Origin of the sequence: Panacagrimonas perspica, assembly GCF_004364935.1 — a bacterium.
Classification (GTDB): Bacteria; Pseudomonadota; Gammaproteobacteria; order Nevskiales; family Nevskiaceae; genus Panacagrimonas; species Panacagrimonas perspica.
Genome location: NZ_SOBT01000012.1, coordinates 57,672 through 172,477 on the forward strand (window position 1 = coordinate 57,672; position 114,806 = coordinate 172,477).

The 114,806-nt window shown below is 65.1% G+C and carries 104 protein-coding genes (2 of these 104 cut by a window edge); 65 read left to right on the forward strand and 39 right to left on the reverse strand.

What is annotated here, in order from left to right; translation table 11 throughout:
- A protein-coding gene (locus DFR24_RS21870; protein WP_133883594.1) for an NAD-glutamate dehydrogenase crosses the window boundary here: on the reverse strand, positions 1-373 show its 5' portion. Its footprint begins 4,391 nt before the window's first position; 373 of the gene's 4,764 nt are visible here — the first part of the coding sequence; it begins with the start codon at positions 371-373; its stop codon lies beyond the left edge, outside the window.
- Between the two features lie 159 nt (positions 374-532).
- On the opposite strand from DFR24_RS21870, the gene DFR24_RS21875 reads away from it, so the two are divergent.
- Positions 533-1,150: a class I SAM-dependent methyltransferase gene (locus tag DFR24_RS21875; protein WP_133883595.1), complete on the forward strand. Its 618-nt coding sequence runs from the start codon at positions 533-535 to the stop codon at positions 1,148-1,150.
- 1 nt (position 1,151) lies between these two features.
- A complete protein-coding gene (locus DFR24_RS21880) occupies positions 1,152-1,967 on the forward strand; it encodes a TOBE domain-containing protein (RefSeq protein WP_246051755.1) in 816 nt (271 codons plus the stop codon).
- 204 nt (positions 1,968-2,171) lie between these two features.
- Here the strand turns inward: DFR24_RS21880 and DFR24_RS21885 are convergent, their stop codons facing one another.
- Entirely contained in the window at positions 2,172-2,846 is a 675-nt protein-coding gene (locus tag DFR24_RS21885; RefSeq protein ID WP_133883596.1) for a tellurite resistance TerB family protein, read from the reverse strand.
- Positions 2,847-2,962: 116 nt separating this feature from the next.
- On the opposite strand from DFR24_RS21885, the gene DFR24_RS21890 reads away from it, so the two are divergent.
- Complete coding sequence (locus DFR24_RS21890; RefSeq protein WP_133883597.1) at positions 2,963-3,388, forward strand: OsmC family protein; 426 nt, start codon at positions 2,963-2,965, stop codon at positions 3,386-3,388.
- 7 nt (positions 3,389-3,395) lie between these two features.
- Here DFR24_RS21890 and DFR24_RS21895 read toward each other — a convergent pair whose 3' ends face one another.
- The 3 genes from DFR24_RS21895 to modA are packed head-to-tail and all read right to left on the reverse strand — an operon-like array spanning position 3,396 to position 5,496.
- Complete coding sequence (locus tag DFR24_RS21895; RefSeq protein WP_133883598.1) at positions 3,396-4,031, reverse strand: molybdenum ABC transporter ATP-binding protein; 636 nt, start codon at positions 4,029-4,031, stop codon at positions 3,396-3,398.
- Positions 4,018-4,728: a molybdate ABC transporter permease subunit gene (modB, locus tag DFR24_RS21900; protein ID WP_366518975.1), complete on the reverse strand. Its 711-nt coding sequence runs from the start codon at positions 4,726-4,728 to the stop codon at positions 4,018-4,020. The genes DFR24_RS21895 and modB overlap by 14 nt, the downstream gene beginning before the upstream one ends.
- A 12-nt stretch (positions 4,729-4,740) precedes the next feature.
- The gene (modA, locus tag DFR24_RS21905; RefSeq protein WP_133883600.1) at positions 4,741-5,496 is read right to left on the reverse strand and encodes a molybdate ABC transporter substrate-binding protein; all 756 of its coding nucleotides are present in this window, start codon (positions 5,494-5,496) and stop codon (positions 4,741-4,743) included.
- A 79-nt stretch (positions 5,497-5,575) separates the two neighbouring features.
- Here modA and DFR24_RS21910 point away from each other — a divergent pair, with 79 nt between their 5' ends.
- Positions 5,576-6,886 (forward strand): OprO/OprP family phosphate-selective porin, encoded by a 1,311-nt coding sequence (locus DFR24_RS21910; protein ID WP_133883601.1) that lies wholly within the window; start codon positions 5,576-5,578, stop codon positions 6,884-6,886.
- A gap of 117 nt (positions 6,887-7,003) precedes the next feature.
- On the opposite strand, the gene DFR24_RS21915 is transcribed toward DFR24_RS21910, so the two are convergent.
- Complete coding sequence (locus DFR24_RS21915) at positions 7,004-7,456, reverse strand: beta-lactamase hydrolase domain-containing protein (protein WP_133883602.1); 453 nt, start codon at positions 7,454-7,456, stop codon at positions 7,004-7,006.
- A gap of 76 nt (positions 7,457-7,532) precedes the next feature.
- Positions 7,533-7,877, reverse strand: coding sequence for a metal-sensitive transcriptional regulator (locus DFR24_RS21920; RefSeq protein ID WP_133883603.1), 345 nt, complete (start codon positions 7,875-7,877; stop codon positions 7,533-7,535).
- Positions 7,878-7,982: 105 nt separating this feature from the next.
- Here DFR24_RS21920 and DFR24_RS21925 point away from each other — a divergent pair, with 105 nt between their 5' ends.
- Genes DFR24_RS21925 through DFR24_RS21940 form a run of 4 tightly spaced genes read left to right on the forward strand, consistent with a single transcriptional unit; the run spans position 7,983 to position 10,399 of the window.
- A complete protein-coding gene (locus tag DFR24_RS21925) occupies positions 7,983-8,429 on the forward strand; it encodes a YeeE/YedE family protein (RefSeq protein WP_133883604.1) in 447 nt (148 codons plus the stop codon).
- On the forward strand, positions 8,426-8,875 hold the full coding sequence (locus DFR24_RS21930; protein WP_133883605.1) for a DUF6691 family protein: 450 nt from the start codon (positions 8,426-8,428) through the stop codon (positions 8,873-8,875). The genes DFR24_RS21925 and DFR24_RS21930 overlap by 4 nt, the downstream gene beginning before the upstream one ends.
- Positions 8,872-9,567, forward strand: coding sequence for an MBL fold metallo-hydrolase (locus DFR24_RS21935; protein ID WP_133883606.1), 696 nt, complete (start codon positions 8,872-8,874; stop codon positions 9,565-9,567). The genes DFR24_RS21930 and DFR24_RS21935 overlap by 4 nt, the downstream gene beginning before the upstream one ends.
- Positions 9,568-9,592: 25 nt before the next feature.
- Positions 9,593-10,399, forward strand: coding sequence for a sulfite exporter TauE/SafE family protein (locus DFR24_RS21940; RefSeq protein ID WP_133883607.1), 807 nt, complete (start codon positions 9,593-9,595; stop codon positions 10,397-10,399).
- Positions 10,400-10,444: 45 nt separating this feature from the next.
- Here DFR24_RS21940 and DFR24_RS21945 read toward each other — a convergent pair whose 3' ends face one another.
- Positions 10,445-10,879 (reverse strand): secondary thiamine-phosphate synthase enzyme YjbQ, encoded by a 435-nt coding sequence (locus tag DFR24_RS21945; RefSeq protein ID WP_133883608.1) that lies wholly within the window; start codon positions 10,877-10,879, stop codon positions 10,445-10,447.
- 536 nt (positions 10,880-11,415) lie between these two features.
- On the opposite strand from DFR24_RS21945, the gene DFR24_RS21950 reads away from it, so the two are divergent.
- Genes DFR24_RS21950 through DFR24_RS21960 form a run of 3 tightly spaced genes read left to right on the forward strand, consistent with a single transcriptional unit; the run spans position 11,416 to position 14,042 of the window.
- Positions 11,416-12,027 carry a hypothetical protein gene (locus tag DFR24_RS21950; protein ID WP_133883609.1) on the forward strand — a complete coding sequence of 204 codons (612 nt, stop codon included), beginning with the start codon at positions 11,416-11,418 and terminating at the stop codon, positions 12,025-12,027.
- The gene (locus DFR24_RS21955; protein WP_133883610.1) at positions 12,024-13,151 is read left to right on the forward strand and encodes a helix-turn-helix domain-containing protein; all 1,128 of its coding nucleotides are present in this window, start codon (positions 12,024-12,026) and stop codon (positions 13,149-13,151) included. Before DFR24_RS21950 ends, DFR24_RS21955 begins: the two co-directional genes overlap by 4 nt.
- Before the next feature lie 24 nt (positions 13,152-13,175).
- Positions 13,176-14,042: a restriction endonuclease gene (locus DFR24_RS21960; protein WP_162851375.1), complete on the forward strand. Its 867-nt coding sequence runs from the start codon at positions 13,176-13,178 to the stop codon at positions 14,040-14,042.
- A 67-nt stretch (positions 14,043-14,109) separates the two neighbouring features.
- On the opposite strand, the gene DFR24_RS21965 is transcribed toward DFR24_RS21960, so the two are convergent.
- From DFR24_RS21965 to DFR24_RS21980, 4 genes are all read right to left on the reverse strand, one after another.
- A complete protein-coding gene (locus DFR24_RS21965; protein WP_133883611.1) occupies positions 14,110-15,525 on the reverse strand; it encodes a hypothetical protein in 1,416 nt (471 codons plus the stop codon).
- Positions 15,525-17,468 carry a DEAD/DEAH box helicase gene (locus tag DFR24_RS25510; protein WP_407075131.1) on the reverse strand — a complete coding sequence of 648 codons (1,944 nt, stop codon included), beginning with the start codon at positions 17,466-17,468 and terminating at the stop codon, positions 15,525-15,527. The genes DFR24_RS21965 and DFR24_RS25510 overlap by 1 nt, the downstream gene beginning before the upstream one ends.
- 916 nt (positions 17,469-18,384) lie before the next feature.
- Entirely contained in the window at positions 18,385-20,217 is a 1,833-nt protein-coding gene (locus DFR24_RS25515) for a TnsD family Tn7-like transposition protein (protein ID WP_133883613.1), read from the reverse strand.
- A gap of 347 nt (positions 20,218-20,564) precedes the next feature.
- The gene (locus tag DFR24_RS21980; protein WP_133883614.1) at positions 20,565-20,972 is read right to left on the reverse strand and encodes a GFA family protein; all 408 of its coding nucleotides are present in this window, start codon (positions 20,970-20,972) and stop codon (positions 20,565-20,567) included.
- Between the two features lie 413 nt (positions 20,973-21,385).
- Here DFR24_RS21980 and DFR24_RS21985 point away from each other — a divergent pair, with 413 nt between their 5' ends.
- On the forward strand, positions 21,386-22,423 hold the full coding sequence (locus tag DFR24_RS21985; protein WP_133883615.1) for an AraC family transcriptional regulator: 1,038 nt from the start codon (positions 21,386-21,388) through the stop codon (positions 22,421-22,423).
- Here DFR24_RS21985 and cofC read toward each other — a convergent pair.
- Positions 22,372-23,028, reverse strand: a complete 657-nt coding sequence (gene cofC, locus DFR24_RS21990) for a 2-phospho-L-lactate guanylyltransferase (RefSeq protein ID WP_133883616.1) — start codon at positions 23,026-23,028, stop codon at positions 22,372-22,374. The genes DFR24_RS21985 and cofC overlap by 52 nt on opposite strands.
- A 1-nt stretch (position 23,029) precedes the next feature.
- Positions 23,030-24,160, reverse strand: coding sequence for a CaiB/BaiF CoA transferase family protein (locus DFR24_RS21995; RefSeq protein WP_133883617.1), 1,131 nt, complete (start codon positions 24,158-24,160; stop codon positions 23,030-23,032).
- A 439-nt stretch (positions 24,161-24,599) separates the two neighbouring features.
- Between DFR24_RS21995 and DFR24_RS25045 the strand changes: the two genes are divergently transcribed.
- The 23 genes from DFR24_RS25045 (at position 24,600) to DFR24_RS22110 (ending at position 51,971) form a co-directional block, all read left to right on the forward strand.
- On the forward strand, positions 24,600-24,869 hold the full coding sequence (locus tag DFR24_RS25045) for a response regulator transcription factor (RefSeq protein ID WP_168710393.1): 270 nt from the start codon (positions 24,600-24,602) through the stop codon (positions 24,867-24,869).
- A 139-nt stretch (positions 24,870-25,008) separates the two neighbouring features.
- Positions 25,009-26,541, forward strand: coding sequence for a 4-hydroxyphenylacetate 3-hydroxylase family protein (locus DFR24_RS22005; RefSeq protein ID WP_246051757.1), 1,533 nt, complete (start codon positions 25,009-25,011; stop codon positions 26,539-26,541).
- Between the two features lie 59 nt (positions 26,542-26,600).
- On the forward strand, positions 26,601-27,659 hold the full coding sequence (locus tag DFR24_RS22010; protein ID WP_133883619.1) for a TIGR03617 family F420-dependent LLM class oxidoreductase: 1,059 nt from the start codon (positions 26,601-26,603) through the stop codon (positions 27,657-27,659).
- Entirely contained in the window at positions 27,649-28,857 is a 1,209-nt protein-coding gene (locus DFR24_RS22015) for an acetyl-CoA C-acetyltransferase (protein WP_133883620.1), read from the forward strand. Before DFR24_RS22010 ends, DFR24_RS22015 begins: the two co-directional genes overlap by 11 nt.
- Positions 28,858-28,859: 2 nt before the next feature.
- Entirely contained in the window at positions 28,860-29,801 is a 942-nt protein-coding gene (locus DFR24_RS22020; RefSeq protein WP_133883621.1) for an enoyl-CoA hydratase-related protein, read from the forward strand.
- 77 nt (positions 29,802-29,878) lie between these two features.
- Positions 29,879-32,230: a 5-amino-6-(D-ribitylamino)uracil--L-tyrosine 4-hydroxyphenyl transferase CofH gene (gene cofH / locus DFR24_RS22025; protein WP_133883856.1), complete on the forward strand. Its 2,352-nt coding sequence runs from the start codon at positions 29,879-29,881 to the stop codon at positions 32,228-32,230.
- Between the two features lie 2 nt (positions 32,231-32,232).
- Positions 32,233-32,910 carry an NADPH-dependent F420 reductase gene (gene npdG / locus DFR24_RS22030; protein WP_133883622.1) on the forward strand — a complete coding sequence of 226 codons (678 nt, stop codon included), beginning with the start codon at positions 32,233-32,235 and terminating at the stop codon, positions 32,908-32,910.
- 31 nt (positions 32,911-32,941) lie between these two features.
- Entirely contained in the window at positions 32,942-33,715 is a 774-nt protein-coding gene (gene cofE, locus DFR24_RS22035; RefSeq protein ID WP_133883623.1) for a coenzyme F420-0:L-glutamate ligase, read from the forward strand.
- Positions 33,712-34,740, forward strand: coding sequence for a 2-phospho-L-lactate transferase (gene cofD / locus DFR24_RS22040; protein ID WP_133883624.1), 1,029 nt, complete (start codon positions 33,712-33,714; stop codon positions 34,738-34,740). Before cofE ends, cofD begins: the two co-directional genes overlap by 4 nt.
- A 15-nt stretch (positions 34,741-34,755) precedes the next feature.
- The gene (locus DFR24_RS22045; protein ID WP_133883625.1) at positions 34,756-35,898 is read left to right on the forward strand and encodes a fatty acid desaturase; all 1,143 of its coding nucleotides are present in this window, start codon (positions 34,756-34,758) and stop codon (positions 35,896-35,898) included.
- A gap of 12 nt (positions 35,899-35,910) precedes the next feature.
- On the forward strand, positions 35,911-36,990 hold the full coding sequence (locus tag DFR24_RS22050; RefSeq protein WP_133883626.1) for a 2Fe-2S iron-sulfur cluster-binding protein: 1,080 nt from the start codon (positions 35,911-35,913) through the stop codon (positions 36,988-36,990).
- 65 nt (positions 36,991-37,055) lie between these two features.
- Entirely contained in the window at positions 37,056-38,264 is a 1,209-nt protein-coding gene (locus tag DFR24_RS22055; RefSeq protein ID WP_133883627.1) for an acetyl-CoA C-acetyltransferase, read from the forward strand.
- Between the two features lie 9 nt (positions 38,265-38,273).
- Complete coding sequence (locus DFR24_RS22060) at positions 38,274-40,436, forward strand: 3-hydroxyacyl-CoA dehydrogenase NAD-binding domain-containing protein (RefSeq protein ID WP_133883628.1); 2,163 nt, start codon at positions 38,274-38,276, stop codon at positions 40,434-40,436.
- A 1-nt stretch (position 40,437) separates the two neighbouring features.
- Positions 40,438-41,424: an NmrA family NAD(P)-binding protein gene (locus DFR24_RS22065; protein ID WP_162851377.1), complete on the forward strand. Its 987-nt coding sequence runs from the start codon at positions 40,438-40,440 to the stop codon at positions 41,422-41,424.
- A gap of 366 nt (positions 41,425-41,790) precedes the next feature.
- Entirely contained in the window at positions 41,791-43,476 is a 1,686-nt protein-coding gene (locus DFR24_RS22070; RefSeq protein ID WP_162851378.1) for a 1-acyl-sn-glycerol-3-phosphate acyltransferase, read from the forward strand.
- Positions 43,463-44,980: an HAD-IB family hydrolase gene (locus tag DFR24_RS22075; RefSeq protein WP_133883631.1), complete on the forward strand. Its 1,518-nt coding sequence runs from the start codon at positions 43,463-43,465 to the stop codon at positions 44,978-44,980. The genes DFR24_RS22070 and DFR24_RS22075 overlap by 14 nt, the downstream gene beginning before the upstream one ends.
- 86 nt (positions 44,981-45,066) lie before the next feature.
- Positions 45,067-46,446 carry a wax ester/triacylglycerol synthase domain-containing protein gene (locus tag DFR24_RS22080; protein ID WP_162851379.1) on the forward strand — a complete coding sequence of 460 codons (1,380 nt, stop codon included), beginning with the start codon at positions 45,067-45,069 and terminating at the stop codon, positions 46,444-46,446.
- Between the two features lie 130 nt (positions 46,447-46,576).
- Positions 46,577-47,401, forward strand: coding sequence for an alpha/beta fold hydrolase (locus tag DFR24_RS22085; RefSeq protein WP_133883633.1), 825 nt, complete (start codon positions 46,577-46,579; stop codon positions 47,399-47,401).
- Between the two features lie 190 nt (positions 47,402-47,591).
- The gene (locus tag DFR24_RS22090) at positions 47,592-47,789 is read left to right on the forward strand and encodes a hypothetical protein (protein ID WP_133883634.1); all 198 of its coding nucleotides are present in this window, start codon (positions 47,592-47,594) and stop codon (positions 47,787-47,789) included.
- Positions 47,790-47,912: 123 nt separating this feature from the next.
- The gene (locus tag DFR24_RS22095; protein WP_133883635.1) at positions 47,913-49,469 is read left to right on the forward strand and encodes an acyl-CoA synthetase; all 1,557 of its coding nucleotides are present in this window, start codon (positions 47,913-47,915) and stop codon (positions 49,467-49,469) included.
- 68 nt (positions 49,470-49,537) lie between these two features.
- Complete coding sequence (locus DFR24_RS22100) at positions 49,538-49,939, forward strand: nuclear transport factor 2 family protein (RefSeq protein ID WP_133883636.1); 402 nt, start codon at positions 49,538-49,540, stop codon at positions 49,937-49,939.
- 345 nt (positions 49,940-50,284) lie between these two features.
- Positions 50,285-51,130: a TnsA endonuclease N-terminal domain-containing protein gene (locus DFR24_RS22105; protein ID WP_133883637.1), complete on the forward strand. Its 846-nt coding sequence runs from the start codon at positions 50,285-50,287 to the stop codon at positions 51,128-51,130.
- On the forward strand, positions 51,120-51,971 hold the full coding sequence (locus DFR24_RS22110) for a hypothetical protein (RefSeq protein ID WP_133883638.1): 852 nt from the start codon (positions 51,120-51,122) through the stop codon (positions 51,969-51,971). Before DFR24_RS22105 ends, DFR24_RS22110 begins: the two co-directional genes overlap by 11 nt.
- A gap of 293 nt (positions 51,972-52,264) precedes the next feature.
- Here DFR24_RS22110 and DFR24_RS22115 read toward each other — a convergent pair whose 3' ends face one another.
- The 4 genes from DFR24_RS22115 to DFR24_RS22130 all read right to left on the reverse strand — a co-directional run bounded on the left by DFR24_RS22115 (position 52,265) and on the right by DFR24_RS22130 (position 56,383).
- A complete protein-coding gene (locus tag DFR24_RS22115; protein ID WP_133883639.1) occupies positions 52,265-52,603 on the reverse strand; it encodes a hypothetical protein in 339 nt (112 codons plus the stop codon).
- 625 nt (positions 52,604-53,228) lie between these two features.
- Complete coding sequence (locus tag DFR24_RS22120; RefSeq protein WP_133883640.1) at positions 53,229-53,801, reverse strand: HNH endonuclease; 573 nt, start codon at positions 53,799-53,801, stop codon at positions 53,229-53,231.
- Between the two features lie 132 nt (positions 53,802-53,933).
- Positions 53,934-54,872 carry an alpha-E domain-containing protein gene (locus DFR24_RS22125; protein WP_133883641.1) on the reverse strand — a complete coding sequence of 313 codons (939 nt, stop codon included), beginning with the start codon at positions 54,870-54,872 and terminating at the stop codon, positions 53,934-53,936.
- The gene (locus DFR24_RS22130) at positions 54,872-56,383 is read right to left on the reverse strand and encodes a circularly permuted type 2 ATP-grasp protein (RefSeq protein WP_133883642.1); all 1,512 of its coding nucleotides are present in this window, start codon (positions 56,381-56,383) and stop codon (positions 54,872-54,874) included. Before DFR24_RS22130 ends, DFR24_RS22125 begins: the two co-directional genes overlap by 1 nt.
- A 106-nt stretch (positions 56,384-56,489) precedes the next feature.
- Between DFR24_RS22130 and minC the strand changes: the two genes are divergently transcribed.
- From minC to minE, 3 genes are all read left to right on the forward strand, one after another.
- The gene (gene minC, locus DFR24_RS22135) at positions 56,490-57,209 is read left to right on the forward strand and encodes a septum site-determining protein MinC (RefSeq protein WP_133883643.1); all 720 of its coding nucleotides are present in this window, start codon (positions 56,490-56,492) and stop codon (positions 57,207-57,209) included.
- A gap of 84 nt (positions 57,210-57,293) precedes the next feature.
- Entirely contained in the window at positions 57,294-58,103 is an 810-nt protein-coding gene (gene minD, locus DFR24_RS22140) for a septum site-determining protein MinD (protein WP_133883644.1), read from the forward strand.
- 2 nt (positions 58,104-58,105) lie between these two features.
- Positions 58,106-58,387 (forward strand): cell division topological specificity factor MinE, encoded by a 282-nt coding sequence (gene minE, locus DFR24_RS22145; RefSeq protein WP_133883645.1) that lies wholly within the window; start codon positions 58,106-58,108, stop codon positions 58,385-58,387.
- Positions 58,388-58,485: 98 nt separating this feature from the next.
- On the opposite strand, the gene DFR24_RS22150 is transcribed toward minE, so the two are convergent.
- Positions 58,486-59,802: a YihY/virulence factor BrkB family protein gene (locus DFR24_RS22150; RefSeq protein ID WP_133883646.1), complete on the reverse strand. Its 1,317-nt coding sequence runs from the start codon at positions 59,800-59,802 to the stop codon at positions 58,486-58,488.
- Positions 59,803-60,033: 231 nt separating this feature from the next.
- Here DFR24_RS22150 and DFR24_RS22155 point away from each other — a divergent pair, with 231 nt between their 5' ends.
- The gene (locus DFR24_RS22155; protein WP_246051758.1) at positions 60,034-60,492 is read left to right on the forward strand and encodes a phasin family protein; all 459 of its coding nucleotides are present in this window, start codon (positions 60,034-60,036) and stop codon (positions 60,490-60,492) included.
- 82 nt (positions 60,493-60,574) lie between these two features.
- Here the strand turns inward: DFR24_RS22155 and DFR24_RS22160 are convergent, their stop codons facing one another.
- The 5 genes from DFR24_RS22160 to DFR24_RS22180 form a co-directional block, all read right to left on the reverse strand.
- The gene (locus tag DFR24_RS22160) at positions 60,575-60,886 is read right to left on the reverse strand and encodes a hypothetical protein (RefSeq protein ID WP_133883648.1); all 312 of its coding nucleotides are present in this window, start codon (positions 60,884-60,886) and stop codon (positions 60,575-60,577) included.
- A gap of 45 nt (positions 60,887-60,931) precedes the next feature.
- A complete protein-coding gene (locus DFR24_RS22165; protein WP_133883649.1) occupies positions 60,932-61,819 on the reverse strand; it encodes a phosphoribosylaminoimidazolesuccinocarboxamide synthase in 888 nt (295 codons plus the stop codon).
- A gap of 76 nt (positions 61,820-61,895) precedes the next feature.
- The gene (locus tag DFR24_RS22170) at positions 61,896-63,044 is read right to left on the reverse strand and encodes an EAL domain-containing protein (RefSeq protein WP_133883650.1); all 1,149 of its coding nucleotides are present in this window, start codon (positions 63,042-63,044) and stop codon (positions 61,896-61,898) included.
- Entirely contained in the window at positions 62,969-63,580 is a 612-nt protein-coding gene (locus DFR24_RS22175) for an acyl-homoserine-lactone synthase (RefSeq protein ID WP_133883651.1), read from the reverse strand. Before DFR24_RS22175 ends, DFR24_RS22170 begins: the two co-directional genes overlap by 76 nt.
- Before the next feature lie 113 nt (positions 63,581-63,693).
- Entirely contained in the window at positions 63,694-64,467 is a 774-nt protein-coding gene (locus DFR24_RS22180) for a LuxR family transcriptional regulator (RefSeq protein WP_133883652.1), read from the reverse strand.
- Positions 64,468-64,683: 216 nt separating this feature from the next.
- Between DFR24_RS22180 and purD the strand changes: the two genes are divergently transcribed.
- Entirely contained in the window at positions 64,684-65,961 is a 1,278-nt protein-coding gene (gene purD / locus DFR24_RS22185; protein WP_133883653.1) for a phosphoribosylamine--glycine ligase, read from the forward strand.
- 109 nt (positions 65,962-66,070) lie between these two features.
- Here purD and rho read toward each other — a convergent pair whose 3' ends face one another.
- Both rho and trxA read right to left on the reverse strand, forming a co-directional pair.
- Positions 66,071-67,645, reverse strand: coding sequence for a transcription termination factor Rho (gene rho, locus DFR24_RS22190; protein ID WP_366518963.1), 1,575 nt, complete (start codon positions 67,643-67,645; stop codon positions 66,071-66,073).
- Between the two features lie 10 nt (positions 67,646-67,655).
- Complete coding sequence (trxA, locus tag DFR24_RS22195; protein WP_133883654.1) at positions 67,656-67,991, reverse strand: thioredoxin TrxA; 336 nt, start codon at positions 67,989-67,991, stop codon at positions 67,656-67,658.
- Between the two features lie 270 nt (positions 67,992-68,261).
- Between trxA and DFR24_RS22200 the strand changes: the two genes are divergently transcribed.
- The 5 genes from DFR24_RS22200 (at position 68,262) to DFR24_RS22220 (ending at position 75,953) form a co-directional block, all read left to right on the forward strand.
- The gene (locus DFR24_RS22200; protein WP_133883655.1) at positions 68,262-69,539 is read left to right on the forward strand and encodes a DEAD/DEAH box helicase; all 1,278 of its coding nucleotides are present in this window, start codon (positions 68,262-68,264) and stop codon (positions 69,537-69,539) included.
- 6 nt (positions 69,540-69,545) lie between these two features.
- Positions 69,546-70,274 (forward strand): peptidoglycan editing factor PgeF, encoded by a 729-nt coding sequence (gene pgeF, locus DFR24_RS22205; protein WP_133883656.1) that lies wholly within the window; start codon positions 69,546-69,548, stop codon positions 70,272-70,274.
- A gap of 321 nt (positions 70,275-70,595) precedes the next feature.
- Positions 70,596-71,696, forward strand: a complete 1,101-nt coding sequence (locus DFR24_RS22210; protein ID WP_133883657.1) for a WD40/YVTN/BNR-like repeat-containing protein — start codon at positions 70,596-70,598, stop codon at positions 71,694-71,696.
- A gap of 46 nt (positions 71,697-71,742) precedes the next feature.
- Positions 71,743-74,607, forward strand: coding sequence for an efflux RND transporter permease subunit (locus DFR24_RS22215; protein ID WP_133883658.1), 2,865 nt, complete (start codon positions 71,743-71,745; stop codon positions 74,605-74,607).
- 137 nt (positions 74,608-74,744) lie between these two features.
- Positions 74,745-75,953 (forward strand): glycosyltransferase family 87 protein, encoded by a 1,209-nt coding sequence (locus DFR24_RS22220; protein WP_133883659.1) that lies wholly within the window; start codon positions 74,745-74,747, stop codon positions 75,951-75,953.
- A 6-nt stretch (positions 75,954-75,959) separates the two neighbouring features.
- Here DFR24_RS22220 and DFR24_RS22225 read toward each other — a convergent pair whose 3' ends face one another.
- Complete coding sequence (locus DFR24_RS22225) at positions 75,960-76,796, reverse strand: symmetrical bis(5'-nucleosyl)-tetraphosphatase (protein ID WP_133883660.1); 837 nt, start codon at positions 76,794-76,796, stop codon at positions 75,960-75,962.
- 172 nt (positions 76,797-76,968) lie between these two features.
- Between DFR24_RS22225 and DFR24_RS22230 the strand changes: the two genes are divergently transcribed.
- The 10 genes from DFR24_RS22230 to DFR24_RS22275 all read left to right on the forward strand — a co-directional run bounded on the left by DFR24_RS22230 (position 76,969) and on the right by DFR24_RS22275 (position 85,716).
- Positions 76,969-77,169, forward strand: a complete 201-nt coding sequence (locus DFR24_RS22230) for a Flp family type IVb pilin (protein ID WP_133883661.1) — start codon at positions 76,969-76,971, stop codon at positions 77,167-77,169.
- A gap of 28 nt (positions 77,170-77,197) precedes the next feature.
- Positions 77,198-77,644 (forward strand): A24 family peptidase, encoded by a 447-nt coding sequence (locus tag DFR24_RS22235; RefSeq protein WP_133883662.1) that lies wholly within the window; start codon positions 77,198-77,200, stop codon positions 77,642-77,644.
- 163 nt (positions 77,645-77,807) lie between these two features.
- Positions 77,808-78,728 (forward strand): Flp pilus assembly protein CpaB, encoded by a 921-nt coding sequence (gene cpaB, locus DFR24_RS22240; protein WP_133883663.1) that lies wholly within the window; start codon positions 77,808-77,810, stop codon positions 78,726-78,728.
- Positions 78,729-78,811: 83 nt separating this feature from the next.
- A complete protein-coding gene (locus tag DFR24_RS22245) occupies positions 78,812-80,173 on the forward strand; it encodes a type II and III secretion system protein family protein (protein WP_133883664.1) in 1,362 nt (453 codons plus the stop codon).
- A 39-nt stretch (positions 80,174-80,212) separates the two neighbouring features.
- The gene (locus DFR24_RS22250) at positions 80,213-81,403 is read left to right on the forward strand and encodes a hypothetical protein (RefSeq protein WP_133883665.1); all 1,191 of its coding nucleotides are present in this window, start codon (positions 80,213-80,215) and stop codon (positions 81,401-81,403) included.
- Positions 81,404-81,526: 123 nt separating this feature from the next.
- On the forward strand, positions 81,527-82,723 hold the full coding sequence (locus tag DFR24_RS22255) for a CpaF family protein (RefSeq protein ID WP_246051760.1): 1,197 nt from the start codon (positions 81,527-81,529) through the stop codon (positions 82,721-82,723).
- On the forward strand, positions 82,720-83,646 hold the full coding sequence (locus DFR24_RS22260) for a type II secretion system F family protein (RefSeq protein WP_133883667.1): 927 nt from the start codon (positions 82,720-82,722) through the stop codon (positions 83,644-83,646). Before DFR24_RS22255 ends, DFR24_RS22260 begins: the two co-directional genes overlap by 4 nt.
- Before the next feature lie 91 nt (positions 83,647-83,737).
- Positions 83,738-84,676, forward strand: coding sequence for a type II secretion system F family protein (locus DFR24_RS22265; protein ID WP_133883668.1), 939 nt, complete (start codon positions 83,738-83,740; stop codon positions 84,674-84,676).
- Positions 84,677-84,774: 98 nt separating this feature from the next.
- Positions 84,775-85,401 carry a tetratricopeptide repeat protein gene (locus DFR24_RS22270; RefSeq protein WP_162851381.1) on the forward strand — a complete coding sequence of 209 codons (627 nt, stop codon included), beginning with the start codon at positions 84,775-84,777 and terminating at the stop codon, positions 85,399-85,401.
- Between the two features lie 27 nt (positions 85,402-85,428).
- A complete protein-coding gene (locus DFR24_RS22275; protein WP_133883670.1) occupies positions 85,429-85,716 on the forward strand; it encodes a DUF3613 domain-containing protein in 288 nt (95 codons plus the stop codon).
- 168 nt (positions 85,717-85,884) lie between these two features.
- On the opposite strand, the gene DFR24_RS22280 is transcribed toward DFR24_RS22275, so the two are convergent.
- The 3 genes from DFR24_RS22280 to DFR24_RS22290 are packed head-to-tail and all read right to left on the reverse strand — an operon-like array spanning position 85,885 to position 88,853.
- The gene (locus DFR24_RS22280; protein WP_133883671.1) at positions 85,885-87,810 is read right to left on the reverse strand and encodes a pilus assembly protein TadG-related protein; all 1,926 of its coding nucleotides are present in this window, start codon (positions 87,808-87,810) and stop codon (positions 85,885-85,887) included.
- A 3-nt stretch (positions 87,811-87,813) separates the two neighbouring features.
- Entirely contained in the window at positions 87,814-88,281 is a 468-nt protein-coding gene (locus tag DFR24_RS22285) for a TadE family protein (protein WP_162851382.1), read from the reverse strand.
- A gap of 41 nt (positions 88,282-88,322) precedes the next feature.
- Positions 88,323-88,853, reverse strand: a complete 531-nt coding sequence (locus tag DFR24_RS22290) for a TadE/TadG family type IV pilus assembly protein (protein WP_133883673.1) — start codon at positions 88,851-88,853, stop codon at positions 88,323-88,325.
- Positions 88,854-89,032: 179 nt separating this feature from the next.
- Here DFR24_RS22290 and DFR24_RS22295 point away from each other — a divergent pair, with 179 nt between their 5' ends.
- From DFR24_RS22295 to DFR24_RS22305, 3 genes are all read left to right on the forward strand, one after another.
- Positions 89,033-92,179: a sensor domain-containing protein gene (locus tag DFR24_RS22295; protein WP_133883674.1), complete on the forward strand. Its 3,147-nt coding sequence runs from the start codon at positions 89,033-89,035 to the stop codon at positions 92,177-92,179.
- Positions 92,180-92,212: 33 nt separating this feature from the next.
- Positions 92,213-93,478 (forward strand): esterase/lipase family protein, encoded by a 1,266-nt coding sequence (locus tag DFR24_RS22300; RefSeq protein WP_133883675.1) that lies wholly within the window; start codon positions 92,213-92,215, stop codon positions 93,476-93,478.
- A 137-nt stretch (positions 93,479-93,615) separates the two neighbouring features.
- Positions 93,616-95,502 carry a long-chain-acyl-CoA synthetase gene (locus DFR24_RS22305; protein ID WP_210772339.1) on the forward strand — a complete coding sequence of 629 codons (1,887 nt, stop codon included), beginning with the start codon at positions 93,616-93,618 and terminating at the stop codon, positions 95,500-95,502.
- Between the two features lie 72 nt (positions 95,503-95,574).
- On the opposite strand, the gene rnd is transcribed toward DFR24_RS22305, so the two are convergent.
- Positions 95,575-96,669: a ribonuclease D gene (gene rnd, locus DFR24_RS22310; protein ID WP_133883676.1), complete on the reverse strand. Its 1,095-nt coding sequence runs from the start codon at positions 96,667-96,669 to the stop codon at positions 95,575-95,577.
- Positions 96,670-96,737: 68 nt separating this feature from the next.
- Between rnd and DFR24_RS22315 the strand changes: the two genes are divergently transcribed.
- From DFR24_RS22315 to DFR24_RS22330, 4 genes are all read left to right on the forward strand, one after another.
- Complete coding sequence (locus DFR24_RS22315; RefSeq protein ID WP_133883677.1) at positions 96,738-97,328, forward strand: hypothetical protein; 591 nt, start codon at positions 96,738-96,740, stop codon at positions 97,326-97,328.
- A gap of 13 nt (positions 97,329-97,341) precedes the next feature.
- Entirely contained in the window at positions 97,342-98,700 is a 1,359-nt protein-coding gene (gene mpl, locus DFR24_RS22320; protein WP_133883678.1) for a UDP-N-acetylmuramate:L-alanyl-gamma-D-glutamyl-meso-diaminopimelate ligase, read from the forward strand.
- A gap of 116 nt (positions 98,701-98,816) precedes the next feature.
- A complete protein-coding gene (gene pmbA, locus DFR24_RS22325) occupies positions 98,817-100,178 on the forward strand; it encodes a metalloprotease PmbA (protein WP_133883679.1) in 1,362 nt (453 codons plus the stop codon).
- Between the two features lie 67 nt (positions 100,179-100,245).
- Positions 100,246-100,752, forward strand: a complete 507-nt coding sequence (locus DFR24_RS22330) for a DUF3617 domain-containing protein (RefSeq protein ID WP_133883680.1) — start codon at positions 100,246-100,248, stop codon at positions 100,750-100,752.
- Positions 100,753-100,808: 56 nt separating this feature from the next.
- Here DFR24_RS22330 and DFR24_RS22335 read toward each other — a convergent pair whose 3' ends face one another.
- The 4 genes from DFR24_RS22335 to DFR24_RS22350 all read right to left on the reverse strand — a co-directional run bounded on the left by DFR24_RS22335 (position 100,809) and on the right by DFR24_RS22350 (position 105,445).
- Positions 100,809-102,128 (reverse strand): multicopper oxidase family protein, encoded by a 1,320-nt coding sequence (locus DFR24_RS22335; RefSeq protein WP_133883681.1) that lies wholly within the window; start codon positions 102,126-102,128, stop codon positions 100,809-100,811.
- An 80-nt stretch (positions 102,129-102,208) separates the two neighbouring features.
- Positions 102,209-103,720, reverse strand: coding sequence for a TolC family protein (locus DFR24_RS22340; protein WP_133883682.1), 1,512 nt, complete (start codon positions 103,718-103,720; stop codon positions 102,209-102,211).
- 145 nt (positions 103,721-103,865) lie between these two features.
- Positions 103,866-104,270 (reverse strand): hypothetical protein, encoded by a 405-nt coding sequence (locus DFR24_RS22345; RefSeq protein ID WP_133883683.1) that lies wholly within the window; start codon positions 104,268-104,270, stop codon positions 103,866-103,868.
- A 113-nt stretch (positions 104,271-104,383) separates the two neighbouring features.
- A complete protein-coding gene (locus DFR24_RS22350) occupies positions 104,384-105,445 on the reverse strand; it encodes a phosphotransferase (protein ID WP_133883684.1) in 1,062 nt (353 codons plus the stop codon).
- A gap of 165 nt (positions 105,446-105,610) precedes the next feature.
- Between DFR24_RS22350 and DFR24_RS22355 the strand changes: the two genes are divergently transcribed.
- Complete coding sequence (locus DFR24_RS22355; protein WP_133883685.1) at positions 105,611-106,912, forward strand: NAD(P)-binding protein; 1,302 nt, start codon at positions 105,611-105,613, stop codon at positions 106,910-106,912.
- Positions 106,909-107,742, forward strand: coding sequence for a class I SAM-dependent methyltransferase (locus DFR24_RS22360; RefSeq protein ID WP_162851383.1), 834 nt, complete (start codon positions 106,909-106,911; stop codon positions 107,740-107,742). The genes DFR24_RS22355 and DFR24_RS22360 overlap by 4 nt, the downstream gene beginning before the upstream one ends.
- A gap of 51 nt (positions 107,743-107,793) precedes the next feature.
- Here the strand turns inward: DFR24_RS22360 and mgtE are convergent, their stop codons facing one another.
- The 4 genes from mgtE to DFR24_RS22380 form a co-directional block, all read right to left on the reverse strand.
- Positions 107,794-109,140: a magnesium transporter gene (gene mgtE, locus DFR24_RS22365; RefSeq protein ID WP_133883686.1), complete on the reverse strand. Its 1,347-nt coding sequence runs from the start codon at positions 109,138-109,140 to the stop codon at positions 107,794-107,796.
- Between the two features lie 177 nt (positions 109,141-109,317).
- Entirely contained in the window at positions 109,318-110,829 is a 1,512-nt protein-coding gene (locus DFR24_RS22370; protein ID WP_133883687.1) for a SpoVR family protein, read from the reverse strand.
- A gap of 37 nt (positions 110,830-110,866) precedes the next feature.
- Positions 110,867-112,120: a YeaH/YhbH family protein gene (locus DFR24_RS22375; protein ID WP_133883688.1), complete on the reverse strand. Its 1,254-nt coding sequence runs from the start codon at positions 112,118-112,120 to the stop codon at positions 110,867-110,869.
- Positions 112,121-112,240: 120 nt separating this feature from the next.
- On the reverse strand, positions 112,241-114,163 hold the full coding sequence (locus DFR24_RS22380; RefSeq protein WP_133883689.1) for a PrkA family serine protein kinase: 1,923 nt from the start codon (positions 114,161-114,163) through the stop codon (positions 112,241-112,243).
- A gap of 284 nt (positions 114,164-114,447) precedes the next feature.
- Here DFR24_RS22380 and DFR24_RS22385 point away from each other — a divergent pair, with 284 nt between their 5' ends.
- Positions 114,448-114,806, forward strand: partial view of a serine hydrolase domain-containing protein gene (locus tag DFR24_RS22385; protein ID WP_133883690.1) — the beginning only. 928 nt of this gene lie beyond the right edge of the window; 359 of the gene's 1,287 nt are visible here — the first part of the coding sequence; its start codon is at positions 114,448-114,450; the stop codon falls past the right edge of the window.

A 114,806-nucleotide genomic window follows, 5' to 3' on the forward strand; every position in this document is an offset into this window, starting at 1 on the left:
CCGAGAGAAGGACGCCGTCGGCGTCGCGTTGCACGCGCAGCACCGGGTGCAGCATCAGGCCGGCCGCCATGCCGGCTTCGCGCAGCACCATCAGCGTGGTGTCCACCAGGAACGGGCGGTCGGCCATGCAGGTTTGCAGACGCACCGTGCCGTCTGCATCGCCGGGGCCGATTTCGACCCTGTCGACTCCCGACGCACGCTGACGGAACCGGTCACGGTGGGCGAGCGCCATGTCGCGGAGCGCCGCCGGTGTGCGCGTACCCAGAACCTCGGGCGCCGTCGACGCGAAGTACGCCCGCAGCCAGGCCCGATCGGCCGGAGAGGCGGGTTGCTCGATCACATCCACGGTGCCTGCCCTGTCGCCATCGCTCACGGTCCGGGTCGCCTGCGGGGGGTTGGGCAACGGGGCGCAGGTTCCGTTCCCACGCGGCTCTCGATGGAGCAGGTGCTACGGGTTTGCCCCCGCCCTGCGCGTGGGAGGAAGGCACCGACGTCGCCGCTAGAATGGCTGCTGCCACGACCGGACCGAACCATGAACCTGTACGACCGTTACGTAATGCCGCTGCTGATCGACGCCTGCTGCGGCATGAAGGACATCCAGAAGCAGCGAGCCCTGCTGATTCCGCGTGCCAAGGGGCGCGTGCTGGAAATCGGGATCGGCACCGGCCGCAACCTCGGTTTCTACGACGCCAGCAAGCTCGAATCCCTGCAGGGTCTGGATCCTGCCGACCAGATGAATCCCAAGGCCGAGCAGCGTGCGCGCGCAGCCGGCCTGAAGGTGGAGCTGCTGACCTTGTCTGCCGAGGAGATTCCCGCGCCGGACGCCAGTTACGACACGGTGGTCTGCACGTTCACGTTGTGCACGATTCCCGACCCGGTCAAGGCGCTCAGGGAAATGCGCCGCGTGCTCAAGCCGGGCGGCGAACTGCTGTTCTGCGAACACGGGCGTTCGCCGGAGGAGCCGGTGCAGCGCTGGCAGGATCGGCTGACGCCGTGGTGGAGGCCCATTGCCGGCGGCTGCCATCTGAATCGCGACGTGAAGACGATGCTGCGCGACGGCGGCTTCGCGACGCGCGAGATCGAATCGAATTACCTGAAAGGTCCGAAGCCGCTGGTGTGGGTGACGCGCGGCGTCGCGATCGCCGCCTGACGTGGCGCGAAGCCCGAAGCTCGAAGCACAGCTGAGCATCCGTCCCGGCGCGGGCGCGCCGTTCCGCAAGCGCTGGATGGATCTGCTCGGCAGCCTCGAGTCGGAAGGTTCGATCACCGCCGCGGCCAAGGCGGTGAAGCTCAGCTACAAGGCGGCGTGGGATGCCATTGCCGCGATGAACAATCTCTCCGACGCCGTGCTCGTCGAGCGCAGTGTCGGCGGCAAGGGCGGCGGCGGTGCGCGTCTGACGCCGCAGGGCAAGCGCCTGGTCGCCACGTTCCGCGCCGTCGAGGCGGAGAGCGAACGCTTCGTGCAGCGCGTCAACCGGCGCGTGCAGGACAAGGCGGACATCGCGACCTTGGGACGCATGACCTTGCTGACGAGTGCGCGCAACCATTTCGCGGGTCGCATCGCGTCGATCACCAAGGGTGCGGTGAACGACGAGGTGGAATTGAAGCTGCCCGGCGGAAACCGCATCGTCGCCACGATCACCCGCGAGAGCACGCAGACGCTGGGCTTGAAGAAGAACGGCGAGGCCATCGCGCTGATCAAGTCGTCGTGGATCATTCTGGGCGTCGAGGACCAGAGCCAGGGCGCTCCGACGATGAAGCTGTCCGCTCGAAACTGCCTGCGCGGAATCGTCAGCCGCATCACGCGCGGCGCCGTGAACAGCGAAGTCGTCGTGGATCTCGGCTCAGGCTCCTCGGTCGTCGCCGTGGTGACGAACGCGTCGGCCAAGGCACTTGGGTTGGCGCCCGGAAAGCCGGCGCAGGCGATCTTCAAGGCCTCCAGCGTGATCCTCGGCGTACCTGGCTGACGAAACCGTAGCCCGGACGAAGTCCGGGATTCCCGGTGGGTGTCGCGTACATATGGACGGCTCCCGGACTTCGTCCGGGCTACGTGAGGAAGGAGCTTCCGTAGGCTGGGATGGAGCGTAGCGAATCCCAGCAGCAAGGTGACTTGCCAACGCGACGCCGGGATTCGCTGCGCTCCATCCCAGCCTACGCCGCGATGCGGCGAACTAGGCCTTGGGCGCAGCGTCCTTCTCGAGCGCTTCCTTCAAACCCGCCGGAAGCTTGAGCTGTTTCGCCAGCTCGTCGAGATAGGCGCGCTCCATGAAGCTCTGCGAATCCGCCGCCAGCAGGCTGGCGAGATACATCTCCGAAGCCAGCTCGGGGGTCGTCGCGGCAGCCGCGATCTGGGCCGGGTCCAGCGGCCGCGCGATTTCCCGCTGCAGCCAGTCGCGGGTTTCGACGTCGTCCGCGAGGTTCGCCAGTTCCCGCTGGACCAGTTCCCGTTCGCGTTCGTCGATGTGGCCATCGGCCTTTGCCGCAGCGATCAGGGCCTGCAGGATGCCGCGGCTGTGCGCCTCGGCCTCGGCGGAGGGCAGCCGATCGAGCGTACGCGTGGCGGCGGGCGCCTGCGGGCTGTCCTGCGGCTGCTGCCGCTGCCAGTCGGTGTAGGTGCGATACGCCAGCGCGCCCAGTGCCGCGGCACTTCCGTACTTGAGCGCGCCGCCGCCCATGCGCTGGATCCCCTTGTTCCCGAGCAGCAAGCCCAGCGCGCCACCGGCGAGCGCGCCCTTGCTGAAATCGGACACCTTGATGCCGCCGCCGGGAGCACCACCCCGCGTCGCCTGGCTCAGCAGGGATTGGCCCGAGGCGAGAAGTTGGTCGAGCAGATTCTTCGTGTTCATGAGGGTCGGCGATGATGGACAGCGGTATAGACCCGCGTACGTCGCCGGAATTCCATGGCGCATCGACACGGGCACGCCACATGCGCTGTCCCTATCCCCGAATCAGGAGTACCGAAATGATCAAGAAGGCATCTGCGGTCTGGAAAGGCGGCCTGAAAGACGGCATCGGATCGATTTCCACCGAGACCGGCGTGCTGCGCGATGCGCCTTACGGATTCAAGGCACGCTTCGAAGGCGGCAAGGGCACCAATCCCGAGGAACTGATCGGGGCCGCCCACGCCGGCTGCTTCTCGATGGCGCTGTCGAAGATTCTCGGTGAGGCGGGCCTCACGGCCGAACGCATCGAGACCCACGCGGAGATCACGCTGGACAAGGTGGGCGAAGGTTTCGGGATCACCGCGAGCCACCTGATCCTGAAAGCCAAGGTGCCCGGGGCGAGCGCCGAACAGTTCAAGGAGTTGGCCGAGAAGGCGAAGGCCGGGTGCCCGGTGTCGAAGGTGCTCAACGCCAGGATCTCGCTGGACGCGACGCTGGAAGCGTAGCGGCGCGCTAGGAGAGCGTTCCGTTCTCCATGCGAAGGACGCGGTCGGCGAGATAGTCCACCTCGGCCATCGAGTGCGTGACGTACAGCATCGGAATGCGCGTTTCGTCACGCACCCGTTTCAGGAACGGCAGGATCTGCTGCTTGAGGCGGTCGTCGAGCGCCGACAGCGGCTCGTCCATCAGCAGCAGTCGCGGCGAATAGAGCAGCGCGCGGCCCAGGGCGACGCGCGAGCGCTCTCCACCGGAAAGCTGGACCGGCCGGCGTTCCAGCAGCGGCTCGATTTCGAGCAGCGACGTCACGTGTCCGAGTTCGAATCGGCGAGCGCCCGGTTCCAGGCGGCGATACCCGTACAGCAGGTTGTCGCGCACGCTCAGGTGCGGAAACAGTTGCCCGTCCTGGAACACGAGCCCGAAATGGCGTTTCCACGCGGGCAGGAAAGCGCGGGTCGTACTGTCCGCCAGCGTCTGGTCGCCGAAGCGGATCGATCCTTCCTGTGGCCGCAGCAATCCCGCGATCAGCGCCAGCAGCGTGCTCTTGCCGCAGCCCGAAGGGCCGCAGATGCCGGTCGTCCCCGGCTCGATCTGCGCGCGCGCCGCCAGCACGAACTGCGCACGCCGGAACTTCAGGTCAATGGCGAGCATGGCCGTGATCCAGATAGCCGAGCCGCTGCTCTGCGCGCCGGTTCGCCAGATGTGCGATCAGCAGCGCGCCAGCCGCCAGCAGGATGGACAGCACCGCCAGCCGCCAGGCCGCGGCCTCGCCATCCGGCACGTGCGTGTACGAGTAGATGGCCAGCGGCAGGGTGCGCGTCTCGCCCGGGATGTTGCCGACGAAGGCCATCGTTGCGCCGAATTCGCCGAGGCTGCGGCTGAAGCACAGCACGGCGCCGGCCAGGATGCCGGGCGTCGCCAGCGGCAGCGTGATGCTCAGCCAGACGCGCCACGGCGGCGCACCGAGCGTCGAGGCGGCCTGTTCCAGACGTGAGTCGATCATCCGGAACGCGAGCCGCACCGGTTGCACCATCAGCGGAAAGGCCATCACCGCCGACGCGATGACCGCGCCCTTCCACGTGAACGCGAGGCGGATGCCGAAGTGCTCCAGCAGCCAGCTTCCGATCGGACCCTGCGTGCCCAGCAGAACCAGCAGCAGGTAGCCCGGCACCACCGGCGGCAGCACCATCGGGAGCTGGACGAACATCTCCACCAGGAACTTGCCGGGAAAGTTGCGCCGCGCCAGCCACCACGCGGTGGCGATGCCCAGCGGCAGCGACAGCACGGTCGCCCACAGCGCGACCTTGGCGGACAGCCGCAGCGCGACCCACTCGTCGGGGGTCAGCACCACGCGGACCGCTCAGCGCGTTGCCGGGGTGAAACCGTATCGGCGGAAGATCGCCTGCGCTGCATCGGACTTGAGGTATTCGAGAAAGGCGCCGGCCTGGCTGCCTGCGCCGCCGACGAGGGCGAAAGGATAGACGATGGGCTCGTGGCTTCTCGCCGGGAAGCGGCCGACGACTTCGACCTTGTCGCTGATCGCGGCGTCGGTGGCGTAGACGATTCCCAGCGGGCATTCGCCGCGCTCGACGAAGGCCAGCGCCGTGCGCACGTCGTCGGTGCCGACGATGCGCGGCGACATCGCGCCCCACCAGCCCAGCGCCGTCAGTGCCTGCTTGGCGTAGGTGCCGACCGGAACCACGTCGGGTTCGCCGGTGCAGAGCTTGCCCTTGTAGGCGCCCGCCAGGTCGAAGCCCTTGTCGACGGTCAGCGGGAACGCCTTGCCCTTCGGCACGATCAGCACCAGCTCGTTGCCGAGCAGCTCCACGCGCGTCGCGGCGTCGATCTTCTTGCGCTGCGCGAGATAGTCCATCCACTTGCGGTCGGCCGAGGCGAAGACGTCCGCTGGCGCGCCGTTCTCGATCTGCTTGGCCAGTGCCGAGGACGCCGCGAACACCAGGGTCGCCTTCGGATGACCGTCCTTCTGCCAGGCCGTGGCGATGTCGCCCACGGCGTTGGTCAGGCTCGCGGCGGCGTAGACCCTGACCGCGTCCTCCGCGTGCAGCGTGACGGGAAGCAGGAGAAGACAGAACAGAGCGTGACGGAGGAATCGCATGGGCGCGGCTTGCAGTGGATACGCTATGTACCGTTATATATAGCGATCATCCTGTCAAATTCGCATCGGGGAGAAGTCCATGTCGTCGAGGTCAAGGCTGTTGTCGGTGGTCGTTGCCGCGTTGTGCGCTGTCCAGCCGGTCGCCTCGCGCGCCGCCGACGAACTGCTCGAGACGCTCGCGCAGAAGGGTGTGATCTCGATGGAGGACTACGAGAAGCTGAAGGCGCAGCGCAAGACCGCGCCGACGGTCATCACCGACGACGGATTCCGCATCGCGACCGGCGATGGCGGCTGGTCGGTGCAGGTCGGCGCGCTGCAGCAGCTCGACTTGGCGGCGTACAAGGACGACAAGATCGATCTTGCCGACGGCACCGAGATGCGGCGCTCGCGCCTGTCGGCGGCCGGCACGTTCCTGAAAGACTGGCAGTACCGCGTGGAATACGAATTCGCGACCAGTTCGGCCGCGCTGACCGACGCCTACGTGACCTACAACGCGTACAAGCCGGTGCTGGTCACGCTCGGCCAGTTCAAGCCGCCGTTCGGCATGGAGGCTTTGTCGCAGGACAAGAGTGCGACGTTCATGGAGCGCGCGCTGCCGTTCTACCTGGTGTCGCCGGTCGTGGTGCGCGCACCGGGCGCGATGCTCTCGTCGTCGGGCACCAACTGGAGCGCCGCGGGCGGCATCTTCGGCGAACCCATCGGCAACGCCCAGAGCGGTGACGAGGGCTACGGCGCCGCGGCGCGAATGAGCTTTGCGCCGCTCTTCACCGGCAGCCGCATCGTGCACCTGGGCCTGAGCGGCCAGTGGCGGGACCCGACCCAGGACAACAGCAGCAACACCACCGGACAGAAGTTCGACACCGTGCGCTTCCGCGCGAAGCCGGAGTCCAACATCCTGGCGCAGCGCTTCGTCGACACCGGTGAGCTGACGGACGTCAAGAGGTACACCTTCGCCGGCGTCGAGTTCGCGGCGCAGGTCGACGCGCTGTCGCTGCAGTCCGAGTACCAGCAGGTGAGCGTCAAGCGCGGCGCGCCGGCGAATCTCGATTTCGATACCTGGTACGCGCAGCTCGCCTACACGCTGACCGGCGAGGCGCGCCCGTACCGTGTCGACCGCGGCGTGTTCGAAGGCATCAAGCCCGCGAAGAACTTTGCCCGTGGTGCCGGCTGGGGCGCGTTCGAAGTCGCGGCGCGCATCAGCGAACTCGATCTGACCGATGGCCCCGTCAACGGCGGCCGCGAGCGCAACGCGACAGCCGCGGTGAGCTGGTACCTGAATCCCTTCCTGCGTGTCAGCGCGAACTACGTGAAGGTGCTGGACGTGAAGGGAGGCGCATTCGACGGCGAGGAGCCGTCGGTCTGGCAGATGCGGCTGCAGATCGCGATCTGAGACTCCCTCTCTCCCACGCATGAAGGCGCGTGGGGAGAGAGAACGGCCGTAGCCCGGGCGAAGCCCGGGGTTGCGCTCTGTATGCGAGGGGAGTCCCGGGCTTCGCCCGGGCTACTTTCAGCCTTTGCTTGCCAGGATCTGCTCGACCATCGGTTCCATCTTCGTCAGACCCGCGGCGCGGCCATAGGCCAGCGCGTCGGCGTTCGACTTCCCCTTCACCCAGGCCTCGCGCAGTGCGAACAGTCCACCGACGCGGTTGCTGCTCGCGCAATGCACGATCGTGGGCTGACCGGGGGCCGTGGCGAGCGCTGCATCGAGCTTGCGTGCGTTTTCCTCGGTGAGGTCGCCGGCGCCCGCAACCGGGATCAGCGTGTAGCGCAGGCCGAGCTTGGCGGCGAGTGCGGCTTCGTCGAAGCCCGCGTCTTCATTTTCCGGGCGCAGGTTGATCACGTGCTTGAGACCTGCCGCGGCCATCGTGGCGAAATCGTCCGCCGTGGGCTGGCCGCCGGTGATGAGGTCGGGCGAGGGCGCGCCGGCAAAGGGGAACTGAACATCGGTGAGCTTCGTCATGGGTTCTCCTGGGAATGGTGAATCTTTCTTCGAATGAATGCGTTTGTGTGCATGCCGCCGGTGCGCGACGGCCCGGCTATGCGTATTTCGCCAGCAGTCTGGCTTTCTCGGCGATGCGCACGCGGATGTCCTTCGAGCTGGCGGCCTCGCCGATCTCCATCTCGAGGCTGCAGGCCATCATCTCGTAGAACGCGCGATCGAGCGCCTTGCGTGCGGCCGACAGTTGCTGCGCTATGGCATCGCAAGGCAGATCCTGTTCCATCATCGTCAGCACGCCGCGGATCTGCCCCTCCACGCGGCGCAGACGGTGCATCACTTCCTGCTGGTGCAGACCCTGTCCGTTGATCGCGCCGGAAGGCTTCGACGCGCGCTTCGCGGTTGCCCGCGGCGCAGTCGTTTTCTTCTTTTCCACATACCCCATGGTGTATCCTCGGATCGATCGATTTCGACCCGGATTCGCGCTTTGAGAACCCGGTCGAGGGCAAGAGTGTAGGCCGGAAGGGCTAGAAAGGAGAACGAGGAAATCATGGACATCGTGGTCGACCTGGCTTCATGGACGCGCGCGGGAATCGGCGGCGCCATGATCGGAATCGCGGCGGCACTGCTGTTTTCGCTCAACGGCCGCATCGCTGGCGTCAGCGGCGTACTGGGCACGCTGGTGCTCGACCGTCCTGCAGGAGAAGCGCCGTGGCGCGGCCTGTTTCTCGCGGGTCTTCTGCTCGGTGCCCTGCTGATGTCGCTGCTGCGGCCGGACCTTGCGGCCTCGACGCTGCAGACCGGCTGGCCCGGGATGATCGCGGCGGGCCTGATCGTGGGCTTCGGCACGCGGATGGGGAGCGGTTGCACCTCGGGCCACGGCGTCTGCGGCATGGCGCGTCTTTCGCGCCGATCCATCACGGCCACGATGACGTTCATGGCCGCGGGATTCGCCACCGTCTTCGTGATGCGTCATGTGTTCGGAGCCGCGTCGTGAAGGCCCTCGTCGCGCTGGCGTCGGGAACCTTGTTCGGCATGGGGCTGTTGCTCGGCGGCATGACCGACCCGGGCAAGGTGATCGGGTTTCTCGATCTCGCCGGACGCTGGGATCCGTCGCTGGCCTTCGTCATGGGCGGCGCGCTGTGCGTGACGTTCCCGACGTTCCAGCTGCTGCGGCTGCGCGGTCGTCCGCTGCTGGGCGAGCGCTTCTACCTGCCGACGCGCAAGGACCTCGACGCGCCGCTGCTAGGCGGTGCCGTGCTGTTCGGCGTGGGCTGGGGCATCGCAGGCCTGTGCCCGGGACCGGCCATCGCGAACCTCGTATTCGGTTCGCCGGAGGTGTTGGGCTTCGTCGTCGCGATGATCGCCGGCATGTGGCTGCGCGACCGCGTGGCGACCAAGGCGCCGCCGGGCGCCAGCAATGCGCCGGTGGCCGCCACATGATTTTTCGTCAGCTCTTCGAAGCTGACTCCAGCACGTACACCTACGTGCTCGCCTCCGGCGTCGGACGCGAGGCGCTGATCATCGACCCGGTACGCGATCGGCTCGAGCAATACCTGCAGCTGATCGAAGATCTGGATCTCAAGCTGGTCCGCGCCATCGACACGCATACCCACGCCGATCACATCACCGCGCTCGGCGAACTGCGTGATCGCACCGGCTGCATCACGGTGATGGGCGAGTTCACGAAGGCGCAGTGCGTGTCGCAAAGCATCCGCGAGGGCGAGTCGATCGACCTCGACGGCGTGCGATTGCAGGCAGTCTATACGCCGGGCCACACCGACGAGTCCTTCAGTTTCGTGCTGAATCCGTCGAAGCCCGAGGCGGTGTTCACCGGCGACGTGCTGCTGATCCGCGGCAGCGGGCGGACTGATTTCCAGGGCGGCGATGCACGCAAGTCCTGGGATTCGATCGTCGGCAAGCTGTTCTCGCTGCCGGACGACACGATCGTCTATCCCGCGCACGACTACCGCGGATGGACCGCTTCCAGCATCGGCGAGGAGAAGCGCTGCAATCCGCGCATCGCGGGTCGGACGCGCGACGAGTACGTGGCGATCATGGAAAACCTGAAGCTGCCCAGTCCGAAGTTGATGGACATCGCCGTGCCGGCCAACCTGGCGTGCGGAAAGGCTTGAGGCAGCGGCTGACCTCGCGACCGACATGTTCCTCTTCGCCCTCGGGCTGATCGTCGGACTGGTGCTCGCGCTGACGGGCGCCGGCGGCACGATCATCGCGGTGCCGTTGCTGATGTTCGGCATGGGCTGGACGCTGACGCAGGCGAGCCCCGTGGCGCTGGCGGCGGTGGCCTGTTCCGCCGCAGTGGGAACGATCGTGGGCCTGCGCGCGGGAATCGTGCGTTATCGGGCAGCACTGCTGATGGCGGCCTGCGGCATGGTCACGATGCCGCTGGGCCTGTATGGCGCGCATCACCTGCCGCTGCTGCCGCTGACACTGGCGTTCTCTGCGCTGCTGCTGGGTGTGGCGGTTCGCACGTTCCTGCAGGCACGCGCGCCGGACCATGCGGTGACGTCATCGACCACCGAGATCGCACAGGCGCCTTGCCTGATCGATCCGCGCACCGGTCGTTTCCGCTGGACCGATCGCTGCGGACGTGCATTGTCGGCGGCAGGCCTCGGCACCGGATTGCTGTCCGGACTGTTCGGCGTAGGCGGGGGCTTCCTGATCGTGCCGGCGCTGCGCCGCGTCACGGATCTTTCCATCGCCGGGACCATCGCGACGTCCACGATGGTGATCGGCCTGGTGTCGGCGAGTACGGCCATCACGGCGGCGATCGCGGGCCATCTTCCGGGCTTCGCCGCCGCGTGGTTCGCGGCGGGTGCGGTGGGCGGGATGCTCGTGGGACGCTTGGTGGCGACTCGCATCACAGGGCCCCGGTTGCAGCAGGGGTTTGCGGTGCTGACCGCAGGGGCGGCGGTTGCGGTCGCCGTGCGTGCCTTGGTCGGTTGAGGTCGTATCGAGCAGACGATCGCTGCGCGGCCAACTGGCGCCCCGTTATTTCGACGTGGTCTGTTCGCCGTGGATCGTGGCGATCACGTGTCGTGCGCCACCCTGGTTGCGGTGCTCGCAAAGATAGATGCCCTGCCAGATGCCGAGCCGCAGCCGGCCCCGATGGATCGGAATATTCAGCTCCACGCCGAGCAGGCTGCTCTTGATGTGAGCCGGCATGTCGTCGCTGCCTTCTTCGACGTGGCGCAAATAAGGAGCGCCGTCCGGGACGGCTTGGTTGAACCAGCGCTCGAAATCGCCACGCACCGTTGGATCCGCGTTCTCGTTGATCGTCAGCGCCGCCGACGTGTGCTGCAGGAAGAGATGCAACAGACCGACGTCGACGTCGGTCAGCGCCGGCAACGCCGCGACGATTTCATCGGTGATCAGATGGAAGCCGCGGGAACGCGTTCGCAGGATGATTTCGGTTTGCCGCCACATGCTACGAGGCTGACGCGCTGAAGCTGCACAGCGGATCGGTCACGGTACTCGTGGGCGACGTGTTGCTGCCGCGCGAGCGGCTCAACTGACGACGATCGGCCGCGCGGGTACTTCGCCGCGCTTGTGTCGTCGAAATCAAGCCTTGAACTGTGAGTGTCGCGAGAATCAACAGTTACGAGAGTCGGCCTTCCGAGAAAGCTCTGAACCGGTTGTGGAACCGTACCAGGGGACGCCAGTCGTTGACACGTCGCTCAGCCGGTCCACGTCGAGGCACCTGCTGCGATGAAGTGCCCTTGGAGCTCACCGACGACGCAACAACGCTATGCCCGGTGTCCCCCAAATTGACGGTCGACGGGGCAACTCTGAGAGGGGCAACTGCTGCGGGCACTCTTCTGTGCCCGAGCATCAATTCGGTGGGAGCGGTGTCGGCGGCGCTTAGAGCGAAGTTGTATGGCATCCGCGCCGCCCACGGGCGGGGTTGACGATCGGCCAAAAATGCACAAAGATCGGGTTGACGAAATTCGAGATCTGCACAAATGGAACTGCCGCTGCCGTCGACCTTCCACTCGCAACTGTCGGGCGATCGGCTCGAGACGATCTCGACTTGGCTGATTGAGGAATGGTACGCCACCGAAGAGGATCTGGTTCGGGACACCGACAACAACTACACGCGCGGCTGTACGACATTCATGCGCCAGCGCGTGCGCATCATGAAGGAGGCCCAGGGCGGAAAGTACAGCTGGTTGGGCATGTCGAGCACGGGCAATGATCTGGTGTTCACCATCGACGGCATTCCGTGCCGGTACAGCAATGACGACGCGACCAATCCGTCGAAGGATGCCGTCACTACGGCGAACCGTCATCAGGCGTCGTTCCTGGATTTCGATAATGTCGTCGGACCGACGCGCTTCTGCTTCGTGATCGATCGTGGGGTGGAGGGCATTGGGGATCCGCACGTGGAGTTCCTCGGTTACACCGCGGCCGGCACCCTGACGACCCGCTGGGTCAGCAGCACGGTGCGGGTCTTCCAGACGGTGGGTGACCAGCCCCTGGTGCAGGCGGTGCCGGTGGACAAGCCGGTGGTGGCGCCCAAGCGTCGCGACGTCGATGCTGCGAACGACGGCAACGTCGCCCGCCGGCAATCGTGACTGTTCAGTTCCTCGGCTCCAACCTCCGCCTCATCCGCTTGTTTCACGGCTTCTCGCTCGCCGATCTGGGCGAGCGGGTGGGAGTGTCCAAGCAGTTCTTGAGCCGTGTGGAGGCCGGCGCGGAGTCGGTCTCAAGCGCCCTCGAGACTGGCCTGTCGGACCACCTTGAGGTGATGCCGGAATTCTTCCGGGTGATCGATCATGACCCGATTACCGATGAGCAGTGCCACTTCCGTCGGCAGCTGACGACCAAGGTAGCGCTGCGACAGGTCGGACGTGCGCGGGGCGAGATGTTCAAGCGTCTCGTGAGCGTTCTGGATCAGCACGTTGATCTTCCCCAGTACCAGGTCCGCGGCGCCGACCTCACGTCCAATGAATCGATCGAGCGTGGAGCGGAGCAATTCCGCGCCCAGTTTCAGCTGGGCACCGGACCGCTGAGCAACATCACGCGCATCGCCGAGAATGCGGGCGCGGTGGTGACGAAGGTCGACAGCCTAGCCAATGAGATCGACGCGGTGTCATTCGCAACCAAGCGGCCCGTCATCGCCCTCAACGTCAGTGGTCGATCCAGTTGCCGAATGCGTTTCGGCATCGCCCATGAGCTCGGCCACTTCGCGCTGCATCTCGGGGTGCTGACCGGCGATCGCCTCACCGAAACACAAGCGAACCGGTTCGCCAGTTCGTTACTGCTGCCACGCGCGACCTTCGGCAGCGAGTGTCGTTTGGCGCTGCGTGGCGGAAGATTGAATTGGTCAGGGTTGTCCGAGTTGAAGTTGCGCTGGGGCGTGTCGAAGTCGGCGATTCTCTTCCGCGGCCATCAGCTGCAGCACTTCCGCGAAGATCAAGTACGCACTGGTTACATCTTCTTGAAGCGACACGGCGAAGCCATCGAGGAAAGCGAAGACCATCAGATCCCGTTTGAAGAGCCGGAAGTGCTCAGCGAAGGTTTGAAGGTGATGCGCGAGCAACTGGGGATGCCACCTGCCGCGATCGCGCGCCAGATGGGGGTGCAGATGTCGTTGCTCACTCGTCTCGTCGCAATTCCGGACGCTGCCCCGCGAGCCAACGTGGTCTCGCTTTTCGGCCCACGAAGTGGGTCAGCTCCTCCGGGCAATCCGGCCTGACGCTCGAAACCAGGACCACGACCGATGCCGCGCATCAAGATGCTAGACATGATGCTGCTGGACGAGCTGTTCGAGATGGGCGGCGGCTACGTCCTGAATTTTTCAGATCGGACGATGAGCAGCTTCTTTGCCTCCGAGCTGAACATCGACATCGATGACCCGATCTATCGGAAGGACGGAACCTCCAAGGCAAAGCGCCTCCGTTGCTTTCTCCAGACGGTGGACGCGCAGGAAGCCGTTCGCGTGCTGCGCGCGCTCTGGGAGTATCGACAGGCGATTCGCGCCCAGAACGCCGTAGAAGAAAAAGTAGTCAACGCCGAGGGGCGATATCTCGAACTGATCGGACGCCTCCTGGGTAAACCCGCGACCGTCGTGGTCTCGCCGCCGCCGAAAGCGGGACCCGATCGAACGCGGCTCGCGACGCTCCGCGATAAATTGATTGCGCTGGCTCACATACCGCCGCATCCGCGCGGCACGGCATTCGAGGGCTTCCTCAAAGACCTGTTCGACGCGCACGGTTTGAAGCCGCGCGCCGCGTTCCGTCTTGTCGGGGAGCAGATTGATGGGAGCTTCGATCTGGATAACGAGACGTATCTGCTTGAAGCGAAGTGGCATAACGAGCGGATTGGGGTGGAGCAGCTGCACACATTTCACGGCAAGGTGGAGCAAAAGGCTGCGTGGAGTCGAGGCTTGTTCGTCAGCCATAGCGGATTCACGGCGGAGGGTCTCCAAGCGTTTGGACGCGGCAAGAAAATCATCTGCATGGACGGACTCGACATGTGGACGATTCTCGAGCGCGAAATCCCACTGCATGAGGCTTTGGAAAGGAAAATCCGGCGAGCGGCAGAGACCGGTTCGCCGTATATCGCGATCGCCGAGCTTTTCAATTAGGGAAGCTTCGAAAGCCGCTCATTCAAACATCGAGACTCGATCCTCATCGAGTACCGCGAGCGCGAGGCTAGGAAGCCCGCCCATCCGACCCGGCGCCGTCAGCCTTTCCAGCCCCTGCAAGCTCGACCGGCCACTGGAGAGCCTGGTCTCGGAGCGAAGAACATTCGCTACGCTCCTCGATTCTCTCCAGATCTGTGATCACCGTCGTAATCCGCCCAAGCCAGACTCCTGCGGTTGCTGACACCGGCACGAGAACAGAAACCAACGCACAGAAACCTCGAACCAACAAAACCTCGAGGGCTCCGTGCCGACCGCTCAACGGGACCAGGATCCCGCGATCGAACATCGTGCCGAACCTCTTTCGTTGGTCGCGATCTCTGGTCATGACGAGCGTTGTTTCGAGCGTTACCCCGGTCCAGCGACCCCGGAGGGCATTCCGCACGTCAGAGATGAAATGGCGAAGCTCCTCCGAAGTGCCCCAAAGACCACCTCCGGGCCTGAACCAGATGAGCTCAGCTTTGCCATCGTCCGGGGCCTGCCTGCTTTCTATCGCCTGCGTCAGAAGCTGCACAAACATCTTCCGGTTATCTTCTAGATACGAGACGCCGACGAATGCCTTAGCAGGGGAGCCGTTCTCGACCCTCTCCATATCCCGCCATTTGCTAATGTTCACGTAGCCGCCCGACTCAGATTTGTGAATCGACGAGGTCCCCGTCATGCGGGCGTACTCGGTCTTGGACGCCAACGTTGGCTCTGCGTCGGCATTAGTCGCCAATGCTCGCGTTACCGCATCCGTGAGATGCGTGAGCCGCGCAGGCTTCTCACTGTCCGTGAGATCGGTGACGACCTCCAGTGTCGGGCTGCCCGACAACTTCAATACTTGTCGGCCCAGGAGCTGAACGTAGCTGAACTGATACGCCTCGACGGAGGTGATTGCGTAAAGCGATAGGTGATCCGGGTTATTAATTTTTCTGACGCTCTTCAGGTACTCGCGGAAGTTCGTCTGCAGGGCATTTCGCGCAAAATCCGACGTCATCGTCAGTCCCGTATCGACTGGACGAAGCTCGATCAGGTTTCGGATGTTCCTGACATTCGAAGGCGGGATCATCTTGTTGCTGATGAGATCGAACCAGATCCGATTGACCCACTCTTCAACCTCCATGATCTGGGGCGGGCCAACACCCGAGATGCGAAACATCTCCATCGCGGCGGGATGAAGCTCCACGACATCTGCAGTGACGTTGACCAAGCCCCGGCTCTGCAAGTCGGACAGCACAACGCCGAGCTCGAATTCACTGAATCCGAGGAACGCTCGTAGTTTTTCTGCTGGTAGTCGCTCGTTGAGCCGTAGGATTCTCAGAACGAACTCATCCACCAAAGGGAGGCGACGGTCGCGCGTGACCAAAGTCGAAATCAGAAACTGTCGGCAGGGAAGCTTGAAGCCGATCGGCCGAACGGTCAGCTCTTCGTGCGGAGCGTTCATCAGATCGTCTCCGCTTTCACGACATGCGCGGCCACGGCGTTACGTTGAGAAAATGCGTGCACCTGACGCATGGGGCTGACCTGTCGGCGATCCGACCACATCGGCGCTGAGCCGATGACGATCAAGCGCTCTCTCGCACGGGACATCGCGACGTTGCAGCGATTGGGTTCCCTGATGTGACCTGGATCGAACCGGCCGTTGGTTCGGACCAGCGACACAATCACGATCGAGTTCTCCTTGCCCTGATATGCATCCACCGTGTCGACACGGACCAGCTTGCGGAACCTTGGATTGAACGCATGTCCCGCGCACGCCACCTCGATGCGCTGCTTCTGCCCGGAGTACATGCAGATGACACCGATGGGGGTTTCCTCGTCGCCCTTCAGCAATTGGGTGACCAATTCCTCTTGCTGCGCAATCACGTCCAGGCATCGAATGACAGCTTCCACCTCGCCCTCGTTGTGGAACGTCGTGCTGTTAGGCAGCTGTCGCTCTTTAGCGTTGCTCAGAACTGCTGTGTCGACCCAACAGATGGGCTTGGAAAGAACAGGGGGAAGCGTTCCTGGAAACGCCAGCTTCGATTTTCGATCGGGCGACGTCGTGAGCCGGACCTGGTGTGGTTCGTAGAAACACTCCGATACCAGAGAACAGATCGCATCGTTCATCCGGTACTGCTCGGTTAATCGCTCGCCGATCTTCTCGCCGTAAGCGGAATCGAATGCGCGCTCGAAGTCGCTGCGAGTCAGTTCGCTTCGCGCGTGACCCGGAAATTCTTCCTCCAGCCTATCTACCAGTGAGCGCTCAATCATCGGCTTCAGCTGGAAGTGATCGCCAACCAAAAGCACCCGCCGCGCGAGCTGAATCGGCACGGCCAACTCACTCGATGTGCACCGTGCCGCTTCGTCAACAATCACCCAATCGAACTGCGCAGCCTCGATTCGAATCTTGGTTTCACCCACTCCTACGCAGGTCGCGGTGACGATGCTTCGCGTCTTGGCCAGAAACTCATCGAAGTTTCGATGAACAGAGCCCATCGACTGGCCCCACTCACGGGCGAGTGCCAGCGCATTGCGCGCATAAACGAGGTCCGCCTCCGAGGATCCCTTATGCCTAAGTAGCAGCGCAGCGAACGCTCGCTCGACATCCGCTATGGGATCATCGCAAGCGACCTTTAGACCGGCGATCCTCTCTGCAGCTTCCTTCACCGCCGCTTCAGCGCGCCGCATCTCGCCCGCTTGCCGATCTCGTTCGGCGGCCGTGGGCGGCGCTTCCTCGAGCAGGCGTCGAAGCCTCAGGCAAAGGCGCGCGGCTTCGCCCATCTCATCATCTAGCTTGCAGACATCGGCTACGAGCCGTTTGCTGACACCCTTGTCCGAGGTCAGGATCGACACCCGCGCCTTGAGAGCGGACTCGAATCTGGTCTTGTAGCGGGCCCTCAACTCGGCTGAATGGTACGGTTTGATCTTCTCCGAGATCCCTTTCGACCCTATTCGCAGCAGGTTCGGCTTCCCACCGAAGTTCTTGTAGAGGTTGACGAGAGCTTCGATGGCATTGTTGACCGCCTCATGAGATTGGCTCGCGATCAGGATCCGTCGCGCACCGCCCTCGGTCAGGAGCCAGTGCACCAAGGACGCTATGAAGTGCGTCTTTCCCGTGCCAGGTGGGCCCTGCAACAAGCCCACTGGCCCATGCCGCAGAAGTTTCTCGAACGCGGCCGACTGACCGCGGTTCAGTCCGTATCGCTCCAACGAGGGGGCTTCGATCGTCGTCCCGAAGTCGATCGCGACGGGCTGCTGCTCGGCGGAAAAATAACCGATCAGATTAGGGACAGCGGCCCCGCCGTTCAAAATCTTGCTGACAGCGCGGCTTCTGCGGTCGATAGAGGTCTGTTCGCGCCGATCGACCAGTCCGATGACGTCGCCTGGATACAGGCGTCGGGTCATGCCCCTAATCGCAAGCGTGCTCGTCAGATCCGAAACTTCAAGGTCGATGTCGCCGACCTTGGATCTCAACCCCGAGTAGGCCTGGATTAGGCTGTCGGGATCAAAGTCGAAGTTGCCTCCCTGGCTTCTGAACGTATAGACACCTAATCCGCCTCGGAACGCGACCTCCTGCACGATCTCGACCTCGATCCGATCGCTTTCCTCCAGCTCAAGCAGTTTCCTCCAGTGCCGAGGCACGTCGAGCCGAACCTCCGCCTTGCGCGGGGTTGCCTTCGGCACGGGCGCCGCGACGGGCACATGCTTTCGCACGTACGACAGCAGCAGCTCCGCATCGTTGGACCCGTCGCTGGCCCCGACGATCGTCAGCCGCAATTTTGTGCCGCTGCTCGACGCATGGGTCAGCTCGCCAAAGGCAATCGCAGACCGCGAGACGTCAATCAGGACGTCGTCCTTGACGGTGAGTACCAACTGATGCCGGACGCCTGTCAGGGCGTACTCGGTCGCCTGATCATCGGTTCTTCCCCGACGGCTCGTCAGCCAGTACCCGTCGCCATCGGGGTCGATCGCGAACTTGTCGGGATATCGCGTTGCGATCGCGAACGATGGCTTCGGGGGTTCACTCAGCGCCTTTCCGGTCGCCTGAAGTGCAAATAGAGCCACTTCTAGTGTTTCGATCTGCGGGCGGCTAAGTTCCTCGTCGAGCACCGCCAAGCATGCTGCAACACCATTCCCAAATGGACCGAGGAGGTCTCGAACGACCTTCACCGTCGCGTACCGATCCAGGCTCAGCTGGTTGAGGGTTTCCCAGTTCGCGGGGCACGCCACCGGCGTGCGGACACGCCCGTCACCCACCGGCGAGATGTCGAACGCATCCAGGATGCAAATGTCTCCGGGCGCGCGCCTGTACAGAATGTTCTTAGCTGCGAGGTCGCCATGCTCGCATTCGAGATCGTGAAGAGCGACGACGGTCGTGACGATCTTGATGGCGACTGACACGGCCTGCGAGGCCGTCAGGTCTGTGACTTCGCTGAGAAGTTCGCCCTCTTCGTGTTCGTAGGCGACGAATGGACCGATAGGCGACAGCCCCGCAAAAGTGAACTTCGGCAGTCCGGCTATGGATCCCCAGTCGCCCGATGAGGTGAGACTGGCTAACGAATACTGGCGGCGTCTCTTCAACAGCGGATGAAGCCTCACGCCGGATCAATCGCGCCCACTCCGCGTCGATTGCTGCCCGGTCAGACCTTGGCGGTGGCCGTCGCCGTGAGGTCGAGCGACGCGTAACCGGACGGGCCACTTTAGATAGCAGGTCGTCGCGCCAGCAGCGGTCATGTCGAGCCAGCCACGCCGATGCGAATCTCACATGCCTTAGCGCCTCCGCCTTGGTCTCATGATTACGAAGCGCAGCCGTCAACGCCTCGCGATACCTCAAGCGCTTCTCGCCCAGACTCATGTCCCGGACCTTCGCGACGAGGGCAGGAACCGTCCGCATGGCATTTCGGACGGTTGTCACAGAGATGCCGAGCCGGCGTGCCACCGCGTTCGGCGCGGCACCTTCCAGCAAGGCTTTCCGGATGGCCTCATGACGTAGCACGGCATTTTTTGGGGCCGCATGTTTCTTGACCTCTACGCCCTGCTGGATCAGGACGTCGTGGACCTGTGCCCACGGCAGCTTCAACGATGTCGCTACCCCTCGTATCGATCGGTGCTCGTCGTAGAGGTTGCAGATTACCGATGTCATCGGATGCTTCGACGCAGCGGTCGGGGGAGGTTGTCGTGCAACCGTGCATCGGCTTGCTTCGAGGGTGTACAACAGGCAGAGCACCCGAGCAGTACTGGGCTGCTTCGCTTTTGACGACAACATCGCGCGCAGCCAACGTGAAATATTCGGCCCGCCTAATTTCACGACGACATTGGGCTCAACATGGGTTCGCATGGCATCGATCAACGACGCGAAATCGACGCTCGAGCGCCTGACAAATCCCGCCGCTATGACCGCGTCGCGCAACTCGAAGGCGTTGTCTTGGCCAGCGCCGCGGCTCCCTAACCGGAGCGCGTTAAAGGAGGCGACCGCGAACCACTTGTCGAAATCCTCGTTCCCCGATCCTTCGACTTCCAGTGGACTGGGATTTCCGCATGGACAAGCGTCACCCGGAAGGGCGAGCACGAACCCGTCAGAAACAAGTGGTCCGCACTTCCCGCATCCGATTAACAGGCGCGTTCCGTGTTCATGGCACCGCTTCACCAGCGGTAGCTGATGCGGAAGTCTCCAGATACCAGTCCCAAGCTTGCCGCGATCCTGTTCGAGGCAATCGGGGCAATATGCTGGGAAAGCGGCATCTTCGCTGGCGGGGATCAACGCAGCACCAACCGTCGCTCGGAGGCCCCGCGCACCAGTCTCTAAGTAGATGCCCAGCGCCCTGTTGCGTTCTGCATCTGAGTAGTAGCGAGTGTGGAATCCGAAACTGGTGTGATCTCGCACCAGACGCTTTAGAGCGCGACCTGGGTGGCCGATCGGAAGGGCGCGCGACATGGCCACGATGCCACTCGGGCTACCCTGAATTGGGTTGCGGCGCATCGATGGGCCGAAGATCTCGGCGATCGTGGTCCGTCGATTCGGATTCGCCGAAAGGCGGTGATGGCGAACGATGCCTGAGTAAATCGTCTCGCCAAGTATGAGATCGGGAAAATCTTCGAGTTCACCGACGCCGTCAGCTCGGCGGCGAGGACGTGCGCATTCGTCGTTTCTCATGGCAATAGGAAGGGCAAAGCGAGCAGCACAGGTTGCCGATGTGTCCACATCGACGATGGCGAAGGTACTGGTAGGCGAGTAGCGGAAGCGGCGCTGACGTCATGCCAGGCAAGGAGTCAGAGGCGTGCACGCGACTGCGGGCTGCCGAGGAAGGGCCGCCAGCTCTGCTCGCTTCAGAGCCGGGCGACAACCGCGCTTGTGTCGAGGGCGGCCAGGACAGATCGAGGGACCTCGATCACGCGCTCAACCGGGAGGGACCTGCGCATCCGCTCGCTTGGACAGTTTGCGACGCGTCGTAAGAGCGGACGCCCGCGGTCAGCGGCCCGGCCGCTCAAGGCGCTTTGCGCTCATCCCGGACGGCCGTCGAAAGCGCGCACCCCATCCGCAATCTGGTGCCAGGGCTGACTGTCCTTGGTGAAGATCGCGACCTGCGGGTTTCCGAACGCGGATGGGTCGTCCATGGTGCCGCGTTTGACGATCACCAAGCCCGGCGCCCCCGGCGACCTCGTCACCAAATGCGTGCCGCACGTGGCGCAGAACTCGCGCGTCGCCGGCTTCTCCAGGTCGCTGCGGCGGAAAGCCTGCGGCGTGCCGCTGGTGTAGCGGAAGGCGGCCTCGGGCACGGCCAGCACCACGTTCGGGTTGCCGCCGGAGATGTACTGGCACTCTCGGCAATGGCACTGCAGGTTGAGGACCGGGGCGGCATCGAAGGTGTAATGCACCGCGCCGCAGTAGCAGCGTCCAGACTGGCTCATTGTAAATCTCCGGAATTGAGGATTCGCTCGCAGGCTCGCACTGCGGGTGGCCAGCAACAAGGACCATTCCGATCTTCCGGAGTGCACAAAATTGACGCTTGCGGTGCTGCCCACGCAACGTGACCGGCCGTAGCATTCTCGGCGCAGCAGTTTGCCGACGTGGGTGAGCGGTGGAGCCGACCGTGAATCTTGGGCTGCTCGGCGCTGTACGACGTTCGATATAAAGAGGGCGCGACCGTGCACCGGCCAGCGCTACCGACAGGAGAATCCGATGCGGACTGGCGTAGGTGTCCGATTCACCGTGTCCAGCCCCGCTGGTCGCGGACCTTTACCGCGTCCGGTGCCGTGGCCGCCGACGATCATGAGTGAAAAGCGGGCCTCTGGCGCCCCGAGCCTCTGAGAGGGAACCGTCCATGGCGACAATCTCTTCGTACTACTTCCGCGAATGCATCCAGGGCGCGGCGCGCAAAGGACAGGACACGGGTCGCCTCCTGACGACAGCGGGCGTGAGTCCCTCGCTGCTGGACGACTTCAACGCCCGGGGCGACGTCCGTGCCATGGCGCGGCTGGTGCAGCAGGTTTGGTATTCCATGGACGACGAGTTCATGGGGTTCACCGAGCATCGCGCCAAGGTCGGCCTGTTCGGGCTCATGACGCGCTTCCTCGTGCCTTGCGAATCGCTGGAACAGGTGCTGAAGGCCGGTGCTCGCTTCTACAATCTGTGCCGAACCGACACCCACCTGCATTTCACGCTCAACGAGGGCCAGGCCATCTTCGAGGTGAGCTTCTCGCGACCGGACCTCGACCCAGCCCACTATTTTCTCGAGTTCTGGATGGTGATCTGGCATCGATTGGCCGGCTGGATCACCGGCGGGCCGCTGCCGCTGCAGTGGGCCTCGTTCACCTTCAGCGAACCCGTCGAGTACCTCGAGGAGTTCAAGTACATGTTTCCGTGCGAGCAGCGCTTCGATCAGCCTAAGAGTTGCTTTGCGTTCGACGAGAAGCATCTGCGTCTGCCGGTCGTTCGCAATCGCGCAGAGCTCAAGGCCATGCTCCGCGAAGCCCCGCTGATGTTCTTGACGATGCCCGCCAGCGACCTGGGGCTTGCGCGCCGCGTGCGGGCCGCGCTGCTCCCGACGCAGGGCAAGATCGGGGAGTTCCCCAGCATCGAGGACCTCGCCCGTCGGTTCAACATGACGCCGCAGACCTTGCGCCGCAAGCTGCAGCGCGAGGGCACCAGCTACGGCGAGATCAAGGAGAACATCCGGCGCGACATCGCGATCCAGAAAGTGCTCAAGGGCAATGCCCGCATTGAGGAGATCGCCCTGGCGGTGGGGTATGCGGAAACGCGTTCCTTCACGCGCGCATTCCGGCAGTGGACGGGGTACAGCCCGCTTCACTACCGGCAGAAGTACTTCCGGTCCGCGACAAGCGGGGGCCGGCTGTCCTGAGCCATCGCCGGCGGTGGCGGCAGATCGGCGAGATCCCCGATCACGTCGAGATCCCACGAAAGACTTTCGATGCGTCGCACCTCCACCCGCAGACCGCAAGCGCGTGCAACCTGCTGGTGACGCTGGAAGCTGCCCGGACCGTACTGCAGCTCGAAACCCAGAGGTAGCGAGCAGATCATCGCGTTCGTTCCCTGGTCGTGCCGATCCGGGACCAGAACCACGGGATCGGTACTCGAGTGCCCGGCGTAGCGTCTTGCGAGTTGCTCGACATCCGAGCGCTTCAGCCGCGGAAGATCCGCGTGCAGCACCAGGACTCGCGTCGCACCGGCGTCCTGCAAGTGGTGCAGAGCTGACGTCAGGACCTGGTTGAGTCCGACCCCGAGATCGTCGTCCGGCAGCCGCTCGCAGCCGTAGCGCTGGCACAACTCGTCGCTCGCCGGTTCGCTTGAGACCACGGTCACCCGCAGGTCCTGTATCCATGCGAGTTCGGAGAGCACGTGTTCGGCCATGAGTCGGGCGATGCGTGCGCGTGACGCAGCCGACAGGTGAGGCGCGAGGCGCGTCTTGGCCCGAGCGAAACGCTTGACCGGGATCAGCGCGTGCATCTCACGCCTGGCGCGCCGCTCCAGCGGCGATGAGCGACTCGATTTCCGGCGCAGCGTACCCGAGCGTCGCCAGGATCTGCGTCGTGTGCTGACCCGCCTTGGAGCCCGCCCGAGGGCTCGATGGCGGCGTCCGGTCGAATCGCGGCGCCGGTGAGGGCTGTGTCATTCCTGAGACATCGCACAGGGTGCCGCGGGCGGCCACATGCGGATGCCGCTGGGCCTCCGCCATCGACAGCACGGGCGCAAAGCAGACGTCGGTGCCTTCGAGCAGGCGCGTCCATTCGTCGCGGGTGCGCGTGCGGAAGACCTTCTCCAGCTCCCGCTGCAGCTTGGGCCAGATCTCTTGGTTGTTCTGATCGGCCCACGCCGCGGGATCCAAGCCGATCATGGTCAGCAGGTCGTCGTAGAACTTGCGCTCGAGCGGTCCGATCGACACGAACAAGCCATCGCGGGTCTCGTATACGCGGTAGAACGGGGCCCCACCATCCAGCACGTGCGTGCCCCGGGGACCTTCGAACTCTCCGCGGCCCAGGAATCCCCAGTACTCGGCCATCAGGATCGAGGCGCCGTCGACCATCGCGGCATCGATGACCTGTCCCACGCCCGTCCGCTGTGCGCTCCATACGGCCGCCATGACGCCGAAGGCGAGCATCATCCCGCCGCCACCGTAGTCGCCCACCAGGTTCAGTGGCGGCAGCGGACGCTCGCCGGGTCGTCCGACGGCGTCGGTCACACCCACGAGGGAGACGTAGTTGATGTCGTGGCCGGCGGCATGCGCCAGCGGGCCCTCCTGGCCCCATCCGGTCATGCGTCCGTAGACCAGCCGCGGGTTCAGCGCCAGGCACTCCCGGGGTCCCAGTCCCAGGCGTTCCATCACGCCAGGGCGAAACGGCTCGATGAGCACGTCGGCCGTCGCAATCAGCTTCAGCACAGCAGCTCGTCCCGCCTCGTGTTTCAGGTCCAGCGCCAGAGAAGAGCGGTTCCGGCACAAGACATTGCCGGAACCATCGGCGCCGTCGGGACGGTCGACGCGGATCACCCTGGCGCCGTGGTCGGCCAGCATCATCGCGGCGAAGGGTGCAGGGCCCAGCCCCGCGAGTTCCACCACGGTCAACCCGCTCAACGCGCCCATAAGCCGGAACTCCTGCGAGGCGGAATCGCGCTCGTTTGCAGTAAAGCCTCTCTGGCGCCCACGGCGAAAGGACCAAAACGTGCGCGGGATGTCACCGAATTCGTCGCCCGCGACGGGGACGTCCTTCGCGGGTATCGGAACGGTGCACTCGAACGTCTCTTTTGGTCCTGGGTCATGAACGGGGTCACTTCTAGAGTCGTTGGATCCCATCGACCCACCGCGCCACGAGATGATCGAAGAGGGTCTCGAGCCAGGTTGGGGTGTTCGTTCCAACGGCACGCTGCGTTCCAATCGAACAGCGGATTGGCCCACTGGTCGTCCGATCGTGGACTTGGCCAGCGCATGCCTGCGTCCCTTGCGCCGCTGGGAGGGGACGGTCCGATGTGAGAGGCCCGACACCGGCCATTGCGGCGGGGATTCCTGCCCGCCCCCGACGACGATGCCGGTCCTGTTGGCCGAGCCCCTCAGCCCGCGAGAGCTCCAGGTGCTTTGCGCCATCTGCGATGGTCACTCCAACAAGGACATCGCCCGCCAGCTGCAGATCGGAATCGCGACCGTGAAGTACCACGTCCTGCAGATCTTCGGAAAGTTGGGCGTCCAGCGGCGGACGCAGGCGGTCGGCATCGCCATTCACCTGGGACTAGTGAGGCCCGACTGGCTCCCGAAGAACTCACGTTCCGCCGAGGAGAACTGGAGCGCGGAGCCCTGATGCAGAACGACGAGTCGCCTGTAGCAAAACGGTGCACTCGAAGGTCATTTTTGGTCCTAGGTCGCGGCCTTCTGCGCTCCTAGAGTCTGAACTCGGAACAGGCACCCAGCCCCGACGTCCCGGCACAGGAGCAAGGCAGATGAACCAGATGGTCGACATCAACCGCAGCAAGATCGAGCGCGAAGAGACGGCCCAGGCCCGTTGGTCGCGCTTCAAGCCGATCACCACCGGCGACGAATATCTCGAGAGTCTTCGCGGTCGGCAGATCACCTGCTACCTGTTTGGCGAGAGCGTCGCGAATCCGGTCGATCATCCCATCGTCCGTCCTTCAATGAATGCGCTGAAGGCCACCTACGAGCTGGCGACGGAAGACCCCGAACTGGCGACCGCCTGGTCGCCGCTGATCGATGCGCAGGTGAACCGCTTCCTGCACATCGTCACGTCGCCGAACGACCTGGTGATGAAGAACAAGATGCAGCGCCGCATGGGCCAGATCACCGGCACGTGCTTTCAGCGCTGTGCGGGGTTGGACACGATCAGCGTCCTGCATTCGATCACGTACGACATCGATGCCAAGCATGGCACCGCGTACCACACGCGCTACCTGGAGTGGCTGAAGAACGCGCAGCGCAACAACATCATCGTCGGCGCCGGCATGACCGACCCCAAGGGCGATCGAAGCAAGCGTCCGCACGAGCAGGCCGACCCGGACATGTTCATGCACGTCACGCGTCGCACGAAGGAGGGCCTGTACGTTCGCGGTGCCAAGGCGCACATGACTGGTGGCCTGAACTCGCACTGGATCTGCGTGATGCCGACGATGAATCTCGGCGAGAAGGACAAGGAGTTCGCCGTGATCGGCGTGGTGCCCGCCGACGCCGCGGGCATGACCTTCATCTACGGACGGCAGTCCTGCGACACGCGGGCGCTCGAGAAGGGCAGCATCGATCAGGGCAATGCGAAGTTCGGCGGCCAGGAGACCCTGGTCGTGTTCGACGACGTGTTCATCCCCTGGGAACACGTCTTCATGGACGGCGAGTACGAGTTCGCACAGGAGCTGGTGACGCGGTTCACGGCGTATCACCGCGCCAGCTACGTCTGCAAGACCGGCCTTGGCGACGTGATGGTCGGCGCTGCGGCGGCGATCGCCGAGTACAACGGCGCCGATGGCGCGTCGCACATCAAGGACAAGCTCGTCGAGATGACGCATCTCAACGAGACGATCTTCTCGTCGGGCATCGCCTCCTCGCACGAATCCAAGAAGCTGGCCTCGGGCATCTTCATGAACGACGCGATGCTGGCGAACGTGTGCAAGCACAACGTCACGCGCTTCCCCTACGAGATCTCTCGCCTGGCGCAGGACCTGGCGGGCGGGCTTATGGTGACGCTGCCCTCGCAGAGCGATTTCGAGCACGACGTCGCGGGCCCGATGCTCGCGAAGTACTTCAAGGGCAAGGAAGAGATTCCTCTGGAAAGCCGTGTTCGCATGCTGCGCCTGATCGAAAACATGACGCTCGGTCGCAACGCGGTGGGCTACCTCACCGAATCCATGCACGGCGCCGGCTCGCCGCAGGCGCAGCGCATCCAGATTCTTCGCGGGATGGATGTCGAGCGCAAGAAGAACTACGCCAAGAAGCTCGCCGACATTCCGATCGCGGTCGTTCCCAAGTAGTCCGGCGAAGACCCGTTCACACGCATTCAACAAAAGAACCTGTTCAAGGAAACATCACGATGAAACTCGAAACCCTTCTTCCCCTGGGCAAAGTGGATCCGGGCCTGCGACAGCCGGAGAAGGCCTTGGAGATCGCCCACGTCGCGCGCGATGCCAAGCTGGTGGAAGAGCTGGGCTACGACGCGCTGATGGTGGAGGAGACCAAGGTCGATCCGTTCATCGTGATGGCGCTGGCTGCGCAGGCGACGACCACGCTGGGGCTGGGCACCGCTGTGGCGATCGCGTTCCCCCGCAGCCCCACGGTGACGGCGATGAGCGCGTGGACGCTCGCCAAGATGTCGGGCGGCCGGTTCACGCTTGGCCTTGGCACCCAGGTCAAGGGCCACATCGAGCGCCGCTACGGCATGCCCTGGTCGCCCGCGGGTCCGTGGATCCGCGAGTACATCAAGGCCGTGCGCGCGATCTGGGACACGTGGCAGAACGACGTGCCGCTCGACATCAAAGGTGAGCACTACAACATCAACCTGATGGTGCCGCTGTTCAACCCGGGCCCCATCGAGCACCCGAACATCCCGATCCACCTCGCGGCGGTCAACACCGTGCTGTGCCAAGTGGCCGGTGAGGTAGCCGATGGTATCCGGCCGCATCCGGTCTGCAGCGCGGAGTACATCGAGAAGGTGATGCTGCCTTCCGTCCGAGAGGGGGCCGCGAAGTCCGGCCGCAGCCTCGACGGCTTCAAGGTGTCGATCAAGCCGCTGATCGCCACCGCCGCCACCCAAGAAGAACTGCAGAAGAAGATTCGCGACGTGCGGGCCCGCGTGGCCTTCTATGCGTCCACGCCAGCGTATGCCCCCGCTTTCGAATACCACGGCCTGGGCGACCTGGCAGAGCGCCTGAAGGTCCTTTCGAAAGAGCAACGCTGGGAAGAGATGCCGGACTTCATCGACGACGACGTTCTCAACCTCTACGCGACTGTCGGCACGTTCGACGAGATCGGCACCAAGCTGATCAACCGCTACGGGAAGGTCGCCACCAACGCCGAGTTCAGCATCCCCATCGCCAACGAGCGCGACATGGAAACCATGCGCGACCTGGTGAAGCGCATCCATGCCATCTGAAAACGCCTACATCTTCGACGCCATCCGCACCCCCCGGGGTCGCGGCCGGCGCGACGGCGCACTCCACGAGTTCAAGCCCGTCACCATTCTGGCGAGCCTGTTGCGAAGCCTGCAGCAACGCAACGGTTTCGACACCGGCGCAGTGAGCGACGTGGTGATGGGCGTGGTCACCCCGCTGGGTGAGCAGGGCGGCGTGATCCCGAAGTCCGCGGCACAGCTCGCAGGATGGGACGAAAGCGTGTGCGGTCTGCAGGTCAACCGCTTCTGCGCCTCGGGGCTTGAGGCGATCAACATCGCCGCCCAGCGCGTCATGGCCGGCGCTCCGGAGCTGATGGTCGCCGGCGGTGTCGAGTCCATGTCGCGCGTCGCCATGGGCAGCGACGGCGGCCCGTGGCAGGAAGATCCCGAAACCGCCTTCAAGGTCGGATCGGTGCCGCAAGGCATCTCGGCCGACCTGATCGCGAGCGTCGACGGCTACTCGCGCCATCAGCTCGACGAGTGGGCCGTACGATCGCACGAGCGTGCCGCAAAAGCCGGCCACGACGGTGCGTTCAAGTCGCTCATTCCGTTCCAGGACGGCGTGGGCCTTCCTGTCCTGGCACGCGACGAATTGGTCCGCGCCAACTGCACGTCCCAGGCGCTGGCGAAGTTGGAGCCCTCGTTCGTAAAGATGGGCGCCGCGGGCTTCGATGACATCGCGGTTTCGCGCTTCCCCGCCGTTCGCCGCGTCGAACACGTCCACACCGCCGGCAATTCGTCGGGCATCGCCGATGGCGCCAGCGCGGTGCTCATCGGTTCGCGTGCGGCTGGCGAGAAGCAGGGGCTAAGGCCGCGCGCAAGGATCGCGGCGACTGCGGTGGTGTGCACCGACCCGACGCTCATGCTGACCGGACCTGCACCGGCCACCCGAAAGCTGCTTGCCCAGGCGGGACTGTCGATCGCCGACGTGGACCTGTTCGAGTGCAACGAGGCATTCGCAGTGGTGGTGCTTCGCTACATCAAGGAGCTGGGTCTGGACGAGGGCCGCGTCAACGTGAACGGCGGCGCCATCGCGATGGGTCACCCGCTGGGTGCGACCGGCGGCGTGCTGGTGTCGATGCTCCTCGACGAGCTCGAGCGCCGCGATCGCCGTCGCGGGGTCGTGACCTTGTGCGCCGGCGGTGGGATGGGCATCGCCACTCTGATCGAGAGGGTCTGAACATGAGCAGCAACGCAGTGCAGGGTTGGCAGCTGACGCGGTTCGACGACGGCATCGTGCTGGCGGCGCTCGATCTCCCGGGCAAGGTCAACATCATGGACGATCACTTCATCGCCGCGATGGAGTCGTTGCTCGGCCATTTGGAAACCGCGCGCGATTACACCGGCGTGATCCTGACCTCGGCGAAGTCCGTGTTTCTCGCCGGTGGCGATCTCAAGCGGATGGTGCAGTCGCGCGCAGGCCAGGAGGCCAGCCTCTACGCGTATTTCGAGAACCTGAAGTCCTACCTGCGGCGCCTCGAGCGCCTGGGTCGACCTCTGGTGGCCGCGATCAACGGTGCGGCGCTGGGCGGAGGGTACGAGACGTGCCTGGCCTGCCATCACCGGATCGCCTTGCGAGACATGCGACTGCGGGTCGGCCTGCCGGAGATCGAGTTCGGCATCCTCGCCGGCGCCGGTGGCGTGGTGCGACTCACGCGCCTGCTCGGATTCGAAAAGGCGGTGCCGTTCCTCACCGAGGGGCTGGCGGCCGATGTCTCGACCGCGCTCGAGGCCGGGCTGATCGACGACGTGGCGGACGACGCCGAGCAGCTGATTGCCAAGTCGCGCAGCTGGATCCTGGCGCATCCGCAGGCGCGTCAGCCCTGGGATCGTCTCGACAACGCGCTGCCTGCGCACAAGCTGGACGCGGCACAGCGACGGGCCCTGCTGCTCGAGCCCGGCAAGCTGACGCGTCGCTTGGCTGGCAGTCCAGCCGAGTTCGCGGCGCAGCGCACGATGGCGCTGTCGGCCGAGAGCCTGTCGATGGACTTCGATGCGGCGCTACGCTACGAGACGCGCGTGCTGATCGAGTTGTTGCGCACCGACTACGCGCGCAACCAGATGCAGGCGTTCCTCGATCGCAAGTCGTCGAAGCCGGCGGCCGCGCAGAAGGTGGCCGCGTGAACCTCTCCGCGTCGATCCAGGCGCAGAGCCCGGGTCGGCCCGTGCGGGATCTGCTCGGCGAGTCGCCGTCGGTGCTCATGACCGAAGCGCGCACGCTGCGCGATAAAGGTCACGGCGACGTGATCAGCTACTCGCGAAAGGTCTTCATCCCGTTGACGCAGCTGTGCCGGGACGTCTGCTACTACTGCACGTTCTCTCGCGCACCGCGCGCGGGTCGCCCCGCCTACCTGACCACTGACCAGGTCATGGACGTGGTTCGACAAGGAGAGGCCGCCGGTTGCCACGAGGCCTTGTTCACGCTGGGCGACAAGCCCGAGCTGCGTTGGGACGTCGCCAGGCGCGCGCTTGAGCAGATGGGTTTTGCTTCGACGGTGGATTACCTGCACGCGTGCGCCTCGAAGGTCGTCGCCGAGTCGCGCCTGTTGCCGCACCTCAACGCCGGGGTTCTGACGACCGACGAAATGCGCCGCCTGCGCGAAGTGTCGGTGTCGATGGGGCTGATGCTGGAGAGCGCATCGCCTCGATTGATGGAGCCCGGGCAGGTCCACTTCGGATCGCCCGACAAGGATCCGACTTTGCGTCTGAAGATGATCGACGAGGCCGGGGCGCTGAGAATTCCGTTCACCAGCGGCCTGCTGATCGGCATCGGCGAGACGCGCGCCGAGCGGGTGGAATCGCTGCTCGCGCTACGGCACCTGCACGAGCGTCACGGACACCTGCAGGAAATCATCATCCAAAACTTCCGCGCGAAGCCCGGCACGCCGATGGCGCGCGCACCTGAGCCAGACCTGGAGGACCTGCTCTGGACCGTCGCCGCGGCGCGCATCATCTTCGGCGCCGGCATGAACATCCAGGCGCCGCCGAATCTCACGCCGCAGGACTACGGGCGCCTGGTCGAGGCAGGCATCAATGACTGGGGCGGCATCTCGCCGGTCACCCGCGACCACGTAAACCCGGAAGCACCGTGGCCGCAGGTCGCGGTGCTCGAGGAACGCAGCGCGCGCGCCGGCAAGGCACTGGTCGAGCGCCTGGCCATCTATCCCAGCTGGGCCGAGGACAGCGGACGCTGGCTCGACCCCGCCATCGAACCGCGCGTGCTCAAGCTCGTCGATGCACGCGGATGGCCGCGCACGGGCCAGTGGATCAGCGGGTCGCAGGCCGGCGATGCAACGGACTTCCAGTTCGATGCGCCAGCGGCCACGCAGCATTCCGCGGCTTCCTCACGGGTGCGCCGCATCCTCGATCGTTGCCGCCGCGGCATCACGGTGGGCGAAGCCGAGGTCGTGGACCTCTTCAATGCAACCGGGGCGGACCTCGCGCTCGTGATTGCCGAGGCCGATCGGCTGCGGCAGGAAACGGTCGGCGACCGGGTCAGCTTCGTCGTCAACCGCAACATCAATTACACGAACGTCTGCCTCTACAAGTGCACGTTCTGCGCCTTCTCGAAGGGCAAGGGCACCGAGCAGCTGCGCGGTCCGGCCTACGACCTGAGCGAGGCGGAGGTGCGTCGCCGCGTGCGGGAAGCGTGGGAGCGCGGCGCCACCGAAGTGTGCATGCAGGGCGGCATCCATCCGGGCTACACCGGGGAGACCTATCTCAACCTCCTCAGGATGGTGAAGGAGGAGGAGCCGCGCATGCACATCCATGCGTTCTCGCCGCTCGAGGTCAGCCACGGCGCGAGCACCCTGGGACTGCCGGTGAGCGACTACCTGCGTCGGCTCAAAGAGGCGGGCCTTGGCACGCTGCCGGGAACCGCCGCGGAAATCCTCGACGACGACGTTCGCGCGGTGATCTGTCCCGACAAGCTGTCGACGCAGCAATGGCTCGACGTCCTCAAGGCCGCGCACGAGACCGGGTTGCGGACGACGAGCACGATCATGTTCGGACACATCGAGCGGCCGGTGCACTGGGCCCGCCACCTGCTCGCGCTGCGAACCCTCCAAATCGACACCGGCGGCATCACCGAATTCGTTCCGCTGCCGTTCGTGCCGATGGAGGCGCCGATGTTCTTGCGCGGACGCGCGCGCAGCGGTCCCACCGCGCGCGAGGCGGTGCTGATGCACGCGGTGTCGCGACTGGTGCTCAATCCCTACATCCGCAACATCCAGGTCTCGTGGGTGAAGCTGGGTCCGCTCGGCGTACGCGCCGCGCTGGCGGCGGGCGCCAACGACCTGGGCGGGACGCTGATGAACGAGAGCATTTCGCGCGCCGCGGGCTCGACCCACGGCCAGGAAATGAACCCGGTGGCCATGGAATCCCTGATCCAGTCGTGCGGCCGCCGTCCACACCAGCGCACCACGGCCTACGGCGTCGTCCCCGAAGAGCAGCGCGCGAAGTCCTTCGTCGCCGCTGCGCTCGCCCCCATCGAACTCACCCCCTTTCGGCCGACGCGCAAACCGCGTGTCACCGCCGTACACCAGGAGCTTTGAAGATGTCCGAGGACACCAAGCCGTCTTACAAAATCGCGGTACTGGGCGGAACGGGGGCCGAAGGCTCGGGACTCGCCTATCGATGGTCGCGGGCGGGATGCGAGGTGGTGATCGGCTCGCGTGATCCGGCGCGGGCGCAAGCCTGCGCCGCCGAGCTGATGACGCTGCCCGGTGCGGGAGCGGTGCGCGGAGCCAGCAACGAGGACGCCGCGAAGTTCGCGGACATCGTCGTGCTCACCGTTCCTTACGCCGCGCAGCAGTCCACGGTGTTGCCGCTCAAGGACGCGCTGCGCGGAAAGATCCTCGTCGACGTCACCGTGCCGCTCAAGCCACCGAAGGTGGACCGGGTGTCGCTTCCCAGCACCGGCTCGGTCGTGGCCGCGTTGCAGAACGAGTTGGGGGCCGAGACTCGCGTCGTCGGCGCCTGCCAGAACGTCTCGGCGCATCACCTGAAGGACCCTCACCACCAGATCGACTGCGATGTTCTGATCTGCGGCGACGATGCGCAGGCTTGTGACCTGGTCGTGGCGCTGACGGAACTCGCCGGCCTGCGCGGCATCCACGCCGGCCCGGTTGCGAACTCGGCCGCGGCCGAGGCCATGACGTCCCTGCTGATCTTCATCAACAAGAAGTACAAGGTGAAGGGCTCGGGCATTCGCATCACAGGCCTTCCGGCCTGATCGCGACGTCGCCGCCCGCCCGCACGCCCCCATGGCTACCCCGCACCAAGTGTCGATGTACGGACTGCGTGAGTTTCCATGGGTCCGCGCGGGCGACCGGCTGTCCGAACTCATTCCACAGGCCATTCAGCGCAACGGGTTGACGCTCGAATCCGACGACGTGGTCGTCGTCGCCCAGAAGATCGTGTCCAAGGCTGAAGGCCGTCTCGTGAAGCTGTCCGGTGTCGAGCCCACCCGGGAGGCGCTCGACGTGGCGCGCCGGTCCAACAAGGACCCGCGTCTGGTGCAGCTGATTCTTCAGGAGTCGGGCAGTCTCCTGCGCGTTGTGCCGGGGTTGGTGGTCGCGGTGCACCGGCGCGGCTGGGTCCTGGCCAACGCGGGCATCGACCAGTCGAATCTCGAGGACAACGCGGACGGCGAGTGGGCCTTGCTGCTCCCGGAGGATCCGGATGCCTCCGCGCAGCGCCTGCGCTTCGAGCTCTGGGAAACGTGCGGCGTGGAAGCGGGCGTCATCGTCAACGACACCTTCGGACGCCCCTGGCGCGAGGGCGTCACGGGTACCGCCATCGGCGTCGCGGGCTGGCCCGCACTGATCGACCGACGTGGCGCCCGTGATCTGTTCGACCGCCCGATGTCGCAGACCGTCGTGGCCCACGCCGACGAACTCGCAGCCGCGGCGTCCTTCGTGCAAGGACAGGCGGACGAGGGCCGTCCCGTGGTCCTGATCCGCGGAGTGCGGCCGCGATCACCCAACGGCTCGGGTCGCGATCTGGTGCGACGCCCCGAACAGGACCTGTTTCGATGACCCGCGTCCTGGCGCTTTGCGGCGGTGTCGGCGGCGCCAAGCTCGCGGCCGGGCTGGCGTCGGTACTGCCGGCCGCCGATCTCACCGTGGTCGTGAACACCGGCGACGACTTCGAACATTTGGGGCTGACGATCTGCCCGGATCTCGACTCGACGATGTACGCGCTGGCGGGCGTCAACGACGAACAACGCGGGTGGGGACGCCGCGGCGAGAGTTGGGACTTCATGTCGGCGCTGGAGGGACTGGGCGGCCCGACCTGGTTTGGGCTGGGTGACCGCGACCTGGCGACGCACGTGATGCGCAGTCATCGTCTCGCGCAGGGCGTGAGCTTGAGCCAGGTGACCGCGCAACTCGCGACGGCGCTCGGCATCGGCTGTCGCTTGGCGCCGATGAGCGACCACCCGGTCCGCACCTGCGTGCACACCGACGAGGGGCCGCTCGGATTTCAAGACTACTTCGTGCGACTGGGTTGTCGGCCGAAGGTAGAACGACTCGAATACGTGGGCGCCACGCAGGCGAAGCTGTCACGCGACCTGCAGGCGGCGCTGTCGTCTTCGCGGCTGGAATGCATCGTGATCTGCCCGTCCAATCCCTGGCTGAGCATCGATCCGATCCTGGCGCTGCCGGGACTTCGCTTCGCATTGCGATGTTGCGAGGTGCCCATCGTCGCCGTGTCACCCATCGTGGCGGGCCGTGCGATCAAGGGTCCTGCCGCCGACATCATGCGGGCACTCGGCTACACGGTCGACGCCACCAACATCGGGCGTCACTACCGCAACCTGATCGACCTGCTCGTGGTCGACGAGCAGGACGCCGAATCGAATGCTGCGATCGAGGCGCTCGGCATCGCGCCGATTCGCGCTCCCATCGTCATGAAGGATGAGGCGGCCCGCCGCCGCCTGGCAAAAACCGTTCTTGATGCAGCCGATCGCTGGCCCGGCCGGGCCGAGCATCCCGCCCAGAAGAAAGTTTTCGGCGCGGTCGTCCCCCAAGACGGCGCGCCCGTCGCACCACGCTCACGTTGAACCCGAGAGGAGCTCATGAAAACCGTCAACGTCTTCGACTACTTCAAGTACCTGCTGTCGCCGGCCATCCTGGTTGTGCACGCCTACGGACTGTGGCTCGGCGGAAACTACGCCTGGCTAGGGTTCGCGCTGCTCTTCGGCGTGCTGGCGATCGACACCCTGCTGCCGCGCGACTACTCGATGCGTGACCAGAACCACGTGTGGATCTACGACACGATCTGCGCGGTCACTGTGGTCGGCGGATTCTTCAACGTCTTCTTCTACGCTTGGCTGGTGTCATTGGATCACTTCGCGACGACCTCGTCCGCGGTCGGCGCGTTCGTGAGCATGGTGTTCACCGGCTTCGTCATCGGCTCACCACCGGTGCACGAGTTGTTCCATCGCGAGAACACCTTCCTGCGCTGGCTGGGACGCACGGGCCAGTGCCTGCTGTTCGATCCCTGGCGCGAGATCACCCACGTGGTCACCCACCACATGCGTGTGGCCACGCCCGACGATCCCGATTACGCGCGCCGGGGTGACACGCTGTATGGACACATCCTGCGCACTTTTCCGGGACAGTGGAAGGAGGCCTATCACCTCGAGCGGATGATGTGGAGCAAGCGCGGACGCAAGTGGTACGACCTGCGCAACGCGTGGGTAAAAAAGGCCGCGACCCTGGGTGTATTCACTGCCTTGCTCGTCCTTGTGGGCGGAGTGACCGGCGCGGCGCTGGCGATCCTGACCTGTCTGCTGGGCCCTCGGATGATGCTCGAAGTGTTCAACTACGTGAACCACTACGGGCTGATCTCGGCGACACCCGGCCGTTTCGAAAAGCGCCACACCTGGAACCACATCACGCCGTTGACCCGCATCCTGGCGTTGGAGATCACCAATCACGCCGGGCACCACGACGACAGCTACAAGCCGTTCTACCTGCTTGAGCCGGATCGCACAGGACCCAAGCAACCTCCCTTCATCGTGTGCGTCGTCCTCGCGTTCGTGCCGCCGCTGTTCTTCATGATGATCAAGCCGCTGCTCAAGCATTGGGACCAGCACTACGCCAGCAAACCGGAGCGAGAGATCGCCTATCGCGAAAATGCGCGTGCCGGGTGGAACGAGCTCAACGAGTCCAACCCGGTGAAGGATCTCCCCGCCGGCATCTGGCACGCGCGATAGCAGGAGGTCCTTGTGCAGACCATCGAGAAAGCGCCCCGGTTGACGGGCGGGGATTTGTGCCGCATCACGGTTCGTGGACGCGACGGAAGCTCGGAGGTCTTCGAGGTCAGGCGCAATGACCTCCTCCTCAAGGCCGCCATCGAACAGGGTGTCGACTATCCCCACAATTGCCGTGTCGGCGTGTGTGGTACCTGCAAGACCCGCGTCGTCGAAGGACGCGTCAGCCCGATGGTGGACTTGGCGCTGTCTCCGTTGAAGAACGACGAGATCGAAGCCGGGTACGTGCTCGCCTGCCAGGCCAAGGTGCGGACCGACCTCGTGGTGGAAGCCAAGCTCGGCCGCCATGCCCTGCTGCCGGTCACCACGGTGTCGTCCCACGTCAGCCGCTGGACCAAGCTTCCAGGCGATGTGATCGATCTGCGTCTCAAGCTCGACGAGCCGGTGCAATTCAATGCCGGGCAGTACTGCACGATCGCGGAATCGGGATCCTTCACCCGGCGCAGTTATTCCTACTACGACGTCCCGCCGGCTGGCGAGGGTGCGGCAGCAACCGAGGTCGGTTTCCTGGTCAAGCGTCTGCCGGGCGGCCGATTCTCCGAGTGGCTGTTCGAAAAGGATCGCAGCGGCACCCGGTTCTGGATCGAAGGTCCTTACGGCCTCATGGGCATCGACGACGTCCACGTGGACGGCCTTTGCGTCGCGGGAGGAACAGGGCTTGCGCCGATCCTCTCGATCGTCGGTGATCGCCTGCGCAAGTCGCCCACCGCAAGATTCACGATCGTCTTCGGCGTCCGCACGCAGAAGGACGTGTTCGCCAACGAGCGGCTGCAGCAACTGCTCGCCGAAGGCGGCGAACGCGTGCGCCTGGTGACGATCCTGTCGCACGAGCCCGAAGGTTCGACCTGGGCGGGCCCGCGCGGGCTGGTCACCGCGGTGCTGACCCCGGCCCTGGGCGTCGACTTCCGGAAGGTCGCGGCTTTCATCTGCGGCAACCTCGGGATGGTCGAGGCCGTCGAGCGGAATCTCATCGCACTGGGTGTCGACGCCGACCGGATCCATGCCGACAAGTTCGTGCCCTCCGGCACGCCGTAAGCCCCTGCCGGCACCTGCGCCGGCCGATGTCTCGCATCCCGTCCGAATTTCAAGCCGACCACACCATGACGACCGCCTATATCTTCGATCACGTCCGTACACCTCGCGGCAAGGGAAAACCGGACGGCGCGCTGCACGAGGTGCCCGCGATCCAGCTCGGCGCGACGGTCCTCAGGTCACTGCGCGATCGCAGCTCGCTCGATACGCGCCACGTCGACGATGTGGTGTTTGGCGTGGTGTCACCCGTCGGTGAACAAGGCCAGGTTCTCCCGCGCCTGGCGGCGCTCGTGGCCGGCTATGCGCAGGAGACGGCGGGACTGCAGGTCAACCGTTTCTGTGGGTCGGGTCTGGAGGCCGTCAACATCGCGGCGGGAAAAGTGTCTGCCGGAGGCGCCGACTTCGTCGTGGCAGGCGGCTGCGAGAGCATGTCGAGAGTGCCGATCCTGTCGGATGGCGGTGCCTGGACCACGGACCCCGCGATCGCCTTCGCCACCCACTTCATTCCGCAGGGCATCAGCGCCGACCTGATGGCGAGCAAGTTCGGCTACACGCGCGATGCGGTCGATGCGTTCGCGGCGCAGAGCCACCAACGCGCGGGCCGTGCCTGGTCCGAAGGCCGCTTCTCGCGCTCGGTGGTCCCGGTGAGCGGCCTGCTCGGCGACGTCCTGCTCGAGCGCGACGAGACCGTGCGTCCGCAGTGCAAGGCCGAGGATCTTGCCGCACTCAAGCCCTCGTTCGCGGACATGGGTCGCAAGATGGGATTCAACGCGCTGGCCCTGCGAAAGTACCCCGAGGTCGACGCTATCGAGCACGTCCACCACGCGGGCAACTCCTCAGGCATCGTCGACGGTGCCTGCGCCATGCTCATCGGCAGCCTGGCCGCGGGCAAGGCCGCCGGGCTCAAGCCGCGTGCCAGGATCCGGGCGATTGCCGAGATCGGCTCGGAGCCGACCATCATGCTCACCGGCCCCTCCTACGCAGCCGAGAAAGCACTCAAACGTGCGGGCATGCGCGCAAGGGACATCGACCTGTACGAAATCAACGAAGCGTTCGCCGCGGTGGCGCTGCGCTTCATTGAGGCTCTCGACCTCGATCCGGCCAACGTCAACCCCAACGGCGGTGCGATCGCCATGGGCCATCCCCTGGGTGCCACGGGCGCCATGATCCTGGGCACCGCCCTGGACGAGCTCGAACGCACCGGCAGGAGCATTGCGCTCGCGACGCTTTGCATCGGCGCCGGCATGGGCGTCGCCACCATCATCGAACGCGTCTGAGACGGGCACATGATCAAGACGGAAATCGGCACCAACGGCATCGGTCACCTGATCATCGACATGCCGGGTCGAAGCATGAATGTCCTCGAACCGCTGCTCGTCGCCGGCCTGCGCGCCGGCGTCGAATCCCTCGTGGCCAGCGCGGACGTCAAGGGCATCGTCATCCGCTCGGGCAAGGCCAGCTTCATCGCCGGAGCGGATCTTCAGCAGATGGCGGCGTTCGCCGCGCCTGGCGTGACGCCGCAGCAGGTGGTCGAGGGCGTCCGCTATCTCGGCGACTTCTTCCGTCGCATCGAGACCTGCGGCAAGCCGGTGGTCGCGGCGGCGTCGGGCACCGCGTTGGGCGGCGGCCTCGAGCTGATGCTGGCCTGCCACTACCGTATCGCCGCGGACGTACCCAAGGCGCAGTTCGGCTTCCCCGAGGTCAAGCTGGGTCTGTTGCCCGGCGCCGGCGGCACCCAGCGCGTTCCGCGCCTGATCGGTATCGCGAAGAGCATCCCGATGCTCACGGGCGGCGCCTCGATGAGCGCTGCCGAAGCCCAGCGGATCGGTCTGCTTGACGAGGTCGTGCCCGCCGAGGCGCTGGTGGTGGCGGCGGAAGCCGCCATCCTCGATGGGCGATTCACACCGGGTGCACCGTGGGACCGCAAGGAGTGGAAGCTGCCGGGGGGAGATGCCTACGCGCCTGCGAACGCCGCCGCGCTGATGATCGCGACCTCCCAGCTCAACGCCGCCACCAAGGGTCACTACCCGGCGCCCATCGCGATCCTGCGCTGCATCCACGACGGATCCAAACTGCCGATCGATCGTGCGCTCAAACTGGAAATGCAGTACTTCGCGCAACTGGTCCAGAGTGACGTCGCGCAGAATCTGATCCGCACAACGTTCTTCGCCAAGCAGGCCGCGGACAAGCTGGTACGCCGCCCGCCTGCGGTGCCCAAATCCTCGATCTCCAGGCTTGGAGTTTTGGGCGCCGGGTTCATGGGACAGGGCGTCGCCCGTGTCTCCGCGCAAGCCGGCATCGACGTCGTCCTGGTCGATCGTGAACCCGCCATCGCGGATCGGGCCAGGGACGCGATCCTGCAGTCGCTCGATTCCGAGGTGGCTGCCGGAAAGCTTTCCGCCGACACCCGGGACGCCGTCGCCAAGCGGGTGAAGGCGGGCGACGCGCACGAAAGTTTCGCCGGGTGCGAACTCGTGGTCGAAGCGGTACTCGAGGACCCGTCGGTCAAGGCCGACGCCATCCGTCGCACCGAGGCCCATACCGACGGCTCGGCGATCTTCGCCTCCAATACCTCGGCGTTGCCGATCGACGGCTTGGCGCAGTCCAGCGCGCGTCCCGACCATCTGATCGGTCTCCATTTCTTCTCGCCCGTACACAAGATGGCGCTGGTGGAGGTCGTGGTCGGCAGTCAGACGTCCGAGCAGACCCTCGCGCGCGCGCTGGACTACTGCGCGCAGATTCGAAAGACGCCGATCATCGTGGGCGACGGCTATGGCTTCTACACGACCCGCTGCGTGGATGCCTACATCCGCGAGGGGTTTCGCATGGTCTCGGAGGGCGTTTCGCCCGCGCTGATCGAGAACTGCGGGGTGGCACTGGGCATGCCGGTGGGTCCGCTGGCGCTGGCCGACGAGGTCGGCATCGACGTCATGCGTCACGTCGCACATTTCTTCCGCAGCCACGAGAAAGGCGAATGGGCGGACGACAAGCACGAACTCGCCAATCAACTGTTCGATGCGAAGGTCGAGGCGAAGCGGTTTGGCCGCAAGAGCGGCGCGGGCTTCTACGATTATCCGGAAGGCAGCCCCAAGCGTCTGCACAGGGCAGGCGCGGTGAGCGAGACGCAGCCGTCGACCGACGCGATCCAGGAGCGACTGCTCTTCGCGCAGATCGTCGAGGCGGTGCGGTGCTGGGCGGACGGCGTGGTGCAGGACACCTCGGAAGCCGACCTGGGTGCGCAACTGGCTTGGGCATTTCCTTCCTATCTGGGCGGACCCTTCGCATACGTCGACGACGTGGGGGGCAAGGCGTTCGTCGCCCGGTGCGATGCGCTCGTGCGCACGTGCGGGCCTCGCTTCGAAGTCCCCGAGCGTCTGCGTACCGCAGTTCACGCTAGGGAGTGGAACTTCGAAGCTGGCATGCGTCCCGCCCTGTACGCCGCCAACTGAGATGACGACATCTCAAGCACGCGGCGCACACACCAAGCCTGAGCTGAGCCGCATCGCCGTCTTCGGCGCCAACAACCACATCAGCCGGCCACTCGCGGCCTGGATCACCGAGCGAAGCGCGCAAACGCAGGTGCGTTTGATCGTGCGCAATCCGGATCATCGAGAAAGCCTGCGCCAAGCATTCCCTGGTGCCGAGATCGTGGTCGCCGACTACTACGACCTGGCTTCGGTCGAGCAGGCGCTGCGCAGTGTGAACGGCCTATTCGTCATCACGCCGGACTTTCTCGACGAGCAGCGCGCCATGACGAACGTCATCTACGCAGCCCGCGGCGAGCCCGGGCTGCTGCACATCGTGCGACTCGTCGCCGATCCGCCGGGAATGACGATGGACAGGATCCCAGACGCATTGAAGCGTTTCGGGGGAGGCACTGCGGTGCAGCACCTGCGCGCGAAAGCGCTGCTCGAGAACAGCGGCCTGCCGGTGACGTTCATCAACATCGGCGCGTACTTCATGCAGAACTTCAAGACGCCGTTCTTCAACGGCGCCCTGCGCGCCGAGCGCACGCTCGCGGTGCCGCGCAACCGTCGCATGGGCTTCATCGACACGCAGGACATCGGCGCCTGTGCGGCGGCCCTGCTGTTGTCGAAGGATCAACGGCACATCGGCCAGACCTATCACCTCGACAATGGTCACGACGTGATGTGGTTCGACGAGGTGGCACAGCTGATGTCCCAGGCCTTCGGTGAACCCATCCGCTACGACGGCTCCGATGAGACGTTCCTGAGGTTCTGCGGGGACGGCGTCAAGCAGTACATCGGACGACCGGATGCGGATGCGTACTTCCTCCACTACTTCCAGTTCGAGCAGGACAACCAGACCGTCTGGAGGAAGACCGACATCGTGGAGTTTCTCAGCGGCCGGCCGGCCACGCGGTTGAGCGACTGGCTGAAGGCGAACAAGGGCGAGATTCTCGGCACTGCCGCATGAGTCGGATTGAGTGTGATCAATCGTAGGTTTCTGACCTAGGTCGACGGCCGTTCCGGCGCCAAGATTGGCCCGACGGAACAGAAGAGGTCTTTTCGCGCCGAAGCGATCAGATATCCGGATTCCGGTGGTCGAAGGGAGGAATGCGATGGTGTGGCGTGAATGGACCGGACCCGCTCGACGCCGAGCTCGGCGTGCCCCGTGAACACGTTCCGCGATCTATTGGACAGCTCGCCCGTGGCTACACGATTGGAGGCCCGCCGGGTTATGCGCCTTCCGCGCTTTCGCGCGCTGGCAGACCGCCTCGCTTCGAAACTGGGAAAGGATGTGGGCGCCGTCCGCCGTGACGCGCAAGATCGTTTGGGCGAGATGGTCAGCGTCAAGAGTCGCGCCGGGACCTGGCTGTGGGATCACGCGCTGGGCCCTGCGCATACGCGAGCGTTCACCATCGACGCCGACGCCATCGCCGTCGCACGCCTGAAGAAGCTCAACGAGCAGCACGCGCTGGTGTTCCTGCCCTCGCATCGCTCCTACGCGGATGTGTTCGTCACGTCCAAGGCGCTCAGTGAGCACGGTCTTCGCCGCCCGCGGATCCTGGGCGGCGACAACCTGTCGTTCTTCCCGATGGGACCGATCGCGCGCCACAGCGGCGGCGTCTTCATCCGCCGCAGCTTCAAGAACGACGAGATCTACAAGGCGGTGTTGCAGGAGTACCTCACGCATATCGTCGCCAGCGGCGACAACCTCGAGTGGTACATGGAAGGCGGACGCAGTCGCACCGGCAAGCTGCGACCGCCCAAATACGGCCTGCTCAGCTACCTCGTCTATGCGATTCGCAGCGGCGCGGCAAAGGATGTAGTCCTGGTCCCGACCTCCATCACCTACGACCAGCTCCACGAGGTGCAGGCGATGATGGCGCAGGAGACCAGCGGTGCGAAGCCCAAGGAGGGGCTTCCCTGGTTGATCGACTACGCCCGCATGCAGCAAACGTGGATCGGCCACGTGCACCTGCGCTTCGGGGAGCCGCTGTCGTTGGCGGAACGGCTCACGGAGGCGGGCGATGACCGCGACCGCAATCGCTACCTCGTCGAAAAAACCGCCTTCGAAGTCTTCAAACGCATCAACCAGGCGACGCCTGTGACCTCGCAGGCGCTGGCGACCCTGGCGCTGCTTACTCTGGGCGATCGGGCATTGACGCTCGACGAGGTGTATCGACAGCTCGCGCCGCTGCTCGATTATTTGCGCGCGCGCAGTCTGCCCGTGTCGGAGGTGGAGCCCTTGCGGCATCACCACGGTGTCATGACCACGCTCGAGACCCTGGTGAAGACGGGCATCGTCGCGCGCTTTGACACGGGCACCGAGCCGGTCTATCGCATCGCGCCCGGTCGGCACGCCGTGGCAGCTTATTACCGCAACAGCGCGGTGCATTGGTTCATCAACCGCGCCCTCCTCGAGCTCGCGATGTGGAAGTCAGCGCATAGCGGGGCCGAGGACCTGGTCAAGGCGGGAAAAACCGAAACCCTGGCCCTGCGCGATCTGCTCAAGTTCGAGTTCATCTTCAGCGACCGGGTGGGGTTTCGCGAGGAACTGCTGGCTGAGTCCGACCTGTTCGATCCCGACTGGCGCAATCGCATTTCGACCGCACGCCAGCGCACCGACATGCTCGGCGACGCGCCGTTCCTGATCGCGCCCACCGTCCTACCCACGTTCCTCGAGGCCTACTACATCCTGGCCGACCGGCTGGCCGCAGTGCCCAGCGGCAAGGTCGTCGACGAGAAGGCGCTGCTCGACGCGTGCATGTCGGTGGGTCATCAGTACGTGCTGCAGCAGCGCGTGCTGCATCCCGAATGTCTGTCGCGCGAACTCTTCGCCAACGCGTTGCGCTTGGCGGGCAACCGGGAACTGCTGGCACCCGGCGGCCCCGACCTCGCGAAACGCCGCGTCGCCTTCGCGCGCGAGTGCGAGTCCTACATGCAGGCGTTGATCGAGCTGGCGGGCGCTCGCAGGCAGCCTCAGGTGACACCGCCAAAGGAGCCGGTTCGTGTCGCCGCCTAATCCTTCCTTCAACGAGGCACTCGACGCGCGCATTGCTGAGATCCTGGGAGGCCAGACAGGCCCCGCGATCGGCGCGTTCTTCGATTTCGACGGCACGTTAATCGACGGCTTTTCAGCGATGCACCTGGTGAAGGAGCGCTGGCGTCAAAAGCAGATCGGCCTGCGCGAGTTCTCGGAGCTTCTGACCTTCAGTCTCAACCATGGGCCGACCGACGCGGACTTCCACGAGTTGATCGGACAGTCGGTGTTGCGGTGGAAAGGTCTGAAGGAAGCCGACTTCGCGGCGCAGTGGGAGAAGCTGTTCGTCGCTCACATCGCCCAGACCGTGTTTCCGGAAGCGTGGCGCCTGGTCCAGGCGCATCGGCGCATGGGGCATACCGTGGCGATCGCGTCGTCGGCGACGCGCTATCAGATTCTGCCGCTGGCCCGCGAGATAGGAATTGAGCACGTGCTCGCCACGCCGCTTCAGGTCCGCGACGGCATTTTCACGGGCCGCCTGGCCGGCAGCCCCCTTTGGAATCAGGACAAGGCCCTGGCGGTCCGACATTTCGCTGCGACCCAAAAGGTGGACCTGGACGCGAGCTTCGCCTACGCCAATGGCGCCGAGGACGTGGCGTTCCTCTCCCAGGTGGGCGCGCCTTGCGCCGTCAATCCCAAGCCGGCGCTCGCCGCTGCCGCGAGCCGGGCTCGGTGGCCGGTCTTGGCATTCCGACAGCGGCGGAAATTCACGCTCGAGCAGCGGGCGCGCACGGTGGCCTCGTACGCGGCGATGGCAGGCAGCTTCGTATCGGGGCTCGCCGCTCACGCATTGGGGATGTCGCAGAACCGCGCGCTCAACCTCGTGACGTCCATGGCGCCGGACCTGGGTCTGGCGGCCGCGGGAATCGAGCTGCGCATCCAAGGCGAGGAGAATTTGTGGAAGGCGCGGCCGGCCGTGTTCGTGTTCAACCACCAATCGCCGCTCGACCTGGTGATCGGCGTCGGCCTGATGCGCCGCAACGCCACCGGTGTGGTCAAGAAGGAGATGGAGAACATGCTGGGTTGGGGCCAGTTCGGGCGGTTCATGGATATGGCCTTCGTCGATCGCGGTGACCCGGGCAAGGCCCGCGCGGCCCTGGCGCCGGCCGTCGAGAAGCTGAGGAAAGGGATGTCGCTCGGCATCTGTCCGGAAGGCACGCGGAGTTATTCGCCTCGCCTCGCGCCGTTCAAGAAGGGCGCGTTCCACATGGCGATGCAGGCTGGGGTGCCCGTCGTGCCGGTCGTCCTGCGCAACGCGGGCGAGGTGATGCATCGGGATGCACTGTGGATGCGCCCGGGCGTCGTCGACATCTGCGTGCTGCAACCGGTACCCACGCTCGACTGGACACTGGAGTCCCTGGACCGGCGCGTCGCCGAGGTCCGCCAGCAATTCCTTGACACCTTGGATCAATGGCCTGGGGCCACGGATGCGGAGCGCGCCGATGCGGCGCCGATCAATTCCAGACGCGCGAGGACGGCCCGATGAACGATCGTCGAGACACGGTCCCGGCACCGCCTGCCCCCCATCTTGCATGGGGTGGTGCACCGACTCTTAACGCGTTCGAGACCCTGATGTGGCGCATGGATCATTTCCCGAACCTGCGCTCGGCGGTGGTCTGTGTCGTGGTGCTGGACCGGGAGCCCGATGCGACGAGAATCCAGCAAATTCATCGGGCGGCGGCACAGTCGATTCCACGCCTCCGCGAGAAGCTGGTGGAGGTCCCCCTGGGGCTCCCGGCGTGGGTCGCAGACGAGCGGTTCGAACTCGGTGTTCACCTCCGCGTTCACCCACTGGCCGCAGGCGCGGGCATCCGGGAAGTGCTCGACCATGCTGCCGAGATGGCCATGGCACCGTTCGATCACGCCCGGCCACCTTGGGAGGCGCACGTCGTCACGGGGATGAAAGGCGGCGGCGCGGCCTACGTGCTGAAGCTGCATCACGCCCTCAGCGACGGCATCGGCATCGTGCAATTGCTCTCGATGCTCTTCAGCCGCCGGCGCGAAATCGACGGCGCCCCGTTTTCGCAGGTGGCGGCGCCCTCGACCATGCCGGGCTCGCCGGCAACGTTGAGGCTGCTGGGTCGCCAACTCGAACGCAGGTTGCGCGACCTTCCGCGGCGAGTGCGGTCCGGTTACGAGATCGTGCAACGACAGGTCCGTTCGGCCGAGGGCCTCAGCGGGGCAGTTTCCGAACTTGCCAAATACGCCGGATCGGTCCGACGCGCAATGGCGCCCTTGATGGCGGAGCCGTCCCCGTTGCTGAAGGCTCGTAACCACCGCTGGCGTTTCGAGACGCTCGACGTTCCATTGGCGAAGTTCAAGGCCGCTGCGAAGGCCTGCGGCGCGACGCTCAACGACGCCTACGTGGCGGGCCTGCTGGGTGGCTTCGCGCGTTATCACCGAGAAAACGGTGTAGAGGTCGACGAGATACCAATCGGCATGCCGATCAACGTCCGAGCGCAGGGGGCAGCCGGCGGTGGGAATCATTTTGCGCCCGGTCAACTCGTCGGGCCTCTGGGCGAACTGGGTCCCATGGAGCGCATGCGACTCATCGGCGCGCAGGTCTCGCGGCTGCGCAACGAGCCCGCGCTGTCGGCGCCGCTGGCTCTCATGCCGATGCTGGTGTCGCTCCCGTCCGATACGCTGGCCAAGATCATGGGGCCGAAGATGGCGGCCAACGATCTTCAGTGCAGCAACGTTCCCGGGCTTCGCGAAGACGTGTTCCTTGCCGGCGCGCAGGCCACCCGCCTGTATCCCTACGCGCCGTTGCCGGGCGTGCCCGCCATGATCTCTTTGGTCACGCACGGAGAGAACTGCTGCATCGGCATGAATCTCGATAGCGCGGCGATTGCGGATGCGGCGCGGTTCACGCGCTGCCAGCGGGAGAGCTTGGACGAGATTCTCGCGCTGGAAGCAGGACCGGGTGGAAAGTCAAAACGCGCAATCCGATGACGGCACATCTTTCCGTGTGGCGCGCGGAGAAGGCCTCCTCGCGACGTCGCGCGCGTCGATACCTGTGCGATAGAAAAATGAATCCATTCGAGACTGCGCGCGCCCAGGCTGCTTGGTGCGGTGATGCCCCGTGAAGACTGAATCGCCGGAAGTCTACGAAGGCGGATCGGGTGAGCCGCTGGTGCTGCTCCACGGAGTCGGTGGATCGTGGCGCATCTGGAAGCCGGTGATCCCGCTTCTGGAGCGCAGGTACCGCGTCATCGTTCCCAATTTGCCAGGCCACCCCGGCGGCGCGGCGCTGAGTGGAGCGCCGACGGTCGCACACTTGGCCGATACCTTGATTGCCCAACTGCGCGCGAGGGGCATCCAGGATGCCCACGTCGCCGGGAACTCACTGGGCGGCTGGCTCGCTGTGGAACTGGCTCGCCGCGGCTTCGCGCGCTCCGTCACCGCATTGTCACCGGCGGGTGCGTGGAGCTCCGCCGAAGCGTTCAAGGCGCTTGCCGACAATCTGTCGCTGCGCTTTCGCCTCATGTCGGTGCTGTACGTGCTGTTCTGGATCTTCATGATCTTCGCCGGCGTTCGCAGAGTGTTGGCCAAAGACACCATGAAGCGCGGCGACCGCGTTCCGACTCCGGAATTCCGCGCCATGTTGCGCAGTTTCCGCGACGCGCAGGTATTGCCTCCCCTGTTCGCCAACACGGGCCCAGCCGGAGGACTCATGCCGCTTGCGGCCGGTGCCATTCCGATACGCGTCGCTTGGTGCGCCGATGATCTAGTTCTGCCGTATGACATCTACGGCGCGCCGTTCGTTGCGAGGATCGCCGGCGTGGACCGCGTCGTCATCGACTCCGTCGGGCATGTGCCGATGTACGACGACCCCGCAACGGTCGCGCGCGTGATCACGGAAGGCTGTCGTGTTGCGGGCCCGGCCGGGATTGCCGCGGATTGTTGAGTCGCCGGAGGCTACCCGTCTCGCATGCCAAAACGCACCCGTAACGGCAGCGGATCGGTGTGTTCGATCGTCGCTTTTCGTCCTGTCTGAATGACGTCAAGGGCTCCTACATTGCGCCGGTCGTGCATGCCCTGTCCGCGAGTGATGCGGCCGGCGTGACTGAACGGCGAACTCGGTCATAGGAACTGCGATGAACCAGCTTCGGCAGCATGGTTACACCTGGAGAGTCGAGGGCGAACTCACCTCGGCGCAGCTTGGCCAGAAGGCGGTGTCGCCGGACCGACGGTTCTACCGCGAGCTTGCCGCGCGTTATCGAGCCTACGTGTACGACGTGCCCAAGGACGCGTTTCCCACTTTTCTCGAAGCCCTGCATTTCGAGTCCTGGTGAAGCACATCGCTTGGACCCAGGAGCGCACTGCTTCTGGACGCGCCACTCGCTAAAGCCAGTCACTGCACTGCCCATCACAGCCGCATAGGAATCACGCGCACCGGTAGAAATCGAGGAGGAGACATGCAATTCACACAAGGCCTGCACCGAGCCGTGCAACAAAGGCCGAACGCTGTGGCCACAGTGTGCAACGGGCGCGTGCGGACGATGGCGCAACTGCGCGATCGTGTTGGGCGTCTTGCTGCCGGTCTCCACTCCCGAGGCGTGCGGCGCGGGGATCGCGTCTGCATGCTTTCGCTCAACTCGGACCGCTACCTCGAAACCTACCTCGCGCTTGCCTGGCTCGGGGCTGTGGTCAACCCCGCGAACTTCCGCTGGAACGTCGGCGAGATCCTGTACTCGATCCAAGATTCGGAATGTGTGGCCCTGATCGTCGACGACCCATTCGTCACCATGATCGGCGCCATTCGCGACGGTGCACCGAGCCTGCGCTTGATCGTCCATGCCGGCGACATGTCGGCACCGGCGGGAACCGAGTCATTCGAGGGGCTGATCGACTCGCACACGGCAGTGGACGACCTGGAGCTGGGTGGCGACGAGCTGCTCGGCATCTTTTACACCGGGGGCACCACCGGAGCTCCCAAGGGCGTGATGCTGAGCCACGCCAATGTTCACTCCTCAGCGATGGCGCTCCTCGCCGAGGGTGCGGTGCCGGAGGGAAGTGTTGCGCTGCACGCGGCACCGATGTTCCACCTGGCCGACTTCATGCTGACCTGCTGCCTGCTGCTGCGTGGCGGAGAGCACGTCATGCTGCCGAGCTTCCAGCCGGCATCGGTCGTCGATTTGATTCGAACGCGTGGCATATCGGACTTGCTCATGGTGCCGGCGATGCTGCAGATGTTGGTGGACGCGCCGGCCATGGTGGGAGCCGACGTCGCGAGCGTACGGCGCATCATCTACGGCGCATCCCCGGCCTCGGAAGCTCTGCTCGATCGAGTGATGTCCGCCTTCGCAGGAGCCGACCTGCTGCAGGTATACGGCATGACGGAGGCCTCGGCCGTGATGAGCGTGCTTCCCCCGGCGATGCACGTCCCGGCCGCTCGTCCCTTGGGTCGACTTCGTTCGGGAGGTCGCGCTTGCCTGCACGTGCAAATCCGCATCGTGGACGGCGAGGATCGCGAAGTTCCCCAAGGCGAAGTCGGAGAGATCACCGCGCGCGGCCCGAACATCATGCAGGGCTATCTCAACAAATCGGATGCCACGACATCTGCCCTGAAAAACGGTTGGATGCATACCGGCGACATGGGCTACATGGACGCGGACGGCTACGTCTTCATCGTCGATCGCATCAAGGACATGATCATCTCGGGCGGGGAGAACGTCTACTCGGCGGAGGTGGAAAACGCGATCGCCAAGCATCCCGCGGTCGCAGCGTGTGCCGTGGTCGGCATCCCCTGCAAGGACATGGGCGAAAAGATCCACGCTGCAGTGGTCCTCAAACCGGGGGCGACGCTCGACAGCGATGCGCTCTACCAGCATTGCAAGCAGCTGATCGCAGGCTACAAGTGCCCGCGAAGCCTCGAGGTGCGTGAGTCGCTTCCTGTCTCGGGAGCTGGGAAGGTGCTGAAAACAGAGTTGAGAAAGCCGTATTGGGCATCCATGGGCCGCGCGGTGAATTAAACGAGGCCATTCCACCCACTTGCCCGCTGGCTTGTCCCCTCGGCGCACCACGTGATCGGAGAACATGCATGACAACAGAATCGAACAAGGAGCTCGTACGGAAGTTCCTGCATTGTTTCAGTACCCGGGATGTTGCGACTGCCGCACAACTGACCACCGATGACTTGAAATGGTGGATGGGCGGTCGGATCGAGCTGTTTCCGCTAATCGGTGGGGCGCCGAAGAACGCAATCAGCACCGTATTCGACGAACTCCTTCCCGAAACGCGGCACGGGCTGGCGGTCGAGCCGCTCGACATGATTGCCGAGGGCGATAAGGTCGCTTGCGAGGCCGTCACGCGCGGCGAGTTGGGTAATGCGCGAAGCTACTCCAACGAATATCACCTGTTGTTCACGTTTCGCGACGGAAAGATCGCATCAGTGAAGGAATACGTGGGAATGCTGTATGCGGGCGGAACGTCACGACCGTAGCAAAAGTGGATCGTCGACTAGGGGAACAACAGCGGTTTGCGAAGTGCCAATTCGCAATCCCGAACCTGCCAATCGAAAATCGAAACGTAGCCGGGCTGACGCCTGATGTCGTCCCCAAATATGTAGCGGGACTCCATCATGGTTCGCCGATTCACCCCCTTCGGTAGAGGGGACAACTCGCGTGTCGATGGTGCGCTGCGCTGCCACAGAGTGGAACTTCAAGTGACGGTCCCTCGCGCACGGTCGACGCTGCAAGATTTTTGCCGTGCACATTCAGTACATACCGAGCCACTCCGTTGAAAGTGTTTCGTCGACCGGCAGGGTGCTTTCGAATGGGAATTGGAAATGGGCAAGCGGCGCACTGGCGTGACCGTGCGAGACATCAATCGGTGGCTGGCGCAAGGGTTCGGATCTGGAGTGGAGGGCTTATACAAGCCTTGGCTGCGCGTTTCGGACGTGCCTTCTAAAGGGAGATCACGACGTGTGCGCGGACTCAAGTCTGGTCGGGTGCATCACCTACTCTCTGATCTCGAGTACGCCATCTTCTTGATGGCTGAGTACTCCACGCTGATCGTCGACATTCGCGAGCAATTTCCGTTGCTACCCTACGGCTCGACCGAAGTGATCGCCGCGGATATGGGCGTGCGACATCCGATCTATCCGGAAAGCGTCACACCGGTGGTAATGTCGCACGACTTCGTACTCACGATGAGCGACAAGGCGACGGATCAAACGCCGCTCGCAATCAGTGCCAAGTATCAGTGGAACGAGGCCGCCAAGAACAAGCGAATGCTCGAGAAGCTGGAGATCGAGCGTCGATTCGCCACGAAGGTAGGCCGCACGAACTGGAAGCTTGTCACCGACGCCAACTTCGATCCGATGGTCGTCTCGAACCTCGATTGGCTGCACTACGGCATGCGGCATGACCTACCGAAGGAATACCGTCAGATTGCGCCTTGCCTCCTTCCTCTATTGCGTGGTCTGGACTACCAGGAACGACGCCTGTCCGCGGTTCTGACGGACCTGGAGAAGATTCCGGACCTGCGCGGACTCAGTCCGACGATCGCGTTCAAGGTCGCTGCGTGGATGGGCCATCTGCCGCTGGATCTCGCATCGGAAATCCGTCCGAGGAAGATCGTCAAGGAAATGCACGCCACGAGGGACATCGCAGAGCTCCCGCATGTCGCGTGATCCCGTTCGGAACGATGTCGTTGAGGCGATTGGTGACGGAGCTCCGTTCGAAGGATTGCAGCGAATTCTTCACGTCGACCCTCAAACCAACTTCTGCATCTACTACGGGCTCAAGAAGCCCTACGGCTTCCCGGTCCTCGGTCAATGGGACGAGTTGCTCACTGCTATCCACGACCGCAAGACTGTCAGGATCACGCAGTTGAAGGATCGCGCAGTTCAGCTGATTCCCGAGAAGGACCTCGAGGCCAGCTATGCCGAATCGCGGGACAAGGCGTGGGCGCGAATCGAACCCCTGGTCACCGGGAGTGATGAGGTACGGATGTTCTTCGCGGAAACGCGCGGGATCCTCATCCGAGGGCGATGCAATGAACTGAGTGTCGGAAAGAACCAGGTCTATGCCGATTTGCGTCGCTACTGGGCATATGGGCAGACCCAGTCGGCACTCTTGCCGGATTGGAAGGACAGAGGTCTTCCAGCCGGGTTCAGCCGAGAAGTCTTCCACGAGGGGAGGTGTGTTGACGACGTCCCGCAGCGCGACCAAGAGGGCCTGACGCGTGGTTTCGGGGAGCTCTCGAATCCTCTGGTAGTAGTCGAGCGATTGGCCCAGCGATGCGAAGGAAGCGTCCAGCTTGCTGAAATCCGCTGTCAGTTGCAGACCGTCGGCTTTGGTTTGCCCCCGCTTCAGAATCTTGACGCTCCCGATGAGCTCATGGGGATCGCTACCGTGCTGAACATAGAGCTGATATTGGGTCTGAAATTTGAAGTCGTTCCAGTTGTCCTGCTGAAGCACGAAGCGCTCGAGCGGCTTGTCTTTAGGCAGTCCTCTGGCGGGCGCCACTAGTGAAAATTTGACGATGCTACGAGAGGCCATTGCCAGTCCTGTGGTCGATGATCTTGCCGTCGCTGCGGCCGACAGGATCGGGCCGATGAGTTGAGGGCTGCGACGAGCCCTAGGTTGACGAGTGTTCCGCTTTTCGGGATCGCTTAGATCCGACGCTCAAGCTTATTCTGGCTCGGGGCCGCAGAATTCCAAAGCGAACGCCGGATCTTTCGAGCGATGAGCCGCACGATGGGTCCTAAGAGGTCAACTCAATGCGCGGATCGCACCTCGATCCCGCCCGCGTGTGCCACTGATCAAGCGTGCGAGTTCGGTCGAGCGCGCGCGACGTGAATCTGGTCGAGCAGCCTTGCCATTGCATCCCACCGCTTGCAGCGTAGGTAACCCGACTCCGTGTAGGCGACTTGAATGCCCGCCAACTGGAGCACTGAGCGGGCGTCCCAGACGATGGGCTCCGCGACCGCCCAGACCATCGCTCCGCTGATGCCCTCCAGGGGTAGCGTCGCCTTCGGTTCGCCGGCTGCTCCCTTGGCGGTGCGCCCGTACTGCAGGAAGAAATCGTCGTCATCCCGCTCGCTCGGGAGCGGACCGAGGTAGGGGCTCGTATAGACCTGGGTGAGCTGGGTGGCGTGCAAGTTCGCCGATTCGACATCAAGCTGCCCTGTGACGCGCGGAAACCCTGCGACGATGAATCGGGCCGTCGTGCCCGACGTCGCTTGGCGGATGTCTGACAGATCCAGGACCCTCCACGTCCGTATCACCTGATGGAGGGCCGATGCGGGTAAATCGGTACGGCCGCTAGATCGGTGACTTCGTCCGAGCCGTACACGGCCGCGCCCTTGAGGGACAAAACCTCCCCTCCATCTCCCGAGCGGGACGCCCAGTTGATCCCGTGGCACGTCGGTTACGACATGGCGCGCTGTCAGCAGATAACAGCCGTCGTCGGTGCGAAGTAGAGGCCCTGTACCGCGGAAAGCTGCGTCGGTGCCGTTGCATTGAATGATGGGCACACAAGTCGACACGAGCGCCCGTTGAATAATTGGGCGCTCCAGGTCCGAGAATCCCGTAGGGGACGAATGCATCCCGTTTCCCGCTCCCTTGCCGACGGCTTTAGGTCGTCTTGCAGGCGACCTGGACGGATTCAAGGTCTAGGCTGAAATTTATTCAGCGATTGCAGCAAGTTACGTTACGGCGATGGCGAGGGATGAACGTTCGGTTCAGATCTTTATTGCCGCTCAGTTCAACTCTTAATTACCCGGTTCAATTCTTAATTACGCCATCACAGCGCTGCTTCTTCGCGGCGAAGTGCAGTAAAAATTCCATCTGGTCGGCCAGAATTTTTCGGTTCGACAGGATCAGATATTCGGCAAGGTTGGGCGTGTACGGCACCGCCAGCAATTTCATGTTGGCTTCTTCGGGCGTGCGATTCGCCTTGCGGTGATTGCAACGTTCGCAGGCGGTGACGCAGTTTTCCCAGATGCTCTGGCCGCCCCGTGACGCAGGGACGATGTGATCGCGGGTCAGCTTCGAGACATGAAACTGGTGACCGCAGTACAGGCACAGGTTGCGGTCGCGCTGGAAGAGCGTGCGGTTGGTCAGCAGTGGCGTGCCGCTGGCGAATTTCCGCGTGCGATCGGCCACCGCGATGATGGAGCCGATCTCGAAGCTCGAGCGCGATCCGGTACGTGCGCAGGTGCCGCCCAGGATGCGGAAACGTTCCGCGCCGGCTTCCCAGCAAACCCGTTCGCGCGCATACAGCGTCACGGCCGATTGCCATCGAATCCAGGCTACCGGCTGACCACCTGCATCGAGCTTGAGGATGGAGGGAATCATCTTCCTTGCACGAATGACCGAAGGGAGGCTCCGCTCGCGCGAAACCTTGCCGCGACAATCCACCGAATCTGCCTGTTTTACGTGAAGGCTTCAAGGCGACGGGTTGTCCGACGCCTCCCGCATCGGCGCTTTCTAGGCCGCGGGCGTGCGGAAGTAGGCCTGCGCAAACGACGCGTGCATCTCGCCAAGACCGATCTGGATCTCGTCGATCAGCTCGGAAAGCCCCTTTTCGACCAGTCGCTCGATGTTGGCGTCCTGGACCAGCGCGCGCACGCGCCAGAGCGTGCGTTCGACGTTGCGATTCTGCGGCAGGTGGGGCAGGCAGGCCCCCACGGCGCCCAGGCAGAACATGACGCTGCGCGGGAACTCGCGGTTCTGCAGCAGGAAGCGCAGGACACCGGTTCGATTGACGCGCGCGCGCACGTGACGCCGGTACATCTGATACGCCGTGAGCGAACGCAGCACGCTCATCCACTGGATGTTGTAGAACGGGGCAAGGTCGTGGCGCCCGCTGGAATCGATCAGCGAGGTGGAGCGCACGTCGAGGATGCGCGTCGTCATGTCGGCCTGCTCGACGTTGGTCCCGACCTTCAGGAACTGGAAGCCGACATCGCGGCTCATGTTCGTCGTCAGTGTGCCGTAGACCAGTACGGATCCATCGATGACGCGCTGCAGGAATTCCTGCCGACGCGTCCGCGAGGTGACCATCTCGCCACGACCCTGCACGAAATAATGCAGATCGTTGAGCTTCTCCCAGACTTCGCGCGGCATCGAGTCGCGCACCGTGCGCAAGATCTCGCGCGCGGCGTGCAGCGACGACAGGATGGACCCGCCGTTGCGCTCATCGAGCATCAGGAAGCGCAGGATGTTGGCTTCCGTGATGTCGGTGTAGTGCTCCTTGTACGTCTCGTCGGCGCCGACGATCTGGACCAACGGCTCCCAGCCCATCGTCATGCCCTTGGGCAGATCGAGCAGCAGGTTGGCGTTGACGTTGATCAGTCGCGCGGTGTTCTCGGCGCGCTGCAGGTAGCGTCCAAACCAGTAGAGGCTGTCGGCGACTCGCGAGAGCATCAGCGCGGCCCCTGGGACTGCGACTGGGATTGCGGCAGCAACGGCTGCGCCACCGCCTCGGCATCGACGTCGACCACCCAGGTGTCCTTCGCGCCGCCGCCCTGCGAGGAATTCACGACCAGCGACCCGCGCGTCATCGCCACGCGGGTCAGACCGCCGGTGGTGACGTAGGTGGAATCGCCGCGCGACAGGATGAAGGGGCGCAGGTCGAGATGGCGCGGCTCCACGGTCTCGTCGTTCATCAAGGTCGGCGCGGTCGACAGCGAGAGCGTGGGCTGGGCCATGTAGTTGCGCGGATTGGCCTCGATCAGCGCCCGGAATTTTTCGCGTTCCTCGGGCGCAGAACGGGGGCCGATCAGCATGCCGTAGCCGCCGGATTCGTTTGCCGGTTTGACCACGACCTTGTCGAGGTTGGCCAGCACGTGGCTACGATCCTTCGGATACATGCACAGCCAGCTCGGCACGTTCGGAAGAATGGCGTCCTCGCCCAGGTAGTACTTGATCATCTTGGGTACGAAGGCATAGACGACCTTGTCGTCCGCCACACCCGCTCCGGGCGCGTTGGCCAGACCCAGTCGCCCCTTGAGCCAGGAACGCATCAGGCCCTTGCAGCCGAGCACCGAGTCTTCGCGGAACACCTCGGGGTCGAGGAACAGATCATCGATGCGGCGATAGATCACATCGACGCGCTTGGAGCCGTAGATCGTGCGCATGTACGTGCAGTCGTCGTCGGCAACGAACAGGTCCGAGCCCTCGACGAGTTCGATGCCCATCTGCTGCGCGAGCCAGGCGTGCTCGAAGTACGCGCTGTTGTAGATGCCCGGCGTGAGCAGGACGATGTTGGGCTGATCGAGCGGACGCGGCGACATCGCCACCAGCATGTCGTAGAGCTGGGCGGGATAGTCGTCGACCGGCAGGATCGTGGTGTTTTCGAACAGTTCGGGAAACACGCGCTTCATGACGAGACGGTTCTCGACCATGTAGCTGACGCCCGAGGGCACGCGCAGGTTGTCTTCGAGCACGTAGAGCGTGCCGTCCTTGTCGCGCACCAGGTCCGATCCGCAGATATGCGCCCAGATGTCGTGCTTGGGCTTCATGCCGACGCATTGGGGCCGGAAGTTCACGGACTCGTGCAGGAGCTCGGCCGGGAAGATCTTGTCCTTGACGATCTTCTGGTCGTTGTAGATGTCCTGGATGAACAGGTTCAGGGCGGCCGCACGCTGCTTGAGTCCGGCCTCGGTCTTCTCCCATTCGCTGCGCGGGATCACGCGGGGAATCACGTCGAAGGGCCAGGCCCGGTCGACGTTCTTGCCCTCGCTGTAGACGGTGAAGCTGATGCCCATGACCTTGATGGCCAGCTCGGCGGCCAGCCGGCGCTCGGCCAGCTCCGCGTTGCTCAGGTCGTCGAGGTACTCGGCCAGTCGGCGCGCAGCAGGCCGAGGCAGGCCAGGCCCACCGAACAGTTCGTCGTAGAAGTCTTCGCAGCGGTACTGCTGCCAGTCGATGGCCATTGCGCTTAGGGCGCCAAGAATATTTTTTGAGGTTCGAAAGCTACCTCAAAAACTCACGCAAAACACAGGCCACCGCGGTAAACTTCTTCAAACAAACGGGTCGCTCATGACGAAGTCCAGACCTGCCCTCGAATTCAAGGGCCGCATGCTGTCCATCACCCGGGTCCGGATCCTGGACGAGAACCCGACGGCGATCGAAGCTCAATTAAAGACGTTCACGCGCAGCCTCGGCGAAGCCGCTGAGGGCCTGCCGCTGCTGCTCGACGCCGAGTCGCCCGTGGGTCTGAAGCCGATCCTGGCGGCGATGCGCGCCGTCGGCGTCCAGCCCATCGCCGTGGTGGAGGGGCCGCTCAGCGAGGCGGCCAGGGAATGCGGCCTCGCGATCTTGACCCGGGACATGATCTCCGACGGTGCGCCGCGCGCCAGCGCGCCGGTGGAATCGGTGCGTGCTGCGCCGGCACCCGCCGCCACACCGGTGGCGCCCGCGGAACGCCGCCCCGCGCGCGTGGTCACCGAGCCGATCCGTTCCGGACAGCAGATTTACGCCGAAGCCTCCGACCTGATCGTGATGACCACGGTCAGCCCCGGCGCGGAAGTGATTGCCGACGGCTGCGTGCACGTTTACGGTCCGCTTCGTGGCCGCGCCATCGCGGGCGCCCGCGGCGACGTCCACGCACGCGTGTTCTGCCGGCGCATGGAAGCCGAACTGATGGCGGTCGCCGGTATCTATGCGGTGGCGGACCAGATGAAGGGCGCGTTGCGGGGCGTGGCCGTGCAGGCCTACCTCAAGCACGGCGTGCTGACGATCGACAAGCTGGATTGGTAGAGCGGACCGCGCAGCGCGATCCGGATGAAATAAACGAACGCGTTCCGACGGGTTTGCGGGCGCGACAACGACAGAGGGTTTCAATTGGCAAAAATCATCGTGGTGACCTCGGGTAAAGGCGGCGTCGGCAAGACCACCACCAGCGCTTCTTTCGCGACCGGCCTTGCCGCGCGCGGCAAGAAGACCGTCGTCATCGATTTCGACGTGGGTCTGCGCAATCTCGACCTCATCATGGGTTGCGAGCGGCGCGTGGTGTTCGATTTCGTGAACGTCATCCAGGGCGAAGCCAATCTGCGCCAGGCCCTGATCAAGGACAAGAACAACGAGAATCTTTCGATCCTGGCGGCCAGCCAGACGCGCGACAAGGACGCGCTGTCGGAAGAAGGCGTGGAGAAGGTGCTGAACGACCTCGCCAAGGAGTTCGATTACATCGTGTGCGATTCGCCTGCCGGCATCGAGCGCGGCGCGCATCTCGCGATGTACTTTGCCGACGAGGCGCTGGTGGTCACCAATCCGGAAGTCTCTTCGGTGCGTGACTCCGACCGGGTGCTCGGACTGCTGTCGAGCAAGACCCACAAGAGCGAGAAGGGTGAAGGTCGCGTTCGCGAGCATCTCGTGCTCACGCGCTACAACCCGGTACGCGTCGAGAAGGGCGAGATGCTGTCCGTCAAGGACGTGCAGGACATCCTGGCGATCCCGTTGCTGGGCGTCATTCCCGAGGCTTCGGCGGTGCTGACGGCGTCCAACTCCGGTGCGCCGGTGATCCTTGACCAGAACAATGAGGCCGGACAGGCGTACGACGATCTCGTCGCCCGTTTTCTTGGCGAGGACCGCCCGCATCGCTTCGTCGAGGTACAGAAGAAGGGCTTCCTTTCGAAGCTGTTCGGAGGCTGAGCATGGATCTGCTTGGCTGGTTCAAGTCAAAGAAGGCGCCCACGGCGAATACCGCACGCGATCGCCTGATGATGGTCGTCGCCATCCAGCGTGACCAGGACGGGCGCCGTACCACCACCGGAAACGGGGGCGCGGTCTCCTACCTGCCGGCGCTGCGTGAAGAACTGCTCGCCGTCGTGCGCAAGTACGTGTCGGTACCGGACAGTGCCGTCAAGGTCGACGTGCAGAAGGAAGCGGGTCTCGAAGTGCTCGAGATGAATATCACGTTACCCGAGCGCACCTGATGCTTCGTCGGGGGCGCGGGCAGATCGACGCGCTTCCGAGACGGATGTCGGGCTGACTGGAGCGATCCCGGGCTGCGCTGCCGGGTGCCGGCCGGGATTCAGCCCGCGTCCTTCTTCAGCCACTCGCGAAGGCTGGTGCGACCTTTCGATTCCACGAATCCCCGTTCTGCGTCGTCGAGCAGCTCGACGATTTCGCGACCCAGCTCCTGCTGCGGCTTGAGCTCGGAGGTGCCGGCGCGGATCGCGCGCCAAAGATCCCCGAGAGTCGCGGATTCCAGGTCGCGCGCGGGGATGAGCTGTGTGCGTAGGCGTCCGGATTCGGTCAGAAAGCCGCGCGCGATCAGCGTATCGACGGCGCGGGCAACGTGCTCCGGCGCGGCTCCCAGCTCGCGCACGAGGTCTTCCTGCGCCACCGCCGGCTTGCCCTCGATGAATCGCTGGCCCGCGGTTCCCATGATCATCAGGGCGAGATATTCGGAGTGCCGGCCGGAGGCCAGCGGCACGATGCGGTCCGGCTTCATGTGGGCGGGGTGCTGGATGTAGAAGGCGAGCTGACAGCCGATCAGCAGGATCAGCCAACCCACATAGAGCCAGATCAGCAGCAGGATGACGACGGCGAAGCTCGAGTAGATCGCGTCGTAATTCGTCGTGCCGGCGACGAACGATGCAAACGCGACGCTGGCGGTCTGCCACAGCACACCGGACGTCAGGCCCGCGATGGCGGCGGCCTTCAGGTTCACCTTCGTGTTCGGCATGTACGCGTACAGGAACGTGAACATGCCGACGATCATCGCGTAGGGAATCAGTCGCGTGAGGCTGTACAGCGCAAATCCGAACGGCTCGATGTTCTTGATCTGCGTGACGACGCCGCTATTGAGCACCGACGCCGTGATGCCTAGCGCTGCGAACACCATCACGGGGCCCACCATCAGGACGCTCAGATATTCGCCCACCCGTTGGACGAACGGACGGGAGCGTTCGATGCGCCAGATATAGTTGAAGCTGGACTCGACTTTCTGGATCAGCGAAATCGCCGTGTAGAAGAGCAGGGCGACGCCGACGGAGCCCAGCAGTCCCACCTGGATCTTCTCGACGAACCCGATGATCTTTCCGGTGAGATCGGCCGCCTGCGGCCCGAGCGGCCGCAGCAGTTCGAACAGAACGGGCTCCAAGGTGTTTCGGACGCCCAGTGCCTTGAGCACCGAAAAGCCGAGCGCGAGAAACGGCACCAGCGACAGCAGCGTCGTGTAGACCAGGCTCATCGCGCGCATCGAGAGCTGGCCTTCGAAGAGATCGCGCGTCAACGAAAACACGTAGCGGCCGGTTTGGATCAGCCGGGTTTCGGAGCGCGAAAGCGCGGCGCGCTCCTGCCACAGATGAACCCTGAGCCGGGACAGGAAGTTGGTGGGCAGCATGCGGCGAAGTGTAGTCGCTAAGAATTGGACGGCCGCGTCCGTGGCTGACGTATTCGAATGCGCTGCTTGGAGCCGATCCGACGAACGGCCGGTGGATTTTGCAACCGATCGTTGACATTGTTGCACCGCAACAATACGATGCTGTCGGACCGTGCTGCACCGCACAAGCGCGCGGATTAACATTTAACTTCAATACGTTAGAGAGGTGAAAAGATGGGCGTTGAAACGATCGTGAATGACGTCAAGGGCGCAGTTGAGCCGTACGTCGCGAAAGGCCAGGACCTGGTGACGGTGTCCTTCGAGACGTTCAAGCAGGCGAATGTCATCGTGGTGGACGGCGTGCAGGAACTGTTCAAGACCAACGTCGACGCCGGCAAGGATCTGTTTGCCGCTGCTCAGACGAGCTTCGAGAAGGCCAAGGCCGATGGTCTCAAGGCTGTCGCGACGAAGCCCATCGAGTACCTCCCCGACGGCAAGGATCTGGTGATCGCCGCCTACAAGGATTCCTTCTCGATCGTGACGAAGACCGGCGAAGAACTCTTCAGCGTCGTCAAGAAAGGCTACGAAGACGTCGCCGCCAAGCTGACCGGTTCGACCACGGTCTCGGGCGAGGTCAAGAAGGTGAAGTCCGCAGCTCGCAAGACGGCCAAGAAGGCGACGTCTGCAGCCAAGAAAGCGGCAGCGCAGTAAGTCGGTTTGCTGATCGGTGTCGTACCCGCAAGGTACGGCGCCCAGTAAAGGCCAGGACCCAGGTCCTGGCCTTTTTTATTGGCTACTTGCCTTCGGATTTTGTTCGGGGGCTGCGCCGCGCACTGCGCTTGCGGGGCGCCGGTTTGGCCGTCTCCTCGGCGGGCGCGTCGGCAGCGAGGTTGACGCGTGCGAGCAGACGCTTGAGCGCCGGAGACTGCTTCAGCAGTTCCAGATTCCCTTTGACGAAATCGGTCGGATTGAAGTTCTCGTTGACCTGTCCGACCTTCTCGCGCAGAAACTGGAGAACGTCGTCCTGCAAGCCGGCGACGTCCGGCAGCCCCAGGAAGCGGCGCAGTTCCTCCGGCTTCACATCGATCTCGATCTTGATCTGCATCGCGTTCTCTCCTGAGGTCGTCCGTCGGCAGCCTGAAGCGGCTGCTCAGTCGGCGGTAAGTCGGCGTCGCGCTTCGGCGTATCGGTCCGCGGTGCGTTCCGCAATGATGTCCGGAAGATAGGGCCCCGGGGGCTTCTTGTCCCAAGGCTGCGCCTCGAGCCAATCGCGGACGATCTGCTTGTCGAAACTCGGCGGGCTGATGCCGGGCTGCCAGGTGTCGGCCGGCCAGAATCGCGACGAGTCCGGCGTCAGGACTTCGTCGATCAGGTGTACGCGCCCGTCGTCGTCCAGGCCGAACTCGAACTTCGTGTCCGCCACGATGATTCCGCGTTCGAGCGCGTAGCGGGCGGCGCGATCGTAGATTTCCAACGTCAGATCACGGAGCTGGTTCGCCAGATCGGTGCCCAATCGCGAAACGACGTCTTCGAACGAGATGTTCTCGTCATGCTGTCCGACCGGCGCCTTGTCGGCCGGCGTGAAGATGGGGGTCGGCAGCCGGTCGGCCATCCGAAGTCCTTCGGGGAGCCGGATGCCGCACACGGTCCCCGTCTTCTGATAGTCCTTCCACCCGGAGCCGATGAGATAGCCGCGGGCCACGCACTCCACCGGGATCGCCTTTAGTTTCCGTACGATCACGGCACGCCCGACGAGCGCAGCCCGTTCCTCGGGTTTGAGCCAGTCTTCGAGCCGCATCCCGGGCGCGCGCTGGTTCGGCACGAGATCCGAGAAGCGGGTCAACCAGAATTCCGTCAGCGCGGTCAGCACTTCCCCCTTGCCCGGGATGGGTCGCGGCAGGATGACGTCGAAGGCCGAAAGACGGTCCGTGGTGACGATCAGCAGGTGCTGGTCGCCGACGGCATACATGTCGCGAACCTTGCCGCGATGGACCAGTGGCAGGCTGGAAATTTCGGACTGGAAAAGCGGGGCCGGCATGAGGATCTGAATAACGGAACGGATGGGGCATGATACTGCTCATTCCCGACGTTGCCGCGTATCCGGAGCCAGGCTCTCAGTCGCCCGCGGAGAGCCGTTTGGGCCGTTTGGGCCGTCGGGGCGCAGCCGATTTTTGTCGCCGCGCGACGTTCCGCGCAAAAGGCTGAACGCTCAGCATCTCCGCAAATGCGGACGCGCTGACGCCCTCGCTGTATAGGAACCCCTGCAGGCGATCCACGCCTCGCGCACAAAGCCAGCGTTCGTGCGCGATGTCCTCGATGCCTTCAGCGACGATCTCGAGCTTGAGATCGTGCGCGAGCCGGATGATGGATTCGGTGATGAGGCGATCGTGCCGGTTCTTCAGCGCTCCGACCACGAAGCTCCGATCCAGCTTGAGGCCGGAAACCGGGAGCTTCTTCAGGTGACCGAGGCTCGAGTAGCCGACGCCGAAGTCGTCGATCACGACGCGGACCCCCAGTGCCTTGAGCGCGAGAATCGTGGCCCTCGCCTGAGTAAAGTCTTCGATCGCGTTCTCCGTGATTTCGATCTCCAGACGATCGGGGGCGAAGGCGTTGTCGCACAGGATCGATTCCACGAGATCCGCCAGCCCAGGGTCGATGAACTGCTTGGGCGAAATATTGACGCTCAGCCTCACCGGGCCGTCGCGGGACAGAAGATCGCGCATCGCCCGGCAGGCTTCTTCGAGCACCTGGGCGCCGACGCGTTTGATCAATCCGCTCGCTTCGAGGACAGGCACGAAGTCGGCCGGCCGGTTCGCCTTGTGCGTGGTACTCGTCCACCGCAGCAGTGCTTCTGCGCCGATGATGTCTCTACTTTTCGCATCCAGGATCGGCTGGAACACGACGGAGAAGGCGTTGAGCACGACCGCTTCGCGCAGGCACGCGAGGAGGTCGTCCGCTTCGGCAGGCTCTTCCGCGTCCGCGCCAGCGGAGGATCGCGTGGTTGCACGATGGCGGCGGCGGGAAGGGCGCTCTGGACAGTCATCGACCTGGAGCCACGCCGTCGGCGTGCCCAGGATATCGGACAGTATCGACCCGGAGGCGGAAGTCGATTTCAAGGTTCGCGGCTTCGAGGAATCACGGTTCGAGATGGACGAGTATCCCACTCCGAGCGGATCTCGATGTGGTGCTAGGCGGCAACCCTCAACGGTGAGGACGGGTCCAGCATGATGTGACGCGTGTGGGCATCGACGTCGACCCAGCACGCCACCGACATCACCCTCCCGATCCGGACTGGAGGGCCGAAGCGATGGATGGCGATCCCGGTGCCGGCGATAAGGCGCTCCACGGCCACACTCGTCACCAGGACGAACTGGGTAATGCCGTGCTGCACCGCGAACTTCACCGAATCGACGAGCAGCAGTCGTGCCGAATGCCCCATGGAGAACGCCGAGGTTCTCCCGGGAATCGTCGTGTCGACGGCGAACCGGCTGATTTCCCAGATATTGCGATGTCGGGGAACCGGACAGCCGTGCAGCAACTGGGGAAAGATGTCGCTGAGCATGTAGCTGCGCGTGGTGGGGCGAAGGCGCCAGCCGCCGCACACGGCGTCTTCTTCGTCAACGGTCAGCATGTAGACGCTGTCCGTATCGTCGAAGTGGTCGTGCTCCTGACCATCCTTCACTTTCACGGCCCAGCCGAGCCGTTCGTGAAACACCTTGTAACGCAACCGATACATGCCTTCGGAGTACTGAATCGCGAAGCGCGAGTCATGCAACGCTCCACGAATGACTTGCAGCATGGCCAGACCTTGCCGTTGCCGATGAAGTGTGAAGAGCATCACAACACGGTGACAGCAGTCTGTAACCCCTCAAATTCGATAGGGGGTCAGCGCTATTTCGACGCGAAAACCGGCTAGCGTTTCGCCAATTCGATCAGGTTGGACGAGCTGATACGGGACGGAAAACGATCCGGCTCGACGGCGCCCAACGCAACGGCCCGCGCGATGGCGTGGCTTCGTTTCTTGACGCCGAGCTTCCGTTCGGCGGCGTTCAGGTGGTACACCACGGTGCTTTCCGCGATGTGCAGGGCACCGGCAATCGCCGATGTCTTGAGCCCCTGCGCGGCGTGCCGGAGGCACTCTTTTTCCCTGATCGTGAGACGGGGCTCGTCAGCGGTTGCGGCTTCGAGAACCAGCTGACGCATGCGTTCCTGGATATTGGCGGTGATCCAGTGCGCCCTCTGAAACAGGCGAGCTCGTGCAGCTCCCTGCGGGAGAGGCTCCAGCCTCGCCAGACTCATCAGGCCGAACTCACCGTTAGCACCATGAATGGGCACGGTGAGACCGTGATGAAGGCCGAAGACGGCTGCATCGTCGAAAAGGCGTTTGGCGCTTGGCGTGGTCCGGTCGACTTCGTCCCATCCGAAAGGCAGCACCGACACAGCGCCGCGCGCCAATACCGGATCGATCGCCATGAAGCCCTGCTCGTCGTAGTGCGAGCGCCAACCCTGCGGATATCCGCTCAGGACGAACTGGCGGGGCTGGGACAGCGAGACGGCGATTCTCAGTCCGTACAGGAAATGCTGGAATCCCATGGCCTCGGCGGTACGGCGGCAGGCCGCTCCCGCCTCTCCCACATCGTGGGCGGCGGCTATGAAGCCCTGCAGCGCTAGATCCTGCGCGATCAAATGAACGCTCTCTCCATGGCGCGTCGTCGTGTCGATCCATCGTTACCGAAAAAGGAACCCTGCGCCCGAGGTCGCTCACCGCGTACTCGGCTGAAACCGGCCATCCCCTAGCGCCGAATTTCGCCCCACCGTTCCAGTTCAAGAACGTAGGCGCCGACGCGCGCCAACCTTATGCCCAATAATTGGAGTCGGCAAACTGTGATGGTGAGAGTCGAGATGAAAGTTTTCGTGATTGGTAGCGGCGGGCGGGAGCATGCGATGGCTTGGAAGATCGCGGCCTCTGCCAAGGTTTCCGAAGTGCTTGTCGCGCCGGGGAATCAGGGGACTGCCGACGAGCCGGGATGCCGCAACGCGCCGATCGCCGTCGACGATATTCCCGGCCTTCTGGCGTTCGCGAAGGCCGAACGGGTCGCCCTCACGGTCGTCGGCCCCGAAGTCCCGCTGTCGCTGGGCGTGGTCGATGCCTTTCGTGCGGCGGGTCTGCGGATCTTCGGGCCCACGCAGTCGGCCGCAAGACTGGAAAGCTCGAAGGCGTTCACCAAGGACTTCCTCAAGCGGCACCGCATTTCCACGGCCGGGTACGAGGTGTTCACGGAAGTGGGCGCCGCGCTGGCGTATCTCGATTCGCAGCGCGCTCCGATCGTCGTCAAGGCCGATGGGCTGGCGGCCGGGAAGGGTGTCGTCGTTGCGACCACACTCGACGAGGCGCGCGCCGCCGTCCGCGACATGCTGTCGGGCAATGCCCTCGGCACTGCCGGATCACGCGTGGTCATCGAAGAATTTTTGGAAGGAGAAGAGGCCAGTTTCATCGTCGTAGCCAACGGAAGGCAGTACGTTCCAATGGCGACGAGCCAGGATCACAAGCGGATCCTGGACGGTGACCAGGGCCCCAACACCGGTGGAATGGGTGCCTACTCGCCAGCGCCGGTCGTGACGCCGGAGATCCACGAGCGGGTCTGCAAGCACGTCATCGAACCGACGCTCGACGGCATGATCGCGGAGGGCAGCCCGTTCTCCGGCTTCCTCTACGCCGGCTTGATGATCGACTCGAAGGGCGGCGTGAAAGTGCTGGAGTTCAACACGCGGATGGGCGACCCGGAGACGCAGCCGATCCTGTTCCGCCTGGAGTCCGACCTGGTCGACCTGCTCGACGCGGCCGTCGATTCGAAGCTGGACGAGGTCGCGGTCGAGTGGAGCCCGGAGCCTGCGCTAGGCGTCGTCATGGCGGCCCACGGCTACCCGGGCACGGTGCGAAAGGGCGACGCCATCCAGGGACTGGGGGCGGATCTCGGGAGCGCCAAGGTGTTCCACGCCGGGACCGAACAGAAGAACGGTCAGGTCGTGACGGCCGGTGGGCGCGTCCTGTGCGTGGTGGGGCGGGGTGAGGACGTCGCCGCCGCGCAGCGCGCTGCCTATGCGGGCGTGCGCCAGATCAACTGGGACGGGGTCCAGTACCGGACCGATATCGGATACCGGGCGATCGGCCGGAAGTAGGCCTGGAGCAGCACGCCAGCGCGACGCTGGCGTTCGAACATTGAAGCGGATGGCGAAAGCGCATCGATCGGCGCCGTGACGGGCACGGGCCGATCGTCGAGTCCTAATCTCAGTTGCGCTTCATCGAGTCGAAGAACGCCTCGTTGGTCTTCGTCACCTTCATGCGATCCAGCAACAGTTCCATCGCCGCCAGTTCGTCCATCTGGTGCAGCAGCTTGCGAAGGATCCAGACCTTGCCCAGGTCCTTCTCGTTCATCATCAACTCTTCCTTGCGCGTGCCGGAACGGTTGATGTTGATGGCCGGGAAGATGCGCTTCTCGGCGATGCGGCGCTCGAGATGCACTTCCATGTTGCCGGTGCCCTTGAACTCCTCGTAGATGACTTCGTCCATCTTCGAGCCGGTTTCGATCAGCGCCGTGGCGATGATCGTCAGCGAACCACCTTCCTCGATGTTGCGGGCCGCGCCGAAGAAGCGCTTGGGCTTCTGCAGCGCATTGGCGTCCACGCCACCCGACAGAACCTTGCCGGAGGAAGGGGCGACCGTGTTGTACGCGCGAGCCAGACGGGTGATGGAGTCCAGCAGAATCACGACGTCACGCTTGTGCTCGACCAGGCGTCGCGCCTTTTCGATCACCATCTCGGTGACCTGCACGTGGCGCGAAGCGGGCTCGTCGAACGTGCTGGCGACGACTTCGCCGCGCACCGTGCGCTGCATGTCCGTGACTTCTTCCGGACGCTCGTCGATCAGCAGGACGATGAGGTAGACGTCGGGATAGTTCGCCGCGATCGACTGCGCGATGTTCTGCAGCATCATCGTCTTGCCGGCCTTCGGCGGCGAGACGATCAGGCCACGCTGGCCCTTGCCGAAGGGCGCCACGATGTCGATCACGCGAGCCGTGATGTCTTCGGTGGTGCCGTTGCCGCGCTCCATCTTGAACTGCTCGTCCGCGAACAGCGGCGTGAGGTTCTCGAAGCTGACCTTCTTCTTGCTGACTTCGGGCGACTCGTAGTTGATCGAGTCGACCTTGAGCAGCGAGAAGTAGCGCTCGTTGTCCTTCGGGCTGCGCACGCGTCCGGAGACGGTGTCGCCGGTGCGCAGCGAGAAGCGGCGGACCTGCGAGGGCGAGATGTAGACGTCGTCCGGGCCGGCCAGGTAGGAGCTGTCCGAACCGCGCAGGAACCCATAGCCGTCGGGCATCGTTTCCAGAACGCCGTCGGCCATGATGTGCTCGCCCCGGCGGGCGGCGGCCTTGAGCAGGTTGAACACCAGGTCCTGCTTGCGGACGCGGGCGATGTTCTCGAGGCCCTGGGCCTCGGCGAGTTCGAGCAGTGCCGCAGCGCTCTGCCTCTTGATGTCCGGAATGCGGACGATCTTGGGCGGCTCGCCAGGGGCGCGGAACTCTTGCTGGGGACGGGGCGGTGTGTGGCCGTTGGTGGCCGAACCGCCGTCGTTGTCTTCCGGCAGGCCGTCCAGCCCATTCGGCGACTGCGGAACCGTCAGCGACCCGTCAGAGGCCTGCTGCGCAAGGGCCGCAGCCTGTTGTTGTGCAATCTCAGCCTCGAACTCCTCCTCGGTCATGTCGACCGGAAGTCCCTCGTGCTGGTTACCGCCGCCGTTACGTTGTCCCTGGTTGTTACCGTTGTTGTTGCGGGGACCGTTGTGACGACGACGGTGCTTCATCATGCGGGGGGGTTTAGGCGGTTGTGACATGCGGAGTGACGAAAGCGGTCAACTGCGCCTTGTGCACGGCGCCGACCTGGGTGGCCGCTGCCTGTCCATCCTTGAACAGGATCAGCGTGGGGATTCCGCGGATGCCGAACTTCGGGGGCGTGCCCGGGTTCTCGTCCACGTTGAGTTTGACGACCTTCAGCTTTCCGACATTCTCGGCGGCGACCTGTTCCAGGATCGGCGCGATCATGCGGCAGGGCCCGCACCATTCGGCCCAGAAATCCACGAGGACGGGCGTATCGGACTTGAGAACGTCCTGGTCGAAGGACGCGTCGGTGACAGCGGAGATGTGCTCGCTCATGGGGAAGCCTCGATATGCATGAACGCGACGAAACGCGCGCGAGGTGAAGATGGGGTAGTGCGTGATCCCACTCAAGACCTGTCCTGAAATCGCGCAATGCGAACCACGCATCGGCGGGATCGGGCGGTTATGATGGACGCTTGCTGCGGGGGAACCGATCGGAGCGGGAGTGCCAAGCACCTGCTCTTCCGGCGCTCTCGACTCCCGAGGGTGTCGCTATTTGAGCGGATTCCCCGAGGGCTTGCAAGCGCCCCTCTTCGCGATGATTCCATGCAAGCTGACCACTTATCCGATATTCGATTCGACAGCCTCCCGCTGCACCCGGGCCTGATCGATGCCATTGCGAAACGCGGTTTCGACCGCTGCACGCCCATCCAGGCACAGACCTTGCCCCTCGCGCTCGAAGGGCGCGATCTGGCCGGTCAGGCACAGACGGGAACGGGCAAGACGGCCGCGTTCCTGCTCGCCACGATGCATCGCCTGCTGACGAATCCGCGGCGCGGACCGGATGGCCAGCCTCGCGCATTCATGCTTGCACCGACGCGCGAACTCGCGGTGCAGATCTACGAAGACGCGCTGCAGCTCTGCGGTGACACCGGCCTGCGCATGGCGGTCTGCTTCGGCGGCACGGGCTACGAATCGCAGCGCCAGGCGATTCAGGCCGGCGTCGACATCCTCATCGGCACGCCCGGCCGACTGATCGACTACTTCAAGCAGGACATCTACACGCTCAAGCACATCGAAGTCGTCGTGCTCGACGAGGCGGACCGGATGTTCGACCTGGGTTTCATCGCCGACATCCGTTACCTGTTCCGGCGCATGCCGCCGCCTAACGAGCGCCGCAACTATCTGTTTTCGGCAACGCTGTCGCAGCGCGTGCTCGAGCTGGCCTACGAGCACATGAATGACCCGCAGAAGGTCACCATCGAGCCCGATCAGGTCACTGCGGAGCGCGTGCGCCAGTCGCTGATCCATGTCGCCAACGAGGACAAGCTCAAGGTGCTGGTCGGTCTGCTGCGTCACCACGACCCGCTGCGCACGCTGATCTTCATCAACACCAAGCGTGGCGCCGAGGAAGTCGAGAACGCGCTGCGCGCCAACAAGTTCGAAGCCCACACGATTTCGGGCGACGTGCCGCAGACCAAGCGGCTGCGACTGCTCGAGGATTTCAAGGACGGCACCTTGCCGATCCTCGTGGCCACCGACGTCGCGGCCCGCGGCCTGCACATCCCCGCGGTCAGCCACGTCATCAACTACGACCTGCCACAGGATCCCGAGGACTACGTGCATCGCATCGGCCGCACGGCACGTGCGGGCGAATCGGGCGATGCCATCTCGCTGTGCTGCGAGACCTGGGTGTATTCGTTGCCCGACATCGAGCGCTACATCGGCATGCGGTTGCCCACCGAGACGTTCCCGTCCGAGTGGATGCCGACGGACTGGGTCGAGCCGCCGCGTCTGCCACGTCGTCCCCGCAGCGGCCCGCCGCGTCGTGGAGGCGGAGGTGGCGGTGGTCGTCCCGGTGGCGGCGGCCGACGCCGTCACTGAAGCACCGTGCGGCTGATCGAGCCCGATTGGCCGCGTCATCCGCGGGTGCGTGCATGCGTCACCACGCGCGAAGGCGGCGTCAGTCCTACGCCGTACGATTCACTGAATCTCGCGGGTCATGTCGGTGATGACCCCGCGAACGTCGCCGAGAATCGTCGACGGTTGAGAGCCTCCCTGGACCTGTCGCAGGAGCCTGCCTGGCTCGAGCAGGTTCACGGCACGCAAGTCCTGCACATCGATCATCGGCACGTCATCGCCGCGGCCGACGCCGCGTGGACCGATGTTCCGCACACGCCCTGCGTGATCATGAGTGCCGACTGCCTGCCGGTGCTGTTCGCCGACGACGATGGAACCTGCGTGGCTGCTGCACACGCCGGCTGGCGCGGTCTGGCCGCCGGGGTCCTCGAGCAGACGGTCGAAGCCCTGCCGACGATGCGTTCGAAGCTCACCGCCTGGATGGGGCCCGCCATCGGTCCGACGGCTTTCGAAGTGGGCGCGGATGTTCTCGACGCATTCGAGAAAACCATGCAGGTTCCGGCCGGCGCGTTCGTGCCCAAACCCTCGGGACGCTACTGGTGCGATCTGAACCTGTTGGCGCGAACCCGCCTCGCGAATCTGGGTATCACGCGGGTCCACGGCGGGCACGACTGCACGCACTCGGATCCTTCGCGCTTCTTTTCGCACCGACGGGATGGAGCCTGCGGACGCATCGCATCGATGGTCTGGTTGGGCTGACAATCGCAGCGACAAATCAGGGCCGCTTCGCGCGGCAAAAATCGTTGCGCGGTACTAGGTGCTCTGCTACAAGTCCGATCGAGGCGGACGTTCGTCAGGACGGCCGTACCACAACTAAAAAAGCCGCATGGGCGGCCCTCAAGCGAGGTAGGAGCATGCGGGCAGGGAGCGAAACGCACCGGAGCGTGAGCACCGCGTTCGGCTCGGTCGGCTGTGCGCAGCAGTCGTTCTCAATTCGCATCACCTGATTTCAAACCGGCTCGCATTGCTCCCGGATCGTCGGGGGCCGCGTGCACGGGAGCTGACAAGGAGCACGGGGCCATGACAGACACGATGCGACGGGGAATCCAGGTACTCGCGTGCGGCGCGGTGTTCGCGTTCGGTTCGCTGGTGATCGCGCAGGACGAGCCGGCGACAACCGACGCCGCTGCGGCCGCGGCGCCCGCCGCCGCGGAAGGCGCAGCGTCCGAGCCGTTGGAGGCCGCTCCCGCCGAAGACGCAGGCGAAGAAGCCGCGGAAGCGCCGGCCGTACCGGTCAAGGCGCGCCCTTCGGAAATGGCGCCGTTGGCGGCCTCGAGCTTGCTGCTCGGCGTTTCCAACTCGGGCAAGCATCTGATCGCGGTCGGCGATCGCGGCAACATCGTGGCGTCGAACGACGGCGTGCACTGGGCACAGGTCGAAGTGCCGGTACGCGCCACGCTCACGGGCGTGGAATTCGTCGACGAGAACAACGGTTGGGCGGTCGGACACGACGCCGTGATCCTGCACACGGCGGATGGCGGACGGACCTGGAAATTGCAGAACTTCCAGCCCGAACTCGAGAAGCCCTTCCTCGATGTGCTGTTCACGGATGCCAGCCACGGCATGGCCATCGGTGCCTACGGCCTGTTCATGACCACCAGCGACGGTGGCGCGAGCTGGGCCGAACTCAGTGCCGCGCCGATCCGCGAGGAAGAACTGCATCTGAATGCGATCACGCGTCTGGGCAACGGGCAGTACTTCGTCGTCGGCGAGACCGGGATGATGGGCGTGTCGGCCGACGGCGCGACGTGGGAGCGCCTGACTGCGCCATACGAGGGCTCGCTGTACGGCGCCGTGCCGCGGGGCGACAAGGGCGCTGTGATCTTCGGCCTGCGTGGCAACGTCTACACCAGCGACGATGTGCGCGCCGGCAACTGGACCAAGATCAACGTCGGCACGGTGGCCTCGTTCTTCGGCGGCGCGCTGCTGCCGTCCGGCGACATCGCGATGGTGGGCCTGGCGGGCGAGATCGCCATCCTGACCAAGAGCGGACAGGTCAAGAACACCAAGGTCCAGGCCATGGCCGGCGTCACTGGTTCGGGCACGCTCTCCGGTGCGATTCCCTGGCAGGGCGGCGTACTGGCGGTGGGCGAGCTGGGCGTGAGCCGAGTGGGTCTCTGATCCGCTCCGCGCGGATCGGCAAAACGAAGAATTCTGGGGAACGCACATGAGCAACGAGCACGGCGACGGCAAGGAAAGCGGCGCGCACAAGGTATTGGCCGCGATCGAGCCGATCATCTATGCCAAGCGCAAGCTGACGATGAGCATCCTGCTCGTGATCACGGCGGTGCTGTTCTGGCAGATGTGCCTGATCAAGCCCGACGCCGGCTTCGACAAGTCGGTGCCGCTCGAGCACCCGTACATGCAGGTCCTCACGCAGTACATGGCGGATTTCGGCGGCGCCAACACGGTGCTCGTCGCGATCATGCAGAAGGACGGCAAGGGCGACATCTACAACGACAAGTTCCTGTCCAATCTCAAGCAGGCCACCGACGAGATCTTCTTCCTCAAGGGCGTGGATCGTTCGCGGGTGTCGTCGCTGTTCACGCCGGACGTGCGCTACATCGAAGTCGTTGAAGGCGGCTTCAAGGGTGGCAACGTCATCCCGGCCGAGTACGCGCCGACGCCCGAGATGTTCGCGCTGGTGAAGGGCAACGTCAGCAAGGGTGGTCACGTCGGCCGCTACACCACGACCGACCAGACCGGCGCCCTGATCTTCTCGGAACTGCTGGAGATCGATCCGGTCACCGGCGAGAAGCTGGACTATGGTCGTGTCGCGGAAGATCTCGAGGACAAGCTGCGCGGCCGCTTCGTCAACCCGAAGAAGCTGGTCTACAAGCTCAAGAAGGACAAGACCGTCACGTTGTCCTCCGGCAAGGAGGTCAAGATCGATGCCGGCACGATCATCGGCGAAGGCTTCGTCCATCTCGGGCTGAAGCAGTACATCAAGACCTTCGAGTACGCGTATCCGCTCGAAGAAGGCAAGACCGAGATCGTCGAGATCAAGGGCGGCGACGCCAGCTTCGACGAGGTCGCCAACCCGCAGTACAACCCCGACGTCAACATCCACATCATCGGGTTCGCCAAGGTCGTCGGCGACATCATCGAGGAGATCTTCGCGGTCGTCGGGTTCTTCTTCCTGACGCTGGTCTTCACCGGCATCCTGCTGTGGCTGTACGTGGGCGACTTCAAGCTCGGCATGCTGCCGCTGATCTGCTCGATCACCGCCGTGATCTGGGAGTTCGGACTGCTGCACATGCTCGGTTTCGGCCTGGATCCGTTCGCGATCCTGGTGCCGTTCCTGATCCTGGCGGTGTCGGTCAGCCACGGCGTGCAGTACGTCAACGCCTGGGTCGGCGAGATCGCGGAGAACAAGCGCAACAGCTTCGATGCCTCGCTGTTCACGTGGCGGCGCCTGGCCATCTACGGAACGATGGCCATCATGACCGACGTCGCCGGCTTCGCGATGATCGGCCTGATCCCGATCGCGATCGTGCGCGAGATGGCGATAAACGCGTGCCTCGGCATGGCGGCGATCATCGTCACCAACAAGATCATGATGCCGATCTGGCTGACCTGGATCGAGATCAAGGACATCAACGATTTCGTCGCCAAGCAGGATCGTCGCGACAGCATCTTCGATCCGCTGTGGCGCCTGCTGTCGAACATGGTCAACCCGAAGCCGGCCATCACGGCCATCCTGATCATGGGCGTGCTGTTCGGCTGGAGCTTCTGGCAGGGCAAGGCACTGCAGGTCGGCGACAGCCAGGCCGGTGTTCCCGAACTGCTGCCGGACTCGCGCTACAACCAGGACACGGCCGAAGTCGTGGCCAACTTCGCGATCGGTCTCGACATCTTCAAGGTCGTGGCCGAGACCGATCCCGAGGCCTGCGTGAAGCACGAGGTCATGGAGCAGATCGACCGATTCGGCTGGCGCATGGACAACACGCACGGCGTGCAGTCCAGCCTGTCGCTGCCCGCGGTGGCCAAGACAGTGAACTCGGCCTTCTCGGAAGCCAATCCGCGCTTCAAGGTGCTGCCACGCAACCAGTACACGATGGTGCAGGCGATCACGCCGATTCCCACTTCCTCGGGTCTGCTGAATCCGAACTGCTCCGCGATGGCGCTGTTCGTGTTCATGAAGGACCACAAGGCCTCGACGATCGCCGGCGTGGTGCAGACGACCAAGGACTTCAACAAGGAAAACGCGGCGGCGTTCTTCGAGACGCACACCGACGTCAACGCCAAATACTGCGAAGAGAAGCTCGAGGCGCGTCGTGACGTCGGCAACCTCAAGCACGACCAGCAGAAGATCATCACGAAGATCAAGAAGAAGAACCCGACCCTGCCGGAGCTCGACATTCCGAAGCAGCAGGCGGTCATCGATGCGGTGGCGAAGGTGACCGAGGCGGAGACCAAGCTCGCCAGTTTCGACAAGATGTGCCCGGTGAACTTCGCGCTGGCCACGGCCAATGTCGGCGTCATGGCGGCCACCAACGAGGAAGTGCATCGCCTCGAAAAACCCATCCTGCTGTACGTCTACATCGCGATCGTGATCTGCGTGTACCTCTCGTTCTTCGAGTGGCAGTCGATCGTGGCGATCATGATGCCGCTCGCGCTGATCTCCTGGATGGCCTATGCGGTGATGGCGATCCTGAGTATCGGCATGAAGGTGGCCACACTGCCCGTGGTGGCATTGGCGGTCGGTATCGGTGTCGACTACGGCATCTATATCTATGCGACGTATGCCGACGCCCTGGCCGGCGGGTTCAAGCCGAAGGATGCGTACTACAAGACGCTGCGCATGACGGGCAAGGCGGTGGTGTTCACCGGCGTGACCCTGGGCTTCGGCGTGGCGACCTGGCTGTGGTCGGGCCTGCAGTTCCAGCGCGACATGGGCGCCCTGCTGGTGTTCATGTTCACCGGCAACATGTTCGGCGCGATCCTGATCCTGCCGGCCATCGCGTCCTTCATCCTCAAACCGCGTGAACTGGCGCCGGGCGAAGTGCCGGTGTTCAAGCCGCGGCACTGAGATACAGGCCAGCATCCTCGAAGCCCGGCACATGCCGGGCTTCTTTTTTTGGTACCGCTCTCCCGGTGGTGGAGAGAAACGTCGAGAATCATGATTCCTACCCGTGCCCGAATCGGCGGGAAATTCCTGACGTCACGATGATGGACACGAAGAACCCCGGCGACGTGCGAAAGACCCACTGGCTCGACGCCGAGCGACTGCGCGTCTACCCCTGGCTGTTCATTTCCGTGTACGTGGTACTTGGTGCCGCGTGGATTGCGCTCTCGCACGACGGCGTGGACATCAAGGGCAAGCCGCTGGGCTACGATTTCATCGCGTTCTGGGCCGCCTCGCGCGTGGCATTGGAGCAGAGCGCGCTGGCTGCCTACGACCTGGCCACCATTGTGCAGGCTGAGCGTGAGGTGTTTCCCGGCATCCTCACCGCCCATCCCTGGCACTACCCGCCGACGTTCTACCTGCTGGTACTGCCGCTGTCGCTGCTGCCCTACGCGCTGTCGTTCATCGCGTTCACCGGCGCGACGCTGGGCGCGTACATCGCCGTGCTGCGCCGAGCGCTGCCGCAGCGCGAGGCGCTGCCCTGGCTGTTCGCGTTTCCCGGCACGATGCTCAATCTGTTCCACGGCCAGAACGCGTTTCTGACGGCCGCACTGATGGGGGGCGGGCTGCTGTGCCTGCAGCGTCGTCCCGTGACGGCGGGTGTGCTGCTCGGGTTGCTGGCCATCAAGCCGCACCTGGGCCTGTTGATCCCGGTGGCGCTGGCGGCCGGCGGTCACTGGCGCGCATTTGCAGGAGCGGCGTTGTCTTCAGTGACTCTGCTCGGGCTGAGTTCGGCGGTACTGGGTGTGGAGACGCTGGCGGCTTTCGTCGACCGTCTGCCACACGTCAGCCAATGGGTGGCGAACAACCAGCTCCCGCAGGTGAAGATGCCGACGCTGTTCGTGACCACCCTGATGCTGGGAGGGCCGACATGGCTCGCGTATGCGCTGCACATCGGGCTCACCATGGGTGCGGCCGCGGCTCTGTGGTGGCTTTGGCGCGCACCGGTGACGCGCACGTTGCAGTATGCCGGCCTGTGTTGCGCTGCCTTGCTGGCCAGTCCGTACCTGTTCGACTACGACCTGGCCTGGCTGGCTCTGCCACTGGCGTGGTCGGTACGGCACGGCCTCGAGCACGGCTGGCGGCCCGGCGAGCGCGAGATCCTCATGCTGGCCTGGTTGCTGCCGATCGTGTTTCAGGGCCTCGCGGTCGTCACGCATCTGGGTATCGGGCCGTTCGTGATCGGCGCCCTGTTCATCGTGATCCTGCGTCAGGCCGGCCGCGAGCGGACCCCTGGGATCCCGGTCTAACGCGGCTCAGTCGGCCGTATCGTGCACCTGCGGACGCTGACTGGGTACGTCCACGATGCGGCCGGTTTCCAATTCCAATGCAGTCAGGCGTCCACCCCAGACGCAGCCGGTGTCCAGACCATGAACCCGATCGTCCGGCCAGTGCACCTGCCCCAGGGTCGACCAGTGCCCGAATACGATCGGATTTCCTCGAGTGGCGCGCTCTGGCACCTGGAACCAGGGCATCAGGTGGGGAGCCTGGGTACCCGGTGCGCCCTTGGGCTTGAGGTCCAGCCGACCCTGATCGTCGCAGTAACGCAGGCGGGTCAGACAGTTCACCACGAAACGCTGCCGCTCGATGCCGCGTAGGCCCGGCTTCCAGCGATCTGGCTGGTCGCCGTACATGCGCGAGAAGAAGCGCGGGCCATCCGTCCCGGCGATCATCCTGCTTGCCTCCTGTGCCAGATCCAGAGTTTGTTCGATGCTCCATTGCGGCGGCACGCCAGCGTGCACGAACAACGTGCCGGTTTCGGGATGACGCCAGGCCAGGGGTTGGGCGCCAAGCCATTCCAGAAGTTCGTCGCAATCGGACGCGGCCAGCACCGCGTTGAGCGTGTCGCGACGTCCCGGGCGACCGCCGTGCGCGACGGCCAGCAGGTGCAGGTCGTGATTGCCGAGCACCGTGATCGCAGCCGGGCCGAGGCTGCGTGCGAGACGCAGCACGTCCAGTGACGCCGGACCGCGATTGACCAGGTCGCCGACGAAGACCACCCGGTCGCGGCTGGGCTCGAAGTGCAGGGTGTCGAGCAGTTCGACCAGCTCTTCGTGGCAGCCCTGTACGTCGCCGATGGCGTAAGTGGTCATGAGGTCGTGGCGATGAACGGATCGAAATTTTCCACGAACGGCAAACTTTAGGACGCGACCGATGAGCGGTACGAATGCACGGTACGTGCTGCTTTGACACACCCTGAGGCCGTCATCATAGTGACCGCGCTGGTCGAGCTGGGATCAGCATCAAACAAATTGGAGTGCCGCCATGTTGAATGAAATGTTCGTCCGTGCGTATGTCGCGCTGAAGTGCCTGGGTCGTGATGAGGAAGGCGCGAGCGCGGTGGAGTACGGCCTGATCCTGGGCCTGATCGCAGTGGCGATCATCCTCGTGCTGGGCTTGCTGGGTACGGGTCTCGATACCCTGTTCACCAAGGCGGAGACGGCGGTTACGGGCGCTGCGCAGTAAATCGCCGCATCGCTTGCTGCATGACCCGATGACGGCGAGCGCAGGGCTCCTGGCCTGGGCGCTCGCCGTTTCGGTCTGGGATATCCGGTGTCGGCGCATCCCCAATCTCTGGCTGCTGGCAGCGCTCGCCCCTGGCGTCGCGATGTTCCTGTTCGGAGATCAGGGTTGGCTGGGCCAGAGTCTCACGGCGAGCGTCTTGGGTTCGTCGATCGCCTTCCTCCTGCTGTTTCCGGGCTTCGTGCTCAAGGCGATGGGAGGCGGCGACGTGAAGTTCGCCACGTGCTGCGGCTGGTTCGTGGGACCGTTGCACAGTCTGTACATGGTGCTGGCTGCCGCGGTGGCACTCGGGGTGCTTTCCGCGGTGGTGCTCTGGCGCTCACGTTCACATGCCTCGCCGCATCGTGTGCGTGTGCCGGCAGGACCTGCCATCGCCGCTGGATTCGCCTTGGCCGTGGTCCTGGTGCAGGCGCGATAGCGCAAACGGCGCCGTTACGTTGCCCAGGACCGATTCATGCGGCAGCGTTTACCGGCTACCATGTTTGTGCAAATGCGGCGCGTGGCTGGAACGACGATCCGGTCGATAGCGATCTGCCGCAGGCGGTGAGTGCATCGTCCGCATTTTGCATCCGGGAGCCTGAATGATCAGCAGTACTGCAGCCAAGGTCGTTGCGATCGTCGCCATTCTTCTGACGCTCGTGCTGGCGTTCGTCGGTTATCGTGTCAGCCGCCAGTATGCGGAAAGCTCCGAGCGCGCCCAGGTCCAGGCGCAGGCTCAGGTCAAGGTAGCCGAGCAGGAAACTCCCAAGATTCTCGCGGTGGTCGCGGTCAAGCCCTTGTCCGCGTACAAGCCCATCGCCAAGGACGACGTGGTCCTCGCGGAAATCACCGTCGCCCCGCGCGACTATTACACCAGCCTGGAAGATGTGGTCGGCAAGGAGCCGCTGGTGGACGTGGATCAGGGTGCGCCGGTCACCCAGCGCTATTTCGCCGAGGGCAATGTGCTGGCCAAGTCGGTGCCGGCAGGATTCCACGCCGTGTCGGTGGAGATCAGCGACGTGATTGGCGTCGGCGGCTTCGTGCGTCCCGGCGACATCGTGGACGTGCTGCTGTATCTGCGTGGCGGCAACGACGTGGAGCAGGCGCAAGCGCGCATCCTGCTCGAGAACACTCGCTTGCTGGCTTATCAGGAACTGCTCGTGGACCGGCCCGAGGGATTGAAGCAAGAGGAAACGCCGGAGCGCGGAGGGCGCCGCCAGCGCACTGCCGTGCTCGCCGTACCCAAGAGCGATACCACCCGGCTCATGCTCGGCGCCAGCATGGGCGAGTTGCGCCTGGCCCTGCACGGTCTGCCCGGTAATGCGCCGGACCCGAACGCACCGGTCCCGCTGCCGATGAGCGAAGAAGCGCTCAAGGCGGAAGCTGCCAAGAAGGTGCCCGATCAGGCCTATACCGCGCGCCAGTTGTCGCGGGTGGAACTGCCGCCGGAAAAGAAGAGGGTGATGCAGGTGGAAAAAATCGTCATCTATCGTGGATCGGTACTCGAATCCACCACGCCGTAACCTCCACCGTCCGCGCCGCCGAGTGGCAGCGCGGCGCCTCCAGATCGCGAGCTTGGATTGAATCAGGGACAGGACCGCCGCACATGAACTCGAAGAACGGCATCCGGACATGGCTGCAGGGCCCGGCGCTGGCCCTGCTGGTGCTGCTGGCTGGCGACGCCACGGCAGCCGCCCCCGTCACGGCAGCCGCCCCGGCCAAGAAAGACGAATCGCTGATCCGCGTCGAAGTCGGTACGCACACGCTGGTGCGCGAAAGCGCGGGTGTGAAGCGCGTGGCGGTGGGCGACCCCAACATCGCGGACATCAACGTCATCAATGGACGCGAGGTCCTGGTCAGCGGCAAGAAGCTGGGTGTGACCAGCCTGCTGGTCTGGCCGAAAACGGGCAGCCTCCCCAAGGAATATCGTGTCCGCGTCGGCGCCGTGATCGATCCCGACAAGGCCGCCCGGCCCGACCCGGAACTGGCCGGCGCCACCGTGGAAAAAGGGGCCGGCCTCGGGGGGCGCATGCCCAATCTGCTGGCCTACCGTCGCGCCAAGGCCGAGGCCGGCAAGGGTGAGGCGGTGGTGGACAAGAGCGTGGTGGAAGGCGAGTTCCAGGTCCTCACGCAGATCAAGATCGCCGAGGTCAACCGCACGACCGCCAAGCGCTACGGCCTGAACCTGAACTACGGCCGTGTCGGTCGCGACGGTAACGTCAATTTCAACTCGCTGACACCCGGCGATCTGGTCACCGATGCGTTCCAGTTGCTGATCAGCCCCACCAACATCGGCAACAACGAAACGATCGGCGGCACGCTGAGCATTCTCGAGTCGCGCGGCATCGCGCGCGTGCTGGCGGAGCCCAGCCTGACTGCGATGAGTGGTCAGACCGCCTCGTTCCTGGCCGGCGGCGAGTTCCCGGTGCCGGTGTCGCAGACCAACGGCGTGGTCACCATCGAGTACAAGGAATTCGGCATCCGTCTGCCGGTGACGCCCACCGTGCTGTCCAAGGACCGTATCGCGTTGCGCGTGGCGCCTGAAGTCAGCGATCTGGATTTTTCCGCCGGCATCGAGCTGGGCGGCGACGACGCCTCGCGCAAGCTGACCGTGCCGGCGCTCACCGTCCGCCGTACCGAAACCACGATCGAGCTCGGCGACGGCGAGAGCTTCGTGATCTCGGGTCTGGTCAGCAACAATCTGAAGGCCAATGTCGACAAGGTGCCGGGCCTGGCGGATATTCCCATCATCGGCGCGTTCTTCAAGTCGGTCAGCTACGACCGCGACGAGCGGGAACTGATCATGATCGTCACGCCGCACCTGGTGAAGCCGCTGGCACGCGGCGCCAAGCTTCCTGCGCTGCCGGGCGAGAAGTACGACGAGTACCGCCCTGGCTTCGGCAAGTTGATCTTCGGCGAGAAGGGCGACTTCGATGAGTCGTCCGGCACGTTCGGCTTCAGCAAGTAAGCGGCTGCCGATAGAAAAGGACGTTATGCGGGAGTGCATGTGAGAACCCAGGCCCTGGTGGTCGCCGACGATCCGGTCTACCTGAGCTGGCTGCAGAACTCGGCGCCCGGTGCCGAGTTCTCGCTGGCGCGGGTCACGGATGCCGAGGACCTGATCGAAAGGATCCACGCCAGCGGCCGAGTCGACGTCGTTTTCTTCGAGTTCACGTCGCAGACCGCTACCGCACGCGCGGCCATGATCGAGCGGCTGCTGGAACGTCTCCCGGAAATGGCGGTGGCCGGGCTTGGGGAAGAAGGCGACTCCGCGACGATGTTGGCGGCGATGCGCGCGGGCGCGCGCGACTTCTTCGTGCTCAGGAAGGACGAGGCCAATCTGGCCGCGCTGCTCGGCCGCTTGTTGCGGCGTTCGACACCGACGACGGCGAACGGGCGCAAGCTCGGCCGCGTGTTCGGCGTGATGGCGGCACTTCCCTACGACGGCATCGCTTTTCTGGCCGAGCACCTCGCGCTGGCCTGCGCCGAGCGCCTGGGCAAGAACGAGCGCGTCCTGTTGCTGGACGTGGCGGTGCCGGCCGGGGCCGCCAGCATCTTCCTCAATCTCAACCAGTCATACGGTGTGCTCGACGCCATCAACGACGGCAGCCGCTGCGATACCACCCTGGTGGACACCGCGTTCATGCGGCACTCCAGCGGGCTGTATGTGCTGAGCCTGCCGGAGGATGTGATCACGCGCCCGACGATCGATGGCGACGAGCTGATCAAGCTGCTCGGCGTGTTGCGCGGCCTGTTCGGTTGCATCGTGCTGTCGTTTGACGGCCACCTGCCGTCCGATGTGCTGCGTGGGCTCATCGGTCTGGCGAGCCGCACGCTGTTCCTCACCGACCAATCGATCCTCAAATCGCGCCACAGCAAGTACCTGCTTCGCTCGCTGCGCCTGGACGACTGTCCGCTCGACCGCGTCGGCCTCGTGGTGGACAACTACCGCAAGCGTGTCGGCCTGGAACCGCAGAATCTGTCGGAGTTGCTCGATCTACCGGTGGTTGCCACCCTGACCACACAGCCATCCAACCGCATCCAGGCGATGAATCAAGGCGAACCGATGTTCGTCTGCACGCCCAAGGACGAATATTGCAGTGGCGTGCGGCTGTTGGCCCAGGCGCTGCTGGCCGGTGAAAACGCGGCTGCGCCGGCGCCCGCCCAGACCGGCCTGCTCGGTCGCCTGTTCAACTAGTGCAGACGCACCGGCGCGAACGGTCGTGATCAGCCCCGAACAGCTCATCCGTTCCCGGTGGTCGACAGCGTCGACGTGCCCGCTGCCGGAGGGCACGGTGCTGTGAGTACGCCGGAGCAGATCATGCGCTTCCGGCTGTCGGATCATTACCAGCAGCTCAAGAGTGCGGTGCATCGCAATCTCATCGCGCAGATCGAGGAGAAGAACCTCGACATCGATCGCTGGGACGCGCCGCGCATCGAGCGCTTCGTCTCCGAGCAGGTGCGCCTGTACGTTACCGCGCAGCGCCTGCCGATCAACGCGCGCGAGAGCGAGACGCTGGCCAAGGACGCGCGCGACGAACTGATGGGCTACGGCCCGATCCAGTCGCTGGTGGACGACGATACGGTCAACGATATCGTCGTCAACGGCCCCAACAAGATCTTCGTCGAGCGCGACGGCGTGCTGGCGATGGCGCCGATGCGTTTCGTCAACGATGGTCACGTGGTACGCGTGATCCAGCGCATCCTGTCGCCCATCGGCCGACGTGTGGACGAGTCCACGCCGATGGTCGACGCGCGCCTGCCGGATGGTTCGCGAGTCAACGCCATCATCCCGCCGATCGCGCTGGACGGCCCTTGCCTGTCGATCCGCAAATTCCGCAAGCGTGCGCTGCGCGCCGAGGATCTGGTGCGCGGCGGCAGCGTCAGCCAGGCCGCGCTCGACTATCTGCAGGAGCGGGTGTCGAAGCGCGCCAACCTGATCGTCATCGGCGGCACCGGTTCGGGCAAGACCACATTCCTGAACCTGCTTTCGCAGTGGATCCCGCACACCGAGCGCATCATCACCGTCGAAGACGCCGCCGAACTGCGCCTGGAGCACGATCACGTCGTGCGCCTGGAAACGCGTCCGCCCAATCTCGAAGGGCAGCGCGCGGTGACGGCGCGCGACCTGGTGCGTAATGCGTTGCGCATGCGCCCGGACCGCATCATCGTCGGCGAGATCCGCGGTGACGAAGTGCTGGACATGCTGCAGGCCATGAACACCGGCCACGACGGCTCCATGACCACGCTGCACGCCAACAGTCCGCGCGATGCCATCCATCGCCTCGAATTGCTGGCGGGCTTTGCCGGCTACAACGGCAGCGACACCACCTTCCGTGGCCAAGTCGCGGCGGCGATCCACCTGATCGTGCACGTCGCGCGCCTGCCGACCGGCGAGCGCCGCCTGATGTCGGTGGCCGAGATTGCCGGCCACGACGATCGCGGCATGCTGCTGCGCGAGTTGTTCATGTATGACGTCGATCAGCGCGTGCATCGTGACCTGCGGAGCGGGGCATGAACGTCGGGGCCATCATCCTGTTTGCTGCGGCTCTGATCCTGGCGGGCCTGGCGATCTGGCTGCTGATCTACGCCGATGCGCGCGCGCGCCGCGACGAAATGTTGCTGCGACTGCGCGCCGGAGAGGAAGCCGCCGCCGCAGTGCGCTCCTCGCGCGAAGCGCAGCTGCGCAGCCCGCTGCTCCGCTTCGCCTGCCACATGGTCTGGCGCACGGGCTCGGAGGCAGAGCCGTCAACGGTGGCGAAGATGCTCTGGGTACTCAGTGCCATGGTGCCGGTGACCCTGCTCCTGTTCGGCCGGTTCGGCGGGCTCGCCGTGCTGGGACTGGTGTTCGCGTTCGGTTACGGCTTCCTTCGCCAGCGCGCCGCGCGGCGGCGCGCCAAGATCGTCGAACAGCTGCCGGCCTTTCTCGAGGCCGGACTGCGCGTACTGCAGGCAGGTAATACATTGGAAGAGGCGCTGAGCACCGCCGCGGCGGAGAGCCCCGAGCCGCTGCGCCCGTTGTTCGTGTCGGTGGGACGCCAGGTGCGCCTGGGCGCGCCGCTGGAGCAGGTGCTCATCGAAATGGCGGAAATTCACCGCAGCCGCGACATCAAGGTCATCGCGCTCGCGGCGTCGATCAACCGCAAGTACGGCGGCTCACTGCGGAACATCTTCCGCAGCCTGATCTCGGCGATCCGTGCGCGTGACGCCGCAGCGCGCGAGCTCAGGGCGCTGACCGCTGAAACCCGCTTCTCCGCGGTGGTCCTGGCGGTCATCCCGGCGTTCCTGACCATCTACATCTACCTGCAGAACCGGTTGTACTACGCGCAGATGTGGGAATCGTTGGGCGGTCGCATCACGCTGATCGTGGCCGTGGCCATGCAGGTCATCGGTGTTGGCGTGATCTATCGCATGATGAGCGTCACCGAGGACAACGAATGAACACGGTGGCGTGGAGCCTGGGCCGGATGCAGCGCATACACGAGCCGCGCAGGCGTTTTTCTGGCGGACCGGCGAGCCTCGGGGTGCTGCTGTGAACGCCGGCTTGTTTGCGGCACTGGTGGCCGGCGCGATCGTGCTGGGTGGTATCGCTGTTGCGGCGCTGATCTATCTGGGGTTGCAGGCGCGCGAGGGTTCGCGCCTGCAGCGACGCCTGAATCCTGGTGGCGCCGAGGTAGGCGAGTTCAATGGTGCAGGCGGCGGCGAAGTGCTGCAGGCCATCGCCAGCCGGGGCAAGAAGCTCGAAGCCATTGTCGACACCAACAACGAAAGCGCGCTGCTGCTGTTGCAGGCGGGCTGGCGCGCACCACAGCAGCGGCTGGTGTACTACGCGTCCCAGTTCGTGGCGCCGGTGCTGCTGCTGATCCCTGCACTGGTGCTGACCACGTCCGCCAGCGGTCCCTTGTCGAAACCGCACATGGTGCTGGCCGTGTGCGTGATGGCCGCGATCTTCGGCCTGCTGCTGCCGCGCATGGTGCTGCGGTCGGCGGCCAAGAACCGCGTTCGCCGCATCAAGGCCGAGGTGCCGCTGTTCATCCATCTGCTCGTGTTGCTGTTCGAGGCCGGCCTGTCGACGCGCCAGGCCTTCGCCAGCCTGGTACGCGAGGGTCGTGGCGTGCTGCCGGAATTGGGCAAGGAGTTCGAGCTGATCCTGCGCCAGATGGAAGCGGGCGGCGAGACAGGCGAACTGCTGGACAACCTCTCCCGCTCCATCGCCCTCGACGATCTCACCAGCGTGCTGTCACTGCTGCGCCAGGTAGATCGTTACGGCGGTGAGGTACGCGATCCGCTGCTGGAAACGCTCAAGGTGCTCGAGGAGCGGCGTTCGCTGGATATGCGCGAGTTGGTCAACCTGCTTTCCGGACGCATGACGGTGGTCATGGTGCTGTTCTTCTTCCCGGCGCTGCTGATCTTCGTGGCCGGCCCGGCATTCCTGGGGATCATCAAGGCGCTGGGCGACGTCAACCAATGAGGCCGCGGTCGCGACGGCTTGGGCTGCTGGCCTGCGGATGCGCTGCCCTGCTGCTCACTGGCTGTGTGACCGAAACACGCAGGCAGCTCGACAGGACCGTGGCTGCCGAAGTGCCGCTGACCGAGACTCCGGAAAGCCGGCGCCAGGTTCACATCGATCTGATCCGCAAGATGCTCGTCCAGGAGCAGTACTACGCCGCACTGGCACACATCCAGGGGCAGGTGCGCGAATCCGGTCCGCGCGATGAACTGCGACTGCTGGAAGCGCAGACGAGGCGCAAGCTCGGTCAGGACGCGGAGGCGCAGGCGTTGTACCGTGAACTGCTCAAAACCAAGTACGCGGCCGACGCTTATCACGGCTTGGGCTTGATCAGCGCGAAGACCGATCAGCGCACCGCCATCTGGCAGCTTCAGCAGGCCGTACAGCGTCGCCCGACCGATTCCGAGATGCGCAACGATCTAGGGTATGCGCTGATGCTCGCGGGCCGATACCGTGAAGCATTGCCGGAGCTGGCTACCGCAGTCGAACTCGAATCCAGTACCGGCAGTGTCAAGGCACGCAACAACCTGATCCTGTTGGCGCTGGTGACGGGCGACGAGACCGCCGTGCAGCGCCTCATGCAGCAGTCCGACGTGTCGCCGGAGATGCTTGCCCGCCTGCGCAAGCAGGCGCAGAGTCTGCGCACCCGCAGTGCGCAGAGTCCGGCGCCCGCACGCAAGAATTGATTGAACGACTTTTGCTGGAGATCGCCGATGTCTTTCCGCAGCCCGTTGCTCTTGTTGTCTGGCCTGGCACTGTTGGCCGGTTCCATCGTCGCGCAGGCGGAAGACGCCACGTCGAAGACGCCAGTGGGCGCGGAGTCGCACGCCTGGCTCGAACTGCAGAAGAGCGGTGCCGCGGCTTCCACGATCGAGCGTCCTTTGCCCGGCGAGCTGGCCGACCGTAGCTACGATCGCTACGCCGAGACCTTCACCCATCCGATTCCCGACACGCTGGTACGCGACAGCTTCATCTCGGGTGGCGGAGGCGGTGGCAAGTAGTGCCGGTCGTTTGGACGGTTAGGAGCCTCCACGAAGGCGGCTAAGTCTTCTCCCCATTCCGGTTTCGCAGGAACGGCGACCACGTCGATCGCGTCCGCAGTTTGGATGCGGTCTGGAATTTGTTCAGGCCAGATAGCGCGGGCGATCATTGCCCGCGCTGCGATTCGATCATTCGACCAGTGCTGCATCCCCGCCGCAGCTCATGCGGCCGCCGACCTCAAGCTTCGCCAGATCCAGGCCGAGCGTATCGAGCAGAAAGTTCACCAGCGGGTCCAGCAGCGGTGACAGCAGGTTCTTGATCAGCGGTTCGAGGATACCCTTGACCGTGTTGAAAGCGGCTCCGACCAGATTCAGCAGGCCGCCCAGGCCGCCACCGCTCTTGGGCCCATACATCTGTATCTGGACGCCGCTCACGGTCGAGGCGAGGCTGTTGACGATGTTCTGCGTGGTGAATGTCTCGTAGACGGGTTCTTCCTCGATCTCCGGAGGATTGACGAAGGTGTGCGTGTACGGCGCGCCAGCCACGCTGGTCTGGCCCATGAGGCCGATGCCGCCAGCGGCGAACGGGCGTCGCGCCTGACAGGTCGAGGCCACGAGCAGGAATACGCGGCAGGTCTTGATGCCCACATCCACCAGCGGAACCGGGCCGACGCTCGGCGGCGAATTGGAGGCAAATATGTAGCCAGGCAGTGCGGGATTGGTTTGGAGCTGGCCGATACGCAGATCCGCCACGGTGGTTTCAATCGACGTATTCAGCTGTTTGTTCCCGGTCGCCGGACAGCTGTAATTGGTCACTTTGGCGTGACCGGCGCCAGCATCCAGACTGATATCGAGTCGTGGCGAGCCGGGTACGACCTGGATATCGGTGACTTCGTAGGGGATGCCGAGCAGCGAGCCCAGCAATCCGCTCAGCGTGGCTACGAGATTCAGCGAAAGCACGTTGTTGAGCAACGTTGTTATCGGACTCAGCAGATTGAGTACCGAGTTGACCAGTCCCGTCACCCCCGACAAGGCTGGCAGATTCACCGAAATCAGCGTGCGCACCTGCGCCGTACGCACGTAGATGCGGTTGACGCCGTCGGGGTTCTGGCGCGCGAGTTCGGGGTCGCCCACGGCGGAGATCTGCGGCGGTTCCAGCACCTTCACCTGTACGTTGGCCACACCCAGATTGACGGTGGCAGCGATCGCGTTCTTGGAGTTCGCGGCCTGTACGAAGGCCTGCACCATCTGGAACACCTGCAGCGGGAGGTCCAGGCCGGAAGTATCCGTGCCGCTTTGGATCGACAGCAGGTCGCCGAGCTTCAGCAGCGGCGTGCCGGGCGGGATCGCGGCGCGCAGCAATTCGAGCCCCCCCAGCGCGGCTCCGATGTCGCCGGTTCCCTTGCCTCGCTCCATCAGATCGATGGCGGCATCGACGAGCTGCCCGACGCTGGCATTGGTCTGGAGCAGCGCATCGTAGTTGCCGGCTTGCACACCCAGGTTCACTGCCAGCGCATCGAGATAATCGAGCAACTGCACGTCAGTATTGAGCAGTCCGTTCCAGGCGCCGACGGACAGCGACACGCTGCCGCCCAGCAGATTGCCGAACAGCGCATTGAGCGTCTGCGACTTGCTGGTGTTCACGCTGGCGATCGTGCTGCGCAGGTTGAGCGCTGCGGTGCGCCGGTTGGCGGTCGCCACCGCCTCGGCGGAAAGATTGCGTGCCGGCAGGAAGAACGATGGCGCCGAGCCCAGGATCACCGCGCGCACGGCGGTGGGATTGACGCCCGGACCCGCCAGCGTGAACGAGGGTGTCGTCGATGCTTTCCACACGCCGCACTGGATCGCCGGCGTGCCGGTGTGCTGCCCGAGATTGGCATTTGCGCTGTCGATGCCGGCCAGCTGCGCCGCGTTGCAGCCGGTCGGCAGATGTCTTGCGCCGGCCAGCGCGGCGAGATCGGCGGCCTTCTGGTATTCGCGTTTGTAGTAGTAGAGGAAACCGAGATCGATCAGCCCGAGCAGGATCACCATCAGCGACAGGCCTGCTCCGACGTTGACCAGGATCGAGCCGCGTTGGCGCCGGTGTCCGGTAGCGGAAGGGAGTCGGGATGTCATGGGTCAGAGCCGAACGATGGCCTTGGAGGTCAGCGCGCTGGGAATCCAGGTGCCGGTGCCGCCGATGCCGGGGATGTTGATATCCGGGAATAGGCGCGTACCGTCCGTATTGCCGTAGGGGAAGTTCAGCCGGATGGTGGCGCAGGTGCCACCGATGGCGCCGGTGCAGGGCGCTTCCACGACGGTGATCCGTGAGCGGACGTGGCTTTCCAGCCAGGCGCGACGCACGGCCAGCGTCTGACTGTTGCCGGGCGGAGTGATCACCGAGGCGGCGAGCGACTCGATGATCTCCGTCTTGACCCTCGTGAAGTCGCGCGGCTGGTTGGCCGGAGGTGTCGGCACGAGTCCCGCTACGCGCGCACCGTCGTGCACGGCGCGCGCGACGACGGTTTGTGCGTAGAACGTGGTGCCGAACGTGAGCAGGCCGTAAAGCAGCATGAACATCATCGGAAAGGCAAGCGCGAACTCCACCGCTGCGGCGCCACGCTGTGTCTGCCGAGAGGGCCGCCGGTTCATAGCGCGAGCGCGCGGCCGTCGAGCACCGCGCGCGCCCGACCCTGCAGGCGAGCCGGCATGATCAGGCCCAGGCCGGGCAGGGCAGGAAAGATCGGATGGGCGGCATAAGGGAATTCCACCATCACCACCACCTGGCAGCCGTCGTCCAGGGTCTTGCCGCAGGGAATATTGTCGGCCTGCTCCACGCTGGAGACGGCCAGGCAGTCGGTGTTCAGCGAACAGATGTCGGCGACGATCCGCAAGCTGCCGAGGTCATTGATCCAGCGCGCTGCGTTGAGCGCGCTCGCTTCGGCTGCGGCTTCGCGCGCGGTGATCTGCGAAGTGGCGCCGACCGGATAGCGCAGCGCGGCACGCGCGCCGCTTTCCGCCGCGTTCTGCAGGCCCAGCCGCATCACGAAGACCAATCCGTAGGCCAACGTGCCGTACAGCAGCATGAAGAACACCGGAAAGACGATGGCGTATTCGACGGCATGCGCTCCCGACTGCCTTCGCAATCCCGTGCGGGCGCTGTCCTTGCACACCTTCATGCCGCCTCCGTTCGGGATGGGCACTCCTCCGCCCTGTACGGTAGGACGATAGCCCAAAGCAGCAGATTCTTGGCGCCGGTCGTCTGTCGCGTCGCCGCCGCTCGTCGCGACCGTCGAAGAGTGATGCGGCTAGAATCGGGTCATCGCGCCCCGAGCCGCGCGATCAGGGATAACCGTTGGTGCCGCTGACAAGAATAAGGATCGATCCGAGAAAGATCGCACTGGCCGGGGGACTGGTCGCTGCGCTGGTGCTCGCATTGCTGTCCGCGCGCGCGCTGTGGCGCGGCTCGACGCTGCAGGACGATCTCAACCGGGGCTCTGCGCTGAGCGCCACCACCGCCCAGCTCGCGCCGCTGGTCGCGTCAGGCGGGGGCGAACCGCTGGTGCGCCGCGTTCGCCAGCTGGTGCGCGAGTCGGGCCTTGGCTTGACCTACGTAGCCGTCACCGATTCGCAGGGTGTGGTGCTGGCGGTGGATGGGCGATTCGAGCGGCTCGCCGTGCCGCTGCTGTCGACGCTCGCGCGCCAGAGCCTGCGCGCCTGGCTGTATCGGGTCACCAGCGATGGCGGCACGCTGGATCTACGGGACGCCGGGCAGCGCGTGGGCGAGGTCGAATACCGGGTTGCTCCCGCTTTCGCTCGCGATGTGCGCGAGGAGGCGGTGCGCGAGCTGCGCACCGTCGCCTGGATTGGTCTGCTACTGGCCCTGCCCGTCCTCGCGGCCCTGGGCATGGTGGTGCTGCGCTGGCCGATCACCACGGCGCCGGGCCTGCTCGCGCGCAGTCGCCAGGTGGTGCAGCGCATCGAACGCCTCGAGGCGGACCCCGACGACGCGGAAGCCGAGGTGGCGCTGGTCAACGACGTGCTGCACCAGCACGGCGTGCAGGCGCTCGACCAGCTCAAGCGCGGCCTGATCGTCGTGGATCGCGACGCGCGCATCCGCTTCATGAACCGCACGGCCGCGGAGATCACCGGCTGGTCGGTGGACGATGCGCGCGGACGCCTGGTCTATTCGGTGTTCCATCCGCTGGACGACCAGCAGTCGCCGTTGGTGACGCCCGCGGAGACGTGCTTGCGCGAGGGGCGCGAGTACGAGCCCGCCGAACTCTGGGTCCGCTCGCGCAACGCCTCGGTGGCCGCGGTGGAAGTCATGGCGGCCCTGCTGCGGGATCGCCCGGGCACGCCGGCGACGGGCGCGGCGATGGTCTTCCATGTCATCGACGATCGTCGTGATCTGATCGAGCAGCTCAAGAAGCAGTCGCGCCTGTCGCTGGGCGTGATCGATCACCTGGTGGAGGGCGTGCTCACCACCGACACCTCGGGTGTCATCGGATTCGCCAATGCGCGCGCGCTGCGCATGTTCGGCTACGCGCGCGACGAACTCGAAGGCGTGACCATCACGCGGCTGATGCCGGTTCCTTTCCTGAACACGCCGGGCCTGCACCTGACCGACTACATCGGCGGCCGCCACCAGAGCCGGCTGCCCAAGGTGGTGGGCTGGCGCAAGGACGCCACGACCTTCCCGCTGGAGCTGGTCGTGCAGCCGATGAACGTCGAAGGCGCCGAAGGACTGGTCGTCATCACGCGCGACATCACCGAGCGTCTGCGCAGCGACAACCTCGCGCAGCGGCTGGGTCGCCTGCTCGATGCGGCCGCCGAAGAGGTCTACATCTTCGATGCGCAGTCGCTGTACTTCGTCGAGGTCAATCGCGGTGCGCGCCGCAACCTCGGCTACCAGCCCAGCGAGATCAACCGGCTCTCGATGCTCGGCATCAGTCACGAGCTTGAAAGCGAAACCTTCCTGAGCCACCTCGCGCGCCTGCGTGGCGGCGACGTCGATCACATCACCTATCGCTGCAAGCACGTGCGTGCCGACGGCAGCGAGTACCCGGTGGAAGTGCGGCTGAATTTCTCGCGTGAGGAAGAGCCGCCGATGTTCATGGCCATCGCGGTGGACGTCACTGATCGCGAAGCACAGGAAGATCGCCTGCGGTATCTGGCGCAGCACGACCCGCTGACCGGCCTGCCCAATCGCGCGACCTTGCTGGACCGACTGCGGCAGGCCCTGCTCACGGCGAGCCGATCCAGCCGGCTGGTCGGCGTGTTCTTCATCGACCTGGATCGGTTCAAGCACGTCAACGACACCTACGGCCACGAGATCGGCGACGTCGTGCTGGAGCTCTCGGCCAAACGTCTGTCCGCAGCGCTGCGCGAAACCGACACCGTCGCGAGGCTCGGCGGAGACGAGTTCGTCGTCGTTGCGCAAGGACTGCGTGGACTCGACGACGCCGAGGTGCTGGCGCGCAAGCTGCTTGAAGGGTTCGTGCCGCGATTCGAGATTCCGGAACACGATGTACGCGTCACGCCGAGCGTGGGAATTTCGATCTACCCACTCGACGACACCGATGCCGAGGGCCTGCTGCGCCACGCGGACGCGGCGATGTACCAGGCCAAGCAATCCGGGCTCGGGCAATACCGGGTGTACAGCATGGAAGTGCCGCCCGAGAAGCGGCGCCGGCTGGAACTCGAGCGCGGGCTGCACGCGGCCATTGCGCTCCAGCAGTTCGAGGTCGAGGTGATTCCGGTCTTCGAACTCGTGGGAAGCCCCGAGCCGCTGGGCGCGCTGATGCTCGACTTCTGGTGGCGCCATCCGCGCCAGGGCCGGATCATCAGCCGCGACGTGATGAGCGCCGCCGGCCGCGCGGGACTGCTCGGAGACGTCGAGCTGTGGATGATCCATCGCGCCTGCGCGCTGCTGCCGCCGGTCGCCGCGATATCGCCGGATGTTCCGGCGGGTGCCGATGCACCTCCGCTGCCGGTGATCGTCAACGTCTCGGCATGGCAATTGAAGGATCCGGATTTCAGCCTGCACGTCTTCGAACTCATGGAGCGCCACGACGTGCCGCCGCGCCGGCTCATGTTCGCGCTCAACTGCGGGAGCGTCGAAGAGCTACGCGAAACACCGCCGACGCTCGTCCGGCGCCTGCTCGAGCGGGGCGTGCGCTTTGCGCTGCATGGCGCCGCCGAACCGCTGTTCGCGGCGCTCAACACGGCCACCAACCTGCCGATCGATCTGATCGTGCTGGAACCCGACGAAGTGTCGCGCACGCCGCAGGACGCGCAGGCCACCGAGCGTCTGCGTCTGGCGCTGCTCAGCGCCAAGAACCTGGGTCTGCCGGTGCTGGCCAAGGGTGTGTCGAGCGTCGAGGCCCGGGAATGGCTGGTGTCGCAGGGCTGCAGGCTGGGTGCCGGATCGCAATTCGCGTCGCCGGTGGCCGCCGAGGCATTGAATTCCTGGTTGCTGGAACGCGAAGCTGCGCCGCTCTGACGCAATCGCGGCGTCGCAAGGGAGGGCAGTCGAATGACGAGCATCAGGAATCGCAGCCTGTCGCGGCTTCGCGGTACGTTGATGCTCGCGGCGGAGGCTTTCGACCACGTCGCCGGCCGCGTGCACGAATTCCATCGTGCGATCTCCGACATCCCGTTTCGCACGCTCAAGCGCGTGCCGGTGGCCAAGAGGGGCAGTGAACCCGCGCGCGTCATCCACGATGGAGTGACGGATCAGGTCTACGGCGTCGTGCGCGGTGCCGCGCGCGCCCTGTTCAGCGGTGCCGACGTCGCACTGCGCCGGCTGGAGTCCGCGGATCTGCTGCCGGCGCTCGCGCCTCCCGGACCGCAGGCTGCGCGCGTGCAGGACGACCTCGTCGCGGCCGTCAGCGGCGCGGTCGGCGATCACATGCTGCGGCGTCGCAATCCGCTGGCGATCCGGTTTGGCGTGTACCACGAAGGGCAGCGCGTCGACCTGACGACCGCCGGCCTGCGTGCGGCATTTCCGCAGGCAGGCCCGCGCATCGCGGTATTCCTGCACGGGCTGTGCGGCAACGAGAACGTCTGGGAAATGTTCCGCAAGACGGAAGATCCGCAGACCGATCCTTACGGCGCACGGCTCGCGCGTGATCTGAGCTATACGCCGGTGTACCTGCGCTACAACAGCGGGCTGCACATCTCGGTGAACGGGCGCCACTGCGCGCGCGCACTCGAAGCGCTGCATGCGAACTGGCCGGTGCCCGCGAACGAGATCGTGCTGGTCGGTCACAGCATGGGCGGACTGGTGGCGCGCTCGGCGGCGGACATCGGCGCCGCGCGCGGCGATCGCTGGGTGTCGCAGCTTCTCCAGGTCGTGTGCCTGGGCTCTCCGCATCTCGGCGCGCGCCTGGAAAAAGTCGTGCACATCGGCACGCATTTCATGAAGCGCATTCCGCTGTCGCGACCGATCGCGCGCCTGCTCGATTCGCGCAGCCTGGGCATCAAGGATCTGCGCTGGGGCTATACGAATCACGCCGAATGGAAAGGACGCGATCCCGATGCGTTCTGGACACGCGACCGCCTGCAGGTCGCGCCGGTGCCGGGTGTGCGCTACCGATTTCTCGGCGGCTGCCTGATGGGCGAGACGGATCACTGGGTGTCGCGCGCCGTCGGCGACGGCCTGGTCTGCCTGCCGAGCAGCCTGGCACTCGACGTGGCCGGCGCCGACAGTTCGACGCACGTGCAGATCGATCACCTGCGCCTGTTGAACCATCCGGCGGTCTACGCGCAGTTGCGCGAGTGGCTGTCCGCGACCGCCTGAGACGCGGCGCTTCTGCGTTGAAATGCGTTTGGCGGCACCCGCGTATGGCATCCGCCCGTTCCATCAGCGCGTGCCGACCGTCCTGAGCTAGGCTGCATGCCCGTCGCTGCATCGTACGGCCCGGGCCGGAGAGAACCTTGAGCGAGAACACCGACACCATCCGCTTCACCGATCTCGCGCGCGGCCTGCTCAAGACGCTGCCGGACATGATCACCGCGAATCGCGGTCTGCTCAATCTGGCGCTGCTGCGGCCCGACACGCTGGACTCCATCGGCCTGCATCTGGAGCGGCTGACGCGCAAGCATCCGCGTCGCACGGCGCTGGTGTTCGAGGATCGGCGCTGGACGTATGCCGAGTTCAACGGCTGGGCCAATCGTATCGCCCACCTGCTGCGATCCAAGGGTGTGGTGGCTGGCGATTCGGTGGCGATCCTGATGGAGAACCGTCCGGAGGTGCTGGCCTGCGTCGCCGGCGTCGTGAAGCTCGGCGCCATCGCCGGCATGCTCAATCACAACCAGCGCGGCGACGTGCTCGCGCACAGCCTGAAGCTGACCAAGGCGCGCGTCGTCATCGTCGGCGACGAGTGCATCGAGGCCCTCGAATCCACGCCCGATGCGCCCAAGAGCACGTCCGATACGACGGGTGCTCGCGGCCGCGCGAAGGGCCGGGATGCGGAGAAGGACAACAAGGACGCACCGGCTGCCGAACCGCCGATGAAATTCCTCTGGGACGGCGCCGGTGGCGCGCCGTTCGGCTACGGCAACCTGCGCACCGAACTGGTCAACGCGCCCTCGCACAATCTGGAGGAGACGCAGGCCATCGCGGCCAAGCGCGCCGCGTTCTACATCTTCACGTCCGGAACCACGGGCCTGCCCAAGGCCAGCGTGATGAGCCACTACCGCTGGCTCAAGGGCATGGCGGGACTGGGGCAGATGGCGCTGCGCCTGAAGAGCGACGACGTCTTCTACTGCGCGCTGCCGATGTACCACAACAATGCGCTGACGGTGTCCTGGGGCGCCGTGCTCGGCGCGGGCTGCACGCTGGCGATCGGCCGCAAGTTCAGCGCCACCAAGTTCTGGGACGAGATCCGCCGCTACGGCGCGACGAGCTTCTGCTACATCGGCGAGATCTGCCGCTATCTGCTCAATCGCGAACCGCAACCCAACGACCGCGACCACAAGGTGCGCGTGATCTGCGGCAACGGCCTGCGTCCGGAAATCTGGGAGACGTTCCAGCAGCGTTTCGGCATCGACCGCATCGCCGAGTTCTACGGCGCCAGCGAATCCAACGCCGCCTTCGTCAACGGTTTCGGCCTGAGCAAGACGGCCGGCTTCTGCCCGCTGCCGTTCGCCATCGTGGAATTCGATCCCGAGGCCGAGGAGCCGATCCGCGATGCCGAGGGCTTCATGCAGAAGGTGCCGCGCGGCGGCGTCGGGCTGCTGATCAGCGAGGTCAGCGACAAGAGTCCGTTCGACGGCTATACCGACGAGAAGGCGAGCGCGAAGAAACTGTTCCGCGACGTCTTCGAGAAGGGCGACTGCTGGTTCAACAGCGGCGACCTGGTGCGTGACCAGGGCTTCCGTCACATCGCGTTCGTCGATCGCGTCGGAGATACGTTCCGCTGGAAGGGCGAGAACGTCGCGACCACCGAAGTCGAGGGCGCGCTCAATCGCCATCCCGCCGTCGAGCAGGCGGTGGTCTACGGCGTGCAGGTGCCCGGCTGCGACGGTCGCGCCGGCATGGCCTCGCTCACCTGGAAGCAGGGCGAGTTCGACGGCGCCGGATTGGCCAAGCTGCTGCGCGACAACCTGCCGGCCTACGCCGTGCCGTTGTTCATCCGCCTTCGCCCCGAGCAGGAGGTGACCGGCACGTTCAAGTTCCGCAAGGTCGAGGTCAAGCAGGAAGGTTTCGACCCGGGCAAGGTCAGCGAGCCGCTGTACGCGCTCGTTGATCCTGCGAAGGGCTACGAGCCGATCACGCCGGCGATGTACGCGCGGATCACCAACGGTGAAGTGCGGCTGTAGCAGCAAGTCGTAGCCCGGGTGAAACCCGGGGCTGTCCCGTTCGACCGAGCAGGACCCCGGGTTTCACCCGGGCTACGTTGCGAGCGCCAGCAACTCCGCGCCCGCCACCTCGCGCCGCCAGCCCCGCAGCAAAGGGATCTGCGCCGCCTCGCGATTGATCGCCAGCGCCTCGACGTCCGCGCGCGGCGCAAGCAGCGACGAGGGGATTCCGAGTTCGGTGGCGATCGCGCGGGCGCGATCGAGCAGGCGCTTGATGCGCTGCTTCTCCGCGTCGTCCGAGCGCGCCTCGACCTGCAGCGGCGGCGCATCGATGGCGGCGCTCCGTGTGATCAGCTCGACCAGCGCCTCGCCGTGGCGTTCCAGCGACTTGGGCGGCAGCGCCTGCAGGTCCGCCAGCTGCCCCAGCGTCTGCGGACGGCGTTCGGCCAGCAGGTACACCGCCTCGTCGGCCAGGATCCAGCGGCGTGGCCGGTCGCGCTGCTCGGCCAGCACCTCGCGCCAGGCCGCGAGCTTCGCGGCGACGTGCTGTGCCTTGGCATCCATGCGCACCAGGCCCTTGAGGCGCTTCCACTCGGTCTCCGGCGAGATCCGGTAGCGCGCGGGATCGGCCATCGCAGCGCAGTCCTCGCGCAGCCAGGCCAGGCGTCCGCGCTCTTCGAGTTCGCGCAGCAGGCGCGGATAGACGTCCGCGAGGTGGCGGACGTCGTCGGCCGCGTAGGCGATCTCCGGCGCGGTCAACGGGCGTCGTGCCCAGTCGGTGCGCGACAGGCTCTTGTCGAGTTTCACCCCGATCAGCTTGTCGATCAGCCCGGCGTAGCCGAGCTGCTCGCCATAGCCGAGCAGGCCGGCGGCCACCTGCGTGTCGAACAGCGGCTCGGGCGAGCGGCCGGCCAGGCGCACGAAAATCTCGAGGTCCTGCCCGGCGGCGTGGAAGACGCGCTCGGATCCGGCGGCGTTCAGCACGTCCAGCAAGGGCTGCAGATCCAGACCGGCCAGCGGATCGACGCAGACCGCGTCCTGGCCGTCGCCGACCTGGATCAGGCAGAGCTGCGGGAAGTAGGTCTGCTCGCGGATGAACTCGGTGTCCAGCGCAAGAAAGGGAGCGGCCTTCCAGCGCGGCAGGAACTCGCCGAGGGCGGCCTGGGTATCGACGAAATGCGTGGGCACGTGAACCGGTTGCAGACAAGCGAAGCCCTACAATACCTGCTCATCGACGCCGCGACCCGTCCCTGCGCATGCTTCAGTCCGTTCTGACCGCCACGTTCAACCTGCTCTTCTTCCGTGCAGGACCGCAGGATTTCCCCTACGACCCCCGCCTGACCGGTTGGCTGCTGCCGCTCGCGGCGCTGTCGAACTACTTCGTGCTGCAGCTCGCGCTGCCGGCCATCCTGGCCGCCGCGATCGGGCTGGCGATGGTCATCGCGCTGTCCTTCACGACGCGCCTGTACCTGCGCTCGCGCAAGCTCGAGGCGCGCTACATGCAGACGCTGCACGCGCTGCTCGCCGTCAGCAGCGTGCTGACCTTGGCGCTGGCGCTGCCGTTCTCGGAGATTGCGCCGCAGCTCGAGAAATTCGCGGCGATGAACCCGGGCGCCACCGAGCCGATGCCGGAGCTGCAGTTTCCGGCCTGGGCGGGGTTCACGATGAACCTGCTGAACATCTGGAATTTCGCCGTCAACGTGCACATCTATCGCCAGTCCGGCAACGCCAGCCTCGCGGGCGGCGTCCTGGTGACGATGCTGATCGCGTTCGCCGTGCTGATGTTCGTGCTGTTCTTCGCCAGCTTCGTCGCCGCGCTGTTCGGCGGCAGCCCGACGCCGGGCTGAGTCGGACCGGGCCATGCACCTTCACATCCTGGGAATCTGCGGCACGTTCATGGCCGGCATCGCGGCGCTGGCGCGCGAGGCGGGTCACAAGGTCACCGGTTCGGATGCCAACGCCTGGCCGCCGATGTCGACGCAGCTCGAGGCGCTGGGCATCACGCTGATGCGCGGCTACGAGGCCTCGCACCTGGATCCGGCGCCGGACGTGGTGGTGGTCGGCAACGTCGTCACGCGCGGCGCGAAATTCCCGGCGATGGAGCACGTGCTCGACGCCGGGCTGCCGTACGTGTCGGGCCCGCAATGGCTGGCCGAGAACGTGCTGCCGGGCCGCCATGTGCTGGCGGTGGCGGGCACGCACGGCAAGACCACGACGACTTCGCTGCTGGCCTGGCTGCTGGACCAGGCCGGGCTGGAGCCGGGATTCCTCGTCGGTGGCGTGCCGCTGGATTTCGGCGTGTCCGCACGCCTGGGCCGCGGCAAGACCTTCGTCATCGAGGCGGACGAGTACGACACCGCCTTCTTCGACAAGCGCAGCAAGTTCGTCCACTACCACCCGCGGACCTGCATCCTCAACAACCTCGAATACGACCACGCCGACATCTTCCCGGACCTGGCCGCGATCGAGAGGCAGTTCCATCACCTGGTGCGTACCGTCCCCAGCAGCGGTCGGCTGATCGTCAACGGCGCGGATGCCAACCTCGCGCGCGTGCTCGGCATGGGCGCCTGGAGCCCGGTCGAGCGCTTCGATGACGCTCAGGGCTGGTCGGCGCGCGATGCGCAGGACGGCTTCGAGCTGTTCGTCGGCGGTGTCTCCAAGGGCGTCGTCTCGACGCCGCTGCCGGGTCTGCACAACCGCTCCAACACGCTGGCGGCGTTCGCGGCCGCCGCTCATGTCGGCGTGCCGGTGGAGACGTCGATCGAAGCGCTGTCGCGATTCCGCAGCGTGCGGCGCCGCCTGGAAAAGATCGGCGAGTCGCGCGGCGTTGCGGTCTACGACGATTTCGCCCATCACCCGACCGCCGTCGAAGTCACGATCGACGCGCTGCGGCGCGAGCCCTCCAGCGGCCGCATCCTGGCCGTGCTGGAGCCGCGATCGAACACGATGCGGCTGGGTTCTCACTCGGGCGATCTGGCGCAGGCGCTGTCGGGTGCTGATCTCAGCTTCGTCTTCGTGCGCAGCGACCTGGACTGGAATGTCCGCGACGCGCTCTCGGACCTCGGCACGCGCCTTCGGGTCGCGGACGACCTCGACGCGCTCGCGCAGGACGTCGCGAGAGAAGCACGCCCCGGCGATCGCGTGCTGGTGATGAGCAACGGCGATTTCGGCGGCATCCACGGCAGGATCCTGCGCGTTCTCGGCGACGCGAACGCGTAGCCCGAGGGTTTCTCGCAAGTCGAGCGGCTTCCCGGGTTTCACCCGGGCTACGGGGCTGCGGGCCGATGCGTTTCCGGTGGTACCCTGAAAGCGGCCCACCCCCACATTTTTCGTAGATGAATCAGACCTCGAAAGGCGCCTCCGCAGCCCCGCTGCCGACCCCGGCAGATCTCCAGCAAGTGGCGGCGCGCGTGCTCGACATGGCGCGCGGTTCCGGCGCCACCCAGTCCGAAGCCAGCCTGTCGTATTCAAAGGGCTACTCGGTGAGCGTGCGCAGCGGCGCGGTCGAGAGCCTCGAATTCCAGCGCGATCGCAGCATGGGCATCACCGTCTACTTCGGTCACCGCAAGGGCAACGCGTCCACCGGTGATCTGAGCGATGCCGGCCTGCGCGCCTGCGTCGAGGCCGCGGTCACGATCGCGCGGGTCACCGAGGAAGATCCTTGCTCGGGGCTGGCGGATGCCTCGCGCATGGCGCGCGATCAGCCGGACCTGGGGCTGGATCATCCCTGGGACCTGACGCCCGAACAGGCCATCGAGCGCGCGCGGGCCTGCGAAGCCGCGGCGCTGGCAGTGGACAAGCGCATCGAACAGAGCGAAGGCGCGGGACTGTCGACGTCGCGCGGCATCTCGGTCTACGCGAACTCGCACGGTTTCTTCGGCGGCCGCAGCGGCACGCAGCACAGCCTGAGCTGCGCGGTGGTGGCCACCGACGGCCAGAACATGCAGCGCGACTACTGGTGGGACGGCGGCCGCAATGCGTCGCGGATGGATTCACCGGAATCGATCGGCCGGCGTGCCGGCCAGCGCACGATCGCGCGCCTGGGCGCCAAGCCGCTGTCGACGCGGACCGCGCCGGTGCTGTTCGTGCCGGAAATGGCGCGCGGCCTGTTCGGCCATTTCGTCGGGGCCATCTCGGGCAGTGCGCTGTATCGCAAGGCGACGTTCCTGCTCGACAAGATGGACCAGCCGGTGTTCTCGCCGATGGTGCAGCTCGAGCAGCAGCCGTTCCTGATGCAGGCCTCTTCGAGTGCCGCTTTCGATTCGGAGGGCGTCGCGACTTCGGAGCGCCGGCTGGTGGAAGACGGCGTGCTGCGCGGCTGGGTGCTGGGCAGCTACTCGGCGCGCAAGCTCGGGCTGGAGACCACCGGCAATGCCGGCGGCGTGTTCAACCTGGTGGTGCGTCCGGGCGAACTCGACCAGGCCGCGCTGCTGGCGCAGATGGGCGAAGGATTCCTGGTGACCGAGCTGATGGGGCAGGGCGCCAATGGCGTCACCGGCGACTACTCGCGCGGCGCCGCCGGTTTCTGGATCGAGAACGGCCAGATCGTGGCGCCGGTGGAAGGCGTGACGATCGCCGGCAATCTGCTCGAGATGTACAAGGACATTCAGGCTCTGGGCGGGGACGTGGATGCACGATCCGGCATCCGCTGCGGTTCGGTGCTGATCGGGCGCATGACGATTGCGGGCGAGGGCTGAACCGGCCCGCGCTTCGCGCCGTCGCTGCCGGCTGGTGCTGCACGCAGTTCTTTCGAGTACGTCCTGAATGATGAAGACCCCGCTGACCTGGCTGTCGCCCCTGTTGCTCTGCGCGAGCTTCGCGTCCGCCGCTGCCGTGGCCCCCAAGGCCGGCCTGTGGGCGGTCGAAGTGCAGATCGGCCAGAACGACCTGCCGCAGATCGATCCGGACCTGCTGGCCGAATTCGGTTTCGGCGACCTGCAGGTGCAGACGACGCCCGAGCCCAAGCGCTACGACGTGTGCCTGACGCCGGAACAGGTCAAGCAGGATCGTTTCCCCGATCTGGCCGACGACGGCACCGGCTGCACCGCGAAGAATCTTCGCCGCAGCGGCGATCGTCTCGACGGCGATCTGAGCTGCAACGGCTGGCTGCAGGGCAACGGTCGCGTGCAGATCGCGCTGCAGGACGCGCAACGCTTCAACGGGCAGACGGCCTTCCAGGGCACGTCGCAGGAGGGCATCCCGCTGAATCTGACGGGCACGCTGAACGGCCAGTGGCGATCGGCGAACTGCGGCGACGTGAAGCCGTACTAAACCCGTAGCCCGGGGTTTTCCTCGCAAGTCGAGCGGCATCCCGGGTTTCACCCGGGCTACGGGGGCGTCGGGCGACGCACCGGCGATCCGAAGTCGGGATCCGTGCTGACGCGGCTCGCCTGCGTGCCTTTCGGATGCTCGTACCAACCGACGTCGGACGGGTTCGCCGGCAGCGCGTCGCGCACCTTGACCACGGTGAACATGCCGCCCATCTCCAGCGGCCCGAACGGTCCCTGGCCGCTCATCATCGGCAGCGTGTTGGCCGGCCCCTTGAGCCCCATCTGCAGGTGTTCGCCGTGCTCCGCCATGCCGGACTGACCCATGGCGCGGTAGCCCGGCAGCATCGTGCGCAACTCGTCTTCGACGCCGCTCTGGTCCACGCCCAGGTTGTTCGGAAGATCGTGGGCCATCGCGTTCATCGTGTGGTGCGACATGTGGCAATGGAACGCCCAGTCGCCGGCGACGGCGTCGAACTCGATGTCGCGCGTCTGGCCCACGGCGACGATCTCGGTGACTTCGGGCCGCCATAGCGCGCGAGGCCAGCGGCCGCCGTCACCGCCGGTGACCTGGAACACCACGCCGTGCAGATGCATCGGGTGATTCCACATCGAGAGATTCCCCATGCGAATGCGCACCCGCTCGCCGCTGCGCGCGACCAGCGGCTCGATGGCGGGAAAGACTTTCGAGTTCATCGTCCACAGGTCGAAGTCCTGCAGGATCGACGGATCGGGCCGGTAGGTGCCCGGATGCAGCGCCCAGTTGTGCAGCAGCAGGCAGTAGTCGCGATCCACCGGATCGGCTTCGCGGTTCTTCGGATGGATGATGAACATGCCCATCATGCCCACGGCCATCTGCACCATCTCGTCGGCGTGCGGGTGATACATGTGCGTGCCGTGCTGGCGCAGCGTGAACTCGTAGACGTAGGTCTCGCCGGGCTGGATGTGGCGCTGCGTGAGGCCGCCGACGCCATCCATGCCGCTGGGCAGCAGGATGCCGTGCCAATGCACGCTGGTGTGCTCGGGCAGCCGGTTGGTGACGTAGATGCGCACGCGATCGCCTTCGACCGCCTCGATCGTCGGCCCCGGTGTGGTGCCGTTGTAGCCCCAGCACTTGGCGCGACAGCCCGGCGCGAACTCGTGCTCGATCTCCTCGGCGACCAGATGAAACACCTTCACGCCGCCTTCGACGCGGGCGGGCAGCGTCCAGCCGTTGAGCGTGTGCACAGGGTCGTAGGCGCCTGTGCGCGGCGCGCGTGTGGCCCGGGGCGGCTCGTCTGCGAGTGCGCGATCGCCCGCTGCGGCGGCGAGCGCGGTGACGACACCGGCCAGCGACCCGCCGCCGATGCCGGAAAGGACTTTGCGCCGGCTGAGTTTCATGACGTGCTCCGGTGCAGGAATGCGATCGTGGTGTGATGGGGCGGGATGCGAGTACGCATCGGGTTCTCCGGTATCGGATGTCAGTGGTGATGGACGCCGGCAGGTGCCGGGTCGTCGGACGCAGGCGCGGCCATCGAATGGCCCATGCCGTGGTGATGCCGGTGCGGGTCTTCATCGCTGGCCGGCGCTTGCGGCACTTGCGGTGCGACGGTTTCGCCGGCGGGTTGCGCAGCCAATGCCACGCCCATCGCGCGCTGCAGATCGACGCGATGCAGCCAGTAGTCGCGCACGGCCTCGAGATAGGCCTGCCAGGCGTCGTACTGATCCTGCCGCGCACGGATCAGCTCGAAGACGCCGACCAGCATGAAGTCGAGCTTCTCCTGCGTGTGCTGCACGATGCGTTCGTGCATCGGCAGGAGCTGCTGCTGGTAGAGCGTGATGGCTTCGCGATCGTTCTGCAGTCGCGCATACGATCGCGCCACGTCGTTGCCGGTCGCGATCTCGCTCTGCAGCAGTTCCGCCTCGGCGCGTTCGAGCGCGGACTGCGCACGCAGGACGCCGTCCTGGTTCTGGTTGAACAGCGGCAGTTCCCACGACAGCGAGGGACCGGTGATGCGGCTGCGGTCGGTCTCGCGCTCCGTGTGCACGCCGACTTCCAGGCCGCCGAACCAGCGCGTCGATTGCGTCAGTCCGAGGCCGTCGCGCAAGGTGGCGACTTCCAGTCGACGGGCCTGCAGTTCGAGCCGGCGATCGGTGGCCTGTTGCTGCAGGTCAGCCTCGGGCACTTCGACGGCGCTGGGCAGCGGCAGGCGCGTCTCGACGTCCCATCCGGTCTCCGATGCGGGCATTCCCATCAACGTCGCCAGCCGCGCACGTGCATCGGCCACCTCGGCGCGCGCCGACAGCGCAGCGAGAGACGCCTGCGCCGCAGCCGACTTCTCCAGGCTGAGTTGCAGGTCCGGCAGGTTGCCGGCGTCGTGGTAGCGCTGCGCCAGCGTGGCGGCGGCGTTCGCGGCCTTGGCCACGGTCTGGCGCATCGTCGCGATGTGCTGCGCGCCGACCAGCGCGTAGTAGGCCGACTCCACGTCGCGCGCCAGATCCAGCACGGCGTTCCCGGCCAGCATCTGCGCGCGCGTGAATTCCTGCTCCGCGATGCGGGATCGCGCGGGGATCAGCAGCAGGTCCAGGAACCGGGTCGCAAGGCCGAAGCCCACCTGGTTGGATTCGCCCGCGCGGTCCGGAAACATGATCGAGGCCGACAAGGTCGGATTGCTCATGCGGCCGGCCTGGACGACGTCCGCGCTGGCCAGCCCCAATCGCGCGTACTCGATGCGCAACTGCGGACTTCGCACCAGCGCGATCGTCACCGCGTCGTCGGCCGACAGATGCCGCTCCAGCAGCGGTCCGATCAGCTTCGCGCGGGCGTCCTCGTCCTGCGTCGGTACGCCGACGGCAGGCCCGCCGCGCTCGCTGCTGAATCTCGATACCGCGGACGCCCCGCGGTCCTCAGGCGCCGTCGCGCAGCCGGCGACGCTCAATACGATGGCGATCGACAGCAATCGACGCGCTTTCCACGACAGCACTCGAAACATGGAGACACTCCATCGGCAAACAGGCCCGGGACGCGACAAGGTCCTCGTGCCCGATCAGCGGGGCTGCGGTGCGCTTTCCGGTTGCCAGTGCGCACGACGTCCTGGACGTCGGCACGGCAACAGAAGAGCCGCCCCGCGGCGGTGATCAGGTCACCGCGCCGATGGGAGGTCGAATCAATTCCAGCAGATGAGGCCGGATGGCGTGCACGCCGGCGAGATCGGCGCGTTGCGCACCGGATGAAAAGGTTTCGAGCGGCTGCAGATCCGGCAGCAGGCCGACGGTGAAACCGCAGGGTCCGGCCGCGCAGCGATCGGCGCAGTGGCCGCAGCAGGGCTTGTCCGGTCCGTCGGTGTTCGCTTCGTGCTGCATCGCCATGCCGGCGTGATGCATGTGCGCGTGATCCATCGCGCTCATCGCCGCCATGTCCTGCATCGCGGGCGCGACGACCGCTGCCGGCTGCGGACAGCAGCTCGTGCCCGCTCGCGCCGTTCCCGAGAACGCGAGCGTCGCGGTCAGCAGCAGGGTCAGGAAGGCACGGAGGCGATGCATGGGTGGCAGTATCGCGCTACGGCGCGTTTCACGAAAGCCACCGTAGCCCGGACGAAGTCCGGGGCTTTTCTCGAAAATCGGGCGGCGATCCCGGACTTCGTCCGGGCTACGTTTCAGCCGGCCTGCTGCGCCTGCTTCCACGCCAGTTCGGCCAGCGGCTCGACGAACGAGGCCATCGTCTTGGCGTGTGCGCTCGCGGCAGTTCCGCGCACGACGCGTCCGCGGATGCCGTGGATGATCGCGGTCAGGCGGAACATGTTGAACGCAAGATAGAAGCTGAGATTGTCGATGCCCTTGCGACCGGTGCGCGCGCAGTACGCGGCGACGTACTCGCTCTCGGACGGAATCTTCAGTTCCGCCAGATCCGCACCGACCAGGCCGGCCGTGATGCCGGGCGGCATGCGATACATCATCAGGTGATACGCGAAGTCGGCCAGCGGATGGCCGAGGGTCGACAGCTCCCAGTCCAGCACCGCCAGCACGCGCGGCTCGGTCGGGTGGAAGATCATGTTGTCGCAGCGATAGTCGCCGTGGACGATCGCGGTGTCGTCGCCCGGCGGAATGTGTGCGGGCAGCCACTCCACCAGCTTGTCCATGTTCTCGAGGCGGCCGGCGGCCTCGTCGGCGAGATACTGCTTGGACCAGCGGCCGATCTGCCGCTCGAAGTAGTTGCCGGTCTTGCCGTAGTCGGCCAGCCCGAGCTTCACGTGGTCGAGGTTGTGCAGCTGCGCCATCGTCGCGTTCATCGCGTCGTAGTAGCGGTGACGCTGGTCGGCCGCAACATCGGGGAAGCGCGTGTCCCAGATCACGCGGCCATCGACGCAGTCCATGACGTAGAACGAGGTGCCGAGCACGGCGTCGTCCATGCACAGGCCGAAGGTCCTGGCGACCGGAAAGCCGGCGCCGTGCAGCGCGGTGATCACGCGGTATTCGCGGTCGACCGCGTGGGCCGAGGCCACCAGCGTTCCGGGCGGCTTGCGCCGCATCACGTAATTCTGGCCCGGCGTGATCAGCTTGTAGGTCGGATTGGACTGGCCGCCCTTGAACTGCTGCACCGTCAGCGGACCCTTGAATCCGTCGACGTTCGCCTGCATCCAGTCGAGCAGACGGCCTTCGTCGAAGCGGTGCTGTTCGCGTACTTCGTCAGTGCCCGAAAACTGGGTCTGCTTGTCCATGTCGTTCTTGTCTTCCGCTCCTCGTCGAACACGAATGATGCGACGGAACGGGGCCGCACGCGAGCATGCGCGCGGTCGACGCTAGACTTTCGTCCGGGCAGGCGAGTGCGCGTGGGGCGCAGGCTCGCCAATCAAAGAGGCCGGGATCGCCGGTCAAGGGAGATCATGCAGGACTTGCCGGAATCGCAGCGCGTCGCGGTCATCGGGAGTGGCATCGGCGGTCTGACCGCCGCATGGCTGCTGCGCAGGCGTCACCCGGTCACGCTGTTCGAACAACACGCCCGACCGGGCATGGGGGTGTTCGGCATCGATTACTCCAGCGGCGGCCGCACCACACGCATCGACGTGCCGACCCGCGTTTTCTGCGAGGGCTACTACCCGCACCTGTTCGCGCTGCTGTCCACGCTCGGGGTGCAGGTGCACGCCACCGACCACGCCGCCGCGTTCGCGGACGGCCGTGGCGAGATCTTCTTCCACTACGGAAATTTCAGGCTGCTCGGGCACTCGGTGAGTTATCTGCGCCGGGATGGGCGGCGCCAGCCGCTGAAGCTGCTGCGGATCGTGCGCGACAGCCTGCGATTCTTTCCCGCCGCACGACGCGATCTGGCACGCGACGCGGCGGGCCTTTCGCGGATGACGTTCGGCGAGTATCTCGATGCGCGCGGCTACTCGGCCGCATTCACGCACGGCGTGCTGCTGCCGACATTGAGCGTGATCTGCACCTGCGACTGCGAGAGCGTGCGCGCGTATCCGGCCGACCTGATTCTCGGGTATCTGGCGTCCGGCGTGATGAAGCAGGGCGTCATGCGCGCAGAGCTGGGGGTGGACGCCATCGTCGAACGTCTCGTCGACGGCGTCACGCCGGTGAGCGGTGCGGCGGTGTCGCGCATCTCGCGCGCATCCGGAGGAGGTTTCGAGGTCCACACGCAGGACGGCGCGGTGAGGCCGTTCGATCGCGTCGTGCTGGCCACGCAGGCGCACCAGGCGGCGCAGATGCTCGGAGACGCGTTCCCGCAGACGGCGCTGCTGCACCGCATTCCGTTCGAGCATTCGGTCATGCGGGTGCACACCGACGCGAGCGTGCTGCCGCGTGCGGCGAACGGCGCACTGTCGCCGGTGACCTATCACCTGCCCGAGGGCGCGCCGCGGCCCGAGGTCACGGTCGACATGACGCAGGCCTTCAGCACGTATTCGGGGCAGGCCCGTGTGTTCCAGACCTGGAATCCATTGCGAGCGGTGCGCGAGGGCAGCGTGCTGCTCGAAGTCGGCTTCACGCGCCCGCGGGTGACGCACGACAGCCGCGAGGCGTCCGCCGAACTGCGGCGCCTGCAGTCGCAGGAGGCGGGGCTGCTGTTCTGCGGCGCCTACATGGCGGATCGCGTGCCGCTGCTCGAAGCGGCGGTGGAGTCGGCCGTGGAGGTGGCGGAGCGACTTGGCGTGAGGGCACCGTGGAGCGCGCCGGCTTGAGCGGCGAGTTCCACGATCTCTCGGAAGCAGCGCTCAACTTCGAATCCGGCGGTCGCACGCACTGGGGCAACCTGGGCGACTGGCAGCACGCGCGCAGCTATCCGGATGCCTGCGCGGCGCTGGCCGACCGGCTCGCGAGCGGACTGCGTCTGGACGGCGCGACGCGACTCGTCGATGTCGGCTTCGGTTGCGGCGACCAGATCCTTCACTGGATCCGACGCTACGGTGTGCGCCACATCGCGGGGCTGAACCTGTCGCACAGCCAGACCGAACTCGCGCGGCGGCGCGTCGTGGACAGCGGTCATCCCGGCATCGCCGATGGACTGCAGCAGGGCAGTGTCGATGCGCTCGCCGAATGGGCGGCGCGGACGAACCAAGCGCCGGTCGACGCCATCGTCGCGCTCGATTGCGCGTACCACTTCCCATCCCGTCGCGCGTTCCTGCGCCAGGCGGCCCAGGTCCTGCGCCCGGGCGGCCGGATCGCGCTCAGCGACCTGATCCTGGCCCGTCCCGGCTTGCCGCTGCACCGGCGCGCACTGCTCGGCGTCATGGGCCACTTCAGTCGCATCCCGCCGGAGAATCTCGTGGGCCGGGACGACTACCTTGCGCAGTGGCGCGATGCGGGTCTGGAGGTGGAGGCCTTCGAGGACATCACCGGACACGTGTTCCAGCCGTTCGGGGCGTGGCTCGAGCGTTACCGAGCCAGCCTCGAACCCGACGTTGCCCACCGGATCGACTGGAAGAAGTACCGGGCCACCGCGGCCTTCCTGCGCTGGGCCGATCGCCAGCAGGTGCTGCGCTACGTGAGCTGCGTCGGCTTCAAGCGCTGAGATTTATCGAACGCACTCGCGCAGCAGGGCGGGCGACGAAATCTCAGCCTCTCAGAGCAGGATCAGCGTACCCAGACCCAGGAACAGGAAGAAGCCCATCACGTCGGTGATGGTGGTGACGATCACGCTGCCGGCGAGCGCTGGATCCAGCCCCAGGCGACGCAGCATCAGGGGCACGAGCAGGCCCGCCATCGCGGCGAACATCAGGTTCAGCAACAGCGCCAGGCCGATGACGAATCCGAGCGTCGGCGAGTCGAACCACCAGCTCGTCACGCCGGCGACGACCAGGCCCCACAGCAGGCCGTTGATCAGCGCGACCAGCATTTCCTTGCGCAGCAGGGCGCCGGTGTTGCCTGCGCCGATCTGTCCGAGCGCGAGGCCCCGCACCATCAGCGCGACGATCTGGTTGGCGGCGATGCCACCCATGCTCGCGACGATGGGCATCAGCACCGCGAGGGCCACGACCTGCTGGATCGTGGCCTCGAACAGGCCCACGACTCTTGCGGCGAGAAAGGCGCTGCACAGGTTGATGCCCAGCCACAGCGCGCGGCGACGTGCGGCGCGGCGCACCGGCGCGAAGAGATCCTCGTCCTCGTCGACGCCGGCCATCGACAGCAGGTTGTGTTCGGCGTCCGCGCGAATGACGTCGACGACGTCGTCCACCGTGACGCGGCCCACCAGCTTGCGGTCGCTGCCGACGACGGCGGCCGACACCAGGTCGGAGCTTTCGAACTCCTGCGCGACGTCGCGTTCCGACATGTCGACAGCCAGCGCTTCGGAGTCGCGATCCATGACCTCGGTGACCGTCGACGCCGGATCGCGCGTGAGGATGCGGTCCAGCGCCAGGCGGCCCAGGTACACGCCGTAACGATCCACGACGAACAGGGCGTCGGTGTGGGCGGGCAGCTCGCCGCGCATGCGCAGGTAGCGCATCACCACCTCGAGCGACACGTCCGGCCGTACCGTGACCGTGTCGGTGTTCATCAGGCCGCCGGCGGTGTCCGGCTCGTGGATCAGCACCGCTTCGAGGCGGGCACGATCGGCGTCCGACAGGGCTCGCATGACCTCGCGGGTCACGGTCTCGGGCAGCGAGTCGACGAAATCTGCGAGGTCGTCGATGTCGAGATCTTCGGCAGCGGCCACCAGTTCCGCGGTGTCCATCTGGCGAATCAGGCCGTCGCGGACGTCCTCGGGCAGATGCAGCAGGACCTGGCCGTCATCGGCCGGGTCGACCATCTCCCAGACCAGGTTGCGCTCGCGCTCGGGCAAGGCCGCCAGCAACTTGGCCACTTCCGAGGGATTGAGCGAGGCCAGCTGCCGCTTCACCGGGGCCCAGCGGCCGCTGTCGAGCGCCGCTCGGAGGCGGAGAACGCGCGATTCAGCTTCCGAGTTGGCCATGGCGGAAGAAGACAGCGAAAAAGGGTCGCGACCCTAGCTGCTGGACGACGATACGTCCAGCGGGCGTAGCGTCTGCGAACGAACGGCGGCAACCCGTAGCCCGGGCGAAGCCCGGGGCTGCGCTCCGTGAACGAGGGGAACCCCGGGCTTCGCCCGGGCTACGGGTGCGAGGTTCGATCAGCCGGCGCGGAAGTCGCGCACGCCCACCGCCTTGCCGGTGTCGTCGCAGGTCTCGAGACGCACCGTGAAGCCCCACAGGCGCGACAGATGCCGCAGCACTTCCTCGGCTTCCGCCGCCAGCGGACGATTGCGATGACGCCGGTGCTGCACCGTCAGCGAACGGTCGCCGCGTCGGTCGTAGCGCGTGACCTGGATGTCGGGCACCGAGAAGTCGCGGTTGTACTGGCTGGCGAACAGGCGGCGCAGGCGCCGATAGCCCTGCTCGTTGTGGATGCTGTCCACCGTCAGGTGATCGTCGGTCTCGTGATCGGCCACCGCGAACAGATGGAACTCGCGGATCAGGCGCGGCGACAGGTACTGCGCGATGAAGGACTCGTCCTTGTAGTTGCGCATCGCGAAGTCGAGCACCTTCTGCCAGTCGCCTCCGGCGATGTCGGGGAACCACTCGCGGTCCTCGTCGGTGGGGTTTTCGCAGATGCGCCGGAGGTCGGTCATCATCGCGAAGCCCAGCGCGTAGGGATTCACGCCGCCGTAGCCGCGCTGGTCGAAACCGCGCTGCGTCACCACGTTGGTGTGCGACTGCAGGCACTCGAGCATGAAGCCCGCATCGACCAGACCTTTGTCGAACAGGCGATTGAGCAGGGTGTAGTGCCAGAACGTGGCCCAGCCTTCGTTCATGACCTTGGTCTGGCCCTGCGGATAGAAGTACTGCGCCATCTTGCGCGTGATGCGCACCAGCTCGCGCTGCCAGGGTTCGAGCTTGGGCGAATGCTTCTCGACGAAGTACAGGAGATTCTCCTGCGGTTCCGCCGGATACTGCGCCTCGCCGCCGCGACGCTCTCCCTTGCGCTTCTGCGGAACGGTGCGCCAGATGTCGTCGAAGCGCTTCCAGTTGTATTCCTCGCGCTCGCGCACGCGGTTCTGCTCTTCCTCGGCGGAGAGCTGCGGCGGCTGGCGGTAGCGGTCGATGCCATGGCTCATCAGCGCGTGGCAGGAGTCGAGCGTCTCCTCGACGGCCTGCGCGCCATGGCGTTCTTCGCACTCGAGGACGTAGCGGCGAGCGAACACCATGTAGTCGATGATCGAGTCGGCGTTGGTCCACTGCCGGAACAGGTAGTTTCCCTTGAAGAAGCTGTTGTGGCCGTAGCAGGCATGCGCGATGACCAGCGCCTGCATCGCCATCGTGTTCTCCTCCATCAGGTAGGAGATGCACGGGTTCGAGTTGATGACGATCTCGTAGGCCAGGCCGCGCGCGCCCTTGCGGTACGCATCCTCGTTGCGGATGAATTCCTTGCCGTAGCTCCAGTGCGGATAGCCGATCGGCAGGCCCACCGAGGCGTAGGCGTCGAGCATCTGCTCGCTGGCGATGATCTCGATCTGGTTGGGATAGGTGTCGAGCTTGAACTCGTTGTGCGCGATGTCCTTGATGGCCGCGTCGTAGCGCGCGATCAGGTCGAACGACCACTCGGCGCCGGTGGACAGGTAGCGAGGACCGCCGTCGGCACTCATGACGGCATCCCGCCGCGCAGGCAGAAAATGGTGGCGCTCATATGTTCGCCTCCTTCTTGAACAGCTCCCGCAGCACCGGGTAGACGTCGCCGCGCGAGGTGACGCTCTTCATCGCAAAGCGCGGGGACTCGATTCGCGCATATGCGTAGGACAGCGGGCTGGTGTGATCCGCGTCGTCCGGCACTTCGATGTAGGCGTAGTAGCGGCATAGCGGCAGGATCTGGTCGGCCAGCAGCGCGCGGCTCTTCTCGGGATCGGCGCCGAAGGCGTCGCCGTCAGAGACCTGCGCGCCATAGATGTTGTAGCCCGCCGGCGGGTAGCGTTCGGTGACGATCTCGTTCATCAGCTTGAGCGCCGACTGCACCACGGTGCCGCCGCTCTGCGCGTCGTGGAAGAAGCGCTGTTCGTCCACTTCCTCGGCGTTGTCCGTGTGGCGGATGAAGACGATCTCGACCTTCTCGTATTTGCGCGACAGGAACAGGTACAGCAGCGTGAAGAAGCGCTTGGCCAGATCCTTCTTCTCCTCGGTCATCGAGGCGGAAACGTCCATCAGGCAGAACATCACGGCGCGCGAGATCGGCTGCGGCACTTTCACGCGGTGACGGAAGCGCAGGTCGATCTCGTCCAGGAACGGCACACGCGCGATGCGGCTCTTCAGCGCCGCGATCTCGGTCTCGATCCCGGCGCGGACGACCAGATCGTCTTCCTTGGCCTCGGCGGCTTCGAGTGCCGCGATCTCCCGGTGCAGCGGAGCAGAGAGTGCAACGCGCCGCGCCATCGCGTTGCGCAGCGAACGCGGCACCGAAAGATTCGCCGGCACGCCGCTGGGCGTGTAGCCGGCCCGCTGCATCTTGAAATCCTTGATCTCGGTGACAAAGTTGCGCACCAGGTGCGGCAGCTCCAGGTCGTCGAAGAACAGGTTCATGAACTCTTCGCGCGACAGCGAGAACGTGAAGTCGTCCTGGCTGCCTTCACCGTCGCCTTCGCCCGAGCCACCGCCACCGCCGCCTTGGCTTTTGGGTCGCGGGATGCGATCACCCTTGTTGAACGAGTGATTGCCGGGGTGGACGTATTCGTGATCGCCGCCGGGGCCGTGGCGGAAACTCGGCTCCTTGATGTCGCGCGTCGGAATGGAGACTTCACCGCCCTTTTCCATGTCGGTGATGCCGCGCCGCGCGACGATGTCGCTGACGGCGCGCTTGATCTGCTCCTTGTAGCGGCGGATGAAGCGCGCGCGGTTCGCCGCGCTCTTGTTGCGATCGTTCAGACGCCGGTCGATGACGATGGACATGGGCGGCTAGACAAAGCGGACAGCGAAGCCCGGGGATCCCGGACGAGCGCTGTCCGAAGTACCGGTGGAGGTTTCCATGGCGGGGGCGCAGGACTCCTGTCGAGATTTCCCGGGACGAGTTCAGGCCGACTTGCGCACGCGCAGATACCACTCGCTCAACAGGCGAACCTGCTTCTCCGTGTAGCCCTTCGAGACCATGCGGCTGACGAAGTTCTCGTGCTTCTTCTTGTCCTCGTTGGAGGCCTTGGCGTTGAACGAGATCACCGGCAGCAGTTCCTCGGTGCTCGAGAACATCTTCTTCTCGATCACCTCGCGCAGCTTCTCGTAGCTGGTCCATCGCGGGTTCTTGCCGCTGTGCTGCGAGCGGGCGCGCAGCACGAAGTTGACGATCTCGTTGCGGAAATCCTTGGGGTTGGCGATGCCGGCCGGTTTTTCGATCTTCTCCAGTTCGGTGTTGAGCGAGGCGCGGTCGAACTGCTCGCCGGTTTCCGGGTCGCGGTAGTCCTCGTTCTGGATCCAGTAGTCCGCGAAGGTCACGTAGCGATCGAAGATGTTCTGGCCGTACTCGGAATAGCTCTCCAGGTACGAGGTCTGAATCTCCTTGCCGATGAACTCTGCGTAGCGCGGCGCCAGCCAGCCCTTGATGAACTCGAGGTAGCGACGCTGCGCGTCCTGCGGCAGCTGCTCGCGCAGGATGCGCTGCTCGAGCACGTACATCAGGTGCACCGGATTGGCCGCGACCTCGGTCTGGTCGTAATTGAACACCGAGGACAGCACCTTGTACGCAAAGCGCGTCGACGTGCCGGTCATGCCTTCGTCGACGCCGGCGTAGTCGCGATACTCCTGGAAGGATTTCGCCGACGGGTCGGTGTCCTTGAGGTTCTCGCCGTCGTAGATGCGCATCTTCGAGTAGATGCTGCTGTTCTCCGGCTCCTTCAGGCGCGTCAGCACCGAGAACTGCGCCATCATCTCCAGCGTGCCCGGCGCGCACGGCGCTTCGGCGAGCGAGCTGTTGCGCAGCAGCTTCTGGTAGATGTGCACTTCTTCCGAAAGCTGCAGGCAGTACGGCACCTTCACGATGTAGACGCGATCAAGGAAGGCTTCGTTGTGCTTGTTGTTGCGGAAACTCGTCCACTCGCTCTCGTTCGAGTGCGCCAGGATGATGCCGTTGAACGGAATCGCGCTGAAGCCTTCGGTACCCTTGAAGTTGCCTTCCTGGGTGGCCGTCAGCAGTGGATGCAGCATCTTGATCGGCGCCTTGAACATCTCGACGAACTCGAGCAGGCCCTGGTTGGCCAGGCACAGTCCGCCGGAGTAGCTGTACGCGTCGGGATCGTCCTGCGAGAACGCCTCGAGCTTGCGGATGTCGACCTTGCCCACCAGCGACGAGATGTCCTGGTTGTTCTCGTCGCCCGGCTCGGTCTTGGTGATCGCCACCTGCTTGAGCACCGAGGGCTGGACGCGCACCACCTTGAACTGGGTCAGGTCGCCTTCGAATTCGGCCAGTCGCTTGACGGCCCACGGAGACGCGATGCCCGACAGGTAGCGGCGCGGAATGCCGTACTCCTTCTCGAGGATCGGGCCGTCGCGGTCCGGGTTGAACAGGCCCAGCGGCGATTCGTTGATCGGCGAGCCTTCCAGCGCGTAGATCGGAAAGGCTTCCATCAGGCTCTTGAGCCGCTCGGCGATCGACGACTTGCCGCCGCCGACGGGGCCGAGCAGGTAGAGCACCTGCTTGCGCTCTTCGAGGCCCTGCGCGGCGTGCTTGAAGAACGCCACGACCTGGCCGATGACGTCCTCGAGCCCGAAGAACTCCTTGAACGCCGGGTAACGCCGGATGATGCGGTTGGAGAAGATGCGCGACAGGCGCGGATCATTGCGCGTGTCGACGACTTCGGGCTCACCGATCGCCGCGAGCATGCGCTCGGCGGGCGACGCGTAAGTCAGGGGATCCGTCTTGCAGAGGGTCAGGTAATCGAGGAGCGACATCTCCTCGTTGCGGCCCTTCAAGTACTGCTCTCGGTACGAGTCGAAGATGGTCATCGTTCGCGCCTCCTGGGGCTCGCGACAAGTGTTACTGCTGTTTTGTCCACGAGATTGAGCTTTGCACATTGTGTGCCGAAGCCTGAGCCGTTCGTCGGAAATCGAGCGCCGTAAAGCGACCGCCATTTCGATAAAACATTTACGCCGGCATCACGCACGTTCGCCGCGCTCCGTGCAAGTACAGATCATCGACCGCTGCGCGACCGCTTGGTTTCCGCGCAACACGAACTTCGCCGCGCTGCAAGCTGCGAATTCGCGATGCCGCGGCGTGGCGACTCCCTAGGATGAAGCGCGCCGCATCGCCCTTCGTCCCGCATCTCATGGTGTTTCAGCGCAACTACATCGCCGTGCCGCGGGACCTGGCCGCGGTCACGCAGATCGACCATGCGGCGGAGTGCGCGCCGCAGGAGGTCGGACTGGAGCGCGGCGCGATCGATGCGATCTGGTCGGCGGTCGAAGGTTTCTACCGTACGGCCACGCATCCTGCGATCACGATCATGCTGCGCAGGCAGGGGCGGGTGGTCATCAGTCGCGCGATCGGGCATGCGCGCGGCAACGAACCCGGCGCCGCAGGACGCCAATGGGTGCCCGCGACGCCGCAGACGCCGATCTGCCTGTTCTCCGCGTCGAAGGCGATCACGGC

Excerpts from the sequence above, each read along its gene's own strand:
- purD (WP_133883653.1), top strand. The coding sequence starts at position 64,684 with ATGAAAGTTTTCGTGATTGGTAGCGGCGGGCGGGAGCATGCGATGGCT.
- DFR24_RS22370 (WP_133883687.1), bottom strand. The coding sequence starts at position 110,829 with ATGAGTGCCGACGGCGGTCCTCGCTACCTGTCCACCGGCGCCGAGTGG.
- DFR24_RS21915 (WP_133883602.1), bottom strand. The coding sequence starts at position 7,456 with ATGACGAAGCTCACCGATGTTCAGTTCCCCTTTGCCGGCGCGCCCTCG.
- DFR24_RS22225 (WP_133883660.1), bottom strand. The coding sequence starts at position 76,796 with ATGACCACTTACGCCATCGGCGACGTACAGGGCTGCCACGAAGAGCTG.
- DFR24_RS25515 (WP_133883613.1), bottom strand. The coding sequence starts at position 20,217 with ATGAGAAACGACGAATGCGCACGTCCTCGCCGCCGAGCTGACGGCGTC.
- DFR24_RS25510 (WP_407075131.1), bottom strand. The coding sequence starts at position 17,468 with ATGACCCGACGCCTGTATCCAGGCGACGTCATCGGACTGGTCGATCGG.
- DFR24_RS22340 (WP_133883682.1), bottom strand. The coding sequence starts at position 103,720 with ATGTTTCGAGTGCTGTCGTGGAAAGCGCGTCGATTGCTGTCGATCGCC.
- cofD (WP_133883624.1), top strand. The coding sequence starts at position 33,712 with ATGACCCGCGTCCTGGCGCTTTGCGGCGGTGTCGGCGGCGCCAAGCTC.
- DFR24_RS22045 (WP_133883625.1), top strand. The coding sequence starts at position 34,756 with ATGAAAACCGTCAACGTCTTCGACTACTTCAAGTACCTGCTGTCGCCG.
- DFR24_RS22230 (WP_133883661.1), top strand. The coding sequence starts at position 76,969 with ATGTTGAATGAAATGTTCGTCCGTGCGTATGTCGCGCTGAAGTGCCTG.
- DFR24_RS22095 (WP_133883635.1), top strand. The coding sequence starts at position 47,913 with ATGCAATTCACACAAGGCCTGCACCGAGCCGTGCAACAAAGGCCGAAC.
- DFR24_RS22105 (WP_133883637.1), top strand. The coding sequence starts at position 50,285 with ATGGGCAAGCGGCGCACTGGCGTGACCGTGCGAGACATCAATCGGTGG.
- DFR24_RS22100 (WP_133883636.1), top strand. The coding sequence starts at position 49,538 with ATGACAACAGAATCGAACAAGGAGCTCGTACGGAAGTTCCTGCATTGT.
- DFR24_RS22260 (WP_133883667.1), top strand. The coding sequence starts at position 82,720 with ATGAACGTCGGGGCCATCATCCTGTTTGCTGCGGCTCTGATCCTGGCG.
- DFR24_RS22350 (WP_133883684.1), bottom strand. The coding sequence starts at position 105,445 with ATGGACAAGCAGACCCAGTTTTCGGGCACTGACGAAGTACGCGAACAG.
- pmbA (WP_133883679.1), top strand. The coding sequence starts at position 98,817 with ATGAATCAGACCTCGAAAGGCGCCTCCGCAGCCCCGCTGCCGACCCCG.
- DFR24_RS22300 (WP_133883675.1), top strand. The coding sequence starts at position 92,213 with ATGACGAGCATCAGGAATCGCAGCCTGTCGCGGCTTCGCGGTACGTTG.
- DFR24_RS22380 (WP_133883689.1), bottom strand. The coding sequence starts at position 114,163 with ATGACCATCTTCGACTCGTACCGAGAGCAGTACTTGAAGGGCCGCAAC.
- DFR24_RS21950 (WP_133883609.1), top strand. The coding sequence starts at position 11,416 with ATGGAACTGCCGCTGCCGTCGACCTTCCACTCGCAACTGTCGGGCGAT.
- minE (WP_133883645.1), top strand. The coding sequence starts at position 58,106 with ATGGATCTGCTTGGCTGGTTCAAGTCAAAGAAGGCGCCCACGGCGAAT.
- DFR24_RS21980 (WP_133883614.1), bottom strand. The coding sequence starts at position 20,972 with ATGAGCCAGTCTGGACGCTGCTACTGCGGCGCGGTGCATTACACCTTC.
- DFR24_RS21945 (WP_133883608.1), bottom strand. The coding sequence starts at position 10,879 with ATGTGGCGGCAAACCGAAATCATCCTGCGAACGCGTTCCCGCGGCTTC.
- DFR24_RS22120 (WP_133883640.1), bottom strand. The coding sequence starts at position 53,801 with ATGATTCCCTCCATCCTCAAGCTCGATGCAGGTGGTCAGCCGGTAGCC.
- DFR24_RS22255 (WP_246051760.1), top strand. The coding sequence starts at position 81,527 with ATGCGCTTCCGGCTGTCGGATCATTACCAGCAGCTCAAGAGTGCGGTG.
- npdG (WP_133883622.1), top strand. The coding sequence starts at position 32,233 with ATGTCCGAGGACACCAAGCCGTCTTACAAAATCGCGGTACTGGGCGGA.
- DFR24_RS22210 (WP_133883657.1), top strand. The coding sequence starts at position 70,596 with ATGACAGACACGATGCGACGGGGAATCCAGGTACTCGCGTGCGGCGCG.
- mgtE (WP_133883686.1), bottom strand. The coding sequence starts at position 109,140 with ATGGCCAACTCGGAAGCTGAATCGCGCGTTCTCCGCCTCCGAGCGGCG.
- DFR24_RS22130 (WP_133883642.1), bottom strand. The coding sequence starts at position 56,383 with ATGGCCATCGACTGGCAGCAGTACCGCTGCGAAGACTTCTACGACGAA.
- DFR24_RS22070 (WP_162851378.1), top strand. The coding sequence starts at position 41,791 with ATGGTCAGCGTCAAGAGTCGCGCCGGGACCTGGCTGTGGGATCACGCG.
- DFR24_RS22080 (WP_162851379.1), top strand. The coding sequence starts at position 45,067 with ATGTGGCGCATGGATCATTTCCCGAACCTGCGCTCGGCGGTGGTCTGT.
- cofH (WP_133883856.1), top strand. The coding sequence starts at position 29,879 with ATGACCGAAGCGCGCACGCTGCGCGATAAAGGTCACGGCGACGTGATC.
- DFR24_RS22060 (WP_133883628.1), top strand. The coding sequence starts at position 38,274 with ATGATCAAGACGGAAATCGGCACCAACGGCATCGGTCACCTGATCATC.
- DFR24_RS22175 (WP_133883651.1), bottom strand. The coding sequence starts at position 63,580 with ATGCTGCAAGTCATTCGTGGAGCGTTGCATGACTCGCGCTTCGCGATT.
- DFR24_RS22355 (WP_133883685.1), top strand. The coding sequence starts at position 105,611 with ATGCAGGACTTGCCGGAATCGCAGCGCGTCGCGGTCATCGGGAGTGGC.
- DFR24_RS21910 (WP_133883601.1), top strand. The coding sequence starts at position 5,576 with ATGTCGTCGAGGTCAAGGCTGTTGTCGGTGGTCGTTGCCGCGTTGTGC.
- DFR24_RS21875 (WP_133883595.1), top strand. The coding sequence starts at position 533 with ATGAACCTGTACGACCGTTACGTAATGCCGCTGCTGATCGACGCCTGC.
- DFR24_RS22335 (WP_133883681.1), bottom strand. The coding sequence starts at position 102,128 with ATGAAACTCAGCCGGCGCAAAGTCCTTTCCGGCATCGGCGGCGGGTCG.
- DFR24_RS22220 (WP_133883659.1), top strand. The coding sequence starts at position 74,745 with ATGATGGACACGAAGAACCCCGGCGACGTGCGAAAGACCCACTGGCTC.
- DFR24_RS22290 (WP_133883673.1), bottom strand. The coding sequence starts at position 88,853 with ATGAAGGTGTGCAAGGACAGCGCCCGCACGGGATTGCGAAGGCAGTCG.
- DFR24_RS21935 (WP_133883606.1), top strand. The coding sequence starts at position 8,872 with ATGATTTTTCGTCAGCTCTTCGAAGCTGACTCCAGCACGTACACCTAC.
- DFR24_RS21995 (WP_133883617.1), bottom strand. The coding sequence starts at position 24,160 with ATGGGCGCGTTGAGCGGGTTGACCGTGGTGGAACTCGCGGGGCTGGGC.
- DFR24_RS22280 (WP_133883671.1), bottom strand. The coding sequence starts at position 87,810 with ATGACATCCCGACTCCCTTCCGCTACCGGACACCGGCGCCAACGCGGC.
- DFR24_RS22005 (WP_246051757.1), top strand. The coding sequence starts at position 25,009 with ATGAACCAGATGGTCGACATCAACCGCAGCAAGATCGAGCGCGAAGAG.
- DFR24_RS22345 (WP_133883683.1), bottom strand. The coding sequence starts at position 104,270 with ATGCATCGCCTCCGTGCCTTCCTGACCCTGCTGCTGACCGCGACGCTC.
- DFR24_RS22090 (WP_133883634.1), top strand. The coding sequence starts at position 47,592 with ATGAACCAGCTTCGGCAGCATGGTTACACCTGGAGAGTCGAGGGCGAA.
- DFR24_RS21925 (WP_133883604.1), top strand. The coding sequence starts at position 7,983 with ATGGACATCGTGGTCGACCTGGCTTCATGGACGCGCGCGGGAATCGGC.
- DFR24_RS21885 (WP_133883596.1), bottom strand. The coding sequence starts at position 2,846 with ATGAACACGAAGAATCTGCTCGACCAACTTCTCGCCTCGGGCCAATCC.
- DFR24_RS21960 (WP_162851375.1), top strand. The coding sequence starts at position 13,176 with ATGCCGCGCATCAAGATGCTAGACATGATGCTGCTGGACGAGCTGTTC.
- DFR24_RS22020 (WP_133883621.1), top strand. The coding sequence starts at position 28,860 with ATGAGCAGCAACGCAGTGCAGGGTTGGCAGCTGACGCGGTTCGACGAC.
- DFR24_RS22065 (WP_162851377.1), top strand. The coding sequence starts at position 40,438 with ATGACGACATCTCAAGCACGCGGCGCACACACCAAGCCTGAGCTGAGC.
- DFR24_RS22245 (WP_133883664.1), top strand. The coding sequence starts at position 78,812 with ATGAACTCGAAGAACGGCATCCGGACATGGCTGCAGGGCCCGGCGCTG.
- DFR24_RS22330 (WP_133883680.1), top strand. The coding sequence starts at position 100,246 with ATGATGAAGACCCCGCTGACCTGGCTGTCGCCCCTGTTGCTCTGCGCG.
- cpaB (WP_133883663.1), top strand. The coding sequence starts at position 77,808 with ATGATCAGCAGTACTGCAGCCAAGGTCGTTGCGATCGTCGCCATTCTT.
- DFR24_RS22275 (WP_133883670.1), top strand. The coding sequence starts at position 85,429 with ATGTCTTTCCGCAGCCCGTTGCTCTTGTTGTCTGGCCTGGCACTGTTG.
- rho (WP_366518963.1), bottom strand. The coding sequence starts at position 67,645 with ATGATGAAGCACCGTCGTCGTCACAACGGTCCCCGCAACAACAACGGT.
- cofE (WP_133883623.1), top strand. The coding sequence starts at position 32,942 with ATGGCTACCCCGCACCAAGTGTCGATGTACGGACTGCGTGAGTTTCCA.
- DFR24_RS21965 (WP_133883611.1), bottom strand. The coding sequence starts at position 15,525 with ATGAACGCTCCGCACGAAGAGCTGACCGTTCGGCCGATCGGCTTCAAG.
- DFR24_RS22125 (WP_133883641.1), bottom strand. The coding sequence starts at position 54,872 with ATGCTCTCGCGAGTCGCCGACAGCCTCTACTGGTTTGGACGCTACCTG.
- DFR24_RS22235 (WP_133883662.1), top strand. The coding sequence starts at position 77,198 with ATGACGGCGAGCGCAGGGCTCCTGGCCTGGGCGCTCGCCGTTTCGGTC.
- mpl (WP_133883678.1), top strand. The coding sequence starts at position 97,342 with ATGCACCTTCACATCCTGGGAATCTGCGGCACGTTCATGGCCGGCATC.
- trxA (WP_133883654.1), bottom strand. The coding sequence starts at position 67,991 with ATGAGCGAGCACATCTCCGCTGTCACCGACGCGTCCTTCGACCAGGAC.
- DFR24_RS21920 (WP_133883603.1), bottom strand. The coding sequence starts at position 7,877 with ATGGGGTATGTGGAAAAGAAGAAAACGACTGCGCCGCGGGCAACCGCG.
- DFR24_RS21985 (WP_133883615.1), top strand. The coding sequence starts at position 21,386 with ATGGCGACAATCTCTTCGTACTACTTCCGCGAATGCATCCAGGGCGCG.
- DFR24_RS22165 (WP_133883649.1), bottom strand. The coding sequence starts at position 61,819 with ATGCCGGCCCCGCTTTTCCAGTCCGAAATTTCCAGCCTGCCACTGGTC.
- DFR24_RS22160 (WP_133883648.1), bottom strand. The coding sequence starts at position 60,886 with ATGCAGATCAAGATCGAGATCGATGTGAAGCCGGAGGAACTGCGCCGC.
- DFR24_RS22200 (WP_133883655.1), top strand. The coding sequence starts at position 68,262 with ATGCAAGCTGACCACTTATCCGATATTCGATTCGACAGCCTCCCGCTG.
- DFR24_RS25045 (WP_168710393.1), top strand. The coding sequence starts at position 24,600 with ATGCCGGTCCTGTTGGCCGAGCCCCTCAGCCCGCGAGAGCTCCAGGTG.
- modA (WP_133883600.1), bottom strand. The coding sequence starts at position 5,496 with ATGCGATTCCTCCGTCACGCTCTGTTCTGTCTTCTCCTGCTTCCCGTC.
- DFR24_RS22375 (WP_133883688.1), bottom strand. The coding sequence starts at position 112,120 with ATGTCCATCGTCATCGACCGGCGTCTGAACGATCGCAACAAGAGCGCG.
- minC (WP_133883643.1), top strand. The coding sequence starts at position 56,490 with ATGACGAAGTCCAGACCTGCCCTCGAATTCAAGGGCCGCATGCTGTCC.
- DFR24_RS22315 (WP_133883677.1), top strand. The coding sequence starts at position 96,738 with ATGCTTCAGTCCGTTCTGACCGCCACGTTCAACCTGCTCTTCTTCCGT.
- DFR24_RS21940 (WP_133883607.1), top strand. The coding sequence starts at position 9,593 with ATGTTCCTCTTCGCCCTCGGGCTGATCGTCGGACTGGTGCTCGCGCTG.
- DFR24_RS21890 (WP_133883597.1), top strand. The coding sequence starts at position 2,963 with ATGATCAAGAAGGCATCTGCGGTCTGGAAAGGCGGCCTGAAAGACGGC.
- cofC (WP_133883616.1), bottom strand. The coding sequence starts at position 23,028 with ATGCACGCGCTGATCCCGGTCAAGCGTTTCGCTCGGGCCAAGACGCGC.
- DFR24_RS22055 (WP_133883627.1), top strand. The coding sequence starts at position 37,056 with ATGACGACCGCCTATATCTTCGATCACGTCCGTACACCTCGCGGCAAG.
- DFR24_RS22110 (WP_133883638.1), top strand. The coding sequence starts at position 51,120 with ATGTCGCGTGATCCCGTTCGGAACGATGTCGTTGAGGCGATTGGTGAC.
- DFR24_RS22150 (WP_133883646.1), bottom strand. The coding sequence starts at position 59,802 with ATGCTGCCCACCAACTTCCTGTCCCGGCTCAGGGTTCATCTGTGGCAG.
- DFR24_RS22215 (WP_133883658.1), top strand. The coding sequence starts at position 71,743 with ATGAGCAACGAGCACGGCGACGGCAAGGAAAGCGGCGCGCACAAGGTA.
- DFR24_RS22010 (WP_133883619.1), top strand. The coding sequence starts at position 26,601 with ATGAAACTCGAAACCCTTCTTCCCCTGGGCAAAGTGGATCCGGGCCTG.
- DFR24_RS21895 (WP_133883598.1), bottom strand. The coding sequence starts at position 4,031 with ATGCTCGCCATTGACCTGAAGTTCCGGCGTGCGCAGTTCGTGCTGGCG.
- DFR24_RS22015 (WP_133883620.1), top strand. The coding sequence starts at position 27,649 with ATGCCATCTGAAAACGCCTACATCTTCGACGCCATCCGCACCCCCCGG.